The 83,777-nt window shown below is 57.9% G+C and carries 72 protein-coding genes and 1 tRNA gene (1 of these 73 cut by a window edge); 45 read left to right on the top strand and 28 right to left on the bottom strand.

Annotated elements, in window-relative coordinates; translation table 11 throughout:
- Window positions 1-128: 128 nt before the first annotated feature.
- The gene (locus ACFO5Q_RS09655) at window positions 129-1,061 is read right to left on the bottom strand and encodes a ribose-phosphate pyrophosphokinase (RefSeq protein WP_068152520.1); all 933 of its coding nucleotides are present in this window, start codon (window positions 1,059-1,061) and stop codon (window positions 129-131) included.
- Between the two features lie 156 nt (window positions 1,062-1,217).
- On the bottom strand, window positions 1,218-1,979 hold the full coding sequence (pgeF, locus tag ACFO5Q_RS09650) for a peptidoglycan editing factor PgeF (protein WP_068151520.1): 762 nt from the start codon (window positions 1,977-1,979) through the stop codon (window positions 1,218-1,220).
- Window positions 1,980-2,044: 65 nt separating this feature from the next.
- Here pgeF and ACFO5Q_RS09645 point away from each other — a divergent pair, with 65 nt between their 5' ends.
- Both ACFO5Q_RS09645 and ACFO5Q_RS09640 read left to right on the top strand, forming a co-directional pair.
- Window positions 2,045-3,376 carry a hypothetical protein gene (locus tag ACFO5Q_RS09645; protein WP_068151523.1) on the top strand — a complete coding sequence of 444 codons (1,332 nt, stop codon included), beginning with the start codon at window positions 2,045-2,047 and terminating at the stop codon, window positions 3,374-3,376.
- A gap of 50 nt (window positions 3,377-3,426) precedes the next feature.
- Window positions 3,427-4,020, top strand: a complete 594-nt coding sequence (locus ACFO5Q_RS09640) for a PAS domain-containing protein (protein ID WP_068151525.1) — start codon at window positions 3,427-3,429, stop codon at window positions 4,018-4,020.
- Window positions 4,021-4,060: 40 nt separating this feature from the next.
- Here ACFO5Q_RS09640 and ACFO5Q_RS09635 read toward each other — a convergent pair whose 3' ends face one another.
- Together ACFO5Q_RS09635 and lgt are read right to left on the bottom strand one after the other, a co-directional pair.
- The gene (locus ACFO5Q_RS09635) at window positions 4,061-5,125 is read right to left on the bottom strand and encodes a class I SAM-dependent methyltransferase (protein ID WP_068151527.1); all 1,065 of its coding nucleotides are present in this window, start codon (window positions 5,123-5,125) and stop codon (window positions 4,061-4,063) included.
- Complete coding sequence (gene lgt, locus ACFO5Q_RS09630) at window positions 5,122-5,973, bottom strand: prolipoprotein diacylglyceryl transferase (protein WP_068151529.1); 852 nt, start codon at window positions 5,971-5,973, stop codon at window positions 5,122-5,124. Before lgt ends, ACFO5Q_RS09635 begins: the two co-directional genes overlap by 4 nt.
- A 153-nt stretch (window positions 5,974-6,126) precedes the next feature.
- On the opposite strand from lgt, the gene ACFO5Q_RS09625 reads away from it, so the two are divergent.
- The 4 genes from ACFO5Q_RS09625 to proC all read left to right on the top strand — a co-directional run bounded on the left by ACFO5Q_RS09625 (window position 6,127) and on the right by proC (window position 9,324).
- Entirely contained in the window at window positions 6,127-6,378 is a 252-nt protein-coding gene (locus ACFO5Q_RS09625) for an accessory factor UbiK family protein (RefSeq protein WP_068151534.1), read from the top strand.
- A gap of 309 nt (window positions 6,379-6,687) precedes the next feature.
- Window positions 6,688-7,200, top strand: coding sequence for a type III secretion system chaperone family protein (locus ACFO5Q_RS09620; protein ID WP_068151537.1), 513 nt, complete (start codon window positions 6,688-6,690; stop codon window positions 7,198-7,200).
- Window positions 7,201-7,349: 149 nt separating this feature from the next.
- Window positions 7,350-8,390: a zinc-dependent alcohol dehydrogenase family protein gene (locus ACFO5Q_RS09615; RefSeq protein ID WP_068151540.1), complete on the top strand. Its 1,041-nt coding sequence runs from the start codon at window positions 7,350-7,352 to the stop codon at window positions 8,388-8,390.
- Window positions 8,391-8,490: 100 nt separating this feature from the next.
- Window positions 8,491-9,324, top strand: coding sequence for a pyrroline-5-carboxylate reductase (gene proC / locus ACFO5Q_RS09610; RefSeq protein WP_068151542.1), 834 nt, complete (start codon window positions 8,491-8,493; stop codon window positions 9,322-9,324).
- 20 nt (window positions 9,325-9,344) lie between these two features.
- Here the strand turns inward: proC and ACFO5Q_RS09605 are convergent, their stop codons facing one another.
- A complete protein-coding gene (locus tag ACFO5Q_RS09605; protein WP_156432045.1) occupies window positions 9,345-10,220 on the bottom strand; it encodes a hypothetical protein in 876 nt (291 codons plus the stop codon).
- A 489-nt stretch (window positions 10,221-10,709) separates the two neighbouring features.
- Here ACFO5Q_RS09605 and ACFO5Q_RS09600 point away from each other — a divergent pair, with 489 nt between their 5' ends.
- The gene (locus ACFO5Q_RS09600) at window positions 10,710-12,434 is read left to right on the top strand and encodes a peptidylprolyl isomerase (protein ID WP_068151551.1); all 1,725 of its coding nucleotides are present in this window, start codon (window positions 10,710-10,712) and stop codon (window positions 12,432-12,434) included.
- A gap of 114 nt (window positions 12,435-12,548) precedes the next feature.
- On the opposite strand, the gene ACFO5Q_RS09595 is transcribed toward ACFO5Q_RS09600, so the two are convergent.
- Window positions 12,549-13,445 (bottom strand): LysR family transcriptional regulator, encoded by an 897-nt coding sequence (locus ACFO5Q_RS09595; RefSeq protein ID WP_068151552.1) that lies wholly within the window; start codon window positions 13,443-13,445, stop codon window positions 12,549-12,551.
- A gap of 37 nt (window positions 13,446-13,482) precedes the next feature.
- Here ACFO5Q_RS09595 and ACFO5Q_RS09590 point away from each other — a divergent pair, with 37 nt between their 5' ends.
- Window positions 13,483-13,902 (top strand): MarR family winged helix-turn-helix transcriptional regulator, encoded by a 420-nt coding sequence (locus ACFO5Q_RS09590; protein ID WP_197421257.1) that lies wholly within the window; start codon window positions 13,483-13,485, stop codon window positions 13,900-13,902.
- Window positions 13,903-13,990: 88 nt separating this feature from the next.
- Here ACFO5Q_RS09590 and trxB read toward each other — a convergent pair whose 3' ends face one another.
- Window positions 13,991-14,953 (bottom strand): thioredoxin-disulfide reductase, encoded by a 963-nt coding sequence (gene trxB / locus ACFO5Q_RS09585; protein WP_068151557.1) that lies wholly within the window; start codon window positions 14,951-14,953, stop codon window positions 13,991-13,993.
- 191 nt (window positions 14,954-15,144) lie between these two features.
- Window positions 15,145-15,399, bottom strand: coding sequence for a hypothetical protein (locus ACFO5Q_RS09580; protein ID WP_068151560.1), 255 nt, complete (start codon window positions 15,397-15,399; stop codon window positions 15,145-15,147).
- 177 nt (window positions 15,400-15,576) lie between these two features.
- Here ACFO5Q_RS09580 and ACFO5Q_RS09575 point away from each other — a divergent pair, with 177 nt between their 5' ends.
- Window positions 15,577-17,613, top strand: coding sequence for a sensor histidine kinase (locus ACFO5Q_RS09575; RefSeq protein ID WP_197421259.1), 2,037 nt, complete (start codon window positions 15,577-15,579; stop codon window positions 17,611-17,613).
- A gap of 155 nt (window positions 17,614-17,768) precedes the next feature.
- On the opposite strand, the gene ACFO5Q_RS09570 is transcribed toward ACFO5Q_RS09575, so the two are convergent.
- The 3 genes from ACFO5Q_RS09570 to ACFO5Q_RS09560 all read right to left on the bottom strand — a co-directional run bounded on the left by ACFO5Q_RS09570 (window position 17,769) and on the right by ACFO5Q_RS09560 (window position 19,621).
- Window positions 17,769-18,632: an SMP-30/gluconolactonase/LRE family protein gene (locus tag ACFO5Q_RS09570; protein WP_068151568.1), complete on the bottom strand. Its 864-nt coding sequence runs from the start codon at window positions 18,630-18,632 to the stop codon at window positions 17,769-17,771.
- A gap of 177 nt (window positions 18,633-18,809) precedes the next feature.
- Window positions 18,810-19,373, bottom strand: a complete 564-nt coding sequence (locus ACFO5Q_RS09565) for a hypothetical protein (protein ID WP_068151570.1) — start codon at window positions 19,371-19,373, stop codon at window positions 18,810-18,812.
- A 2-nt stretch (window positions 19,374-19,375) separates the two neighbouring features.
- Window positions 19,376-19,621 carry a helix-turn-helix transcriptional regulator gene (locus ACFO5Q_RS09560; protein ID WP_068151572.1) on the bottom strand — a complete coding sequence of 82 codons (246 nt, stop codon included), beginning with the start codon at window positions 19,619-19,621 and terminating at the stop codon, window positions 19,376-19,378.
- A 135-nt stretch (window positions 19,622-19,756) separates the two neighbouring features.
- Here ACFO5Q_RS09560 and ACFO5Q_RS09555 point away from each other — a divergent pair, with 135 nt between their 5' ends.
- A complete protein-coding gene (locus tag ACFO5Q_RS09555) occupies window positions 19,757-20,335 on the top strand; it encodes a hypothetical protein (protein ID WP_068151574.1) in 579 nt (192 codons plus the stop codon).
- Here ACFO5Q_RS09555 and ACFO5Q_RS09550 read toward each other — a convergent pair.
- From ACFO5Q_RS09550 to ACFO5Q_RS09540, 3 genes are all read right to left on the bottom strand, one after another.
- The gene (locus ACFO5Q_RS09550; protein ID WP_082720043.1) at window positions 20,332-22,101 is read right to left on the bottom strand and encodes an amidohydrolase; all 1,770 of its coding nucleotides are present in this window, start codon (window positions 22,099-22,101) and stop codon (window positions 20,332-20,334) included. The genes ACFO5Q_RS09555 and ACFO5Q_RS09550 overlap by 4 nt on opposite strands.
- A 113-nt stretch (window positions 22,102-22,214) precedes the next feature.
- Window positions 22,215-22,643: an organic hydroperoxide resistance protein gene (locus tag ACFO5Q_RS09545; protein ID WP_068151578.1), complete on the bottom strand. Its 429-nt coding sequence runs from the start codon at window positions 22,641-22,643 to the stop codon at window positions 22,215-22,217.
- A gap of 114 nt (window positions 22,644-22,757) precedes the next feature.
- Window positions 22,758-23,225, bottom strand: coding sequence for a MarR family winged helix-turn-helix transcriptional regulator (locus ACFO5Q_RS09540; protein ID WP_068151580.1), 468 nt, complete (start codon window positions 23,223-23,225; stop codon window positions 22,758-22,760).
- A 144-nt stretch (window positions 23,226-23,369) separates the two neighbouring features.
- On the opposite strand from ACFO5Q_RS09540, the gene ACFO5Q_RS09535 reads away from it, so the two are divergent.
- The gene (locus ACFO5Q_RS09535; protein WP_068151583.1) at window positions 23,370-23,957 is read left to right on the top strand and encodes a hypothetical protein; all 588 of its coding nucleotides are present in this window, start codon (window positions 23,370-23,372) and stop codon (window positions 23,955-23,957) included.
- A 4-nt stretch (window positions 23,958-23,961) separates the two neighbouring features.
- On the opposite strand, the gene ACFO5Q_RS09530 is transcribed toward ACFO5Q_RS09535, so the two are convergent.
- Window positions 23,962-24,639, bottom strand: a complete 678-nt coding sequence (locus ACFO5Q_RS09530) for a winged helix-turn-helix domain-containing protein (protein WP_068151586.1) — start codon at window positions 24,637-24,639, stop codon at window positions 23,962-23,964.
- Between the two features lie 79 nt (window positions 24,640-24,718).
- Here ACFO5Q_RS09530 and ACFO5Q_RS09525 point away from each other — a divergent pair, with 79 nt between their 5' ends.
- The 3 genes from ACFO5Q_RS09525 to ACFO5Q_RS09515 all read left to right on the top strand — a co-directional run bounded on the left by ACFO5Q_RS09525 (window position 24,719) and on the right by ACFO5Q_RS09515 (window position 27,681).
- The gene (locus ACFO5Q_RS09525; protein ID WP_068151589.1) at window positions 24,719-25,069 is read left to right on the top strand and encodes an NIPSNAP family protein; all 351 of its coding nucleotides are present in this window, start codon (window positions 24,719-24,721) and stop codon (window positions 25,067-25,069) included.
- A complete protein-coding gene (locus ACFO5Q_RS09520; protein WP_068151592.1) occupies window positions 25,066-25,410 on the top strand; it encodes an antibiotic biosynthesis monooxygenase family protein in 345 nt (114 codons plus the stop codon). Before ACFO5Q_RS09525 ends, ACFO5Q_RS09520 begins: the two co-directional genes overlap by 4 nt.
- Window positions 25,411-25,593: 183 nt before the next feature.
- Window positions 25,594-27,681 (top strand): methyl-accepting chemotaxis protein, encoded by a 2,088-nt coding sequence (locus ACFO5Q_RS09515; protein ID WP_068151598.1) that lies wholly within the window; start codon window positions 25,594-25,596, stop codon window positions 27,679-27,681.
- Window positions 27,682-27,775: 94 nt separating this feature from the next.
- On the opposite strand, the gene ACFO5Q_RS09510 is transcribed toward ACFO5Q_RS09515, so the two are convergent.
- Window positions 27,776-28,381, bottom strand: a complete 606-nt coding sequence (locus tag ACFO5Q_RS09510; protein WP_068151600.1) for a peroxiredoxin — start codon at window positions 28,379-28,381, stop codon at window positions 27,776-27,778.
- Window positions 28,382-28,692: 311 nt separating this feature from the next.
- On the opposite strand from ACFO5Q_RS09510, the gene ACFO5Q_RS09505 reads away from it, so the two are divergent.
- The 3 genes from ACFO5Q_RS09505 to ACFO5Q_RS09495 all read left to right on the top strand — a co-directional run bounded on the left by ACFO5Q_RS09505 (window position 28,693) and on the right by ACFO5Q_RS09495 (window position 31,378).
- Window positions 28,693-29,757, top strand: a complete 1,065-nt coding sequence (locus ACFO5Q_RS09505; RefSeq protein ID WP_156432046.1) for a helix-turn-helix domain-containing protein — start codon at window positions 28,693-28,695, stop codon at window positions 29,755-29,757.
- Window positions 29,758-29,926: 169 nt separating this feature from the next.
- Complete coding sequence (locus ACFO5Q_RS09500) at window positions 29,927-30,754, top strand: sterol desaturase family protein (RefSeq protein ID WP_068151607.1); 828 nt, start codon at window positions 29,927-29,929, stop codon at window positions 30,752-30,754.
- 174 nt (window positions 30,755-30,928) lie between these two features.
- Entirely contained in the window at window positions 30,929-31,378 is a 450-nt protein-coding gene (locus ACFO5Q_RS09495; protein WP_068151610.1) for a DUF2147 domain-containing protein, read from the top strand.
- A gap of 85 nt (window positions 31,379-31,463) precedes the next feature.
- Here the strand turns inward: ACFO5Q_RS09495 and ACFO5Q_RS09490 are convergent, their stop codons facing one another.
- Together ACFO5Q_RS09490 and ACFO5Q_RS09485 are read right to left on the bottom strand one after the other, a co-directional pair.
- Window positions 31,464-32,381: a TraB/GumN family protein gene (locus tag ACFO5Q_RS09490; protein ID WP_197421263.1), complete on the bottom strand. Its 918-nt coding sequence runs from the start codon at window positions 32,379-32,381 to the stop codon at window positions 31,464-31,466.
- Window positions 32,382-32,544: 163 nt separating this feature from the next.
- Window positions 32,545-34,407, bottom strand: a complete 1,863-nt coding sequence (locus ACFO5Q_RS09485; RefSeq protein ID WP_068151615.1) for a hypothetical protein — start codon at window positions 34,405-34,407, stop codon at window positions 32,545-32,547.
- A gap of 271 nt (window positions 34,408-34,678) precedes the next feature.
- Between ACFO5Q_RS09485 and ACFO5Q_RS09480 the strand changes: the two genes are divergently transcribed.
- On the top strand, window positions 34,679-35,158 hold the full coding sequence (locus tag ACFO5Q_RS09480; RefSeq protein ID WP_068151618.1) for an Lrp/AsnC family transcriptional regulator: 480 nt from the start codon (window positions 34,679-34,681) through the stop codon (window positions 35,156-35,158).
- An 83-nt stretch (window positions 35,159-35,241) separates the two neighbouring features.
- On the opposite strand, the gene greA is transcribed toward ACFO5Q_RS09480, so the two are convergent.
- The 3 genes from greA to carA all read right to left on the bottom strand — a co-directional run bounded on the left by greA (window position 35,242) and on the right by carA (window position 40,329).
- Entirely contained in the window at window positions 35,242-35,715 is a 474-nt protein-coding gene (gene greA / locus ACFO5Q_RS09475) for a transcription elongation factor GreA (protein WP_068151621.1), read from the bottom strand.
- A 159-nt stretch (window positions 35,716-35,874) separates the two neighbouring features.
- Window positions 35,875-39,129, bottom strand: a complete 3,255-nt coding sequence (gene carB / locus ACFO5Q_RS09470) for a carbamoyl-phosphate synthase large subunit (RefSeq protein ID WP_068151623.1) — start codon at window positions 39,127-39,129, stop codon at window positions 35,875-35,877.
- A gap of 18 nt (window positions 39,130-39,147) precedes the next feature.
- Window positions 39,148-40,329, bottom strand: a complete 1,182-nt coding sequence (carA, locus tag ACFO5Q_RS09465; RefSeq protein ID WP_068151624.1) for a glutamine-hydrolyzing carbamoyl-phosphate synthase small subunit — start codon at window positions 40,327-40,329, stop codon at window positions 39,148-39,150.
- A gap of 261 nt (window positions 40,330-40,590) precedes the next feature.
- Between carA and ACFO5Q_RS09460 the strand changes: the two genes are divergently transcribed.
- A complete protein-coding gene (locus ACFO5Q_RS09460) occupies window positions 40,591-41,046 on the top strand; it encodes a GatB/YqeY domain-containing protein (RefSeq protein ID WP_068151632.1) in 456 nt (151 codons plus the stop codon).
- Between the two features lie 156 nt (window positions 41,047-41,202).
- On the opposite strand, the gene ACFO5Q_RS09455 is transcribed toward ACFO5Q_RS09460, so the two are convergent.
- Window positions 41,203-41,400, bottom strand: a complete 198-nt coding sequence (locus ACFO5Q_RS09455) for a hypothetical protein (RefSeq protein ID WP_068151633.1) — start codon at window positions 41,398-41,400, stop codon at window positions 41,203-41,205.
- A 102-nt stretch (window positions 41,401-41,502) separates the two neighbouring features.
- Here ACFO5Q_RS09455 and ACFO5Q_RS09450 point away from each other — a divergent pair, with 102 nt between their 5' ends.
- The 5 genes from ACFO5Q_RS09450 to ACFO5Q_RS09430 all read left to right on the top strand — a co-directional run bounded on the left by ACFO5Q_RS09450 (window position 41,503) and on the right by ACFO5Q_RS09430 (window position 49,217).
- A complete protein-coding gene (locus ACFO5Q_RS09450) occupies window positions 41,503-42,408 on the top strand; it encodes a LysR substrate-binding domain-containing protein (protein WP_068151634.1) in 906 nt (301 codons plus the stop codon).
- 98 nt (window positions 42,409-42,506) lie between these two features.
- Complete coding sequence (dnaG, locus tag ACFO5Q_RS09445; RefSeq protein ID WP_068151642.1) at window positions 42,507-44,423, top strand: DNA primase; 1,917 nt, start codon at window positions 42,507-42,509, stop codon at window positions 44,421-44,423.
- 43 nt (window positions 44,424-44,466) lie between these two features.
- Window positions 44,467-46,485 (top strand): RNA polymerase sigma factor RpoD, encoded by a 2,019-nt coding sequence (gene rpoD / locus ACFO5Q_RS09440; protein ID WP_068151645.1) that lies wholly within the window; start codon window positions 44,467-44,469, stop codon window positions 46,483-46,485.
- A 12-nt stretch (window positions 46,486-46,497) separates the two neighbouring features.
- Window positions 46,498-47,448 (top strand): retroviral-like aspartic protease family protein, encoded by a 951-nt coding sequence (locus ACFO5Q_RS09435; protein ID WP_068151647.1) that lies wholly within the window; start codon window positions 46,498-46,500, stop codon window positions 47,446-47,448.
- Window positions 47,445-49,217 (top strand): tetratricopeptide repeat-containing sulfotransferase family protein, encoded by a 1,773-nt coding sequence (locus tag ACFO5Q_RS09430; protein ID WP_068151650.1) that lies wholly within the window; start codon window positions 47,445-47,447, stop codon window positions 49,215-49,217. The genes ACFO5Q_RS09435 and ACFO5Q_RS09430 overlap by 4 nt, the downstream gene beginning before the upstream one ends.
- 70 nt (window positions 49,218-49,287) lie before the next feature.
- On the opposite strand, the gene ACFO5Q_RS09425 is transcribed toward ACFO5Q_RS09430, so the two are convergent.
- Window positions 49,288-50,115 (bottom strand): flagellin, encoded by an 828-nt coding sequence (locus tag ACFO5Q_RS09425; RefSeq protein WP_068151657.1) that lies wholly within the window; start codon window positions 50,113-50,115, stop codon window positions 49,288-49,290.
- 150 nt (window positions 50,116-50,265) lie between these two features.
- On the bottom strand, window positions 50,266-51,741 hold the full coding sequence (locus tag ACFO5Q_RS09420) for a zinc-binding metallopeptidase family protein (RefSeq protein WP_082720046.1): 1,476 nt from the start codon (window positions 51,739-51,741) through the stop codon (window positions 50,266-50,268).
- 123 nt (window positions 51,742-51,864) lie between these two features.
- On the opposite strand from ACFO5Q_RS09420, the gene ACFO5Q_RS09415 reads away from it, so the two are divergent.
- The 13 genes from ACFO5Q_RS09415 (at window position 51,865) to ACFO5Q_RS09355 (ending at window position 63,493) form a co-directional block, all read left to right on the top strand.
- Window positions 51,865-52,089, top strand: coding sequence for a hypothetical protein (locus ACFO5Q_RS09415; RefSeq protein WP_068151663.1), 225 nt, complete (start codon window positions 51,865-51,867; stop codon window positions 52,087-52,089).
- A 27-nt stretch (window positions 52,090-52,116) separates the two neighbouring features.
- Entirely contained in the window at window positions 52,117-52,332 is a 216-nt protein-coding gene (locus ACFO5Q_RS09410) for a hypothetical protein (protein ID WP_068151666.1), read from the top strand.
- A gap of 64 nt (window positions 52,333-52,396) precedes the next feature.
- Window positions 52,397-52,473, top strand: a tRNA-Ile gene (locus tag ACFO5Q_RS09405).
- 270 nt (window positions 52,474-52,743) lie between these two features.
- Entirely contained in the window at window positions 52,744-53,070 is a 327-nt protein-coding gene (locus ACFO5Q_RS09400; protein WP_156432047.1) for a PepSY domain-containing protein, read from the top strand.
- Window positions 53,067-53,732, top strand: coding sequence for a response regulator transcription factor (locus tag ACFO5Q_RS09395; protein WP_068151672.1), 666 nt, complete (start codon window positions 53,067-53,069; stop codon window positions 53,730-53,732). Before ACFO5Q_RS09400 ends, ACFO5Q_RS09395 begins: the two co-directional genes overlap by 4 nt.
- On the top strand, window positions 53,729-55,108 hold the full coding sequence (locus tag ACFO5Q_RS09390) for a sensor histidine kinase (RefSeq protein ID WP_068151676.1): 1,380 nt from the start codon (window positions 53,729-53,731) through the stop codon (window positions 55,106-55,108). The genes ACFO5Q_RS09395 and ACFO5Q_RS09390 overlap by 4 nt, the downstream gene beginning before the upstream one ends.
- A 27-nt stretch (window positions 55,109-55,135) precedes the next feature.
- Window positions 55,136-56,200, top strand: a complete 1,065-nt coding sequence (locus tag ACFO5Q_RS09385; RefSeq protein WP_068151679.1) for an efflux RND transporter periplasmic adaptor subunit — start codon at window positions 55,136-55,138, stop codon at window positions 56,198-56,200.
- Window positions 56,201-56,202: 2 nt separating this feature from the next.
- Complete coding sequence (locus ACFO5Q_RS09380; protein WP_068151682.1) at window positions 56,203-59,298, top strand: efflux RND transporter permease subunit; 3,096 nt, start codon at window positions 56,203-56,205, stop codon at window positions 59,296-59,298.
- Complete coding sequence (locus ACFO5Q_RS09375; RefSeq protein ID WP_068151683.1) at window positions 59,298-59,609, top strand: DUF3240 family protein; 312 nt, start codon at window positions 59,298-59,300, stop codon at window positions 59,607-59,609. The genes ACFO5Q_RS09380 and ACFO5Q_RS09375 overlap by 1 nt, the downstream gene beginning before the upstream one ends.
- Complete coding sequence (locus ACFO5Q_RS09370; RefSeq protein WP_068151684.1) at window positions 59,606-60,853, top strand: TolC family protein; 1,248 nt, start codon at window positions 59,606-59,608, stop codon at window positions 60,851-60,853. The genes ACFO5Q_RS09375 and ACFO5Q_RS09370 overlap by 4 nt, the downstream gene beginning before the upstream one ends.
- A gap of 555 nt (window positions 60,854-61,408) precedes the next feature.
- The gene (locus tag ACFO5Q_RS09365) at window positions 61,409-62,761 is read left to right on the top strand and encodes a DEAD/DEAH box helicase (protein ID WP_082720047.1); all 1,353 of its coding nucleotides are present in this window, start codon (window positions 61,409-61,411) and stop codon (window positions 62,759-62,761) included.
- 60 nt (window positions 62,762-62,821) lie between these two features.
- The gene (locus tag ACFO5Q_RS09360) at window positions 62,822-63,031 is read left to right on the top strand and encodes a cold-shock protein (protein ID WP_068151690.1); all 210 of its coding nucleotides are present in this window, start codon (window positions 62,822-62,824) and stop codon (window positions 63,029-63,031) included.
- Window positions 63,032-63,244: 213 nt separating this feature from the next.
- Window positions 63,245-63,493 (top strand): ParB N-terminal domain-containing protein, encoded by a 249-nt coding sequence (locus ACFO5Q_RS09355; RefSeq protein ID WP_068151693.1) that lies wholly within the window; start codon window positions 63,245-63,247, stop codon window positions 63,491-63,493.
- Between the two features lie 159 nt (window positions 63,494-63,652).
- Here ACFO5Q_RS09355 and pbpC read toward each other — a convergent pair whose 3' ends face one another.
- Entirely contained in the window at window positions 63,653-65,779 is a 2,127-nt protein-coding gene (gene pbpC / locus ACFO5Q_RS09350; RefSeq protein ID WP_082720048.1) for a penicillin-binding protein 1C, read from the bottom strand.
- Between the two features lie 14 nt (window positions 65,780-65,793).
- Window positions 65,794-71,061 (bottom strand): MG2 domain-containing protein, encoded by a 5,268-nt coding sequence (locus ACFO5Q_RS09345; protein ID WP_068151699.1) that lies wholly within the window; start codon window positions 71,059-71,061, stop codon window positions 65,794-65,796.
- Window positions 71,062-71,386: 325 nt separating this feature from the next.
- Between ACFO5Q_RS09345 and ACFO5Q_RS09340 the strand changes: the two genes are divergently transcribed.
- The 5 genes from ACFO5Q_RS09340 to ACFO5Q_RS09320 are packed head-to-tail and all read left to right on the top strand — an operon-like array spanning window position 71,387 to window position 76,944.
- The gene (locus ACFO5Q_RS09340) at window positions 71,387-72,055 is read left to right on the top strand and encodes a peroxiredoxin (protein ID WP_231727324.1); all 669 of its coding nucleotides are present in this window, start codon (window positions 71,387-71,389) and stop codon (window positions 72,053-72,055) included.
- Window positions 72,048-72,464: an ArsR/SmtB family transcription factor gene (locus ACFO5Q_RS09335; RefSeq protein ID WP_231727325.1), complete on the top strand. Its 417-nt coding sequence runs from the start codon at window positions 72,048-72,050 to the stop codon at window positions 72,462-72,464. Before ACFO5Q_RS09340 ends, ACFO5Q_RS09335 begins: the two co-directional genes overlap by 8 nt.
- 41 nt (window positions 72,465-72,505) lie before the next feature.
- A complete protein-coding gene (locus ACFO5Q_RS09330; protein ID WP_068151706.1) occupies window positions 72,506-73,369 on the top strand; it encodes an MBL fold metallo-hydrolase in 864 nt (287 codons plus the stop codon).
- Between the two features lie 33 nt (window positions 73,370-73,402).
- Window positions 73,403-75,154, top strand: a complete 1,752-nt coding sequence (locus tag ACFO5Q_RS09325) for a bifunctional protein tyrosine phosphatase family protein/NAD(P)/FAD-dependent oxidoreductase (RefSeq protein ID WP_068151709.1) — start codon at window positions 73,403-73,405, stop codon at window positions 75,152-75,154.
- 20 nt (window positions 75,155-75,174) lie between these two features.
- Window positions 75,175-76,944, top strand: a complete 1,770-nt coding sequence (locus ACFO5Q_RS09320) for a SulP family inorganic anion transporter (protein ID WP_068151713.1) — start codon at window positions 75,175-75,177, stop codon at window positions 76,942-76,944.
- A 51-nt stretch (window positions 76,945-76,995) separates the two neighbouring features.
- Here the strand turns inward: ACFO5Q_RS09320 and ACFO5Q_RS09315 are convergent, their stop codons facing one another.
- Window positions 76,996-77,259, bottom strand: coding sequence for a hypothetical protein (locus ACFO5Q_RS09315; RefSeq protein ID WP_068151716.1), 264 nt, complete (start codon window positions 77,257-77,259; stop codon window positions 76,996-76,998).
- Between the two features lie 196 nt (window positions 77,260-77,455).
- Window positions 77,456-78,058, bottom strand: a complete 603-nt coding sequence (locus tag ACFO5Q_RS09310) for a hypothetical protein (protein WP_156432049.1) — start codon at window positions 78,056-78,058, stop codon at window positions 77,456-77,458.
- A gap of 307 nt (window positions 78,059-78,365) precedes the next feature.
- On the opposite strand from ACFO5Q_RS09310, the gene ACFO5Q_RS09305 reads away from it, so the two are divergent.
- The 3 genes from ACFO5Q_RS09305 to ACFO5Q_RS09295 all read left to right on the top strand — a co-directional run.
- On the top strand, window positions 78,366-78,743 hold the full coding sequence (locus ACFO5Q_RS09305) for a hypothetical protein (RefSeq protein ID WP_068151725.1): 378 nt from the start codon (window positions 78,366-78,368) through the stop codon (window positions 78,741-78,743).
- 526 nt (window positions 78,744-79,269) lie between these two features.
- Window positions 79,270-82,140 carry a hypothetical protein gene (locus tag ACFO5Q_RS09300; RefSeq protein ID WP_068151727.1) on the top strand — a complete coding sequence of 957 codons (2,871 nt, stop codon included), beginning with the start codon at window positions 79,270-79,272 and terminating at the stop codon, window positions 82,138-82,140.
- Between the two features lie 88 nt (window positions 82,141-82,228).
- Window positions 82,229-83,777: the 5' portion of a TonB-dependent receptor domain-containing protein gene (locus tag ACFO5Q_RS09295; protein WP_197421265.1), read on the top strand. 1,049 nt of this gene lie beyond the right edge of the window; only the first 1,549 of its 2,598 coding nucleotides appear in the window; its start codon is at window positions 82,229-82,231; its stop codon lies off the right edge, out of view.

Raw genomic sequence — 83,777 nt, 5'->3', positions numbered from 1 at the left:
ACAGGGGGTGGCCACCCCCTGTTCAAAATCAAAGAGGCACGAAGATCATAACAAATCTTCGTGCCTCTCAATGTATAAGCCCCCACCGGTTAGGGCAGGGGCTTTTGGAATTTCTATGCTTGAACCGTTTATTCGAACAAGCTCGAAACGCTGGTTTCGTGCGCGATGCGGTTCATGGCTTCCGCCAGAAGCGGCGCCACGGTCACAACCCGGATTTTCGGGTTGACGTTGCAGGCGTTGGTTGGGCGGATGCTGTCTGTGATCACCAACTCATCCATCACGCTGTTTTCGATCCGCTCATAGGCCGGGCCGGAAAGAACGCCGTGCGCAACGTATGCGGAAACGCTGGACGCGCCATGCTCAGCAAGCGCCTTGGCGGCGTTACAAAGCGTGCCTGCGCTGTCGACGATATCGTCTACCAGCACACAGTGATAATCTTTCACGTCACCCACGATGTGCATCACTTCGGAAACACCGGCGCGTTCGCGGCGTTTATCAATGATGGCGATCGGCGCATCAAGGCGCTTCGCGTATGCGCGCGCCCGAACCACGCCGCCCACGTCAGGCGATACGATCATGGTTTTCTTGCCGGCGTATTTTTCCTTTAGGTCACGCACCAGAACGGGCATGGCATAGAGGTTATCGGTCGGGATATCGAAGAAGCCCTGGATCTGGCCTGCGTGCAGGTCCATCGTCAGCACGCGGTCGGCACCGGCGGTGGTGATCAGGTTGGCAACCAGCTTCGCGGAAATCGGCGTCCGTGGGCCTGGTTTCCGGTCCTGGCGGGCATAGCCGAAATATGGGATCACAGCCGTGATGCGGCGGGCGGATGCGCGCTTCAGCGCATCGATGCACACCAGAAGTTCCATCATATGGTCGTTGGCCGGGAAGTTTGTCGGCTGCACGAGGAAGACATCCTCACCGCGCACATTCTCATGAATTTCAACGAAAACTTCCTGATCGGAAAAGCGTTTAACAGCGGCTTTTGCAAGCGGCATGTTCAAGTAGGCGGCAATGGCTTCCGCCAGTTCCGGGTTCGAGTTCCCGGTAAGGATCTTCATGCCCATTAAGGCCTCCGTGCGATGAAGATGTTGCGTTTTGCTGGTCTGTACCAGCCGGGGGGGCATGTGTAAAGGCACCAGCCCGGCAGGAGGGCATTTTATCGGGTCAGTGCCTCAAATCGGGACGGATGGGTTCATATATTCCAAAAGTGAACCTCAGGGCTTGAGCATGATTGCGGAAAGCTGGCGGCCGTAATCTGCCTCGTGGCGGTGAGTCGTCCGCCGGTAGGAGAAATGGTCCTCGCTTGTGTAGGTATCCAGCTCCGCCATCCAGACCGATTCGACATCGTCTGCCTCCAGGCGGTATTTCACGAACCCGGGCAGGTCGAACTGCAAGTGCCATGGGTCCTTGCCCGGCAGGAAGAAGCGGTCGAAATCAAGCTGCTCTTTAGTGAAGCGGTCGCGGAAATCCAGGTCTACCTCATAGGAGGCCTGATGGATTGTGGGGCCGACAGCAGCGCGGATGCGCTCACGCCTGGCACCCAGCGCTTCCATCGCGCGCACCGTGGCGTCGGTCACGCCCGCAAGCGCGCCCTTCCAGCCCGCGTGCGCCGCGCCAATGACACCGGCTGCCCGGTCTTCGAACAGTACGGGCGTGCAGTCTGCGGTCAGGATGCCCAGAATCAGGCCCGGCTGGTCTGTTACCATGGCGTCTGCCTTCGGGCGGTCATTGCCCCAGTCTTCTGTCGCGACCACCACATCCCGGCCATGCACCTGATAGCAGCTCAGCACCGGTGTGTCCGCGCTGCCGGACAAGTGTTTGGCGGCTATGCACCGGTTCTCAAGCACGCAGGCCGGATCGTCGCTGGAGCCAGGGCCGCAGTTGAGGCCCTTATAGAGGCCGGTCGAGACACCACCCGTACGGCTGAAAAACGCGTGTGGGCTTTCGAGGCTTGGGCTTTTCAAATGGTCGGTCATGGGTCTGACTTTACTTTTCCTGTTGCTTTCGCACTATAGGAAATATTCCGGGCGGTGACAGGGGCATGATGCGCTTATTTATCTACATATTGGCAGTTTTGGGCCTGAGTGTGGCGGCGCGCGCCGATGTTAGCGGCACGTTCGAGCTGACGCGCGAGGCAGCGCAGGATTGGAAGGCGACTTTCTGTTTTGATGAAAGCATCACGGCGCTGGGGTTCGAGCGTCCAGTCGCGGATTTGCGCAGCAAGTCTTGGCGCGCCCATGACCCGGGCTTTTCCCTGATCCATTCCGGGCCGGTTTCTCATCTTGAACGGGCTGACGGGAAATCCTTCCGGTGTGCGTCGCTGGATATCACCACCAACACCATGATCCCCAAGAAGGACTATATGCCTTTTTCCCGCTTCAGTGATGGGGGCGTGTCTGTTTTCACCGGCTATCTGATGGGACGGGGCTTACGGCACGGCACATGGGAAAACTATGACCTGAAGGCGACCTACCGCGGGCTGGACGGGGACCGGGTCATCACCCGCAATCCTTCTGGGTTGGCCGAACAGTTCGTCTATTTCGGCCCCAGGGAGCCGAAGGAGATTGCAGGCGCCACGCTGGTGATCGACCCGCTGATCCCTGCGAGTGCCCGGCTTGGGGTCTTGAGCACCCTGCCGCGCGGTAACAAACTCCTTGAAGAGCTATTCGGCTTCAGGCCAGTTCAGCCCTATCTGGTGTTTATGGCGGCGGGGGAGCTGGAGACATCCCCATCCGACCAGACAAAAGCCGGCACGCTGCCATACCAGATACTGTTCACCATGAAGGGTAAGGGCAGCGCAAAGTGGGCCGACAGCGACCCGCTCTATTTTCCGCGATTTACCATGCATGAGGTGCTGCATATCTGGCAGCGGGAGGTGTGGGGCGACTGGCTGGGCGACGATCACTCGTGGGTGCATGAGGGTGCCGCTGAAGCGCTATCGTATGAATTGATGGGCCGGGCGAAAGCCTATAAGGCCGGTCAGCTTGACAGCCTGTGGGCCACTGTCACCAACAAATGTCGAAGCCTGCTCGCGGAAACCAGTGTGCATGATGCGCCCAAAAACAGCCGCTTTGACGCCGTCTATCAGTGCGGGGCGCTTGTGAACCGCATGGTGGGCGCGGCGCTCAACCCCGATGCCCCGGGGGACGGCATGATCCGTTTCTGGCAGGCGATGGCGGCAAGCGGCCAGGCTGGCATGCGCGACACCACGAGCGTGCAGCTTTATCTGGATACCATGGAACACTTGGGTTTCGGCGAGGATGCACGGTCGGCACTTTTGGCGTTCCTGAAGGAAAAACCCTTGAACCCGGACGCTGCGATCAAAGCACTCAGGGCCGTTTTGTCAGCCGCTGCACCATCCCCTTCTTCCTGATTTCCTTTTCTTTCAAATCGGAGTAAGCTGGCCGGTGGGAGAAGTGTTAAGTGGTTGAGCTGAAAGACCTTATAGAAAATGACCGGCTGGTCGCATTCCGTCAGGCATGGGAGGAAGCGCGCACAGCCGGCAATGTCCCTGTCCGGCGCGATATCACGCTGCGGGCCTTCTCCAAATTCATCCCTGACATGCTGGTGCTGGAGAAGAACGGCCCACGGGACTATCGCTATTGTCAGGCAGGCGAAGGCGTGAAGGACCGGCTGGAAATGCATGATGCCGGCGCCAATTTCTTCGACTTCCTGCATTCTGATATTCTGGATATCAGTGAAGACTGGTGGGGCGGCCTTCTGGCTGCACCTTGCGGTGGTCTTGTCAGCTATTCCATTGAGTATCCTGCCGGGGTGCTCCGTCACGCGGCCACGTTGCTGCTGCCAGTTGCCCGCGAGGATGGCAACAATAGCATGCTACTGGGCCTGACCGAGGTTTTGCGTGAACGCTATCTGTCGCCGGGGAAGGGCAGAACTGTGGTCGGTGAATTTTGGGCAGAAGCCTGCCACCTGGATGTGGGCTATGGTTTGCCGGACAGCGGGCCAGCGGATTATAGCCACAAGCCTGACGCGGATTTCCTTGACCGTATGCGTTGATTGATATGCCTGATGGCTCAGGCCGCTATCCGCTGTCGGGTTAGAAGCCGGGCGGTTTTGGCAGCGCGCTGCTTTGAACCGCAAGCACCTTGAAAAGGGTTCCCATTTCATCGGGCGCCGTCAGGCGTTTCAGCTCGGACAGGATGCGTTCCTGGCCCTTTGATGACGCCGTTTCCGCCAGTGCTTGCGCGCGCACGCCAAGCCCGATGGTCATCAGGAAGGCGCCTTGTTCTGCGGCGGGGGTGGCTTTGGCGCCCGCGCTTTCCGATGCTTCGGCGATGCGGTCGAACGCCACATGGGCCGTCAGGTCCGCCTTGCCGGGCTCTGCGAACGGGTCTGTGAACGCGTGCGCCTTCAGGGCCTGGAAGGTATCGCCGGGGGCGGATATGGCGTAGCCGTAATCTATAAAGAGCGCCGCACCGCCATGGGCCGCCAGGTGGCTGGCCACATTGGCGCTTGAGGAAATCGCACCGGGGCACACCTCCAGCAGGCTGCCGTCAGGTGCGCTCAGAAGATGCGCGGGCGCAAGCGCGAACTGGGCGCCAGGCTGCGAGAGCACAAAGCCCAGCCGGTCGCCCACCAGCCCCACAGACCGTTCGAACCATTTGCCGCCCTGTTTTTCATACTGGTGGATGGGCAGCGCGTCGAAAAATTCGTTGGCAACCACAAGGGTGGGGCCTTCCGGGATACCTGAAAAGTCATCATGCCAGGTCGCACCCGGCACCTTTTCCGCCTGCAGGGCGCGGAGCTGCTGGCTGGCTTCAACGAAATGCACCTGCGTGGCATCCTTGAAGCCTGGCACTTTGCCAGCGGCGCGCAGCATGTCCGCCATCAGTGTGCCGCGCCCGGGGCCCAGTTCAACAAGGTTCACGCTTTCCGGGCGGCCCATGACGATCCAGCGGTCCGCGAGCCAAAGCCCGATGGTTTCGCCGAACATCTGGCTGATCTCAGGCGCGGTGATGAAATCCCCCTCGCTGCCGAAAACGCGCTCGCGTTGGTAATAGCCGTACTTCGGGTGCATCAGGCACTCGGCCATATAGTCCGCAAGGCTGATCGGCCCTGTGGCTTCGATCCGGCGCGCGAGGATGTTCTTCAGTGGCGTCACTTTTTCATCTTTGCTTGTTGTGCCGCCCTGTAGCGTAATCCTTTGCTGATCAGCCAGGCGGCGAACAGGAACATGGGGACGCTGAGTAACTGCCCGCGGGTAAGCCCCATGATGTGCTCAACGCCCACATCGGGTTCGCGCACGAATTCAACAAGCACGCGGGTCAGGCCGTATCCCAGATAGAATGTGCCCGCGATTACGCCCGGCATTTCCTTGGCCAGTCGCGTCTTGTGATAAAGAAACATCAGGATCAGGAACAGGATCAAGCCTTCGCCCATGGCCTCATAAAGCTGGCTGGGGTGGCGCGGCAGCGGCCCGCCGGTTGGGAACACCATGGCCCAGGGCACGTCTGTTGTACGGCCCCACAGTTCACCATTGATGAAGTTGGCAATGCGGCCCGCGAACAGGCCTACGGGGCTGACAACCGCGACAATGTCGGCCACGCGCATCAGCTCAAGCTTGTGTTTTCGGCTAAAGAAAATGACTGCCAGGATCACACCGATGGCCCCGCCGTGGAAGGACATGCCACCGTCCCACAGCCGGAAGATGGCCAGTGGATCATCCAGATAATTCTCAGGCCGGTAAAACAGCACATAGCCCAGCCGCCCGCCTGCGATAACACCAACGATCGCCCAGGTGATGAAATCGTCGATATGCTTGACCCCCATCGCTGCGCCGGGCTTTGACGCCAGCCGCCGGATATACCACCAGCCAAACATGATGCCCGCGATATAGGCAAGGCTGTACCAGCGGATGCCCAGCGCGAATCCGCCCACATCTATGGGGCCGAGCGCGAACTCGCTTATTTCCGGGTAGGTGAGAACCGCGAGGTTGGCAATGAGTGACATAATTCCATCCCTTGAAAGCTTTGCGCCATCATCCCCGCGCAGGCGCGTGTGTCAAGTGACGAAGCGGTGACGATCCGCCTGCGGCAACTCGCCCATTGCATTTTGCCTGCGTATCGCCCATATGAAGGTCAGCAAGCGTTAAGGAACGGTAAGATGCAGACCAGCAACAAATTCTTCGATGATCTTTCCAAACTGGCAACCGGTGCGGTGGGTGCAGCCCACAGCGTGAAGGGCGAGATGGAAGAGCATTTCCGTGCCTGGCTGGACCGTCAGCTCGCAGGGCTTGACCTGGTGACCCGCGAAGAGTTCGATGTGGTGCGCGAAATGGCTGAAAAAGCACGTATGGAAAATGAAGACCTGCGCGCAGAGATCGATCTTCTCAAGAAGAAGATTGAACAAAAATAAGCCATTTGCGCAATAAAGTTGCGCGCTATAATTTCCTTCAACAGTGGAATCTAAGGGCCTGTTCTTGGGGCAGAAATCGCCAAATTAGAACGGTCCTTCAACGACTTTTCCACAAGAAATTTCCCTTCCGAAACAATTCATGCTTGCCAGCGACTCCCTGCTTTGGCACGCTATATCTAGTGTTACTTTAGATCAAGGGAGCCAGATTTCGTGTTTCTGGTGAATCGAAGATAGCGCTAACCGGCGAAACCGAGTCTGCCGGTTAAGCTTACCCAGCCCGGCGGCACTCACTTTCCAGGGGGAAACGAGATGACGACACTGAGTACCGGGCATTCTGAAGTTATCAGCCAGAATCCAGTTGATCTCGCCGAGGAGCTCGCAGGTGCCAATGACTGGCCTGTTGAGCGGCACGGTGAAGATGAGCTGACCATGTTCATCTCGGGCCAATATACCGACCTTCAGTTCCGGGTATTCTGGCGCGACGATTTCAAGACATTGCAATTCGCTTGCCTCTTTGACCTGAAGGTGCCGGAAGGCCGACGGGCCGATATTTACCGTGTTCTTGGCATGATCAACGAACGCATGTGGATCGGCCATTTTGAATATTGGTCGGAAGAGGATGCGCTTCTGTTCCGTCATGCCAGCCTGGTGGGTGACCCGCTTGTGGGCGCCATCGGCGAAGAACATATGGTGACAATGGTGGAAACCGCGCTTGGGGAGTGCGAGCGTTTCTATCCTGTATTCCAGTTTGTCATGTGGGGAGGGCAGTCTCCTGAAGAAGCGATCGAGAGCGCCATGCTGGAGTGTGCAGGCACGGCATAGAAAATAAACTGATCGGTTCTTGGCCCCTATGGGCCCTGCCTGAAAATACGGGCGGTGCGATGCGCCGCCCCTTTTTTTGTCGTGAAACTGCTGGGCATTTGCTGCCATACTTCATCTGGCGAATTGCTTACCCTTGAAAGGACCCTGCCATGAAAGCTGCCGTCTATGAGGCCTTCTCTGTCCGCCCGCAGGTAACGACTGTGCCGGACCCGACGCCTGAGGTCCACGGCGTGGTGGTGCGCGTGGAAGCCACGGGCATCTGCAGGAGCGACTGGCACGGGTGGAAAGGCCACGACAAGGACATAGAGCTGCCGCACGTGCCGGGGCATGAGCTTGCGGGCACCATTGTGGCCGTGGGCAGGGACGTCATGCGCTGGCGGGTGGGTGACCGGGTCACGGTTCCTTTTGTGGGCGGCTGCGGCGCGTGCCCTCAGTGCCAAAGTGGCAACCAGCAGGTCTGCGACAGCCAGTTCCAGCCCGGCTTCACCCATTGGGGCTCTTTCGCCGAATATGTCGGGCTGCATCATGCGGACCTCAATCTGGTGGCTTTGCCTGAAAGCATGGATTTTGTTACCGCCGCCAGCCTGGGATGCCGGTTCGTGACCTCCTTCCGCGCGGTAGTGGATCAGGGGCGTGTTGCGCCCGGCGAATGGGTGGCGGTGCATGGTTGTGGCGGTGTGGGGCTTTCAGCGATCATGATCGCGCACGCCATGGGCGCAAATGTGGTGGCGGTGGATATCACTGAGGACAAGCTTGAGTTCGCCAAATCGCTGGGCGCGGTGGCGAGTGTGAATGCGGCTTCCTGTGCCGATGTGCCCGCGGCGGTGGTGGAAGTCACCGGCGGCGGGGCGCATGCTTCCATCGACGCCCTTGGCCATCCTGCGACCTGCTTCAATTCCGTCGCCAGCCTGCGCAAGCGCGGGCGGCATGTGCAGGTGGGCCTGATGGTGGCAGACCACGCGCACGCGGCAGTTCCCATGGATAAGGTGATCGCGAACGAGCTTGAGATTTTGGGTAGTCACGGTATGCAGGCGCACCGCTACGGTGCCATGCTGGCGATGATCGAAAGCGGGGCCCTTGCGCCCGAGAGATTGATCGGCAGAACCGTGTCCTTGGAAGAAGGGATCGATATCCTGACCGCCATGGACACGTTCGAGACATCCGGGGTTGCCGTTATCAATAGATTTTAGCCGCTTGCGGTGCTGGATTTAGTGGCGAAACTGCCGCATTATCACCCCCCATGTTTCAGCCCCCGTTTCAGCGCGGGCTTTTTCGGCAGATGGAGCAAACATGTTGCAATATTTCAGTGAAACCGCCCCTCTTTTGCTTGTCGGCTGCGGCCATATGGGGCGCGCCATGGCGCAGGGCTGGCTTCGGGCCGGCGTGCCCGCGGATCACCTTTATGTTGTTGACCCGCAGGCAGATCCGGTGAGCTTGCCGGGCAGCCGCGCGGATCATTTTGTCGCCAGTGCGGGCATGCTGCCACGCGGTATGAAGGCCCGTGCCATCGTGATGGCCGTGAAGCCGCAGGTGATGAACGATGCGCTGCCCCTGATGGCGCCATTCATCGGCGATGACACCCTTGTGCTGTCCGTCGCGGCGGGGGTAACGCTTGAGCAGATGGCGCGCGGCACGGGCGGTGAGGGCACCTGTGTGCGGGTCATGCCCAACACGCCCGCTGCCATTGGCGAAGGCATCAGCGGCGTTACGGCCGCCCCCGGTATCAGCGAGGTGGACCGGGCGCTGGCGCTTGAACTGATGGACGCAACGGGCGAGGCCGTGTGGATCGAGCATGAAGACCAGATGGACGCCGTGACGGCGGTTTCGGGGAGTGGGCCTGCCTATGTTTTCTATATGGTGGAATGCCTTGCGGCGGCCGGTGTGCGCCAGGGGCTGCCGGAAGCCACAGCCATGGCGCTGGCGCGCCAGACCATCATTGGGGCAGGCCACCTTCTGGACGCGGAAACGGACCTTGAAGCCGCTGAACTCCGCCGCCGGGTAACAAGCCCGGGCGGCACAACGGCAGCGGCGCTTGATGTACTGATGCGCGATGATGGGCTTGGTCAGCTAATGGAACGGGCTGTGGCGGCCGCGCGCAAGCGCGGGCAGGAGCTGGCCGGTTAGCGCCGAATCGTCCCCCATTATCAAGGGTATGTGCGCCAGTAACTGTCGGGCAGGGCCCTGACTGTGTCGCTCAGAAGCGGGTTGTCGATATGAATGACCTGCCGCGGGTGAGCCTTCAGTTCTGCCATTGTGGCCTTGAGCGCCGGGGTGTTATTCAGGAAAGCATCCAACTGGCCGGACTCGAAAGCCTTGATCAGGCCACGTTCGACAATGCGGGCCTTGTGGATGTTTGATTTGGCCAGATAGAAGAAATAGTCATAGCGGTAAACCAGCATCACATGCTGGTCGATCACCATCTGCACGCCGTATTTGCCCTGGCCCTCACTTGTGATTTCTGCCCTAATTTCATTGATGCCGCGCGGGAAGGCGTCGAACCGCTTTCGCGCCAGCATCGGCCAGAGGTTGCCGTCTGAACCCTTGGTAACCGTCAGCCCAACAGCCTGCATGATGGTGGTATCCGGCCAGTCCATACCGGAACCCAGCCGGAATCGAGAGAGCTTCTCAATCGTGTCGACGCCTTTGAGCATGTCCCGGTCTGCCTCATGGACCACAAGCAGCCGGTGGCCCAGCATGCCGCGGGTGATGGGGAAGCGCACCATGGCAAAGTCCCGCTCGCGCTCAGGCGCATAACCGCTATAGTGCACTTCATAACGGGCCTTGTTGTCGGCGAGGGCCCGAAGCGCCCGGTCCTGAGCCAGGATCACGCGGCGCACCACCTCATAGGTATGCCCGCCCCCTTCGGCCTCAAGGGCAAGGGCGAACAGGTCGATTATATATTGATCGTCGTCGGAAGGCATGGCGAGGCGGAAGTGCTCAGCGCGCGCAGGCAGCGCGGCCATCATCATGAGAGCGCCGCAAAGAAACCATCTGATAGGGTTCAAGACCAGCATCTGCACCTTCCACCCCCAATAGGCACCATACTATAGCACCAAAAGTTACCTAACCCTCAACAGCTGTTCGGCGGCGGGTGCACGAAAAAAGAGGCCCCGGTTAGTCACCGGAGCCTGGGGATCAGTTTGTCAACATAGGGAGGTTAGTGCTGTCTCAAACTCACGAGACAAAAAGTAAAGGGCCGGTCCCGGGGGGGAAGTGGGGGGAGGGGGGAGGAACCCCGGGACCGACCTTTGTGACGGAAAACCGTCAAACTCAGAAACTTGGTGCCGCGAGCCAGATACTCGGTACGTTGCTCAGCGGCGATGGGAGGTATATATGTTTGGTAAGCGAAGAAGAAAACCCATTTTTGGGTCGTAGCAGCTATGCGCAAAACGCATAGCTAGAAAAAATTAGGGTGTCGGTTAACGAATGGCTTCGTTATTGGAATAAATAGTGCAGCATTGCTGACCAAAAAACTGTTTACTGACAGGTATTTAGCGGGGAGGATTTTCATGAAACTTAAGCATACGCTTGCGCTTGCGCTGTTAACCTTTGGCGGAAGCGCGCCGGCAATTTCTTTTGAAAAAACTGCAAATCTTAAAGAATTTAATGATTTTGACGTGCGCCTGATGGAAGCGAAAGACGCCAGAGACTATCAGAATCCCGTCTTTGACGACGCGCTTGAAGCCGGAAAATGGGAAGCACTTGTCTATCTGGGGCAAATAGGTGGCGAGGCGTGCGCGAAAATCGAACCGTATTTGTCTCACCGGAACAAAAAAGCCGTTGCAGCTGCGCGCAAGGGCGCTGCCTTCTGCTACGGGGATGCCCCTGTTGATGCCCTGATGTTGCATACGCAAGCCCTGCCATTCAAGGTAGGCGTGGACATGCTGCCTGTTGCCATGGGCTTCTCCGGCAACGCCGACCTGCGCATGATGCTGATTGAAATGGTGAACGCCATGCCGGCCACGCCGCCGAAGGTGGAGTTTGAAAACCAGGACAGGACGCTGCCGCTCTTCGGTCTGATGCAGTCCATCGTCTATGAGCGGCTCGCCCCATCGGCGCTACCGGGCCTTGATGTGCCGCACCTTTTGGCGCTGACAGCGGATGACGGTATTGGCTATCAGGCCGCTTATCTTCTGGGGCGCATACAGAATCTTGACGAACACTTGACGCTTGAGCAGGTAACGGCGGCTTTTGAAACCGCACCTTCGCCTGATGTCCGGCGAGCCCTCATCCGTGTAGCGCGCCAGTTTGGAAATGATGCGATGGGGCTGATCCTTGAAAGGGCGCTGCCGAAGGTGGAGCCGGACGCATCGGTTCGGATGGAAGCCATTAGGGCAACATCTGCATTGAGTGACGAGATCAGTGGCAACTTCCTTGTTAGCGTGTTGGTCGAAGGAACGGTCCATGAACGCCAGCTTGCGCTGAGTGCATTGGCGGCTCGACCCGGTTCAGCGCTGGGCGTGGGCTTTACTGACGAGGTGATTGCGGAAACTTTGCGCACTGCAACGGAGGACGAAAACCCCTGGATCGCCGTGACGGCGCTTCGGGGCCTCAATCTGCGCTCGCCCGAGGAAGGGCTGCGGATTGCCGAAGCGTGGTTCGCGGGCGACGACTATTATAAAGCTTTCTCCGCCATGGGGCTGTTGGCGCAGTCAGACGCGGGCAAGGCGATTCTCGAGGACTATGCAGCCGAAAACCCGGATACCATCCGCGGGCGCGAGGCCGCCATTGCGCTCGATCCATCGATCGAAGGCATCGAGAAACCGCGCAATACCCCAAGCTGGAGCAGCGTGCTTTCGTATCAGAGCCGCGAACTGAAGCTGGAGACAACGCGCGGCACCGTGTGCATCGCGCCGTCCTCACTGGCCCCTTATGCCGCCGCCAACTTCATGCTGCTTGCGGATGTGGGCAAGATGAACGGCATGCTGTGGCACCGGGTGATCCCGAACTTTGTGGCGCAGGCAGGCCAAAGCGAGGACCCGGAACTGGCGAACTGGGGCACCGTTCGCGATGAATGGGGCGGCCAGCATGTAAAGGGCAGCGTGGGCGTGGCTACGGCCGGGCGCGACACGGGCGGCACGCAGTTTTTCATCAATACAGCCTATAACCTGCATCTTGATGGCCGTTATACGGTGATGGGCAATGTCATCAGCGGCATGGACGCGGCCATGGCGCTTCAGGAAGGTGATGTGATCACGCGTGCGGAGACCGTGCGCGCGGGCCAGTGTAAATAATTCGGAAACAAAAAGACTTGTTCAACAGGTGCAGGGCAGCCCCAAGCCTGTTGAACGCTTTGTGATACATGAGGAAAAGTATACTGAGTGTAGCGAAGGACTTTTCTTCACATTCTACAGAATATTGCTTTCAGACCGGATCTGGCGAACCATGAAATCGCGGAACAGCGCCACCTTCAGGCTGCCCCGAAGCTCAGGCGCGTAGCAGTAATAGCTGTTGAACGGGTTACCCTCGACCTTTGGCAGCACGCGCACCAGCTTTTGCCGGTTGTGTACCAGATAGTCTGGCAGCACCGCGATGCCCATGCCTGCCTCCACGGCATGCAAAACACCATACAGGTTGTTGATCTGCAGGCGCGGGGTGCGCTCTTTCTTCGGGTTGCCCACGGTCAGTAGCCAATTGAGGCCCCGGATGGTGGGCACGTTTGAAATGCCGAAGGTGATCAGGTCGTGGTGGTCCAGGTCACTTGGTGTCACCGGTGTGCCCTTGGCGTCCAGATATTCGGGGCTTGCATAAATGTGGGCGTGGAAGGTGGCGAGTGGCCTCTGGATCAGGTCTGCCTGCTCGGGCTCGTGCAGGCGGATAGCCACGTCCGCTTCGCCGGCTGAGAGGTCAAGGTCCGCGTCATCCAGGATCAGCTTGATGTCGATATCCGGATATTCGGTCATGAACTGTTCAAGGTGCGGGGTTAGCCACACGGCACCGAAGGTTACCATGGTGGTCACGCGCAAAAGGCCAGACGGGCTTTCGCGGCTTTCCATCAGGCTGCGCTGGGTTTCCTCAAGCCTGAGCACCATCTCCCGCGCGGTGTTATAAAGTTCCTGTCCTTCCTGGGTCAGGACGAGGCCGCGGGCGTGGCGGGTGAACAGCGAGACATTCAGGCTTTCTTCGAGAGCCCGGATCTGGCGGCTGACGGCGGACTGGCTGCAGTTCAGGCGGATGCCCGCGTTGGTGAAGCTGCCGCTTTCCGCAACCGTGTGAAAAATTCTCAGTCTGTCCCAATCGAGCACGCTTCTCTCCAGATCAATCTGACTGCCCTAGCCGGTCATGACTATTTCACCACAGGGGCACAACCGCAAGCCCAAAGGCGCCAACTTGCCTGCTTGCTGTAACCTGTTGTTTTGCATACTATATGGCTACAAGAGCCAGAACCAAGCGAGACAGACTGTGGGCAACAAGGAAATCCTGCACGAGCTTACCAATGTTTTCAAGCGGAGCTACCCCGGCCTGACGGCTGAGGCGATCATCTGCTTCATGGTGGCTGCGAATGAGAAGGACCCCACGGTCGGCGATGTCGCTCGCGTGGTGGGGATGACCGAACCCATGGTCTATCAGCACCTGAGCACGCTTACATCTGCGGGGGCAGGGCTGATTGGCTTGGTGAACACGGGTGACGGCCGCAACCTCGTGCAGCTGACGCCGGAAGGACAGGAACTGGCCTCGTCCCTGAACCAGTCGGTTAGTTAACGCTTCAAGCGCGTTTTCCGGAAGTGACGTCCAACAAAAAAGGCGACCCTGAGGGGGCGCCTTTTTGGGTTTTGAATGCCTGCGCCTGCTATTCGGCAGCGGCGGCATGCTCAAGATTGGCGATATATTTTTCCGCCTCAAGTGCAGCCATACAGCCCATGCCTGCGGCCGTTACGGCCTGGCGGTAAATCTTGTCGGTCACGTCGCCTGCGGCATAAACGCCCGGGATGTCTGTTTCGGTGCTGTCTGGCTTCTTGATCAGATAACCTTCATCGTCCATCGGCAGCTGGCCTTTGAACAGCTCGGTTGAAGGCTTGTGGCCGATTGCGATAAACACGCCGTGCACGCTCAGCTCGCGCGTTTCGCCAGTCTTTACATTCTTCAGCCTTACGCCGGTGACGCCCAGTGGGTCTTCGTCGCCTAACACTTCGTCCAGCACGCTGTCCCAAGCCACGTCCACGTTCTCCGCCTTGAACAGGCGGTCCTGCAGGATTTTTTCACTGCGCAGTTCGTCGCGGCGGTGCACCAGCGTTACTTTGGAGCAGATGTTGGAAAGATACAGCGCTTCCTCAACAGCAGTGTTGCCGCCGCCGATCACGACAACTTCCTTGCCGCGGTAGAAGAAACCGTCACAGGTGGCACAGGCGGATACGCCGTAGCCATTGAATTTCTGTTCGCTTTCAAGGCCCAGCCATTTGGCCTGGGCACCTGTTGCGATCACAACCGTGTCTGCGGTGTAGACTGTGCCGCTGTCGCCCACGGCGCGCTTAGGGTTAGCCTTCAGGTCTACTTCTGTGATCAGGTCATAGATGATGTCGGTGCCGACATTTTCAGCCTGCTGGCGCATGGCTTCCATCAGCTCCGGGCCTTGAACGGCGTCGGCGAAGCCTGGATAGTTTTCCACGTCAGTCGTGATGGTCAGCTGGCCGCCAGCCTGCATGCCGGTGACAATGGTTGGGCTGACGTTGGCGCGGGCGGCATAGATGGCAGCCGTATAGCCGGCAGGACCCGACCCGATGATCAGCATTTTTGTGTGTTTGGTTTCAGCCATGAAAGGTCCCCTGATACTCTGGCGCCGGCGGCCCAGCCGCCAGCGAATAATAAAGCTTGTCCCTTACATAGAGACTTGTCCCGTCTTTGCCAAGATGCCTGATAGCCGCAAACAATGGATTGTTTCGATCAAACTGATCGGGCAAAACGAACAGTGGGTGACCTATTGCTTCAGGGGGCTAAATAGACCCTTTAGCTGCTGAACAGCATGATCCCCAAAATCCAGGCAAACACCAGTGGCACCAGGATATAAGCACCGGCAAGCACACCGGCCATGCCGAAAACGAAACCTGCAATGACCCACAAAAGGACCATGTTCAGGGCGAAAAAGGCGACAGCCGTGTCGCCGCCGATCTTGGCGTCTTTCAGAAGCGGGCCGATCAGGCTGAAGGCGAACAACAGTTTAACCCACAGGGGGCGTGGGGCGGTTTGAACGGTATCGGACATGGTATATCTCCAACTCATGAACTTCTGGGAGGGCAGATAGGCTTGCGGGGGCTCCAAGTCACTGCGGGGAATTGTCGCGGCCTGTGTCGCAGATGGAAACAATCATGAAAAATCCCTATGGTACTGGGCTTTAAAGCAAGCTAGCTTGGTGCCGGGCAAATGGTGGGACATGCTTTGATGCGGTTTTGGGCAATATTGTTGGGGATATGTCTGCTTGTCGGCATGGCGCCGGTTGGCCTGTTGTCGGTTGGTCAGGGCTGCGCGTGGGGCGAGGATGCCGCAGACGAGCCCCTGGGTATGACGGTGACCGACCTGGTGGACGGCTGGCGGCTTGTTCGCGGGCAACTGCCCCCGCCTGAGGAAGCAGCGAGCTTTTATGGCGATGCCGAACCGGTGCCCCTGCCGCACATCTGGGAGCGCGACTATGGCAGCGGGCCGGACGGCAGCTTTGGCGCGGCCACATATGTCCGCCATATATCATTGGCCGAACCCGCCAACCGATACGGCCTGAAAACCGGAAAACAGCGCACGGTTTACCGCCTTTATGCCGTTGTTCCCGCCGAGGAAGCAGGTGAGGCGCAGGTCTATGATTTGGGCGGTAACGGCCAGCCCGGCGAGCATGCGGAAGAAAATGCATTAGGCCGGCTTTTTTATGTCGACCTGCCTTTCGGTGCCAGGGACTTTTATCTGGTGGTTCAGGTGTCGAACCATATTTTCCCAAACGCAGGTTTTCTGTGGGAGCCGAAGATCGGGCCGAAGGAGGTTCTTTCAGACCTGCGAGGTGTTCAGATTGCCGCTTCCTTCTCTGTGACGGGCTTCTTTTTCGCAGTGGGTTTCATCACCATGTTGTTGTCCGCGTGGCACACAACCGGCCGCTATTATTATATCGGCGGCGGGATGCTGATCGTGATGGCGATCCGGACACTGCTGGTGGACAATTACATCTGGGTAATGTGGCCGGGGCTTGATCTTGAATGGGCCTTGCGGATCGAATATGTCGGCCTGTTGTCGCTTGCGCCTGCCTATTATTGGCTGGTGGTGGAACTGTACCCCAAGGAAAGCAGCCGCACTGTGATGATGGCGCTTTGGGCACTGTGTGGCCTTGCCATCGCGACAGCGCTTGTTGCGCCGCTTCCGGTGATGTTCCGCATGCGTGATCCGTATCTTTTGATCGCCTTCCTGGTGCTTGCCAAGATCCTTTATGTGTTCTGGGTGGCGAAGGGTAAAGCGCGTCCTGGTGCCAGATGGGCGCTTTGGGGCAGCGTGGTGGCCGCCTTTGGGGTCGCCCTTGATACTTACCTCTATATCCCGGTGCCGCGCACGTCGTTCGAAGCCGTGCCTTTTACTGCGCTTATCTTCACCTTCGTGCTGATGGGTCTTTTCACTGTGCGCTACCGGCAGGAGCAGGAAGAAAGGGCCTTCCTTTCGGCATGTCTAGAAAAAGCGAATATTGAGCTGAAGGACCGGGCTGAAAAGCTGGACCAGGCACAGGCGGAGGCTGCGGCGGCGCTTGATCTCAAGAACAGCTTCCTGTCGAACCTCAGCAACGAGATACAGACGCCGCTTAGGACGCTGGTGAGCTTTGCCAACCGCCTGACCGACGCAGGCAAAAGCGGGATCGGGGCTGATGAGCGCACGGAATATCTGCGGCTGATCCGCAGCAACAGCGCCAATCTTTCCAAACTGATGGAAGATGTGCTGAGCGTATCCGACCTGGAGACCGGAAGGTTTGTGCTGTCACCCGAACCCACAGACCCGAAGGATGTTGCAGACGATGTGCTGACTTTTGTCGAATCGGTGGCGCATGAAAAACATATTCTGATCGATCTGAAGTGCGAAAACACTGTGATGACGATCGACCCGCGCCTGATGCGCCAGGCCTTGATCAAGATCGTATCGAATGCCGTGAAATTCTCACCGGTCAATGGCGTTGTCACGGTGCGCGGCAGCAGGGCAGGCTCTGATTTTGTCTTTACCGTGATGGATACCGGCCCCGGCATGGAACCCGGGCAAATTCCAGCTGCCATGTCGCTTCTGGGGGGCGCTGACAAGTCCGGCAGGGCTGGTCTTGGTCTTGGGTTGCCACTTGTCGCCCGTTTTATGGAACTGGTCGGTGGCGGCATGCAGATTGACAGTATCCCTGACCTGGGGACCACAGTGACCCTCTCGTTCCCGGTTGCGCCGCCGGGCTCCAGACGCGCGGGTGGAGGCTAATCATTTTGGGGCGGCGGCAGATTGACGTTCGGGCGCTTGAGGCGCTCTGCACAGTTTCAACTGTGTCAATGCTGCAGCCTTCAATAGGAGTGACCCCGCCGTTCGTGTAGAAGCCCGCTGCGGTGACACGGCAGTGCAGGATTTTCTATTTGTCTCTACTCGAACGTCAGGCGGTAGGCCGTCACCCGGTGATCCCCTTCGCCCAGGTTGCGGGGCATGATCAAAAGTCCGGTGACATCGTCATAGTAAAAGTCCGAGGCATGAAAGGGCTGGTCCGAGATGGGGTAGGCCACACCGTCAGCCTTTAGCCGCCAAAGGCGCGGGTCATCCACCATGGACATCAGGAAGGCACTGCCGTCCCACGCCAGACCATCGATATCCTTCACGTCCGGCTGCCGGGTCACGGGGCCGTCTGCCAGAGGTGCGCCGGAAAAGCGGTTCCACAGCCGGATCTGCCAGCCACCGGACAAGAGGAGCTCGCCGTCCACAAACAGGCCGTTTACGAACCTGAGCGCCTCGTGGTCAACAATGAAGCGGGTCAGCTTGTCGCCGTCCAGCTTGTAGATGGTGCCTGTGCAGCTGCCGGACACAAAGACCGTGCCGTCTGCGGCCAGCGCCACGTCGTTGAGGCAAGGCTCTCTGTCAGGCGCGGGGTAGGTCGCGACAATGTCGCCTGTTTCCACATTCAGTGCCTTCAGGCTGTTGACGTCTGCGACATAAAGCAGTGTGCCGGAAAGCGCCAAGCCTGTGGGGCCATTGAGGCCTTCGATCCACTTGGCCTCAATCATCCGGCCGGACATGGACATGCGGCTGATATAGCCCTTGCCGTTGATGCCGTATCCCACAACATTGGAGGCATAGACATAGTTCCGCGCCTCATCCACGGCCACGGATTCGGGTTCGAAAAGCCCTTCGTTTATGCTCCAGATTTCACGGATATGGGCGGTTTCGGCGGCAAGTGGTGCGGCCCCGATGCTTACGGTTATAGCGGTGATTGCGGCAATCAATGCCTTATACATGGTTACACGTTTCCCCTAACTTCCTTCATCCCACCCTAGGGCGAAAGGGGGTGTCGCTGCAATCCCATTCTGGGACTATATCACTCCAGCACTGGGCTTGTTACGGCATCTTGGTCTCGCGGCTCCCTGTTGATTTTCGCCCTTATGTCGGATTTTGATAGCGCTTTCTATTGTCGCTTATTCCGTGTCTGGCGGCGCGATGGTCTGCGCAAGAAATAGCGACGGAATCAGCAAGTGCAGGGCATACAGCATGGCGGCCATAAACATCAGTCCCACATAGGTGATATCTTTGCCAAAAAACGCCATTACAATCAGATTGATGGTCAAAAGCAGCATGGTCAGGCGATAACCAAAGGCAAGCGCCTTGTGGCGGGCATGCATTTCCCATTCGTCCAGTTCCGGGCTGGGGCCGAGTAGTTCGATGCCGATGAGCCTCGATAGCGTCATCTTGCCACGGATGATGGAGCGTAACATGTTCATTTCATCGGTTGCGGCATAGCGAATATGGCTTGGTGCGAATGCTGGCAGGAACATTGCGATCAAAAGCAGGAAAGCGAAAGGCAGAGCGGCGAGTGCGAGCCAGCCACTGTTTGAATAGCCAGCGTCGAAAAGGGCAAAGCAGGTCCAGGATGGGGGCATGCCGATAACAACGGCCCAGGCCAGGAAAAGCCATATGCGGTTTTTCTTTGCAGGTTTGGGCGAGGCATCAGCCGGTCTCTCAAGATTGCTTGTTTCGTTCATGACTATTCCCCCTTCATCGAACGCAGTTGGCCAGACAGCGACGGGAAGGGCTCAAGCGAGAACAGCGTTTCTACCGGGACTTCGAAAAAGTCTGCCAGTTTCAGCGCCAGCTCCAGCGAGGCGTTATAGTCACCACGCTCCAGATACCCCACCGTCTGGAAGTTAACGCCCACGGCGTCGGCCAGTGCCTGACGGCTCAGCCCTCGCTCCGTGCGCAAGATTTTAATCCTGTTATGTACCTGGGTCATATTGTACCTAAAGAATATCTATTTGTTATATATATACAACAAAATGATAAGATATCAATATGGATTTCTGTGTGGCGATATGCGCTGTACTTCCGCGTCGGTTCATGGTCTGCTGGAATAAACGGAGGGAATGACATGAGACTTTTCTGGGTGGCAGCAGCATCTGTGGTGGCGATGACATCGGCGGCTTTTGGCTGCGCGAATTATGTGTTCGATGATCTCAAGGATCTGTGCGGCAAGGCGTTCGAGGGGCGTGTGGTGGAAGACAGCACGGGAAGCGACACATGGGCGCAAAACCGCCTCGTGATGCATATTCGGGATTGTTCAGATACTGAAATCAAAATCCCGCTGCATGTCGGGGGTGACCGCTCGCGTGTCTGGGTTATCACTAAGCTCGAGGGCGGCCACATGCAGTTGAAGCATGACCATCGGCACCGGGACGGTAGCGAAGACAGGGTTACCCAGTATGGCGGACGGACGCGGGTTATCGCCAGCGCGTCCAGCTTCGATTTCCCGGCCGATGATGCCTCGATTGAGAACTTCAATGAAAATGGCCTCGAGGCGTCTGTTATGAATGTTTGGCAGCTCAGGGTCGAAGAGGGGCGCAACACGTTTCATTATCGGCTGAGCCGCCCGGGCCGGTCGTTCGAAATTGTTTTCGACCTCACGAAACCAGTCGATGTGCCGCCGCCCGCGTGGGACCTGCAGCGTTAAAGCATTCCCATCAGCATATCCCACACTAGGCCCGCGTTGGTGCGGGTGGTCTTGCGTGCGTCCACTTGGCGGCCTCCAATCCAGGTGGCTTCCACCCTGATGTCTTCAATCCGCGCCGGGTCCACCGTCAGCGGGTTGGCGCTCATCAGCACCAGGTCTGCGGCTTTGCCCACTTCAAGTGACCCGCGCTCCCGGTCCAGCCCCAGTTGCCAGGCGGCATCGATGGTCATGGCGCGCAAGGCCTCAAGCGGCGTGAGCGCCTGATCGGGCGCAACCTGCGGCCCACTCCGGCGGGGTTGGCGCGTTATGGCGGCCTTGAATGTGCGCAAAGGCCCGATGGGCGTGGCCGGGTTGTCGCTATGCAGGCTGATCCTGAGGCCCGCGTCCAGCGCCGTGCGGGTGGGCATATAGCGCGCGGTGCGGGCCTCGCCCACCAATTCCGGCAGCCGGTGGCCATAGAAGGTCACATGATCGACAAAGAAGCCGGTGGTCATGCCCAGTCGTGCGGCGCGCTGAAGCTGCTCGCGTGATATCAGCGCATTATGCTCAAGCCTGTGGCGGTGGTCTGTGCGCGGGTAATCCGCCAGCACGCTTTCCACCACATCCAGCACGCGGCCAACCGCCCGTTCGCCCTGCACATGCACGGCAATCTGGTAGCCGCGCTTGTGGTAGGCCTCAAACACCTTGCGGAATGTCGATGTCTCATGGTTAAGCGCGCCCATATGGCCGGGCTCAAGATGCAGGCGCCCGGTCGTCAGGTCTGTGGTTTCATAGGGCTCGGCAAAGGCCGCGCCGCCCGCGTAAGGGGAGCCGTCCATCCAGAATTTTACACCGATGATTGCCCCCGGCGTTTGCGCGTCTTCCGGCCCGCCTGATGCCGGGATCTGGTGCGGCAGGCCATAGGTAACGGCCTGCACAGGTGCGTCCTTTGCCCCCGTCAGGCGCTTCATCAGGCCGGGCAGGTCATCGCCACTGCCCACAAGGCCTGCGGCGGCGATGGTGGTGAAACCCGCGCGGGCATAGGCCCCGAGTTGCAGGTTCACCAGCAGGTCATTCGCGCCCAAAGGCGGCTTGGGCGCGTTCGCGAACAGCGCCTTGATGGCGGAAACTTCCCGCACCACGCCGGTGAGCCTGCCGTTTTCATCCTTGATGAATTCACCGCCCATGGGGTTGGGGGTGGTTTCCGTGATGCCTGCGGCCCTGAGCGCGGCAGAATTGGCATAGGCGTCATGCATCATCTGGGTCAGGATCACCAGCGGCTTCTCAGGCGCGATGGCGTCGAGTTCCGCGGGTGTGGGGGCCGTCAGGTCATCCACCATCACCGGGTCCCACCCGAAGGCCATGATCCAGCCGTTTGCTGTGAAGCCGTCTGCTGCCTCCTCAAGCGCTGTCATGATGCTGGCGCGGGTTGAATGGGTGAAGCCGCTCACATCCACCGTGGCGCCGAACTGGGCGGTGGCCACTGGGTGGGTGTGGGGTTCAATGAGGCCCGGCAGAAGGGCGCGGCCCATCAGGTCGACGCGTGTGGCGGCGTCTGTCGCCTGCTCGGCCACACTGCCATAGTCACCCACGGCGACTATCCGGCCATCACGCACCAGAAGCGCATTGGCCGTGCCGCCCGTGACGGTAACAACATCCCCGCCGTAAAACAGCGTCTCATCATGCTGGGCCGGGGGTGCCAGCCAGATGTATGCCCCAAAGGCAATGATGATGACAGAGATTGCCGCGTTGCGGACAACCTTCATGAGACGTGACGATCCAGCCATAAAATTCCCCTTCTTCCCAGTGGTAAGAATAGGGCACCCAGGGCGTGCGGCAAAATAAAAGGGCCCCACAATCTGCGGGGCCCGTTGGAAGCGATGGCTTCTGGTGGCAGGCGTTAGTCAGCCACCGTCAGTGTGACCTCGATATTGCCGCGCGTGGCGTTCGAATAGGGGCACACCTGGTGGGCTGCATTCACCAGCGCCTGGGCTGCGTCCCGGTCCATCCCCGGCAGAACAACTTTAAGCGCGGCTTCAATGCCGAACCCACCGCTGATCGGGCCGATGCCAACACTTGAGTTGATCGAAACATCGGCAGGCAGGCTGATACCCTTTTTGCCAGCAGCGGCCTTCAGCGCGCCGATGAAGCAGGCGGCGTAACCGGCGGCGAAAAGCTGTTCCGGGTTGGTGCCCGGGCCATTGTCACCACCGAGGCCCTTGGGGGTGGAAAGCGTCACATCAAGCCTACCGTCGTCAGACTTGGCGGTGCCCGCCCGGCCGCCGGTGGCGGTGGCATGGGCGGTATAAAGGGTTTGGTCCAGTTTCATTCTAGTCTCCTAAAATATACACGATTAAATCGTGCACGATGTAAATGGCCGACAAAAGAACCGAAAGGAGCCAATTTTGAAAAGGACCATCGGTTCGGGGAAAGACCTGAGGCGTCAGCCGTTTGCCATCAGGTCACTGCGCAGGCGCACAAGCGTGTCCCTGAGCGTTGTTAACTCGTCCGGCGTGCAGCCGCTGGCCCCAAGGGCTTCGGCGGGCACGCTGGCGGCGTCCGCCTTCAGCGCCTTGCCCTGTGCCGTCAGGCTGACGCGGACCACGCGCTCGTCCTCCGCCGCACGCTTGCGCGTGAGTAAGCCGTGGGCTTCCAGGCGCTTCAGCAGCGGCGTCAGTGTCGCGCTATCCAGAAACAGCTTGTCGCCGATCTCGGATACGGTCAGGCCGTCCCGCTCCCACAGCACCATCATCACCAGATACTGTGGGTAGGTTAGGCCCAGCCGGTCCAGCATCGGGCGGTACATTTTCTTCAGCGCATTGGTCGCCGAATAAAGCGCGAAACACAGCTGGTCATCCAGCTTCAGCGAAAGCGCAGGCGCACCGGGCGCGTATGGTGGTTGGTTTTCCATAAACCTTATTTAATCGCGCACGATTTAATTTCAAGGGCAGGTGGTAATTTTTCAGTAAATCGCACGCAGGGCACTATCCGTCGAGGGGCGCTGGACGGGGTAGCGTGCGACGCTTAGCGTGAGGGTGAGGTTAGGGAGGGTAATATGATCAAGACATTTATGAATTTCAGCGTTGCGGCTGTGGCGCTCATTGGTGCAGTGCAGCCTGTGGCGGCGGAAGAGCCGCTTGCAAGCGTGCTGATGGACGAAACAGGCGGCTGCATGGAGGGCCCGGTGGCGCAGTTTGGTCGCTATATTGGCGATTGGGATATCGAAGACCAGACCCTGTCGCAGGACGATGGTGAAACCTGGCTGCCCGGCAACGGTGCGCGCTGGAACTTCACCTGTGTGGGCAATGGTATTGCGGTACAGGACTTCTGGATGCCGAACGGCAAGGCAGGCGGGCCTGCGCCCGGCGTGGGCACCAACCTGCGCATCTATGACGCCACGAGCGGCCAGTGGGAAATCGCCTGGACGGCAACCCGGTCACCCGGCTTTGCCCATATTCAGGCGAAGATGGACGAGGGCGGCAATATCATCATGCATTGGGCCAGCCCTGTGCAGGACCCGCCCCGGCGCATTACCTTTTATCCGCCTACGGACGAAGGCTGGGATTGGCTGATGGAAATGTCTTTCGATGGCGGCGAAAGCTGGACCGGCGTTTACAAAATCAAGGCCACGCCGCGGCAGTAGGTCTTTACCCAAAGCTCTTTTGAAACGCCTGCTTGCCGGTGGGTGTGAACACCACTTCGCGGCTGTCGGCTTTGCGTTTGGCCCAGCCGCTTGCGTACATATGATCGAGAAGGGCAGCGCCTAGGCTGCCCGCCAGATGGGTGCGGCGTTCGCTCCAGTCCAGGCAGGCTTTGCACATGGGCCTGCGCGAGTTTTCAAGCGCGTCGAGCCGGAGGCCGAGGCCCGTGACAAAATCCCGCCCTGCCGTCGTCAGCGCCGGTTCGCCCGCCTCTTCGTGCAGATGCCCGCGTTTCAGCAGGCTCTCGTAAAGCCTGATGCCCATGTCCCCCGCCAGATGGTCATAGCACACCCGCGCGTGCCTCATGGCCGGGTCCTTCGGGCCGGGACGGTTGCGCACATGCCCCGCACGCATGGCCACGCCCATCAGGCTTTCCAGCAGATGCGCCACGTCTGTGTCCGCCAACTGATAGTATCGGTGCCGCCCCTGCTTGCGGATGGTCAGCAAGCCGCCTGCCTCCAGTTTGCCAAGGTGGCTTGAGGCCGTCTGTTTCGTGACGCCCGCTTCTGCTGCCAGCTCAGTCGCCGTCAGTGCCATGCCGCCCATGAGTGCGGTGAGCATGTTGGCGCGGGCCGGGTCCCCGATCAGGGAGGCGATGTGGGCGATGTCTGGTCCGTCTTTCATAGTTCGATCTTAATCGAAACAAGGGTGCGCGGCAATCGGCTAAAGCGTGTGCAGCAACCAACTTTGTATGGAGGAAACCATGACCATTATGTGCTGCATCAAATACACGCTCGACCCCTTCAAGCGGACCGAATTTGAGGACTATGCCAAAAACTGGGCGGAGATCATCCCGCGCTGTGGCGGCGATCTGATCGGCTATTTCATGCCGCATGAGGGCACGGACAATATCGCCCTGGGGCTGATCTGCTTTGACAGCCTCGCGGACTATGAAGCCTACCGCGCGCGCCTGCGTGATGATGAAGGCGGGGCCGCGAATTTTGCCATGGCGCAGCGGGAGCGCTTCATCCTATCGGAAGAACGCACCTTCCTGCGCGCGGCCAATGGAAGCGAGATGCTGCGCTTCTTCAGCACAAGGGACAAGCTGGCATGATTGCCGTGATCTTTGAGCTTGAGCCCAAGGAAGGTCAGGAGGGTGCCTATTTCGATACCGCGGTAACGCTCGCGCCGATGCTCGAAGGCATCGACGGGTTTATCTCTGTCGAGCGGTTTGAAAGCCTGAAGGTGCCAGGGAAGTTTCTGTCGCTCAGCTTCTGGCGCGATGAGGCGGCGGTGCAAGCGTGGCGAAACCTGGAAGCCCACAGGGCCGGACAGGCGCGCGGGCGCGGTGAGATATTCCGGGATTACCGCCTGCGTGTGGCCCACGTGATGCGGGACTATGGCCTGAAGGACCGCATGCAAGCACCCGCAGATTCCCGCACGGCGCACACTTAGCCTCTAAATGAATAGCCCTGGCATAAAGCAGCCAGGGCTTCCCGTCAGCTCGCTCGCTCATTTGCGGCCAACCGCCGCCCACCCTGCGTTTCAGGCTGTTTCTTCGATGCATCCCTTTAGGGAATAATTAAGAATAATCATGCTACAGGTTGCATGGGATTGGGGGGTGCAAGGACGCACCCAATGAATGCTTTTCGCTTTGTAACATCTTTCTTATCCGGCCTTTCTGTTGGCCAGAAACTCATCGGCGGCATGCTGGTGGGCTTTGGCCTTGTGCTTGGTGTTCTGATATTTTCCTCGGAACGCGTAACCGGACAGCTTGTCCAGACCGCGCAGTTGCGGGAACTTGGCACGCTTGCAGATGGCCTGAACAGCCAGATCGAACAGGAAACCATGCGGGCGCAGGCCATGGCGCAGATGCTGGCCGACTCGCCCCCCGTCAAGGCAGCTTTTGCGGCCCGGGACAGGGCCCTGCTCGAAAGCCTGACATTGCCGGGTTTTGCGGAACTCAAGGAAAGCTTCGGCGCCCGCCAGGTGCAGTTCCACACCGCGCCGGCGACATCGTTCCTTAGGGTGCACAGGCCGGAAAAATTTGGCGACGATCTGTCAGGCTTTCGCCATAGCGTGGTAGCGGCCAATGAGACCGGGAAGGCCCAGCTTGGGCCGGAAGCAGGTGTGGCTGGCCTTGGCATCCGTGCCGTTCTACCCATGTTTTTTGAAGGCCAGCAAACCGGCTCTGTTGAAGTGGGGCTGTCCCTTGGGCAGGCTTTTGTCGATGAATTCGCGCGTGCAGACGGCGTGGAGCTGGCTATCTATCAGATACTGGAGAAGCAGTTGAAGTTGCTTGGGGAAAGCGCCGCCGCCAAAACTGATTTTGAGGCATCGACATTGCTGTCTCGCATCGGCGGCGACACATTGCTGCCAGCCTATGAGCATCAGGGCAAGCCCTATGCCGCAATGATGCAGGTCATTGAGGATTTTGCCGGGAAGCCGGCGGCGATAGCCGTGGTTCAGCTGGACCAGAGCGCCTATCAGGCCCAGGTATCCAACAGCCGGGAAAGCCTGATTGTTGCAACCCTTATGACTGTGGCTGTTGGCGCGCTTCTTATTGTATTTGTCCTGTTCAGCATTCTGCGGCCCATTCAGCGGACAACCGCAACCGTGAACGAGCTTGCGGACGGCAATTACGATATCAAGGTTGGGTATCTGGAGCGGAAGGATGAGATTGGTTCCCTTGCGGGCGCTCTTTCCATATTCCAGGCCAATATCATTGAGCGTGAAAAGCTCGAGCAGAAGATCGCCCAGGAAAAAGAAGAGGCCTTGAGGCAGGAAGCCGAAAGGGAAGCTGCTGAGCAGGCGCGCCTGGAACAAGAGCGGCAGGATAAGGAAGCTGCAAGGGCCCGCGCGGAACAGGAACGTGTTCGCATGCTGCAGGCGCTTGCCGATGATTTCGAGGCTTCGGTCAAGGTTATGATTGACGAAGTGGTTGACACCGTTGGCGCCTGTTCTTCCAAAACCCAGGAGCTCAGGTCAAAGATTGATGAAGCATCCGGGCTGATGAATACGGTAAGCGATGCATCCGTCAAGGCGTCGTCCGATGTCGGCTCTGTCGCCTCTGGCACGGAAGAACTTTCAACGTCTGTTTCTGAGATTGCACAGCAGGTTACACGGTCGCATGAAGTGACATCGTCGGCACAAAGCCTGGCGCAGTCGGCGCGAACCGATATCGAAGGGCTGGAAAGCGCGACGCTTCAGATCAACGCTGTGATCAACCTCATCAATGACATTGCCGAACAGACCAACCTTCTGGCCCTGAACGCCACGATTGAGGCGGCACGTGCGGGTGAGGCCGGCCGGGGCTTCGCAGTTGTTGCGAATGAGGTGAAGGCCCTTGCGGACCAGACACGCAAGGCTACGCAGGAAATCAGGGACCCTATTGAGGCCCTTCAGAAGTCTTCGGATGTGGTTGTTGAAAGTATGACACGGATTATGTCGGCGATTGATGAAGCAAGCGAGACTTCCGGGTCCATCTCTGCGGCTGTGGAGGAACAAAACGCCGCCACGCAGGAAATTGCCCGCGCGGCCCAGTCTGCAGCCGATGCCACATCGCTGGCAAGCGGGTCGGTTGACGGGGCGCTGTCTGCCCTTGAACAGAATGTCGGCTATGCTGTTGACCTGAGCGACGCAGCCAAGCTGCTGGACAAGGTGGCAAACGACATGAGCGGCAAAGTGGACGCGTTCCTGCAAACGGTCAGGTCTTCCGCACATTAATAGCAAAGCCTGGCAAAAAAAACGAAAAGCCCCGACCGCAATAGTCGGGGCTTTCTTTTTAGGTCATCAAATGCCTGCGCGTGCAGGCGCCTGATTAGAGATTTTCAGCGTTTTTCGACAGATAGTCAGCAACGCCAGCAGCGTCAGCTTTCATGCCTTCGTCGCCTTTGTTCCAGCCAGCCGGGCATACTTCGCCGTGCTCTTCGTGGAATTGCAGCGCTTCAACCAGACGAACGAATTCGTCTACGTTACGGCCAAGCGGCAGGTTGTTCACAGTCTGGTGCCAAACGAGGCCGTCTTTACCGATCAGGAAAGTGCCGCGCAGCGCGATGCCGGCGTCCTCGATCAGAACGTCATAGTCGCGGGCGATTTGCTTGGTCACGTCAGCAACCATTGGGAAATCAACTGGGCCCAGGCCGCCTTCTTTGGTTGGCGTGTTGCGCCATGCAACGTGGCTGAACTGGCTGTCGATGGAGCAAGCCACAACTTTCACGCCAAGTTCCTTGAACTTTTTCATGCGGTTGTGAAAGGCCAGGATTTCAGAAGGACATACGAACGTGAAGTCCAGTGGGTAGAAGAACAGCAGACCATAGTCGCCGCCCAGATATTCCTTCAGGTTGAAGTTTTCGTTGATGGAACCGTCTTCCATGACTGCGACGGAAGTGAAGTCCGGTGCTTGTTTACCTGCGAGAACGGCCATGTGCCCCTCCTTGAATATGGGTGATAAATGTTCAAATCTCATGCGCGCGCGGTGTGAAGCATGCCTGATGGGGCGTAGAATCACCCCCGCGCTGGTGCGCCATACTTTATGCTTCTGAGAAGGATTTGCAACCTCGCGTTATCGATTTCTGTAATCGAATAAAACGATTTATTACTTTTGAAATAAAAGCCTTATCCGTTTACCGGATTCAGTGTCTCCGTGCAAGGATATTGTCTGCCCCGATACCGGGGCTGGCAATCGAGAATTGCCTCCCCATATATGGCTGCAGGATTTTCGGGAGGGTGGACAAGGTGGAAACACTGGACGATTTTCTGCGCTACAACGCAGTTGGTATGTTTCTCTGGGTCGCAGTGGTGATGCACCGCGATTTCTGTGACCGGTTGGCAGGCCGCTTAGGCGGGATGAGCGCGCTCTGTTCGGCAGCTTATCTGCTGGCCTCCAAGCCCGGCTTGACCATTTTGGGAATAGACGCAGACCTGGTGCTGTTTCCTTTCGCGGTCATGGCACCCGCCATGGCGTGGCTCTTTGGCCTCTCCCAGTTTGATGACAAATTCAAGATCGGCTGGATGCACTGGGCAGTCTGCGCCGCAAAATTCATAACAGGCGGCGGTGTTTACTTCCGTTGGCGGGCTGGCGAACTGCCATTCGGCAATGGCATTGTCGGCTGGCTCGGTGGTGTGGTGATCATCGGCATCCTGATCCACCTGACCTACACAGCCTGGAAAGGGCGCACGGATGACCTGGTGGAAAGTCGTCGCAGTTTCCGCAGCATCTTTGTTGCCATCGTGATCATTATCTCCGGCGGGGTGATGGTGGCGGAAGTGTTCCTGATCGACAAGGGCATCACCAGCTACCTGCTTTTGTTGCAGTCTTCCGCATTCCTTGCAGTGGCTTTGTTCCTGAACTGGCGCTTGTCGGCCAGCGATAGCATGGACCTGTTTTTCCGTTCTCCATCCAACCCGGCGGCATCCAATAGCGTGCAGGATGATCGCTCAGTGCAGGCTGCCGACCAGCTTGATCTGGATATGATCATGCGGCTTGAGGCATCCGGCATATTGCTGGAGCAGGGGCTGACCATCGCGCGCATGGCGGAAAAGGCAGGCATGCCTGAACACCGGCTGCGGCGCCTTATCAACCAGCATCTAGGGTACCGGAATTTTTCGGATTACCTCAATCACCACCGGATTGCGGCGGCGCAGGAGCGCCTGTCGTCTGTCGAGGACCGCAACCTGCCGGTGCTGACCATCGCGATGGATCTGGGCTACGGCTCGCTCGGGCCCTTCAACCGGGCGTTCAAGGAACGCACGGGCCAGACGCCCACTGAGTACCGCCGCGAGGTGCTGGCTTCCGCCTAGGTTGAAATGCCCTGAAAACGGGTTCGCCGAAATTTTGAAAAGCTTGCCGATTTCTTGAAATCTTCGCCAATTTCAAAATCGGCAAGCGCGATATGCCGATTGTTGTCCATATAAGCGCAAAGGCAACCGCAAGTCATATGCGGGCCGAAGCGATAGCAGGATTTGGCAAATGGACACCAGCACCTTCAGCACCATCGTGACCGAACTTGGCACCATCTGGGCCACGATATTTTCATGGGATTTCGGTCGCTACCTTGTGGGCGGCGGCGGGATATTCTTGCTGGTTTGGGTCCTTTTAGGCCGGCGGCTGCAGTCAAGAAAGATCAGGGCAAACACGCCGAAGCCGAAACAGATGTGGGCGGAATTCAAGGCGTCTGCCATTACGGCTGCGGTCTTTGGGCTGGTCGGTACAATATCGCACATGGGCGTGACGAGTGGGTTCCTGCAGCCCATCTACGGTGAGATCAGCGAGTATGGTTGGGCCTATTTCCTGTTTTCCCTTGTGGCGGTGATTGTGCTGCATGACGCCTATTTTTATTGGACGCACCGTTTGATGCATGTGCGCGCGGTGCTGAAGCGGGCGCATTATCTGCATCACCGGTCCCATAACCCGACGCCCTGGGCCGCCTACAGCTTCGACATGGTTGAAGCGGCGGTGCAGGCAGCATTTGTCCCCATTTTTCTATTCTTCTTCCCACTGCACGGCCTGGCGATGTTCCTTTTTCTGGCACATATGATCATCAGGAACGGGATGGGCCATTCTGGCTATGAGCTCTTCCCGCGTCGCTGGGCCGTGCATCCTATCTTCGGGTGGCTGACGCTTGTCACCCACCACGATATGCATCACGAGAACGGCAATTATAATTTTGGCCTCTATTTCAGCTGGTGGGACCGCCTTATGGGCACCGAGCACCCGGATTATCTGGCGCGCGTGACAGGTGACAAGGCGCGCAGTCGCCAACCGGCTGACGTTACGGAGGCAAAAGAAAATGCATAGCTCATACAAGAATGAATGTTCAGCTATGCGTTTATTGGGGGTGGTTTTAAAAGGACTCCCCCGCCATATGCACCTTCAGATAACCGAGCCCTGCGCGGGCTCCTTTGTTGGTGTCGCACAGAAGCGGCCGCTGGCCGCAGACATATCCTTCCCAAAGAACGCGAGGACAAAGAGATGAAAAATTTTGTAAAAGCCCTGGGCGCTGCAGCGCTGTTTACCGGCATGGCAACCACTGGCGCATCCGCCGCTGACGCAGACCTGGTAAAAGGTTTCTGGCTGACTGGCGACCAAGGCCAGGTTGTTGAGATCAAGGCTTGTGACGAAGGCTCCAGCCGCCTGTGTGGCGACGTGGTCTGGGCGCCTGCGGGCACGCCTGAAGAAACCCTGGTGCTGCTGGGCCTGCGCCCATCCCGTGCCAACCTTTCCAAGGGCCACTTCTGGAACAAGGGCAAAGTGATTGACCTTGCAAGTGGCAAGAAGCGTGGCGGCAGCATTGAGCTTCTCGAAGACGGTACGCTGAAAGTTGATTCCTGCAAGCGTAACCTCTGCAAAAGCCAAATCTGGGAGCGCCCAAGCGCTGAGATGGCTGAACTGCCAGAGCATATCCGTCTCGCCAGCCGCTAAGACAGGCGAACATGAATAAAAAGAGGGCGGACCCCGGCGGGTTCGCCCTTTTCTTTTGGCTGGTGCTTGGGGTGCCTATCGCCGCCTATTGCCGTACCGCGGTCAGCCCATATTTTTCCGCAAGCAGTTCTTGCACCGAATCCTGGCCCGCCAAGTGCGCGGCCCCCACGGCGATGAAGATTTTGCCTTCACCGTCCATCATGGTCTTGATCTGGTCGGCCCAATTGGCATTGCGGTTCAGGAGAAGCGCATCGGCCAGTGTTTCCTGGCCCACCATGGCAGCCTGCATCTTGTCGCCCAGGTTTTCCATGTCGCCCTCAAGCCAGAGCGTGACGATTTCGTCCAGCATGTCCGGGTCTTCCACGATCTGGCGCACGCTTTCCTCGAAGAAAAACAGCTCGTCCTTGAAGCTGAGGTTGCCGAAAACCTGCATTTGTTCGTCCAGCGTTTCCAGATAGGCCAGGGACTTTCCTTTTGCCTTGGCCTCTCGCCACAGAATGCTGTCCACGCCCGCATCTGGGGTGCCGCCGCGCGCCTGAATTGTCAGGGCCTGCAGGGAAATGCCTGCCATCCACGGGCGGTATGGTGCGAAATTATTCACCGCACTTGCGGGCATGCCAAGGCCTGTCAGTACGGTTTCGAAATTCTCAAACGCCTCGGGGCTCAGTTTCTCAATGAATGATGGGCCCGAAAGGTTGATGCCGTATGTTTGCACCAGCTTCATCTGGGTCGCGGGTGCAATGTCCACGGCCGGGGCTTCGGTCACCAGCGTATCAGCGGTATCAAGGGCTTTGCTGACCTTGTCCGACCGCCACTCAATCGCCGGGTTCATGATATGCACGGTGCCAAACAGCCAGATTTCACTGTCTTCGTCCGACAGCTTCCAAAGGGCTACGTCGGCGGCCTCAGCCCTGGCAGGGGCCGCGAGGGCAAAAATGCAAAACACCAGTAGTGGTGCGATATGGGCGCCAATGGTGCGCCGCAGGGTCAGTTCAAAAGTCATAAAAAAATATCCTCGGTTTTCTGTCGCACTCGGGCCGCGTTCGCGTGCCATTTGTGTCTTCAGTCTTATGACGTCGCCAAAGCTTACAAACCAGACCTAAAAAATTTAGGTCTGGTTATTCTAGCGGGCTTAGATGAACGGATGATGACCGCTTGGGGCGGCGTTATTTCTTGAGCTGGTCCCGAAGCGCACGGGCGCAGGCGGTCGCGATTTCCGATTGCAGGCGAACCTGGGCGATTGCTCCTTTTTCACCGGCCTCTGTCAGCCTGGCCAGGGATTCTTCAAGAAGCTGAAGTGTTGCCAGCACTTCCTCGTTTGAGGCGTCCGGCTGTTTTACTGGCGCGGGGTCTTCAGTGGTTTCTTGCCTGCCGTAGCGCGCTGCTTCTTGCTGCGGTGTCATGGGTGAAAGCGCATCAGATACCGCTTCGCGTACCATGGCGGCGGCGGTGCTGTTGATCATGTCCGCCAGCGGGTTGCGCTTCTGGGTGTCGGTCGCTGGCGCGTCCGGCGTGATGTCGCTGTCGGCCATGCGCTCTTTGGCTTGTATGTCAGCTTGGGGCTTCTCAATGCCAGATTGCAGCACACTGGGGCTGTCGGCAAAGGACGCAGGCTCAGGTGCCTGTTGCCGCTCAGCAGGCTTCGGGCTTTCATGCTCTTCGTCCAGGAAAAGTGGCTGATCGTATGTCAGCGTATCTGTGGCTTTGCCTTCGCTTGCGGGCCTGACAGGTGTCAGGATGCCTTCAAAGCCTTCAAATACGCCGCTTGACGGGTTGAAGACAGGGGCTGCCTCCAGCGTCCAGTGCTGGTGGCCGGTATCCAGTTGCGGCAAGCTGATGGGCGCATCATGGATGGTGCTGCGGCGCTGGAACGCGCGGCTCACCGGATGGTCCAGCTTGGTATTCAGGCCCAGCATGTCCAGCATGGCTGTGCCGACAAGCCGGCCCGCACCGCCGAAAATCCTGGCAGCAAACGGCGATACCAGGGTGATGAAGCCGTCGCGGTCGCTGCGCCAGGCCCAACCGCCCGGGCCGGGGTCGCGCAGGAAGCGTGGCTTGGCCTCTGCTGCAAGCCGTGGTTCTGCGTGGGCGACCGTTTCCGTAAGCATGGCTGCTTCCGGTGTGTGCGCAGTTGTTGGCGTAGCGGCTGTATCTGTCAGCTGGTGTCGCCCGCTGTCTGCTCCGCTATCGCTGGTGCCGACCATCTTGGTCTCTGGCATGGCCGGGCGCTCGTTCATGCGTTCGGCGATCAGGTCTTCATCGGTCCGCAGGATCCTGAGGCTCGCGGCCTTTTTCTCAAGCGTGTCGATAGCGCCGCCGAAGCCTTCAGGGCGCAGCCGGGTGACCGTTGCCGCAAAGCCCTGGCTGTCGCCAGTGCTGCCCGCGGTCATAACGGTCGTGCCGCCGCCACCGACTGCCACGCGGCGCGGTTCCATTTCTTCAAGATGCTGCTCTTCGTGCTGGGCGGCCACATCTGCTTCAGTGCGGGTGTTGTCTTGCGTTTCTTCCGTCTGTGGCTGTGTGCCGAGATCGTCGCGCCACAGCGCGAGGGTTGAGCGTCCTTCAAACGGTGGCGCCGCAGGTGCCGCGCGGGCAAGCGCGATCCACACATTAGCGGAAAGATCAGTGCGGGTGGCCAAAATCTGGTGATGCTCGCGCCCGGTCTGGGTGATGAGCTCGATAATATCGTCTTCATCGAAGGGCGCGTTTTTAAGTAGGTCTTCCATCAGCGAAGCGCGGTCGCGCACCAGGCGGTGCACAAGGTCCATCGGCGGCTTCGCCTGGCCTGCAAGAATTTCGGAAACGGTACGGCGGCTGTCGGGATCAACATGCGGGATCAGGGCTTCGACCACGTCCAGAAGCTGGGCGCGGGTGGGCTCTTTCACAGGCGCCTTGCCCGTGAGGAACATGTCTACCAGAGAACGGAAGAGCGTTGTGCGGTCCTCGCCGTCGCGTTCGCGCGCGTAGGCCACCAACTCCCTGATCCGACTGTCCAGTGCATTCATGTCGAATGCCGACACTTTGCCCACAACTTAACCCACTTCAACTGTCACATGCCCGCGTAGGGCGATGTGTCTTGGCCGTCCCGACCTGAGATATTTATCGTTTTCAAGTGGGGTGAAAATAGCTCCCGAATCACCCTGGCCCCTATAGTACCCAAAAAGAATCATGATGCTAGTGATGATTAACATTAGAAATATAATTGTTTGAATTTGGAACTTTATTTTAAAAACGGGCTTGGGTAGTATGCTCGCCATACCCGAGGGGGATGTTTCGGGGGAAAATTCAAGGAGTATAAGTATGGGGCGTGTCAAACTTGATGCGGTCGACCGCAAAATCCTGTCGTGCCTTCAGGCTGAAGGCCGAATTACCAATGTGGAGCTTGCGGAACGTGTGGGGATTACGGCCCCGCCTTGCCTGCGTCGCGTGCGCGCACTTGAGGAAGAAGGCTTCATCCGTGGCTATCATGCAGACCTCAATCAGGAAGCGCTTGGCTACGGCCTGACCGTTTTTGCCATGGTTGGATTGCACAGCCAAGCTGAAGCAGACCTTCAGAAATTCGAAGAACAGTGCAAGGGATGGCCGATGGTGCGTGAATGTTTCATGCTCAATGGCGAGATCGATTTCATTCTGAAAATCGTGGCCCATGACCTGGCTGGCTTCCAGCATTTCCTGACCAGCGAGCTGACGCCGGCGCCAAATGTGGCCAGCGTGAAAACTTCGCTGACGATCAGGACATCCAAGCACACGCCAGGCGTGCCGCTTCCGGAAGTCTCGTAAGCCGGGACTGTTCTGGCAGAAGCAAATAAAAAAGCCCGCTTTATCGAGCGGGCTTTTTGTTTGTCTGGTTAGGGTCGGGAGGCTTACTTGAACTCCACCTTGGCAATTTCATAGTAGCGCTCGCCGCCCGGCGTTTTCACTTCAACTTCCTGCTCAACGCGGCGGCCGATCAGCGCACGGGCGATCGGGCTCTGGTAGGAAATCTTGCCGGCTTTCACGTCGCCTTCATCGGCGCCCACAATCTGATACACGACTTCCTCGTCGTCCTCGTCCAGCAGGGTGACTGTTGCGCCAAACACGACCTTGTCACCGGAAAGTGTGGTCGGGTCGATCACCTGGGCGCGGCTCAACTTGCCTTCAAGCTCCATGATGCGGCCTTCGATATGGCCCTGGCGCTCTTTGGCTGCGTGATATTCAGCGTTTTCCGAAAGGTCGCCGTGGGCGCGCGCTTCTTCAATAGCCGCCACAACTGAGGGGCGCTCAACGCTTTTCAAATTCTTCAGCTCAGCAGCAAGGCGATCATAGCCATCCTGCAGCATGGGCACTTTTTCGTTCATGTGTCCCGTCCGTTGTTATTTTCATCGATGGGCCAGTTACCTGCTGGCCATATACAAAACAGGAGCGCCGACCCGTGGGGGCCGGCGCACTTATTTCCATTTAGTCATAAACTTGCAAAAAATCAAGCCAGATCGGCTGTCAGCTTCAGGGACGGGGCCCTAGGCTGCGAAATCCTGCAGGCGTTTGACATCAAGCATGCTGTCCTTCAGGGCTTTCAGTGCCTGCACCGACGCGGCGGCCGCTGCCATGGTTGTGAAATATGGCAGTTTCATCAGCAGCGCCGTGTTCCGAAGCTCATAGCTGTCCTTGATGGCCTGCTTGCCTTCGGTGGTGTTGAACATCAGCTGCACTTCGCCGTTCTTCATGATGTCCAGAACGTGCGGGCGCTGGCCTTCTGTCACCTTGAATACGCGCTTCACTTCAAGTCCGTTGGTCTTGAGGTAATCTGCCGTGCCGCCTGTGGCGATCACGTCATAGCCCATGTCCAGAAGGTCCCGCACCAGCGGCACCAGTGCATATTTGTCGCTGTCTTTCACGCTGACAAACACCTGGCCCTTTTCCGGCAGCTTCACGCCCGCTGCCAGCTGGGACTTGTAGAAGGCCATCGGGAAGTTGTCGGCAATGCCCATCACTTCACCGGTGGATTTCATCTCAGGCCCCAGGAGCACGTCAACGCCAGGGAAGCGCGCCCACGGGATCACCACTTCCTTCACCGCCACATGCTCTGTGATCGGGTCCTTCAGCTCAAAGTCGGTCAGCTTGGCACCAGCCATTACCTGCGCGGCGATGGCGGCAACCGGATAGCCCACTGCCTTGGCAACGAACGGCACTGTGCGGCTGGCGCGCGGGTTTACCTCGATCAGGTACACGTCGCCGTCCTTGACCGCGAACTGCACGTTCATCAGGCCCACGACATTCAGTGCCTTCGCAAGGGCGCGTGCCTGACGCTTCACTTCATTCACGATGCCCACAGGCAGGCTGTAAGGCGGCAACGAGCAGGCGCTGTCGCCAGAGTGGATGCCTGCTTCCTCGATGTGCTCCATGATGCCGGCAATATGGATGTTTTCGCCGTCAGAAAGGGCGTCCACATCAACCTCAATCGCGTCCTTGAGGAAGCCGTCGATCAGCACGGGGCTGTCGCCGGATACCTTTACGGCTTCGTTGATGTATCGGTCCAGGCCTTCCTGGTCATGGACGATTTCCATTGCGCGGCCGCCCAGCACATAGCTTGGGCGGATCAGCACAGGATAGCCAACCTTGTTGGCAACCTTGATGGCTTCTTCGTGGCTGCGTGCCAGGCCGTTGCTTGGCTGCTTCAGGCCCAGTTTTTCAACCAGTTCCTGGAAGCGTTCGCGGTCTTCCGCCAGGTCGATGGCGTCCGGGCTGGTGCCCAGGATCGAGATACCTGCGGCTTCAAGCGCGTGCGCAAGCTTCAGTGGCGTCTGGCCGCCGAACTGTACGATCACACCCTTCACGGTGCCACTTTCCTGTTCCTTGCGGATGATCTCGATCACGTCTTCGGCTGTGAGCGGTTCGAAATACAGGCGGTCAGAGGTGTCATAGTCTGTCGACACGGTCTCTGGGTTACAGTTGACCATGATGGTCTCATAGCCCGCGTCAGAGAGCGAGAAGCAGGCGTGACAGCAGCAGTAATCGAACTCGATGCCCTGGCCGATACGGTTCGGCCCGCCACCCAGGATCACGATCTTTTCGCGGTCTGTCGGGTTGGATTCACACTCAGGCTTTTCGCCCGCCGCGAAGGTTTCATAGGTTGAATACATGTAGGGCGTCTTGGCCTCAAACTCTGCCGCGCAGGTGTCGATGCGCTTGAAGCTTGGGCGCACGTCCATATCAAGCCGCGCTTTCATTACAGCCGCTTCCGGCACACCGGCGAGCTTGCCGATGCGGGCGTCAGAGAAGCCGTGCATCTTCAGCTTGCGAAGCTCACGCGGGTCGGCCGGCAGGCCGTTCTCGGTGATTTTCTTTTCCATGTCCACGAGCATCTTGAACTGGCGCAGGAACCAGGGCTCATAGTGGGTCACGCTGTGGATGTCTTCAAGGCTCATGCCTTCGCGGATGGCCTGAACAATGCGCAGGATACGGTCCGGGCGGGCGAAACCAAGGTCACGCTTGATGGCTTCGAAGTCACCCGAGCCGGGCTTGTAGCCGTCGAATTCAATCTCATCGAGGCCGATCAGCCCCGTTTCCATGGAGCGCATGGCTTTCTGCAGGCTTTCTGTGAAGTTACGGCCCACAGCCATCACTTCCCCCACAGACTTCATCGCGCTGGTGAGAAGCGCATTGGTGCCTGCAAATTTCTCGAACGTGAAGCGCGGCACCTTGGTGACCACATAGTCGATCGTTGGCTCGAACGACGCAGGGGTCACGCCCGTAATGTCGTTGTCGAGCTCATCCAGCGTGTAGCCCACAGCCAGTTTCGCGGCGATCTTGGCAATCGGGAAACCTGTGGCTTTGGACGCCAGCGCGGATGAGCGGCTCACCCTTGGGTTCATTTCAATCACGATCAGGCGGCCGTTTTCCGGATTCACGGCGAACTGCACGTTCGACCCGCCGGTTTCCACACCAATCTCGCGCAGTACCGCGAGGGAGGCATTCCGCATCACCTGATATTCTTTATCTGTCAGCGTCAGCGCAGGCGCGATGGTGATGCTGTCGCCGGTGTGGACGCCCATTGGGTCCACGTTTTCAATGGAACAGACAATGATGCAGTTGTCGGCTTTGTCGCGCACCACTTCCATTTCATATTCTTTCCAGCCGAGGATGCTTTCCTCAACCAGCACTTCGTTGGTGGGCGACGCGTCAAGGCCCGCGCGAACAATCTGTTCGAACTCTTCCTTGTTATAGGCGATGCCGCCACCGGTGCCGCCCATGGTGAAGCTTGGGCGGATGATCGCCGGCAGGCCGGTAATTTCATTCATCACCTCAAGGGCTTCTTCATAGCTATGGGCTGTCTTGCCCTTACAGACCTCAAGACCGATCTTTTCCATCGCGGCGTTGAAGCGGCGGCGGTCTTCCGCCTTGTCAATCGCGTCTTCTGTCGCACCAATCAGCTGCACGCCGTATTTTTCAAGCGTGCCGTCGCGCGACAGGGCAAGGGCGGTGTTGAGGCCTGTCTGGCCGCCCATGGTGGGCAGAACCGCGTCCGGGCGTTCTTTTTCAATGATCTTGGCGACAACCTCTGGCGTGATCGGCTCCACATAAGTGGCGTCGGCCAGCTCAGGGTCCGTCATGATGGTGGCCGGGTTACTGTTTACCAGGATCACCCGGTAACCTTCTTCCCGAAGCGCCTTACAGGCCTGGGTGCCCGAATAGTCAAACTCACACGCCTGCCCGATAATGATAGGGCCCGCGCCGATGATCAGAATGCTTTCGATGTCGGTTCTTTTTGGCATTTGGTCGGTCCCTTATATTTAGGCTGCGTTTTTGTGGTTCTGGATCATGTCCATGAATTGTTCGAACAGGTAGAAGCTGTCCTGCGGGCCGGGCGATGCTTCCGGGTGCTGCTGCACCGAGAAGATCGGCTTGTCCGTTGCCTCGATGCCGCACACTGTGCGGTCAAACAGACTGATGTGGCTGATTTTCACGTTTTCCGGCAGGCTGTCGCCGTCCACCGAGAAGCCGTGGTTCATGCTGGTGATTTCCACCTTGCCACTGCGAAGGTCCTGAACCGGGTGGTTCGCGCCCCGGTGGCCCTGGTGCATCTTGTATGTCTTGCCGCCGAACGCGAGCGCCAGCAACTGGTGGCCAAGGCAGATACCGAAGATCGGCAGGCCGGTCTCGATCAGCTTGGTGATAACGGGTAGGGCGTATTCGCCGGTCGCGGCCGGGTCGCCTGGGCCGTTTGAAAGGAAAATCCCGTCGGGCTTGAGCGCCATGATCTCATCAAAGCTTGCAGTGGCGGGCACCACGGTCACGCGCGCCCCGGTTGCCGCGAGGCAGCGCAGGATGTTGTCCTTCGCGCCATAATCCACAGCCACCACATGGGCCTTGGGGTCGGTCAGCTCGGCATAGCCGTCTGCGATGGTCCAACGGGCGCCGGTCCATTCCCGGTTTGCCGAACAAGTTACCTCTTTCGCCAGGTCCATGCCTTTAAGGCCGGGCCACTCTTGCGCTTTCTTCAGAAGGGCGGGGATATCGAACTTGCCGTCTTTATTATATGCGATCACACCGCTTGGCGCGCCGTTCGCGCGGATGTGGCGTGTCAGCTTCCGTGTGTCGATGCCGGAAATGCCCACCAGGCCCATCTCTGCGCACCAGTCATTCAGGTGCTTCATTGCGCGGAAGTTCGCTGGCTCTGTGATGTCGTCGCGGATCACCAGGCCGCGGGAGGCCGCCGTGTCGCGTTCCATGTCTTCTATATTGGTGCCCACATTGCCGACATGCGGGAATGTGAAGGTGATGATCTGGCCTGCGTAGGACGGGTCTGTCAGGATTTCCTGGTAGCCGGTCATGGATGTGTTGAAGCAGACTTCACCAACGGCTTCGCCGTCCCTTCCAAATCCATATCCCCAAAAAACAGTGCCGTCTGCCAGAACCAGTGCGGCGGTGATATCCTCAGCGGGTCGCTGGGTGGGGAGTGTGGAGTCGGTCATGGGGGCGGGTTCCTCCTGCCATTGGTTTCACACATGTTCCCTTGCGTATCAAGGGATTAGCCGGTAAAAGAGCGCGCTGTGCGCCCTGGTGGGCGGCGGCCAAATTGTCGGGACAATAAGCAAAAGGGTCCCTGGGGTCAAGTAAAGAATTTAAAAAAATATCTAATAAAATCAATGGGTTACGAAGCAAAACCAATTTGCCAGCTGGCAGGCAATGCGGTAATATGTGCGCTTCCGACTCGTAAAGTCAGGGTGGTTTTTATGTTGCGGGACGAACTTAATCAGTCAATGAAAGCGGCGATGCGCGCTAAAGAAACGCGCAAGCTCTCTACTGTGCGCCTTATTCTGGCTGCGATCAAAGAAAAAGATATCGAACTCCGGACAACGGATGGTGGCGACCGTGATGATGACGCCATGATCACCGATATCCTGTCGAAAATGGTCAAGCAGCGCCGGGATAGCATCAAGGCCTATGAAGAGGCTGGTCGGTGCGAATTGGCAGAGCGTGAGCGGGAAGAAATCGATATCATCGAAGAGTTCCTGCCAAAGCAGCTTTCCGACGACGAGATCAAAGCCGTTTGTGAAGGCGTGGTCTCAGAGCTTGGCGCGGAAGGCCTCAAGGACATCGGCCGCTGCATGGGTGCGCTGAAGGGCAAATATGCGGGCCAGATGGATTTCGCCAAGGCAAGCGTGACCATCAAGGGACTCCTGAGCTAAGGCTCTTTATATTCTGAAATTCAAGGAGAAGGGCGGCGCCGGTTTGGCAGCCGCCCTTTTCAGTTGACCGGGGGTGTCACACCCGGTGGGGTAAAAAGGTGCGGGCGGTGTATATCGGCGCGAGGTGGGAAGGGGGCTCTTCGCCATTTGTGCCGGCTAGATCTTGATCACCTGCATCGGGCGAATGCTGGGATAGCACTGCCGTCGCGCAGGCTCCTTTTTTGCCTCGGCCTCTCTTGCTGCGGCATGTCTGTTGCCGTGAAAGGCCATGTCGTCCATGGGCGCCAGAAGGGTCGCCAGCCGTGCGAAGAAGCTTTCCTTATGACTTTGTTTAGATTTGATTTTCTTAGGCATGTCGTGACTCCGTTTTCTTATTGTTGTTGATATTGTTGATTTTTGACAGTATTTCAATTTCGTAGTTTTAAGGCTATGACTTAGAAAATTTAAGGACCTTTGATGCGCTACAAATTGCAGTCATTGTCTGGCATTTTGGCGTTTGATGCGGCGGCGCGCCACGGCAGCCTCACGCTCGCGGCGAAAGAGCTGGGGCGCACCCAGTCTGCGGTCAGCCAACAGGTGAAAGGGCTTGAGGAGCAGCTCGGCTTCGCCCTTTTTGTGCGTCGGCCACGTGAGATTGAGCTGACATCGGCGGGGCGGTCGCTTGCCAAGGCGGTAAAGCAGGCACTTGAGGGCATTGATGATCGGGTCACCACGCTGATGCGCAGGCATGAGCCCAATGTGATCCGCCTGTCGGCCTATCATTCTTTCGCCATCCAGTGGCTGATCCCGCGCCTGCCGCGTTTCAGTCTGGCGCATCCGGAGATCGATATCAGGCTGAATGCGGACGACCATCAGGTCGATGTGGCGGCGGAAGGGTATGACCTGGCCATCCGCGGCGGCTGGCTTGGCAAACTGCCTTCGGGCGTCACGCCCATGCGGGTGGAAAAATATATGCCGGTATACGCACCGTGCCTTGCGGAAGGGCGCGAAATCACGGTTGATGACCTGACGGATTATCCGCTGATTGGCTATGAAGACCGCAGCTATTGGAACGACTGGCTCGAACATAACGGGGTAGAGCTGCGCGACCCGGACTATGGCAAAACCTATAGCCACTCAGGCTTGCTGGTTCAGGCGGCCATTGTTGGTGCCGGTATCGGCATGGCGCCACTCGCCACAGCCGCACAGGCGTTGATTGACGGCAGGCTGAAGTGCGTGCCGGGCAAGCCGTCCAGCAACGGCTTCTGTTTTCACGCGGTGACCGCACGGGAGCCGGTGTCGGAAAATGTCGCGCTGTTCGTTGATTGGCTGGAAAGCGAGATGGCGCAAATGGAAGTCGATTTACAGCAATATCTCGCATAATCGCCGATGGCGGTTTCCGGATCGATTTCCCTCTGTTCTCTGCCGGTCTGTTGCGTTAGAAGGGGTGTCTTCCGGTATTTACTTTTTAGTGGGTGGTTATGGCGCTTAGTCCGCAGTTTCTGGATGAGCTGAAGCACAGGTTTACCCTGTCCGACGTGGTCGGGCGGCAGGTGAAGCTCGTGCGCCATGGGCGCGAACATCAGGGCCTGTGCCCGTTCCATAATGAAAAGACACCCTCCTTCACCGTGAATGACCAGAAGGGCTTCTATCACTGCTTCGGCTGTGGGGCGCATGGCAGCGTGATTGACTTTGTCATGGGCACCCAGGGCATGGAATTCATGGAGGCGGTGGAAGTCCTGGCAGGCGAAGCAGGCATGGAAATGCCGCGCCAGACGCCCCAGCAAATCGAACGCGACAAGAAGCGCGGCACGCTCAGTGAAGCCATGGAGACCGTGGCCAAATGGTACGCAGCTCAGTTGAAGGGCCAGATTGGCCGCGCGGCCTATGACTATATAAAGGGCCGGGGGCTGACGGACGAAACGCTGGAGCGCTTCGGCATGGGATACGCGCCCGCCGCCCGCACCGCGCTGAAGGACGCGATGATTGCGCGCGGCATTGGCGAAGACCAGCTGATCGAGACCGGCATGTTGATCAAGCCCGAAGGCGGCGGCGCATCCTATGACCGCTTCCGTGACCGGCTGATGTTCCCGATCACTGACCGGCAGGGCCGGGTGATCGCCTTTGGCGGCAGGGCGCTATCGAAAGATGCCAAGGCCAAATACCTGAACAGCCCGGAAACCACGCTCTTCCACAAGGGCGCGACGCTTTATAACTGGGCCAATGCTCGCGCCGCCAGCTATGACGCCGGGCAGGTGATGGTGGTTGAAGGCTATATGGATGTGATTGCACTGGCGCAGTACGGCATTGATTATGCTGTGGCGCCCTTGGGCACCGCGCTGACGGAAGAACAGATTTCGCACCTGTGGCAGATGGCGGATGAGCCAATCCTCAGTTTCGATGGCGACAACGCGGGCCTGCGCGCCGCAAGCCGGGCGGTCGAACGCTCGCTGCCCATGCTCAAGCCTGGAAAGTCGCTCCGCTTCATTATCATGCCGGAAGGTGACGATCCGGATAGCCTCGTGCAGCGCGAAGGCAAGCGCGCGATCGAGAAGCTGATCGACAGCGCCGACCCGCTTGTGAACGTGCTGTGGCGCAATTTGACAGAGGGCGTGGCGGTGGACACGCCAGAGCGCCGGGCTGGCTTGGAGAAAAAAATCTTCGGAACGCTTTCCGAAATTGAAGATGAAAACGTCAAGAAGCTATACCAGACCGAATTCCGGAACCGGATATGGGAACTGTTCCGCCCCGCGAAAAAGCAGGGCGGTGGTCGCGCTCCGGCCCGACAGGGCGGTAACCAGCGGTTCCAGAAAAAGAATGCGGGCGGAATGCAGCCGTGGCAGCAGGGCGGTGGCTTGAAGCACACGTCCTTCGCGCAAGGTGACAAGGCGCGGCCTGTGACAGACAGAATGGAGAAGACCATCATCTTGACGCTGGTGCATCACCCGGAAATTCTGATCAAGCATGAAGAGCTGGTCGCAAATCTGGAGTTCGGCACAACGGGGCTTGACGATCTCAGGTGTGCGTTATTAGAGAAGGCCGCTGCTGGCGAGACCCTTGACCATGAGGCGGTGATTGCCCATCTGGAAGACAGGCCGGAAATGGTAACGCTTGAGAAGCTGCTTTCGGAACGCGCGCTGAGGGATGAATGGTTTGCCTGGCCTGAGGCGGCGCTTTCGGATGCGCTAACCGGATTCGAGCATATTGTCTCGCGATTCCAGCATATTACGGCGGCAAAAGCGGCCTATGAGCAGGCCGAGGCGGAATTTGCGGCCGACATGACGGAAGAAAACAGGGGCAGATTTATCGCGGCGCAGGAGGCTTTCCGGGCGCTCGAGGAAAAAGAAGCGGACAAAGAAGGATACCGGCTCGAATCAGGCAGGTTTTCTTTCAATTAATATGGTATAGACTGCGATTCGCGCAGTTCTGGAGAAAAAATACATGGCAACTAAGGCGAATCAGGAAGACGAAAAGGCAACGGGCTCCGACGAAGGCAATGAGCGTTCGATCGGCGATGCCACGGAGGCCGCCGTCAAAAAGATGATCGCAAAGGCGAAGGAGCGGGGCTACATCTCATATGATGAGCTGAACGCTGCTTTGCCGACCGAAGAAATGTCATCCGAGAAAATCGAAGACATCATGACCATGCTGTCTGAGATGGGTATCAACGTGACCGATGGTGACGACCCGGACGAAGCTGAGGGCGACGAAAAAGAGGCCGAAGAGACCGAACAGGAAGAGTTCAAGACCACGGACAAGAAGGAAGCGAGCGATCGCACTGACGACCCTGTGCGCATGTATCTGCGCGAGATGGGGTCTGTTGAGCTTCTGTCGCGTGAGGGCGAGATCGCCATCGCGAAACGGATCGAAGCCGGCCGGGCCACCATGATCGAAGGTCTGTGCATGAGCCCGCTGACGTTCCGCGCCATCATCGAATGGGCAGAGCGGTTAGAGAACGAAGAGATGCTGCTTCGCGACATCATCGACCTTGAAGCCACGCTGGGTAAGGAACCAGACAGCGCCGACCTTGAAGACGAGGACGGCGGCGACGTGATGAAAGAGGGCGGTGAGGAAAAGGCTGAAAAGGCCGAGAAGGCCGCCGACGCCAAGGAGGATGACGACGAGCCTTCCGATGGCAACAATGATAGTGAAGGCAATGATGACGACGAGGATGACGAGGACGAGGAAGCGGCTATGTCGCTTTCCGCTATGGAAGCGCACCTCAAGCCGGAAACTATTGAAAAATTCCGCCTGATTACATCGACTTACAAGAAGTACGCCAAGCTGCAGGACGCCCGTCTGGCGGCTGCCGTTCAAAGCGAAACGCTTTCCACGGCCCAGGAGCGTCGATTCAAGAAACTGCGCGAGGACCTGATTGAGCTGGTGAGCTCGGTACGGTTCAACAATATGCGTATCGAAGAGCTGGTGGACGAACTTTACGGCCTGAACAAGCGCCTGATGAGCCTTAGTGGTCGCCTTCTCCGGTTGGCGGAAAGCCACAAGGTTTCCCGCACAGCTTTCCTTGATGAGTATCAGGGCAATGAGCTTGAGGACGGCTGGTCTGACCGCGTGGCCAAGCTGAAAGGCAAGGGCTGGGCTGCGTTCGTTGAGAACGAAGGCTCTGCCATCAACAATATCCGCGATCAGGTAAGTGACGTTGTTGGCCGCACGGGCCTGCATGTGGACGAATTCCGCCGCATTGTTCGCACGGTACAGAAAGGCGAGAAGGAAGCTCGGATCGCCAAGAAAGAAATGGTGGAGGCCAACCTCCGTCTGGTGATCTCGATTGCCAAGAAATACACCAACCGCGGCCTGCAGTTCCTTGACTTGATTCAGGAAGGTAACATTGGCCTGATGAAGGCGGTGGACAAGTTCGAATACCGCCGCGGTTACAAATTCTCGACCTACGCTACATGGTGGATCAGGCAGGCTATCACCCGCTCGATCGCCGACCAGGCGCGCACCATCCGTATTCCGGTGCATATGATCGAGACAATCAACAAGCTGGTGCGTACAGGCCGCCAGATGCTGCACGAAATTGGTCGCGAGGCTACGCCGGAAGAGCTGGCAGAACGTCTATCCATGCCGCTTGAGAAGGTGCGTAAGGTGATGAAGATCGCCAAGGAGCCAATCTCCCTTGAAACGCCGATTGGCGACGAGGAAGACAGCCACTTGGGCGACTTTATCGAAGACAAGAACGCGATCCTGCCTGTGGATGCGGCGATCCAGTCGAACCTGCGTGAGACTACGACCCGCGTCCTGGCGTCCCTGACGCCGCGGGAAGAGCGCGTGCTTCGGATGCGTTTCGGTATCGGCATGAACACCGACCATACTTTGGAAGAAGTTGGTCAGCAGTTCTCGGTAACGCGGGAACGTATCCGTCAGATCGAGGCGAAGGCGCTCAGGAAACTGAAGCACCCAAGCCGGTCCCGCCAGCTCAGAAGCTTCCTCGACACCTAAGAGGCTGGCTTCGTGATAGGAAAACCCAAATTCTGGAAAGGCAGCCGCACGTGGCTGCCTTTTCTGTTTCTTTGCATAGTCAGCCTGGTGCCCGCTGCGGCCTCTGATCCCACGGGCGTTGAAGACATTCCAGCGGCATCCACAAAGTTGAAGCAGGATGATCAGGGGCGTGTGCTGGTGGACGTAGAAGTGCGCGGGGAAGGGCCCTATCCCTTCCTGTTGGACACGGCCGCCAGCCGCACGGTGATGTATCGTACGCTGGTGAGCGTTCTGGGGCTTGAGGCTGTGCCGTTCAAGTCCCGCCGGGTGATGACTGCGACAGGTGCGCGGGAGATGCAGCTTTACCGCATTGGCGAGTTGAAGGCGCTAGGCAAAAGCCTGCAAGTGAAAGAAACAGTGGCCATGCCGGACCCTTCGGTTGAGGGCATATCCGGGATATTGGGGATTGATATCCTTCGGGGTCATGTTCTGATGCTGGACCGCACGGGTGTGCGGCTGGATGACGATCGCAATGTCAAGCGCGAACCGGGCTGGCTGGACCTGAAGGCGCGGGCAGTGGGCTATGGCTCGCTTGCTGTGACGGTGGTCATCAATGGTGTTGAAATCCACGCGCTTGTTGATACCGGTTCCGGTGCCACAGTGTTGAATGGCCCGGCGTTTGAAGCGCTTCAGGAAATCATCCCGGACGGTATGACAGACGATCAGGCCAGCGTTTCGGCCTCCGGGCGCGCGATGGCGGCGCATGTTATCAAGGTGCCTGGCATGACCATCGGCGATTGGGCATTGGGGGAACAACGGCTGGTGTCCGCTCACCTGCCGATTTTTTCAACCTTCGGGGCCTCGCACGCGCCTGCGATGATCCTTGGAATGGATGTGCTTTTGCAGGCGGACACTGTGGCGATGGATTTCAAGCGCTGGCGCATGATGGTTCGCACGCGTGGAACAGGCCTTGCAGCGCGATGACCGACAAACGGCAACACCATCAGGCCCGGATTTCCCAAGCCCAGCAACAAGGGAAAAGCAAGGCCATTGAAGCGGCATTCGCTGCGGCTCTCAAGGATATGCCCGAAGACCCGGTGCTGCTGGCGCAATGGGCCGAATATCAGTTCGGCCTTGGAGAGAAAAAGTCCGCGCGACGGGCCCTTCTTCACGCATACAGTCTGGTGCCAGAAGGCCAGCATCACCTGAAAATGGGGCTGTGCGACAAGATGTTCTGCCTGGAGCTTCAGACAGATGCTTTCAAACTTCTGCCGCCTATTGCCCCACAAGAACGTGCTGTCGAAACCTTGGTGCGGATCAAGATACTGCGGCACCACCAGGACGATATTGGCGTTCGCAAGGCGTGCCAGCATCTGATTGCCCATGCCACATTGCCCCACGAGCGTTGGAGCCAAATTTCAGCACTCCTACTTGCGAGCGGCCATCCCGGAGCGGCGATAGAAGCCTTCAGGAAAAGTATCCGTGATAGCGGCGCGACCCCTGCGGAACTCAACCGCTTGGTAGCCCTTCATATTGAGAATGATGACCTTGAAAGCGCCTGGGAAGTGCTGGAAGAGATGCCAGAGGAGGCGCGGCAAGCGCCATCGATGCTTTCTGCATTGGCCCAGTGCCAGCGCAAGCGTGGGAATAAAGACGAAGCAATAGAAGCCTATAGACGCCTGCTGGACCATGCGCCGGCCAACACGGCGGTTTGGAGCGGCCTTGCTGACCTATCCGAAAAGGCCGACCTTCCAGGGTTGGTTGCTCGGTGCCAAACGGTTCTGAAGGACGAAAAAATCCCGGACGCAGAAGCCATGTTGCTTTGGTATTCGTTGGCGAGGATGCAGGATCGTTTGAAGCTGACCTCGGATGCTTTTCAGAGCTATCACAGGGCGAATGATATGATGCATGCCTATTATGTATCGGAAAATCGCGCCTATGACACAATAAAGGTGGAGCAGACACGCGAGCGCCTGATGGAATGGTTCCGGGCAGAGATGTTTGGCCCGCAGCAGCGGGATCAGGGGCGGGATCAGCCGATTTTTGTGGTTGGGATGCCACGGTCTGGCACCACGCTTCTGGAGCGTATTCTGGCATCTTTGCCCAATGTCAAGCCGGGCGGCGAAAGCAAGGCATTGGCCCGTATCGCGTCAGACCACCATCAGGAAGCCCTACGAGGGGCTGCGCCGTTGCCGCAGGATATTGACCCCCAGCAATGGCAAACGTTTGCCGACGACTATTGGGCGAATACACGGGTTCATGGCCGGTTCGTCACAGACAAATTACCGCAGAATTACCGTAATCTGGGGTGGGGCATGAAGATGTTCCCATGTGCGCCGATCATCTATCTGAAGCGTGATCCGCGCGATATCGGCTGGTCGCTTTACAAGCGCGCTTTCCGGTCTGCATTTGCCTACACGGTGCAGCAGGAGTTCATTGCTCACGCGATCAAGCAATGCGAGGCCTATATGGCCCACTGGCGACGCGTTGCGCCTGGCCGTATTCTGACGGTGCAATATGAAGAGCTGGTGCAAAATCCGGAAGAGGTGACCCGCGAGATTGCCGATTTCTGTGGCGTTGAGTGGACACCAGCTTGCCTGTCACCTGAAAAGCTTGACGTTCCAACGTTTACCCTTAGTGAACAGCAGGTGCGTGAACCCATCAATGCCAAAGGGCTGGGCCGCTGGAAAGACTATGAAGAGTTTCTTCAGCCGATGATCCGGGCCCTTGAAGGCTATGGGCTGGTGACATAAAAACGGCCGCATCAGCGTGCGGCCGTCCTTGATGAATTTGTCTGCCTTAATGAATTTGTCTGGCAGAGATCTAGCGGAACAGCGACAGGATCGCAGCCGGCGCCTGGTTCGAAATCGACAGCGCCTGAATGCCCAAAGCTTCCTTCACGCGGTTGGCCTCAAAGGCGGCACTGGTCTTGCCCAGGTCGGCGTCCACAAGGTTGCCGATACCCACTTCAGTGGCGTTACTGAGCGCTTCGGTGAAGTCCTTGGTTTCCTGCAGTTGGCTTGCGCCCGCCCCAAGCTGTGACAGCGAGCTTGAGAGATTGTTGATCGAATCCTCAATGGCTGTAACAGCAGCCTGCGCGTCCGCGACAGAGCCAATGCCTTGGCTTGCCCCAAGCGTGACGTTCGGCCCGCCCAGCGACAGGTCCTGCGCGTCAATCTGGATGGCGCCCTGGCCATCAGCGCCCGTGACCGCGACGATATTGTCGCCACCTGCCTTGACCGCGTTCGTGCCGTTGAATTCGGCATTGTCGACGATAGAAGTGATCTGGTCGCGAAGCTGCGTGAATTCCTCATTCAGCGCCTGCCGGCTGACATCATCAAGGCCCGGATCGGACGCCGTTACGGCCTTTTCCTTCAGCTCAAGCAGAAGGTTGGACACGCCGTCACCTGCCGCCAGCGCCACATCGGTCGTGGAGATCGCCCGGTCAAGGGACCCCTTGACGCTATTGAGGCCCGCGACATCGCTTTTCAGGAGTTGCGCGATCGACAGGATCGCCGCGTTATCTTTCGCACTGTTGACTTTCTTGCCAGTGGAAATTTCATTTTGCGTTTGAGCCTGGAGCGAATTCGTACGCTGCAGGTTACGCACGCCCAGCAAACTGCTGGCGTTCGTATTGATCGAGTTTACCATTTTCAGCACCCATAGGTTAACCGGCGGACCCCTCCGCCAGCGGTATTCTACCTGCGGCTATTATGGCACAAACCGCGCGACATATGAAGAAATGCTTAAAATTGAGCACAAACGCCGCCCCGGCAGGCATCGCCGACCGGGGCTTTTGCGTTAATCCTTATGGGTGATGAAGGCGGCGATGGCCTTCTTGAGCGCAAGCACATCCATCTTGTCTGACACGGCGACAGGCGTGTGGATCGAAAGGAGCGGCACCCCGAAATCGATGGTGTCGATATTCAGCTTCGCCAGTTCCTTGCCCAGGGTTCCGCCACCGGCGCGACCTACCTTGTAGGTGGTGGTCTGCCAGGCGACATTCGCTTCATCAAGCGCATTGCGGGTCCAGGCGATAAACTCGCTGTTGGCGTCAAACCCGCGACCATAAAGCTTGATGTTTACGCCATACCCAAGGCGGGGTGCGTTAGAAAGCTCCCAGGCGCCGGGGCTCATGGGGTTCACGCCCGGATTGACATCGATCGACAGCGCTTTTGATGCCCGAAGCGTGCGGGTGAAAAGCGGCTGGCGGTAAGTGTCGCCAAGTTCGGCATAGACAAGCTCGCTCACCAGATCTGGCAGATAGGTGGAAGACGCGCCGGAGACATTCACATTGCCGCTTTCTTCATTGTCGGCGAACTGGATGATGGTGGTGTGTGGCAGCCTTGAAGCGTCAAAGGCCGCCATCATGCTGGCATAGGCTGCGAGCCGGTCGTCCTGGCCGTAAGCCGCAATCAGGCGCCGGTCCAGCCCCATGTCCCGCGGCCTCATGGCCGGCACCAGCGACAGCTCGGCCGACACCAGATCGGCGGCCTCTATGTCGTAGGTTTCCTTCAGATACTGGAACACCCATGTTCTGGCGCTGAATTTGCCGTCCTCCCCATGCGGGCCGTGGGCCACGATGGGGTCAAGCTCTTCATGGGCCACCACGTCGCGGGCGCTTTTCTTCATCTGGTCGCGCGCCGTGTGGGGCGAAAGATCCGGGATCATCAGGATCGGGTCATCAGCCTTCAGGCCAACAGAAATTTCAACGGTTTTGCCGGCCTTGGTGTCCACCCGGCCGACAAGCGCCAGCGGGGTGTTGGTCCACTGGTAGGTCTTGATGCCGCCGTGATAGTTGGTCTGGAACAGGGCGAAGCCCTGGCCTTCGTCCACCGGGCGGCCCTTCAGCTCAAGCCGCGGGCTGTCGATGTGGCTGGCCACAATGCGCACGCCGTCTGCAATCGGGGCCTTGCCGCCGATGATCAGCGCCATGGCACGGTCTCTGTTTACATGGAAATATTTGTCGCCGGCTTCAACGCGTGTGCCTGGGGTCCATTCCTTGAAGCCCTGGCGGGCTGCCTCTTCGCGGACTGCAGCCACCGTCAGCAGTTCTGTGCGGGCGCGGTCCAGGAAGGCTTTGTAAGTTTCGCCAAAGGCGCTGGCTTGTTCCTTGTCGTCCTTTGAGGCCGCTTTCCATGCGCTTTCGCATGTGCCCTGCGGGCAGGGCTTGTCGTTTGCCTGCGCAGTCGTGGTGGGTATCAGGTGGCTGCCCAGAAGAAGGCTCAGGGCAAGGGCGGTCTTAACGGTGCGCGGGGCGTGCGGCAGTGACGACATTCTTATTCCTCCGATCGTGTTTCAGTCTTTGCCTGAGAAATTAGAATGACGACGCGCGCATTGCAAATCATCCGCGCCATAATTATATCAAATAAAAATAAAGTTTAGCGAGGGGTACAACAAATGACCTTATGGACCATGATCGTCGCCGTTGTCGCGGTGGTAATGATTTCTGTCATCATCATGCAGTGGATCGCCACAAAAGAGAAAATCGCCAAGGCGCACGCAAAAGCAGCCGACGGCCAGTCGGACGGGCGTATCGCCAGCCTTGAAAAACGCGTCGCGGTGCTCGAGCGCCTGGCGACCGACAAGGGCCAGCAGCTCAAAGATGAAATAGACGCGCTTTAGGGCAGATAGCACGGGGAGGATCACATCATGGATGACGCAGCACCAGTATTGATCATTTTTGGCGCCTTTATATTCGCGGGCACCATGCGCTGGATGAAATATAAGGCGGAAGCCTTGAAGCACAGTGCGGCAAACGGCGATTTGCGGCGTGAGATGGACGATATGCGTGAGCGCATCAAGGTGCTGGAGCGCATTGTCACAGACAAACGCTCACGCCTTGAAGCAGAGATCGACGCCCTTTAACGAAACACGTCATTTTTTCACTACCCAATGTGGCAAGAGTTTGCTACCTACCACTCCGTGGTTGGGGCCTGTAGCTCAGTTGGTTAGAGCCGGCCGCTCATAACGGCTTGGTCGGGGGTTCGAGTCCCTCCGGGCCCACCACTTTCCTTTATAGGCATTCTCAGAAAAACTGGGAAAATTCTCAGAAATATCTGGAAATGGACCGGACAGAGTTCACGAGAACTCGTCCGGTCTTTTCTGTTTAGCGGACCCGCGCAGCTATAGTGTTTTGGGGCTGCTTATCGCCAAAAGCGGTCAAATATGATTTTGTGCTAAGGTACAACCTGTCCTGGCGTGCAGTGACTGATTTTCTATCTATCTTGGAATGTCAGCATGTTGTCAGCTTGCATCGTATATAAATGTGCCATGCATATGAAAGCGATCATATTTTCGGGTTGGATTGGTCTTGCTGTGGCGACTGCCGCAACGAGCGACGATGCTGGTGACCATCATCATGACAGGAAGGTGGACCATCTGGTCGCGCGGTCTGCATTGCAGCGCGGCGAGATCATGCCGCTTGAAAAACTTTTGTCGATTGTTCGCCCCAAACTGAAAGATGAAGTCGTTGGCATCAAGTTTGAGATGCATCAGGGCCACTGGTATTATGAATTCCGTACCGTGGATGAGGATGGGTATCTGCACTATATTCATGCTGATGCCAAAACCGCCAAGATCGAGACGGTGGAGAATCATCCATGAAGGTACTTTTAGTCGAGGACGATGCCCGCATTGCGGAAGATGTCAGGGGCGCCCTTGAAGGTGCCGGCTATGTGGTCGATCTGGCGCAGGATGGCGAACAGGCGTGGTTCCAGGGCGATGTGGAAGAATATGACGCTGTCGTCCTTGACCTGGGTCTACCCCAAATGGACGGTATCGCAGTTCTCAAGCGCTGGCGTGAAAATGGAAATACTGTGCCTGTTCTTGTTCTGACGGCTCGCGGAAGCTGGGGAGAGCGGGTTGCGGGCATTGATGCAGGCGCCGACGATTATCTGCCAAAACCATTCCAGATGCCTGAACTGCTGGCCCGGTTGCGTGCAATCGTGCGCCGGTCCGTCGGGAAGGCTTCTTCGGTAATATCCATTGGGGCGGTCACGCTGGATACGCGAAAGATGGCGGTTGAGGTGGATGGCAAGGATGCCAATCTGACGGCACAGGAATACAGGCTTTTGGCGTATATGATGCACCACACCGGCCGTGTCGTCCCTGCCTCGGAGCTTATTGAACATCTTTATAGCGGGGATGCGGACCGGGCCGAAAACTCAATCGAGGTTCTTATCGGCCGGGTCAGGCGAAAGCTGGACGTCAAGCTTATCAATACCAAGCGCGGGTTTGGCTATTTTGTTGACGGAGATCAGGCATGATTGCGCGGTCTCTTCGGCTCAGGCTGCTTCTTTCAGCAACAGGTGCCATTGCTGTCGCTCTTGTCCTTGCGGGGTTCGGCTTGACAGCCTTGTTTGACCGGCATGTAGAGCGCCGCATACAAGACGAGTTGGCGACCTACCTGCGTCAGCTTTCCGGCGGGATCGAGTTTTCCGAAGATGGCAGCTTCTTTGTGGGCGTACCCTTGGCTGACCCCCGGTTTGAAGTCACCTTCAGCGGCCTTTATTGGCAGGTGGAAGATGACGACAGGGCGCTAGCCATCCATTCGCGGTCCTTGTGGGATACCCGAATTGCTCTGCCGACCGATCCGCTTCAGGTGGGCATCATCCACCATCACCGGCTGCCAGGGCCGGGTGGTGCGACGCTGATGGTGCAGGAACGCCGTATTCTCTTTCCCACAAACGAGGGTAACCGCTCACTCCGTATTGCCGTTGCCCTTGATCGGGCCGACCTTGATGCAGCTCTCCAGGCCTTTGCAGGTGATCTTGTGCCATCGCTCAGCCTTCTTGGGCTTGTGTTGGTGCTGGCCGTCTGGTTTCAGGTCAGTATGGGGCTGCGCCCCCTGGATGCAATCCGCAGGGGGGTGAGCGCAGTACGCAACGGCCGGGCAAACCGACTGCCAGGGAACCAGCCTTCAGAAGTTATGCCGCTCGTGGTTGAGGTGAATGATCTTCTTGAAAATCAGGAAAAGGTGGTCGAACGCGCACGCCAGCGCGCAGGGGATCTCGCGCATGGCCTGAAAACCCCGCTGACTATTTTACAGAGCGATGCCGCCCGGCTTCGTACCATGGGCGAAACAAAACTCGCCGAAGAAATTGAAGGACTGGTTCAAACCATGCGCCGTCATGTTGACAGGGAGCTGGCGCGCGTACGCCTTACCGAAAAAGGCGCGCGCCCAGGCCAGGATACGTGCCTGAGCACAATGGTAGAAAAAATAGTACGCACGATTCATCGAACCCCCCAAGGTGAGGTCTGCCGGTGGTCGCTGGATGTTCCAGCCGATCTTTATGTCTCTATGGATGACGGCGACCTTGCCGAACTGCTTGGAAATCTGATCGACAATGCCGCCCATTGGGCATTGAGTGAAGTGACAATCCGGGCTGAGACAAATGGTCGGGACGGCTTTATCTCGCTTCTCGTAGAAGACGATGGCCCCGGCGTTTCTGAAGCCGACCTTGGCAAGCTTGGCAACCGCGGCATCCGGTTGGACGAGCAGGTGCCCGGCAATGGCCTTGGTCTGGCAATCGTACGAGACATTCTGGCCGCATATGGCGGCGATATTGGCTTTGCCAACAAACTGGACGGCGGACTTCAGGTGCGGGTTTCCCTGCCTGCCCGTAAATCCGCGACCCTCTGAAACATGGCTTAAACAAGGACTGCTATTATGCTTCAACATTATACGGTGGCTGCCGTTCTTTCGCTGGCGCTCGCGGTGGCACCAACGGTTTCCGCTGAGGGCGGGCAGATTGCACTTAGTCAAACCCAGCAGGCGCGCCTTGGCGTGCAAACGGGCGACGTGCAAGCGGCTGAGCGTCAGGCGCTGGTGGTAGTGCCCGGGCGTATCACCCCCCCCTTGGATGCCAGATTGGCAGTTGCAGTACCCTTTGCGGGCATTGTTCAGGCTATTCATGTCCTTGAAGGCGCGAATGTGAAAACCGGCGACAGTTTGCTTACGGTCGCAAGTAATGATTTTCTGGAGGCACAGGCCCGGCTTTCCCGGGCACAGGCCGACTATCGGGCCTTGAAGTCGGCAGCTGAACGGCTGAAGACCTTGTCCCGGGAAGGCGTTGTTGCATTGGGTCGAGCTGAAGCTGCAGAAGCGGAGGCGACGAGGGCAAACGCTGAGCTTGCTGCCACGCGCCGGATGCTTGACAGCGCCAAGCCAGTCGCCGGGCAGAAGGGAACCTATAGCCTTGTAGCTCCCCACGACGCCACGATTGCGCAGCTGCAGGTGATGCCCGGTGAAATGATCCATACGCTGGATAGCGCCGTCGTTCTGGAAGGCACGGGCGCGCTGTGGGTGGAAGCCGAACTGCCGTCACGCTTTCTGGGCAAGATAACTTTAGGCGATATGGTTAGCCTGCAACCGTCGGGCGCCGGGGCAAAGATCATCGCTATCGGGCGAACGGTTGACCCGCAAAGCCGCTCTGTGACCGTGCGTGCGGAGCTTGATCGCAATGACAGCCTGCGGCCAGGACAAAGCGTGCAGGTAACTGTGTTCGGCGTCGCGGAAGAAGGCGCTTTTTCCGTGCCGCGGGATGCTGTGGTACGGCTTGCTGGTGGTGATGCCGTATTCGTGGCGGAACGCGGCGGATATGGTGTGGTTCCCGTGACGGTGCTGTCCCGGGGCGCGCACCAAGCCATCGTCACTGGCCCGCTTTCTGCTGGTGCCAAGGTTGCCATCAGTGCTCTGACAGAGCTTAAAGCCCTCGCGCTGGAGGGTGACTGATCATGCTGAACCGGATTATCGAGTTTTCGCTAACCCAACGTCTTTTGGTGGTGGTGCTGGCCCTAATGCTGGGCGTGGCGGGTGCTTTTGCCTTTCTCAAATTGCCGATTGATGCTTTCCCGGACATTTCACCAACGCAGGTGAAGGTGATCCTGAAGGCCCCTGGCATGACACCGGAAGAGGTGGAGCAGCGCATCAATGTGCCGCTTGAGATGGAGCTGCTCGGTATTCCGGGGCAGACGATCCTGCGCTCGGTCGCGAAATATGCCATCGCGGATATCACGCTGGACTTCGAGGAAGGTACAGATGTTTATTGGGCGCGCCAACAGGTGTCAGAACGGCTTTCCGGTGTCATGGAGGTGCTGCCGGATACAGTGTCAGGTGGGCTTGCGCCGATTTCCACGCCGCTTTCAGACGTGTTTATGTTCACAGTTGAAGGCGACGGTTTGACACTGGATGAGCGCCGGGCCTTACTGGATTGGACCATCCGTCCTGCGCTCCGCGTTTTGCCGGGGGTGGCCGACGTTAATGCCCTTGGTGGCCGGGTGAAGACTTTTGAAATCGTACCGGATCCGATCGCGCTTCTGGATGCAGGCCTCACGATTTCCGACCTCCGCACCGCCATCGCTGCCAGCAACAGCAATGACGGTGCTGGTCGGTTGAATGATGGCGAGGAAAACCTGATTGTACGGACAGTCGGTGCCGCACGAACATTGGATGATTTTCGTCAGATCGTTGTTATGGCTGATGAAGGGCGCACGCTCAGGCTGGCAGATGTGGCGGACGTACGTTTTGGCGCGCTGACCCGCTATGGTGCCGTAACCAAGGACGGCAAGGGCGAGGCCGTACAGGGGCTCGTGATTGCCCTTCGCGGCGCGGATGCCCGTGCCGTGGTTGATGGCGTAAAGGCACGACTTGAAGAATTGAAACCAAGCTTGCCGGAAGGTGTGGAGATTAGCGCCTTTTATGATCGGTCAGACCTGATCGAAAAGGCTGTTGGTACGGTTTCCAAGGCACTCCTTGAAGCAACGGTTCTTGTTGTCGTCCTGCTTTTCCTTTTTCTGGGCAATGTGCGGGCTGCCCTGGTGGTGGCGCTGACATTGCCGTTTGCGGCGCTGATCACCTTTGTAATGATGCAGTATTTTGGCTTAACCGCGAACCTGATGAGCCTGGGAGGACTGGCAATTGCCATTGGTATGTTGGTGGATGCCGCGGTCGTCGTGGTGGAAAATACGGTTGAGCATCTTGCCCACCATAAAGCTGATGCCAAGGTTCCTATGCTACACCGGGTTTACCGTGCCGCCAGTGAAGTGGCCGTACCTGTGGCGTCAGGTATTCTGATCATCTGCCTTGTGTTCCTACCGCTTTTGTCTTTGCAGGGGCTTGAAGGAAAGCTGTTTGCACCGGTTGCACTGACCATTGTCTTCGCGCTTTCTGGATCGCTGATCCTTTCACTAACACTTATTCCTGTGTTGTCATCTGCGGCGCTTAAGGCTGGCGCGCATGCTGATCCCTGGCTGATGCGCAAGATTGCGCCAGTATACAAAAGGCTTTTACGTCGCGCGCTGGATAAGCCATTGCCGGTTTTTGGCCTGGCAGGAACTGGGCTTGCAGCGGCGGTGGTTGCCTATGTGATGGTGGGTAAAACTTTCATGCCGACAATGGATGAGGGTGGGATTCTTCTTCAACTGGCGCAGCTTCCATCGGTGAATGTAGAACGCAGTACGGAAGGTGATCTAGCTGTTCAGCGTGCAATCCTTGAAGACGTGCCGGAAGTGAAAAGCATCATTGCCCGTTTGGGCTCGGATGAGATCGGCCTTGATCCCATGGGGTTGAATGAGACAGACAGTTTTCTGGTTCTGAAGCCCAAGGAAGAATGGCGCAAGCAGGACAAAGCCTGGCTGGCGGACCAGATCAGGGCCGTGATGGATGATTTTCCCGGTATTGATTTCGCGTTCACACAGCCAATTGAAATGCGGGTATCTGAAATGCTGACCGGTAGCCGGGGTGATCTTGCGATCAAGATTTTCGGGCCGAACCTTGAGGTTCTGGGCCGTCTGAGCGACCAGATTCAGAAAACCGTTGCTTCGATTGATGGGGCGGCAGAGGTTATTTCGGTCGCCAGCGACACGGTACAGTATCTGCAAGTGGATATTGATCGGCTGGCCACTGGCCGTGTTGGCCTGCAACTGACCGAGGTTCAGGAAGAATTGCGCGCTCAGCTTGAAGGCGTAAGTGCCGGTTATGTTGCCGAACAGAACCGCCGTATCCCTATCATGATTAAAGGGGGTGATGAACTCCGTAACCGGGTAGAAATGTTCGCCGATTATCAAATGCCGACACCGGATGGCGGCCGTGCCCGCCTCAGCGACATTGCCCACATCCATATGCCCGAAGGGGCCGTTAAGGTGGATCGTGAAAATGCATCACGTTATGCGGTTATCCAGGCCTATGTATCCGGGCGGGACCTTGTTGGTTTTGTTGAAGACGCGCAGGCAGCTGTGGCAGCGCAGGTGACCTTGCCTGCGGGCTACAGGCTTGTCTGGGGCGGTCAATTTGAGAACCAGAAGCGTGCGGCAGAAAGGCTCGGCGTCGTTGTGCCGCTGGCCCTGACCCTGATCTTCTTCGTACTGTTTGCAACTTTCCGGTCTATGCGACAATCGCTACTTATCCTGGCGAATATTCCATTCGCGCTTATTGGCGGCGTTTTGACGCTATGGCTGTCAGGCGAATTCCTGTCGGTTCCTGCCTCGGTTGGCTTCATCGCCCTGTTGGGTATTGCAGTATTGAACGGGCTTGTTCTGGTGGCACATTTCAACCATCTGATGGCGTCCGGGCTTGATATGCAATCTGTTGTTTTTGAAGGCGCCCAGCGGCGTTTGCGGCCCGTTCTCATGACAGCAAGCATCACGGCCTTTGGCCTTGTTCCGCTGTTGTTTGCGACCGGGCCTGGTTCGGAAATCCAGAAGCCGCTGGCGATCGTGGTGATTGGTGGGCTTGTGAGCTCTACCCTGCTTACGCTGTTTGTTCTGCCAATCCTGTTCCGCCGTTTCGGTGGGCAGGATGAAGTCGTCCAGATTGAAGGGAGTGGATCATAATGAAAACCCTATGCAAATTGGTCGTTGTCTGTCCGCTCGAAGTTGCAGAAGACATAACAGAGGCGTTTCTTGACGCCTCCCCGGGGCTTCCTGGGTTCACTTCGTTTGATGTTCAGGGGCATGGCCATGATTTTGCTTCTGCATCCACGCATGAGCAGGTTCGCGGCCATGTTGCCCGCAAATGCCTGTGGATGGTGTTGCCTGAAAACGACGTAGAGCGAGCACTGGTTGCTTTGGGTCAGGCAACGCGCAACGCTCATGTCACGCACTGGCTGGAGCCAGTCGCCGGAGCAGGGAGTCTGAAGGCATGATCAAGAAATATATAGTCGCTTTTTCTGTTCTGGCTGCCGGCGGTGCCGTCGAAGCAGCCGATAGCTTTCTGCCGCAGTCGGATGTTGCCCAGGCAGCGATTGGCGCGCACCCTGTTGTTGCGGCGGCCGAGGCGAGCCTTGCAGAGGCCGAAGCCCAAGCGCGTGTCTATAAGGCTGGTGACCATGACTTCCATCTGAGCGGAAGCTATATCCGCCGTGATGTCAGGGGCGAAGGAACCTATAGCGAATGGGATAGCACCATCAGTCGGGCGATCCGCCTGCCGGGAAAGGCGAAAGAAGACCGGAAGATCGGGGCGCTTGGTATCAGTGTCGCTGAAAATGCACGCGATGACGCCCGCCATCAGGTCGCGCTGATGCTGAAGGATTATTGGTTTGAATGGCTGGAAGCCGGCGCCATGCACCGAATTGACCAGATGGCAGTGGATACCTACCGGCAGGAACTTCAAGCTGTGGAGCGCCGTTATGAGCTGCAGGAAGCGGCTCTTCTGGAGGTGGAAGGTGTACGTTCCGCGCTGGCCACCGCCGCGGCTAAGCTGCAAAAGAGCCAGGCCAGAAAGCTGGAAGCAGAACGGGCCATCGGTACCATGTTCCCGACTATGGCCTTGCCGGCCCAGCAACTGGATATCGGCGACCCCGCGGCAACAGAATACGGCTTTGACGAATGGAAAAATCTTATCCTTACTCGCAGTCATGAACTGCGGATGGCGGAAAAATACGCCGAACAGCAGATGGCTTTGGCCCGTCGCGGGCGATTGAACAAGATCGCTGATCCGACCGTTGGTGTTCGCTTTTTCAGTGAACGGGGCGGCGAAGAGCAGGGCGTTGGCCTTCTTTTCTCCATGCCTTTCGGTTCCAGCCGCCGTAGCGCCCAAAGCGATGCAAAGCGCGCGCGGGCCCTTGCTGCCGAAGCACAGGCGCGGCAGGTGCGCTTGATGGTTGAGGAAGTCGCAGACCGGGATATCACTCGCGCTGAAGCCGGGCTTTCGGTGTGGCAACAGGCATCTGCGGCATTGACGGCAAGCGAACAGGTTGTCTCCCGGGTTCGCCGTGCGGTCGAACTTGGTGAACGTGATCTGGTGGAACTGCTGCGTGCCCTTAATGCGCATCATGACGTTGTTCGCCAGGAAGCGACCGCCCGCATTGCGGCGCATGACGCAATTACGCAGTTACGCATTGATTCCCACGAAATATGGATTGCGACCCACCACGATCATGAGGACTAATCCCCATATGAAGCGCAAGGTAAGGGCCGCTTTGGGTCAGAAGCGGGCCTATAAGCGGGGTTCAATGAGTGTCCGCTTTTGTGGTTTTTAAGATTTCTCATTTTCTATGAGAATGGATCAATATTTCTCCGTTGCTCTGCGAACGGTTCTCTTTTCCTTTGCGAACAGAGTTGAAAGAGGGCTGGAAGCCGCCAACTGCTCTCTCGCTTTCTGTGAGGATTTACACCTAGCTGTCAGGGACGCCAATTCGCCTCGGCCGTGACAGACGGTCGCGCCCTTCGCCTGATACAGGTTTCCAGCAGGGGGCGCCGGGCCGGTTCCAATCATTTCCTTGCTATTTTGCCGGATACGTGTTCTAAGCAGTGCAAATGTCGCATGTAGATGACTTCATCAGCGGCATTCCATTCTCGTCATTGATCCTATGATTGCTGCCTTGAATCGCCAATTTTGGCAAAGAACATTACGGCAGCTGATCTACACAGACTTCCCAACCAAAGTGCCTGCTTTCTTTCACCCCCCTTGGGTGAAGTGCTGCAGGAGGATTGAAGAGACTATTTGACTTATTTTAAAGACCTCGGCCTTGCCGAGTCAGTCCTGCGTGCAATTGAGGCGACAGGATATACGACCCCAACACCTATCCAGCGTGATGTAATCCCGGCCATGAACGCCCACCAGGACGTTATTGGCATCGCGCAGACCGGAACCGGTAAAACCGCTTCTTTTGTATTGCCGATCCTGACCCGGATTGCAGCAAGGAAAAAGCGGCATTGGCCAGGAACTTGCGGCGCCCTCATTTTGACACCGACGCGCGAGCTGGCCCAGCAAATCGCAGAAGAAATCCAAACCTTCAGCAAGTTCATGAAAGTGAGCGCGCCTGTTGTTGTCGGCGGCGTAAGCCCCCGTCCGCAGATCACGGCCTGCGCCCCTGGTGTCGACATCATTGTTGCGACGCCGGGACGGCTCTTGGACCATATGGAATCGGGCGCTATTCGGCTTGGCCAGACCCTTCAGGTGGTGGCTGATGAAGCCGACCAGATGATGGATATGGGCTTCCTGCCTGAGCTTCGTAAGATCATGCAGGCACTGCCGGAACAGCGCCAGACCATCCTGATGTCCGCGACCATGCCGCCTCCAATCAGGAAGTTGGCAAATGAATTCATGACCAACCCAACTGAAATTTCAGTTGCGCCGGCCTCAACGCCGATCGCCCGCATTTCCCAGATCGTGAAGCGTGTTGAAAAGGGTGCGAAAAGAAACGCTCTTGCCGACATTCTGGCCGATGAGGCCGTCACAAAGGCCGTGGTCTTTACCCGTACCAAGCATGGCGCGGACAAAGTCGCGGCAGATCTGGCCAGTGCCGGACAGCCCGCGCAGGCCATTCATGGCGATAAAGGTCAGGCGGAACGCGAGAAAAGCCTGGCAGGTTTCAGGGACGGCAAAACCAGAATATTGGTCGCCACCGACATTGCTGCCCGCGGGATCGACATTGACGACATTTCACATGTTATCAATTTCGATATGCCGCTTGCCCCAGAAGCCTATGTGCACCGGATTGGCCGCACAGCACGGGCTGGCCGAAGCGGCGTTGCCATATCCCTATGCGATTCATCCGAAGTGAAACTTTTGCGCGCGATCGAGAAGCTTACAGGCCAGCAACTTATGCCTTCTTCGAAGCCGGCAGAGGCTGGCAGTGAAGGCGGTGCGGAAACCCGCAGCGCCTCAAACGCCAGCACAAAGGCTAAATCGGCGCAGGACCAGAAACCCAAGCGTGACAGTCAAACCGCACGCGGATCACAGAACAGGAAGCCCAGCGCGCCACCATGGCGCAAACCTGGGCCAGATATGCCTACTGACGGCTTGATGCGCATGCTCGGCGAGAGCAGGTCACTTGCGGCAGGCATCGCCTGAAGAAGGCACACACTATTCAACCAAACCAATATCCAAATTGTAGACTGAAAGGAAATTCACATGGCTACAGGTACTGTAAAATGGTTCAACCCGGACAAAGGCTTCGGCTTCATCAAACCAACTGACGGCGGCGCGGACGTATTCGTTCACATCAGCGCGATTGAGCGCTCCGGCCTCGGCAGCCTCAATGAAGGTGATGAAGTTGGATATGAAATCCATGTCGACGAAATGCGCGGCAAGTCTTCTGCTGAAAATCTGCAGCTGACATAAAGATTTAAGGTGAGGCGCTTTGTGCCTCACCTTCCTTCCCGGGAGGGTTCTTCCTCTCGAACACTGATGTTGCTTGCTTCAAGCACCTGACAGGTTAAGCTTGACCGGCTGCAAACACCGGCAACACAGGTTCGCTTCCGTTTCCCGGCAGACGGGCCTTGTTTCAATTCCAGTGCCGCAAAGCAAAGTGGTGAACCGATACGGATCCTGAAAATGCTGAAAATCGTGCCTGTAATAATTGACGAGATTTACATCCCAACCAAACGGCGTGGCGAGTTGGATCAAAGCAAGGTGGAAGCCGTTACCGAAAAGCTGCTGAACGGTGAAGCGCAGAAGCCGATCAAAGTGCGCAGCGGCAAAGGCCGGTTTGTATTGGTCGAGGGGATCAACCGCCTGGAGGCCAACAGGGCCCTGGGTGAAACGGAAATTGGTGCCTATGTCGTTCAGGCCCCAAAATTCTGAAGACTGTTGTGGCTTGAAGCGCCAGCTACGCCCAAAGGGGCAAGGCAAAAAGCCCAGAGACTTGGGTTCAATGCCCGCACTGCTTAAGTACTTGCCAAATCAGGTCTTCGGATTTCCTCAGGAATTGCGGCAACCCATATTTTCTGAACACCCCTTATCCTACCGCGACAGGTCCTCGGCGCTGAAGCTGGCGGAAACGCGGATGCCGTTCCTGTCTGTCACGCTGACATGATAGAAACCGGGGCCATCAATCATGAAGGTGGCGTCCCGTGACCAGCGGCTGGACCGGATCGGCTTGCCGTCCATGAACCATTGCAGCGGCATTTCACCGCCTTCCGCCGACAGTGTTATCGGGGTGGCAGGGCCCATCAAGCCGACCACGCTGTCTGCCTGTGGGAAAGCTAGCGCGAGCGGCGCGACCCGCCTGCCGGAAACCTTTGAAAGCTGCGGCCTGTCGAAATACTCCAGCGCGGGCGGCAGCGCCTGGGCGGTCAACAGGTTGCCTCCCGGCGCCGGGGCAGGGGCGGGCGGCAAGTGGCCGAAGGCGTCAAACAAAAGGGGCGCGGCGGTGTTGTTGCCGAAGTGGCCGGGCATGGGTGTGCCGTCAGGCCTGCCAATCCAGACGCCGATGGTATAGCCGCCGTCATAACCCACAGCCCAGGCATCGCGAAAGCCATAGCTGGTGCCCGTCTTGAAGGCAATGTGGCGTGGGTTCATCTGATACTTGCGCGGCAACCGGTCCCCCGGCGCGCCGATGCCCGAAAGAATGTGCCTCAGCGCATCGCGGGTGTCCGCGCCCAGCAACGGTTCGCCCAATGGCTCGCCTGTGGCGACCAGCGTGTCTGTGTGTCTCAAGGGCCGTGCCTGTCCGTCATCCGCGAGCGCCGCATATAGCATCACCAGATCCTCAAGCGACATACCAACCCCGCCAAGAGCGACAGCAAGCCCCGGCGCTTCTTCACCGGGCAGCGACAGTGCGGCCCCCGCATGGCGCAGGCTTTCGGTGAACTGCACGGGGCCAAGGCGGTCAAGCACAGCAACCGCCGGCACATTCAGGGACCGGCGCAGCGCTTCCGTGACTGTCACCTGACCATAGAAAGTATCCATGAAATTGCTGGGCGCGTAGCTGCCGAAGCGGCGCGGTTCGTCCATGATGCGGGTGCTGGGGTGGGCGATGCCCCGGTCGAACGCCATACCATAAATGAAGGGCTTGAGCGTGGAGCCGGGCGAGCGCGTTGCGGTGACCATGTCGACAAAGCCGTCGCGGGCGGTGTCGGTATAGTCGGCAGAGCCCACATAGGCGATGACCTTGCGGCTTTTGTTTTCCACCACCAGCATGGCGACGCTGGCACCACCGTGCAGGCGGCTGGCCCCCGCTTTCGCCAGCGCCTCAAGCTGTGATTGTAGGGCGATATCGATATAGGTGTGGGTCACCGGGCCTTCCGCCGATGCCTTCAGGCGGGCAGCAAGGTGCGGTGCTGTTAGTCGTGGGGGCCGCTTGCTGTATGGCACAGGCGCCTGTGCGGCCAGCGACGCCAGGTGTGCTTCCAGCCCCACGTCTGCCGCGACCCGTGCCAGCACCTTGTTCCGTGCCTGTTTGGCGTTTGCGGGGTTTCGGTCAGGCCTGAGGCCCGTCGGCGACTGCGGCAGCACCACAAGAAGTGCGGCTTCATCGGGCGTGAGATGGTCTGCCTCATGCCCGAAATAGACGAGACTTGCGGCCCGGATGCCCTCAATATTGCCGCCGTAGGGCGCAAGCGTGAGATACATCTCAAGGATGTCGCGTTTGCTGAAGCGGTGCTCCAACTGCAGCGCCCGGAACATTTCCACCAGCTTGGACGAAAGCGTCCGCGGGCGGGGTTCCAAAAGCCGCGCCACCTGCATCGTCAGCGTGGACGCGCCCGAGATAATCTCCCCCGAAGACGCCGCCTGCCAGGCCGCGCGCATGACCGCAAGCGGGTCAACACCGCTGTGCTCATAGAAGCGCTTGTCCTCATAGGTGATCAGCATGTTGATGAACAATGGGTCCACCTGATCGAGCGAGACATGGCGGCGCAGGCGGCCGTTTTCCACCGGGAACAGGCGCATGACTTGCCCGTTTGCGGCCAGAACCTCATGCGAAACGGTGTGGAACCGTTCCAGCTTGGGTGGGAAAGTGGCGTCCAGCGCGAAAAATGTGGGCACGGAAAGGCCAAGGGTCGCCGCAAGGGTGATTGCGGCAACTTTCAGCTTTTTGCGCCAGTTTCTGGGCCAGTTTTTGGGCCAGTATTTCGCGATCTTTGCCATACTCACCGCCACCGTTAGTCCGTGATCAACAGGCGGGACGCCTCGCCCTGATAGCGGTACTGGGGCTTGTACATGTCCTCAACGAACGGCCCGGGCAGGACATAGTCCCCCGGCGTGATTGCCCGCACGATATAGGCCACGTTGAAGTCGGTCTTTTTGCCGCGCCGATACCGGGGTTTTGGCAGCGCCGCAACGAAGCGGTCATCGCGGGCGTCGGAAAACTCCGTCGCGCTCAGGTTCTTCAGAAACGCAAGCCCGCTGACATCGGTGCTTTCAATCTCCAGCCCCGCCGGCAGCAGATCCACCAGAAGCGGGTCCTGCACGGCTTCCACCAGTATGGAGCCCGACAACAGCACGACAAACCGGCCGTTCCTGGGCAGGGTTCCGGCGGTCAGCGGCTTGCCTTCAAGGCTATAGAAAGACCGGCTGTAGCTGAAGCCGTTCGCGCTTTTTTCAGGCGCTGTTTTCGACACGCCGCGCAGGGTATGCACAAGGCGGACAGGCATGTCGCCGGTGTTGGTGACGGTGGCGGCAGCGCCTTCATCTGCTGTCAGTACCTTGCGCCAGAAGCCATTGGCGGCGCTTACGTCTTCCCCGCCGATGGTGAAACGCATAACGCCATCACCCGGTGCGGCATAGGATGCCGCCGCGCGGGCCAGCCACGCCATTTCCTGTGTGCTGAGCCACTGGTCTTTTGCGACGCCTGCTTCCAGCTGTTCAGCCAGTTTGGCCATATGGTCGGCGTCCGTGCCTGTCTCAGAAAGGATGGTGGTGATGGCCGCAATATCGCGCAGGCTGGAGCCATAGTCCCCATAAGGCATGGAGCCTCTTGAGGCGCGTATGGCGCGGACAAAATATTGCTCTGCCGCATCCTTTTCACCCACGCTGCTCAGCGCGCCGGCGATTTGCGCCAATGAGATTGGTGAGCGCAGTTTTTTCGCAAACTGGTCCGCGAAATAGCGCACCTCGCTTGCGGACACTTCGCCGTAGCGCGCCAGTACATAGTGCGCATAGGCTGTGGCTTCGGGATAGCCGCGCCCGCGCTGCCCGACCATGCGCTTCAGGCGGGAAAGGGCGAGTGTTACCGCCCCTTCAGGCACATAATAGCCCTTGTCCTTTGCGCGCAGCAGGAAGTCAGTGACATAGGCATCCAGCCAGTCATAGCCTGAGCTGTAGCTGTTCCACAGGCCGAAGCTGCCGTCTGACCGCTGCCGGTCCAGAAGCACCATGATGGCGTTTTCAATGGTGTTGGCGGCTTCGCCTTCATTCAGGGAAAGGCCGTATAGCCGGTTCAGGTCGCCAAAGAACAGGCTGGGCATGGCGCGCGAAACCGTCTGCTCGCTGCAGCGGTAAGGGTAGGCCCGCAGTTCTTCAAATTTCCTCCCGGCTTCCAGGTTGGGGCGCGAAGAAACGGTGAGATACTGGCTGACGGTGCCTTTATAGAAGGCGTCTGGGCCAGGGGTGTCCGCGGCACCGCTTTCACCGGGTCTGAGCGTCAGGCGCGCGGTTTGGGTCATGTAAGGCCAGGCAGGCCGCACTGAAATGTCATAGTGGCGCCTGACGGGCGGCAGGTCACCGCCGCTCACGGAAAGCTCAATCCCCGCGGTGCCAATGGTCTGCCCCGTGAGCGACACCGTCAGGTCACGCCGCTCACCGTTCTTGAGTGCGATGGTGCCAGTGGGCGCCTCAAGGCCGATGACATCGGATGTCGCCGCCAGTTTCACTGTGAACTCACCATCCTTGCCCGACAGGTTCTGGATGCTGAAGGTGGCTTTGGCCTTATCCCCGGGAGCCAGGAAGCGCGGGGTGATCAGGTCCGCCACCACAGGCGTGCGGACAGTCAAGTTTGCACTGCCCATGCCGACAGCGTCCTTGCCTGCCGCCACGGCCATCAGGCGCATGCGGCCCATGAAATCCGGCAGGTCAAGCGTGACGCTGGCCTGGCCATTTTCGTCCAGGTCAATATCGCGCTCCAGAAGCGCGACCGTTTTTGTGGTGCGGGTGATCGGGCTGAAGAGATTGCTGTCTTCCTTGAGAATACGTGAGCCGGAGACCATGACTTCCTCAAGCGCGAGGTTGTCGCCACCGGTGCGGATGGTGCCGCGCTTGCCTTCTTCAGACCGGATCAGCCGACCATAGACATCGCGGACATCGAAAGCGAATCGGCGCTTGCCAAAATAAAAGTCGTCTGGGTTCGGGGACTTGAAGCGGGTGATGTTCAGGATGCCTTCGTCAACGGCGGCCACGGTAACCTTGATGGGGCCGTCTGGCCTGTCGCCGTCAATCCGGAACGGAATGGTGACTTTTTGGCCGGGCAGGGCGGTATCCGGCACATCGAACAGGATGCGTTTGGACCGCTTCTGCCGGTCGATGGAAAACCAGGCTAGGCCGGTTGCGCGCACCGGCAGGCGGGAAATAGCCCCCGCATTCGGGCGGATCGCGGTGGCAAGGATATAGGCCGAAGGCCCCCAGTTTTCCTTCACCTTGAAGTCAAAAGTGCCGCCATCCTTACCAAGCTCGATGGTTTTGGTCTCAAGGACCCGGTCGCTTGCAATGGTCAGAAGGGCCATGCCTTCGAACGGGGCTTTCACGAAGCCCTGCAGCCTGTCTCCGCTTTGCAGGGCATCGTTTTCAACTGTCAGTTCAAGGCCGTCTGGCACATCAGGGTTGTCGGACCGCATCCACCAGCCCACGTAAAAGCGCCTGCTGGCAACGGCATTGCCGCCTTCGTCGGTGACATCAAGGCGGTAGCGGCCCCAAGGCAGGGCGCGGGTAACCTGCACCAGCCCATCGTCGCCGCTTTTCAGGTTCTCTTCGCCCAGCGTTTCGTCATAAACGCTGGTGCGGTAGTTCCAGTTGCCCCGGGTTTGATACCAGGTGTGGCTATAATGTTCCTTCACCCATACGGCTGTCAGTTTGCGCGCTGGTAGCGGCTCACCTTCTGCGTTTACCGCAAGAATGGAAAGCGACGCCGGTTCGCTGCTGTCGAAATGGCCATCATTGTCGGGCTTGATGCCAAGCATGACAGGCGCGCGCCCAACGGGAAGCCACATGCCGTCCTGAACCGGGCGGCCGCCGACATCCCGCACTTCCGCCATCAACTTCGCGCGAAGAGGCAGCGTGGTGTCAGGCAGTTGGTCCACAAGAAGCGCTATCCTGCCGAGGCCGTCTTCACCGGTCTTGAACTCAAGCGGCTCCAGCTTCTCTGGTGTAAACTCGTCCTGCGTCAGGCCGAACTGATAGCCTTTCCAATCGTCAAACGGGGCAGGATCAGCCTCGAGCGACGCATAGAGGGTGCCTGAAAGGTTGCCAGCGGGCGCACCATAGAGGAAGTCTGCCTGGACATGCACCTCAAGCGGGGCGCCAGCTTTCAGTTCCTCTTCCACCGTTTCCAGCTTGGCGGTCAGGCGTTCGGGGACAAAGTCATCTACCTGGAAAAAGGCACTGCCAACGCTTGTCTTGTCATCGTCGGCATAGAGGTTGGCGCGCCACTGGCCAGTCCGCGCGGCCGGTGAAAGCTGATAATTGAAGGCATAGCTGCCAAGTGCATCGCCAGTGATGCGTTCCTTCAGGGCTTCGACGCCGTCAGGACGGGTGATCACCAGGCTTAGCGGCAGGTTTGCCACAGCGTGGGCTTCGGCATCCCTCATTAGCCCGGACAGCATCACCTTTTCGCCAGGGCGGTAGATGCCGCGCTCCGTGTAGAGGAAGCCGTCAAGCGGCCCCGCGGGCATGCGACCTTCGGTGCCCCTGTCGCTCAGGTCAAGCGCAGGGCCTTGCAGTTTGACGAAATTATAGTCGCCGTCATCGGTGCTGATGGACAGTGCCATGGGCGTGTTGCCGCCTTTGCCGCGCATCAGTTCGGCAGCGATGGTGGCGCGGCCTGTTCTGTCGGTCGTGGTTTGGGTGAGCGTGTCATTGTTGCGGGCAATCACGGTAACAGTGGCGTTCCTGACCGGCTTCGCGCTTTCAAGGGAATTGACAAACACATGCATACCGTCTGCCCCCTGAAGCGACATAACGCCCAGGTCGGAGATCACCATCCACTGGGTCTGGCGTGGCGTCCACCGGTTCCGTGTTTCATCATTTTCAGGGCTTGCCACAAGCGCATAAATGCCAGGCTGGATGGTTTTCAAAAACTCACGGACCGGCACAAGTGTCGTGACATCTTTATTCTTCGCATTGTCGATGTCGATGCTGCCTTCCCAGACAAGCTCGCCCAGGTCGTCCTGCAGGTTCCGCTCTGACCATATATTCAGGTTCTGGCCGTCCATCCCCGTTTTCAGCCACGGGACAAGGCCCCTGTCTGGCACGCGGTAGAGGCTAAGGTTTGCGCTATCCAGATTGACGCTCTTGAGCGGGATGGTCTCATCGCCCACTTGCGGCAGGATATAGGTGCCGTTGCCAAACAGGACACGGGCCTCCCGGTCCGGCACCGTGAAGGTGCGCTTTGCGTCCGCATAAAGCTTTGCGTCAGGCTTGCCGGGTAAACCTGCAAGAAGGGTGACGGATAGCGTGTCGCCATACGTCATGCCGGTCAGGCAGATGCGCCTGCCTTCGCCGCGTACGGCGATATCCCGCTCGCTTTCAAACCGGACATAATCCCGAACAGGAATGGGAAGTGGGTCCTTAATGGGATGCGATAGCACAAGGCAAGCGCGGGGTGTCTGGCCTTCAACATCCATCACTTGGTCGACAATGCGCAGGGTGAAGCGTCCCTCTACGCTATTGAGCCAGGTTTGGCGCGTGTTCTCGCGGTGGATTGCCTGCGCGTCCTTGAGCGTGGCCAGGGCTTCCGTTGGCTGATTTTCTGCCAGCATAACCTGGGCAAAGGCATCAAGTGCTGCGGCCTTGTCCCTTGCCGTGTTCGCTATCGTGAGGAGGTGCCAGGCGGCGCCGTAAGCATCCTCAAGCTGCCCTATATTAAGTCTATTGACCGCGAGGTCACGCCATGCAGTGGCATCGGTAGGGTGCTGGGCAAGTTTGAGCTCTAGCCTGAACCGCTTTTTGAAGGCTTTGATATCGTCGTTGGTGACAAGTCCGGGGGCATCCTTATCAAGCGCATCAGAAAGGTCGATATCTTCAGCTGACTGTGCAGTTTCAAGCGCCCTCAACTCCTCCGCCCGGGCCTGTGCCTCTTCAAGCAGCCGTTCTGCTGTCGCTGATCGGTCTTCCAGAACTATGGGGGAGGTGATGCCGCCGTCATCCGACAAAGCGGGCGGTGTGGCAGTCTGGAAAAGACAAATGGTGGCGAGCAGCAAAAAGGCGGCGAGACGGCGCATGTTTATTCCCCATGACTAGACGTGTGTAGGTGTAACTATACCGCTAATTGTGGTCAAACCCGGACAGCTTTATGCCGGAACAGGGGAAAATTATGACCGCTGGGGCCCTCTGCCGGGGAAGGAGCTGCGGGCTGTCTGAGTTACGATTCGCGTAGGGAATGCTGTTTCAGGGGTGATACTGACCTGGAGGGGAGGGCGAGGAGGTTTTGAGTGAAATGAATATAAAACAATGGTTTAAGGTTGTTTTTCTGGTTCGCCTGTGGCTTTTAATTTACAATTAACAAAAATGACTTATGTAATATCTATATTGAATGGAGCGATGCTGATGACCGATGATATCAAGCCGGAAACTGCAGGACATATTCGCCCTTTGCGGTTGAATGACCCTGCTCCTGTTTTTGCCGCCCGCACGACCATGGGCGTGAAGTGCCTGACGGACTATCGCGGTAAATGGCTCTTGCTGTTTTCACACCCGGCGGACTTCACGCCTGTGTGCACCACAGAATTTATGGCGCTTGAGCAAGCGGCGGATAAATTCCGCGCGCTCGACTGTGAACTTCTGGGCCTGTCGGCGGATAGCATCTATTCGCACCTGGCCTGGATCCAGAATGTGGAAGAGCGGTTCGGCGTTACCATCAGTTTCCCGATTATCGAGGACCTGTCGCTGACCATCGCTGAAGCGTATGGCATGATCGATGAAACGTCGGTTAGTACGGCAACCATCCGTTCGGTTTTCTTTATTGATCCTGAAGGCATTATTCGGGCGCAGGTTCACTATCCGGCCAGTGTTGGTCGTTCGGTGGACGAACTGCTGCGGGTTCTGATGGCCCTGCGGGCAACAGAACAGGGTGAGCTTGCGGCCCCGGAAGGCTGGCATGCGGGCGACAAACTACTGAAGGCGCCACCGACCACAATTGAGGAAGTCCGTCACACCCAGAGCATGCCAAAAGAGGCGCGCCGCGACTGGTATTTCATGGAGGCCGGCGGTGACTAACGCGGGGCTCGATATGGTTCAAACGCAAGCGGCTGAGGTGGCGGGGCTGATGAAAACCCTGTCGCATCCGAACCGGCTTTTGATCGTGTGCCAATTGATGGACGGTGAAAGCTCTGTCAGCCAGATCGAAGAAACCACAGGCGTTCGCCAGCCTACGCTGTCCCGTGAACTGGGGCGCTTGCGCGACGAGGGGTTGGTTCAGACCCGGCGTGAATCCAAGGCGGTTTTCTACAGCCTGAAAGACGACAGGCTCAGGGATCTGATGAATGTTTTGTGCAAGGCCTGGGGCGGTGAGGCCTTGGCTGCGCGTGAGCGGGCAGCAACAAGCGAACAACCCTTTTTCCCAACAATTGAAGGGCGCCGGACAGGCCGTGTCCGGATCAAGCCTGACCCATACAGAAAAGACTAGCAGTGCTGGCAAGCACCAGCCTGCATATGAGGAGACAAGCCATGAAACCGACAGTGACAAAGTTTTTTGACGAACCCACCTTCACCTTCAGCTATGTGGTGGCAGATCCGGCAACAAAGAAATGTGCCATCGTGGATTCAGTGCTGGAATATGCGCCTAATTCGGGCCGCACCAGCACGGCGGCCGCCGATGAGATCATTGCTTTTGTGCAGAAGCAAGGCCTTGAGGTGGAGTGGATCCTTGAAACCCACGTTCACGCCGACCATCTTTCGGCGGCGCCCTACCTGCAGGAAAAGCTGGGCGGCAAGCTGGCGATCGGCGCCAACATCACTGTAGTGCAGGATGTATTCGGCAAGCTTTTCAATGCCGGCAGCGAGTTCGAGCGCGACGGCAGCCAGTTCGACGTACTGTTTGAAGACGGCGACGAATTCGCCATCGGTTCGATTTCGGCCAAAGCCATGCACACGCCAGGGCACACGCCAGCCTGCATGACCTATATCATCGGCGACGCCGGTTTTGTGGGCGATACGCTCTTTATGCCGGACTATGGCACCGCGCGCTGTGATTTTCCGGGCGGCGATGCCGCAACGCTGTTTGCATCCGTACAGAAGATTTTCGCGCTGCCGGATGAAACGCGCCTATTCATGTGTCACGACTATAAAGCGCCGGGCCGCGACGACTATGCGTGGGAGACCACAGTTGGTGAAGAACGCCAGCGCAATATCCATGTGCATGACGGCGTGTCTGAGCAGGAGTTCGTCGATATGCGGACCAAACGCGATGCCACCCTGGATATGCCGCGCCTGATCCTGCCGTCTGTGCAGGTCAACATGCGGGCGGGCCACATGCCGCCAGAGGAAGATAACGGCATTCGTTACCTCAAGATCCCTGTCGACGCGCTTTAAGGCCGGGCAGAAGCGCAACCAAAGGAAAAAATCATGGATATCAGAAAAATCACCCCGGCGCTTTCCGTGTCGCCGCAAATTTCCCTGCAGGACATCAGTGTCCTCAAGGGGCTTGGCTTTAACGGCATCATCAATGTCCGCCCTGACGGGGAAGAAGACGGCCAGCCGACATCGAAGGAAATCGAGAAGCTGGCGGAAGTCAGCGGCCTTTCCTATGTGCATATTCCCGTTGTCTCGGGCCAGATCACTGAAGATGACATCAGGGCCTTTGCCAAGGCCCGTGCCAGCATGGTTGGTCCTGTGCTGTCATACTGCCGCACAGGCACGCGCGCTGTGACCCTTTGGGCGTCATGCGCGGCGGCGAACCTGTCGACGGACGCCATTATCAAAACCGCTGACGAGGCGGGCTATGACCTTTCGGGCAAGGCCGCAGACCTGGACGCACGCCGCGATGCGGCGGCTGGTGCGAAGGTTGCTCCTGCGCCTGCCAAGGGCGGCCCGGCCCATGACGTTGTGATTGTTGGTGGCGGGGCAGGTGGCCTTGCCGCAGCCGCGAGCCTCCTGAAGCGCAGGCCCGGCCTTGATATTGCGGTGATCGAACCACGCGATACCCACTATTACCAGCCGGGCTGGACGCTTGTGGGCGGGGGTGTCTTCTCCCGCGATCAGACCAAGAGGGCGATGGCGGATGTCATGCCCAAGGGTGTGAAATGGATTCGCTCCGCCGTGGCGCGGTTCGAGCCCGCGCGCAACAGCGTGATCCTTGAAAGCGGTGACGAGGTGACATACCGCGCGCTGGTGGCGGCCCCCGGCATCAAGCTGATGTGGGAGAAGGTCAAGGGCCTTAAGGAAGCGCTGGGCAAAAATGGTGTTACGTCCAACTATATGTTCGATATGGCGCCCTACACCTGGGATCTGGTGAAATCCCTGAAGGGCGGGCGCGCGATCTTTACCCAGCCGCCCATGCCCATCAAATGTGCGGGTGCGCCGCAGAAAGCCATGTATCTGGCGTGCGACCACTGGAAGCGCTCTGGTGCCTTGAAGGACATTGAGGTTGAGTTCCACACGGCGGGCGGTGTGCTTTTCGGCGTGCAGGACTATGTGCCCGCGCTGATGGGCTATGTTGAAAAATACGGCGCCAAGCTCAACATGATGGAAAATCTTGTTGCGGTGGACGGCCCGAACCAGATGGCGACATTTGAGGTGACGGACGCCGACGGCAAGGTGACAACCGTTGAGCGCGGCTTCGACATGATCCATGTGTGCCCGCCTCAAGGGCCGCTTGATTTCATGAAAGGCTCCGCGATCGCTGATGAAGCCGGTTGGGTGGATGTGAACGCGGAAACCTTGCAGCACAACAGCTTCGGCAATGTGTTCGGTATTGGCGACGGCTGCAATGCGCCAAACGCAAAGACAGCTGCGGCGGTGCGGAAACAGGCGCCTGTGGTGGCCAACAACGTGCTGGCGATCCTGGATGGCACGAGCAAAACTGCCCTTTACAAGGGCTATGGTTCCTGCCCGCTGACAGTAGAGCGCGGCAAGGTGGTGCTGGCCGAATTCGGCTATGGCGGCGAACTGCAGCCCACTTTCCCATCCTGGCTGGTAAAGGGCACCAAAGCGTCCGGGCTGGCCTGGTTCCTGAAGGAAAAGCTGATGCCGGCGCTATATTTTGACCTGATGCTCAAAGGGCATGAATGGCTTGCGGGGCCAGAGATCATCTCTCACGCGCCGCTCAAGCATGAAGCCAAGGATGCGTGTGATTTCACGCAATCCAAAACGGGTTAGGACCGAAAGGAAATATGCCAATGGCGGCATCCAAGCGCCTGTCCGCGATATTCCCGTGCCTTGAATGGGCGCGGGAGTATAACCGTGAAACGCTTATCAACGACCTGACGGCAGCGGTGATTGTGGTGATCATGCTGATCCCGCAGTCGCTTGCCTATGCAATGCTGGCTGGCCTGCCGCCTGAGGTGGGGCTTTATGCCAGCATCCTGCCGCTTGTGCTTTATGCCGTGTTCGGCACCAGCCGGACGCTGGCTGTGGGGCCTGTGGCTGTGGCGTCGCTGATGTCTGCGGCGGCGGTGGGTGCCGTGGTGAAGCAGGGTACGGCGGGCTATATAGAGGCTTCCATCCTGCTGGCGTTGCTTTCGGGTGCATTCCTGATGCTGATGGGGCTTTTCCGGCTTGGGTTTCTTGCGAACTTTCTGTCTCACCCTGTGATCTCCGGGTTTATTTCTGCCTCTGGCATCTTGATTGCCTTCAGCCAGCTCAAGCATGTGCTGGGCATATCCGCGAGCGGGCACACGCTTCCGCAAGTGGCCACCTCCCTTGCGCACAACCTGCCTGACGTGAACGGCTATACGCTGGCGATCGGGGCGGGCTGCTTGGCGTTCCTCTATTTCGTGCGGTTGCGCCTAAGCGGCCTGTTGCAGGTGTTTGGTGTGCCCGAAAGCGTTGCTGGCTTTGTCGTCAAGGCTGGGCCTGTGCTGTCTGTTGTGGCAACGATCCTGATCGCAAGCACCTGGCAGCTGGACGCTGAAGGCGTTGCCATTGTTGGGGCTGTCCCAGAAGGGCTGCCAACGCTTGGTTTGCCTGCCATCCATATGGAGCTGGTGCGCGAATTGGCGCTGCCGGCCTTCCTGATCAGCGTGATCGGGTTTGTGGAATCGGTATCCGTCGCTCAGACGCTTGCGGCCAAAAGGCGCCAGCGGATCAACCCGAACCAGGAACTGATCGCCCTTGGGGCTGCGAACCTGGGGTCTGGCGTTTCCGGCGGTTATTCGGTCACGGGCGGCTTTGCCCGGTCTGTTGTGAATTTCGACGCGGGCGCGCAAACACCGGCTGCGGGCGTATTTACCGCCATTGGCATTGCCGTTGCCACACTGTTCCTGACACCGTTGATCCATTATCTGCCCAAAGCCACGCTTGCCGCGACCATCATTGTAGCCGTGCTGGCGCTGATTGACTTCCGCATGATCCGCGCAACCTGGATATATTCAAAGCGTGACTTCCTTGCCATGGCTGCGACCATCTTGCTGACGCTTGGTGTCAGCGTGGAAGTGGGTGTGGCGTCCGGCGTGACGCTTTCGATCCTGTTGCATCTTTATAAAAGCAGCCGCCCGCACTGTGCTGTGGTGGGCCTGGTCGCGGGAACCGAGCATTTCCGCAATATCCGAAGGCATGATGTGGAAACCTGCGACACCATGGTCACCTTGCGGGTAGACGAAAGCCTGTATTTTGCCAACGCGCGTTTTCTTGAAGATCAGGTCTATCGCCTGATGGCGGAAAACGAAAAGCTGAAGCATGTTGTGTTGATGTGCCCGGCGGTGAATGAGATTGATGCAAGTGCGCTTGAAAGCCTTGAGGCTATCAACCATCGGCTGGAGGATGCTGGGGTGAAATTCCACCTGAGCGAGGTCAAGGGCCCGGTTATGGACCGGCTGCAGCGGTCCCATTTCCTGGATGAGTTGAGCGGCCAGGTTTTCCTTACCCAATACCAGGCCTATCGGGCGCTGGCGAATGGCGAGCCATGCCGGTCGAATAAGGCACCAACGGGTGGGCATAACGAGGCCTGATGAGGGCGCCTCTAATGGGCGCCCTGCAAGCAGGCTGTACTGAAGCTGGTTTTAGCGGCCTGATTGTACCGTAGGCTGATCGGCGAACGTGGCAGTGTGTGTGGTTTCGCATGTTGTCACACGGCGGAACGGTGGGCGCTTGGAGATAGTGCGCACATAGTCAGGGCCGATCTTGCAGCTTTCCTTTTCCAAGGCTTCGTCCTTCTGAACAGCTGCCGGATAAGGGTTCGGTGATTTGGATGGCTGAGCCACGGCAGCGGTGCTGAAGAGGCCTGTTGCCATAATGAGTACAAGCGAGCGGATTGTTGTTTTCATTCTAATCTGTCCCTTCTTGGTTTGCGCGGTCTTGTGCCGCGGTCTGACCTTACAGATGTCTCAGGTACGTGCCCGAAGCTGAGCTGGATCAACAACCAGCAGGCCGGGAACGCCAAAAGTCTGAGCACAATAAAGAAGAAACTTCCGACTCACTAGTTACATCGGAAACTAATAACGAATTTGTGAGGAGGTGGGCTTAGACCGGCAGCGAGGCCTTGATGCCAGCCATCACATCGGCGCGTGCTTTGTCCAGAATGTTGTTGCCGTTGGTCTTTACAGCCGTGGCAATTTCATCCTGCAGGTCAAGCAGACGGATAAAGTGTGGTGAAGCATCGCGCTTCTGGATCAGGGACTGCAGGGCACGGGCGTCGAAGTGATGCTCGTAAACACCCGCAAGCATTTGGGTCCAGTCCGCACCGTAGCTGGCTTGAACGCTGCGGATCACTTGCACCACTGTTGCCTGGACCTTGTCCATGCCGTACTGGCGAATCGCAGCACGTACCGGCGCTGAGTTTTTCACATCATGCAGCAGCAACAGCGACAAATTCTTTGAAATGCCGGTTTCCAGCACAAATTTGAGCGCGGTATCGTGTGCTGCAGCGGCTGGCTGGGCCAGATATGCGTCGGAAAAGTCGGGCAGGGCGTAGCTATCCATCACGGAATCACCATGCGACGGCATAACAGGTGCGCTTGAAGCTACAGCCTGAGGGGCTGTCGCTGTAAGGGCCACTGTCATAAAGAGCGCTGTACCAACGGTTTTGCGCCCGAACCGGGAAGAGACTCTGCTGAAAAACGTCATAAGCCGACTTAAAATCCGATAACAAACTCAAGATGGCCACTGAAATACGCGCGTTATGTTACAGTTTTTTGTCTTTTTCGGCCTTTTGGGCTATTGTCATAAAAAATTCATAAAACTACCGAGGAATCGGGTTGCTATATGCTAAGTGTATGTAGCGAAAAGGGAATTTGTTTAACAATTCTCAAAAAATATTTTCTGTAGCGATTTCATATGGTTAAATTCCCTTCCAATGAGCCGGTCTGCTCATGTTACATATTATTGTAACAAAAGTGGTCATAATAGATCGGTTTGCCAATAGGAGGCCTGTATGCGTTATATGAAATTTGGAACTGTTTCCGCCGCTATCATCTTTGCTGCAAGTGCGTCGTTCGCTGACGCTGGCGCAGATGCAAGTATGCTCGCATGGGATGGCGATGACTATGCCACCAGCGAACTGGGGAGCGGAGACTGGAGCAAGGCTGAAGCCGCTCTTCTCGGCAGCGATGTCGCCCCTGAAGACGCCGTGTTCGCCAAGATCAACCTCGCGTTCGTCTATAGCTCTACCGGTCGCAAGGACCTGGCGATGAATATCTATCAAGAAATACTTGAAGGCAAGGCTAACCCCTATGCACTGACGGTATCGGGGCAGCCGCGCCGGGTGAAGACGATTGCGAAAGTCGCTCTTGCCCGTCTTGAGGACCAATAAGGATTAATTCTTATTAAATACGGCTGGTGTGAGAGCCTTGTCCGTGCCCACACCAGTTCAAAGACGATCTCCTGAACTAAGCTGATATAAAAGACTATCATTCCCTGGAAGCACGTACCGGTCCCCTCTGGTGCGTGCTTTTCTTTATCGCAAGCCGCCTGATCAAGCTAGGGGAGCTTCCCTGTGTTGCTCCATATTAAACTAGAGTCGCTGTCTGGATTTGATGTTTCAGTGTGAAATATAAGGAAGTCCACCACGCCCATTGATGACACACTTCGCCTTAACTGGTTGTATTCTTATCGCATAAAGATATGTCGTGAAAGTATGAAGTCGCAGAATTCTGCGGTTTTCTGGGGTTTTGATATTAGCTGACCGAATGTTCCCCAAACGGTCATACCGCTGAAACGAAACTGAAATATTCCCCCACTAGGCCTCATGCCCCAGGAGCCGGCTCGCAGAAGCTGGTCCACAAGTCATGCAACGCAACAACCTATCCAGGTGACGGAAACGTCGTACGGGGAATGAAATGACCAAATTACAGATTTTGAAGAACACACTGCTGGCGGCTGTTGCTGCTACAGCGCTTGTCGCGTGTGGCGACGACAGCACAGAGCTGGCGTCTCCCGGCACGGTAGCGCCAAACCCAGGCACCGGTGGCGGTGACAATGGCGGCGACAACGGCGGCGACAATGGCGGCGATCCTGCCGTAAAAATCGGCCGCGATGGCGCTGAATATACTTCCGAAGGCAACTGCCCAACTGGTACAACTGCCGTATCCGTTGGCGAACAGACACACTGTAGCCTGTCCGGTACGCTCACCAGCGACGTAACGCTGACCGCAGGCAACATCTACCAGCTGTCTGGTAAAGTGGCTGTTGGTGTTGACGTTGGCGCAGACGGCAATGCAAGCGCAGGCGACCCGGCGGTTCTGTCTATCGAACCCGGCGCTGTTATCTACGGTGCGACCGCAACCGACGTTCTTGTGATTTCCCGCGGTTCTGAAATTCGCGCTGAAGGTACTGCCAACAACCCGATCATCTTCACTTCCGCGCTTGACCTTGACCTTGCTTCTGAGCTGGGCCTAACGGCAGCTGCAAGCTACTCCGGCCCTCTGCTGGAAGAGCCATTCACGTCTGAGTGGGGTGGTCTGGTGATTAACGGCCGTGCTTCCATCAACACCTGTAACCAGGCTGAAGTTTGTGAAGCTGAAGGCGAAGGCGACAGCGGTCTTTATGGTGGCAATCTCGACACCGACAGTTCCGGCGTTATGAAATATGTCCAAATCAAATATTCCGGTAACCCGATCACCGCTGATGACGAGCTGAACGGCATCGCATTCCAGGGCGTTGGTTCCGGTACCGAGCTGGACTATATCCAGGTTCACAACGGCGCAGACGACGGTGTTGAATTCTTCGGCGGTACGGCTCAGGTGAAGCACCTTGTGATCACTGGCGCAGACGACGACAGCCTCGACTGGACACAAGGTTGGCGCGGTAAAGCCCAGCACGTGATCATCATCCAGAACCCCGCCCAGCCTGCATCCGACCAGGGTATTGAGGCTGACAACTTCGGTGACGGTAACGACTTCCTGCCACGCGCACAGCCACGCCTTTCTAACATGACCATCGTTGGTTCCGCTTCCAAAGGCGGCGAAAGCGACATCGGTATGCTTCTCCGTGAAGGTACTGGCGCGAACATCTACAATACTGTTGTTTCCGACTTCGGTGATGCGTGTCTCGATATCGACCAGGACGCAACGTTCACGAACGCTGGCACAAGCGCTACGAACCTGACGGGCAACCTGACCATCGAATCCACACTCCTGGGCAGCAACTGTGCGTCTGTCTTCAAAGAAGACGGCAACGTATTTGACCTGGAAACTTTCTTCACGTCACAGGCCAACAACGCTGTTGGCGCGACCACGCTTTCCAACAACTTCATCAACGGTTCCGCTGAAAATGCAATAACCGGTACTGATGTAAGCGTTATCGACAGCTTCTTCGACGCAACCGACTATGCCGGTGCGGTGAAGAGCGACAGCGCAGCTGACAACTGGACCCTGAACTGGACTTACGGTCTGAACCCTGATCCAGAATGTCCAGAAGGCACGACTGCAAGCACAGACGGCACTGTTTGTACGCTTTCCGGAACTTACACGTCTGACCTGCGCCTCGTGTCCGGTCTTGACTATGTTCTCGACGGCAAAGTGGTATTCGGTATCGATGTTGGCGCGGACGGCAATGCTGCAGCGGGTGACCCTGCAACGCTGACCATTGAGCCTGGCGTGACCGTAATGGGTGCTGACCAGACATCTTACCTGGTGATCTCCCGCGGTTCGAAGCTGAACTCCAACGGTACGGCTGACGCACCTGTAACTTTCACGGCGATCGACCCTGAGACCCGCGACCTGGACGTTGATACTTCCCTTTGGGGCGGTCTCGTGATCAACGGTCGCGCCACAATCAACACCTGTAACCAGGCTGAAGTTTGTGAAGCTGAAGGCGAAGGCGACAGCGGCCTTTATGGCGGCGACGACGACACTGACAGCTCCGGCCAGATCTTCTACACCCGCGTTGTATATGCTGGTAACCCGATCACTGCTGACGACGAACTGAACGGCATTGCCTTCCAGGGCGTTGGCTCCGGCACCACGATCGATTACCTGCAAGTACACAACGGTGCCGACGATGGTGTTGAATTCTTCGGCGGTACGGCACAGGTGAAGCACCTTGTGATCACCGGCGCTGACGATGACAGCCTCGACTGGACGCAGGGCTGGCGCGGTAAGGTTCAGCACGTTCTGATCGTACAGAACCCGAACCAGCCTGGTACTGACCAAGGTATCGAAGCCGACAACTTCGGTGACGGGAACGACTTCCTGCCACGGGCTCACCCGATGATCGCCAACGCGACGATCCTGGGCAGCGCAGCAGCTGGCGGCGAAAGCGACATCGGTATCCTGCTCCGCGAAGGTACTGCGGCGAACCTCTGGAACGTGGTTGTGGCTGACTTCGGTGACGCATGTCTCGACATCGACCAGGACGCTACCTTCACCGTATCCGGTACTTCCGCCACTGACCTGACGGGTGACCTGACCATGGAAAGCACGCTCCTGAGCGATAGCTGTGCCTCGGTCTTCAAGGATGACGGCAACGTCTTCGATCTTGAAACTTGGTTCAACAACCAGGCCAACAACATTGTTGCAACAGACAGCCTGACGGCTCTCTCGGGTGCGGCCAGCTTCAAGACCTACATCAACGGGGCTACGGAGAACGGCGTAACTGCAACGGATGTAAGCGCAATCGACAGCTTCTTCGACGCAACCGACTATGTCGGTGCCGTGAAGAATGCAGCCAACGATTGGGTTTCCGGCTGGACCGTGTGGCTTAACCAATAAGCAAACAGCACAAGGCGCCGCGGCAGGGCTCAGGCTCGTGCCGTGCCGCGGCGCTCAGCATAAGTAAAGAAAACTGATGGTGCCCGAAATGAAATTGACCCAAAAGAGTTTGAAAAGCGTGCTTCTGGCCTCGACGGTATTGATACTGCCGGCCGAAGCAATCGCTCAAGATAAGCCGGAGCTTATGACGGTAGACGTGGAAGAAATCACGGTTACCGGCCGCTACGTGCCAGACGAAAAGCGCGCGACGTCTGAAATCGCCAACGTCCTCGACAGCGAAGCCTTTGCCCTGGCGGGTGACAGCGACATCGCGAGTGCCATCCAGCGCCTGCCGGGCCTTTCCCGGACGCGTGACGGCTATGTGTACGTTCGTGGTCTTGGTGACCGCTACTCCTCAACTCTCCTGAACGGTTCGGGCATCCCGAGCACGGACCCGCTGCGCCGGGTTGTCCCGCTTGACATCTTCCCGACCAGCTTGATCTCATCCGTTCTGGTGCAGAAAACCTATTCACCAGAATTCCCTGCTGATTTCGGTGGTGGTGTGATTGACCTGCGCACCAAGGCCATTCCTGACGACTTCGTTCTGGAAATCGGCATCTCAGGCAAATACAACACTGAAGCAACCGGCAAGACGGGCCTCAACTACGATGGCACTGGGTCCGAAATCTTCGGCTTTGGTGGCTCCCGCCGCGACATTCCGGAAGAGCTCCTGAAGGATGTGACGCTCGCAAGCCTGACGCCGGAAGAGCTGGAAGCCGCAGGCGAAGCGATCCCGAACATCTGGTCCATCGACAGCGAACCGCTTTATCCAGGCGCCGGTTTCGACCTGGTGTGGGGTAACCGCTATGATGTTGGTGACGAAAGCGCGTTTGGTTTCTTCACCGCTGTTACTTACGATATCAACCAGCGGCACCGTGACGGTGTTCGCCGCACGGTGACCACGTCAAACGCTGGTCCGGTTATCCGCTCGAACGCCGCTCCTGAAGTGTGCGACATGCCTGAATTTGACGGCGAAGATGTAAGTGGTTGCGGTGTGCGTCAGTCCAACACTGATATCTCGCTCAATGGTATCCTGTCGCTTGGTTATGAATTCAACGCTGATCACTCGATCAACTTCACCGGTACGGTGCTGCGCGATAGCAGCAAGCGGGCGCTGATCGAAAAAGGTCAGTTTGCACAGGAAGACGCGCTCCGGACCCGGTCGTTCATCGACTGGATCGAAAGCCAGGTCTGGACCAACCAGCTGACGGGTGAGCATTATGTCAATCTGTTCGGCGATAGCGACACGTTCCAGACCACGAAAATCAACTGGCGCGCCAACATCTCCCGTTCCGACCGGGATGTGCCCCTGCGCCGCGATACCACGTACGAGTATAACCCACAGCTTGACGCCGACCTGATCCTGGCGCGGACAGACAGTAACACCACCGTCTATAACGCCCTTGATGAGGAAACCATGGAGTTCGGCCTGGACTTCGTTCAGCCGATGTATATCGGCGGCTTCCTGGCTGACGTCAAAGGTGGTTTCACCTATCAGGACAAAGACCGTAGCTTCGGTCTGGTGCGCTATAACTTCGCCTTCCCGGCGGGTATCAGCACAGACCTGCGGGCGCTGGCGCCTGAGATCATCTTCGGCC

Source organism: Kordiimonas lipolytica (genome assembly GCF_042651265.1).
In the GTDB taxonomy this organism is placed as follows: domain Bacteria; phylum Pseudomonadota; class Alphaproteobacteria; order Sphingomonadales; family Kordiimonadaceae; genus Kordiimonas; species Kordiimonas lipolytica.
Note: the sequence above shows the minus strand (reverse complement) of the source record. Positions and strands in the feature narration are given on the sequence as shown.

Coding starts and splice junctions, on each gene's coding strand:
- ACFO5Q_RS09655 (WP_068152520.1), bottom strand. CDS start 1,061: ATGAAGATCCTTACCGGGAACTCGAACCCGGAACTGGCGGAAGCCATT.
- pgeF (WP_068151520.1), bottom strand. CDS start 1,979: ATGACCGACCATTTGAAAAGCCCAAGCCTCGAAAGCCCACACGCGTTT.
- ACFO5Q_RS09645 (WP_068151523.1), top strand. CDS start 2,045: ATGATGCGCTTATTTATCTACATATTGGCAGTTTTGGGCCTGAGTGTG.
- lgt (WP_068151529.1), bottom strand. CDS start 5,973: ATGTCACTCATTGCCAACCTCGCGGTTCTCACCTACCCGGAAATAAGC.
- ACFO5Q_RS09625 (WP_068151534.1), top strand. CDS start 6,127: ATGCAGACCAGCAACAAATTCTTCGATGATCTTTCCAAACTGGCAACC.
- ACFO5Q_RS09620 (WP_068151537.1), top strand. CDS start 6,688: ATGACGACACTGAGTACCGGGCATTCTGAAGTTATCAGCCAGAATCCA.
- ACFO5Q_RS09615 (WP_068151540.1), top strand. CDS start 7,350: ATGAAAGCTGCCGTCTATGAGGCCTTCTCTGTCCGCCCGCAGGTAACG.
- proC (WP_068151542.1), top strand. CDS start 8,491: ATGTTGCAATATTTCAGTGAAACCGCCCCTCTTTTGCTTGTCGGCTGC.
- ACFO5Q_RS09600 (WP_068151551.1), top strand. CDS start 10,710: ATGAAACTTAAGCATACGCTTGCGCTTGCGCTGTTAACCTTTGGCGGA.
- ACFO5Q_RS09590 (WP_197421257.1), top strand. CDS start 13,483: ATGACTATTTCACCACAGGGGCACAACCGCAAGCCCAAAGGCGCCAAC.
- trxB (WP_068151557.1), bottom strand. CDS start 14,953: ATGGCTGAAACCAAACACACAAAAATGCTGATCATCGGGTCGGGTCCT.
- ACFO5Q_RS09580 (WP_068151560.1), bottom strand. CDS start 15,399: ATGTCCGATACCGTTCAAACCGCCCCACGCCCCCTGTGGGTTAAACTG.
- ACFO5Q_RS09575 (WP_197421259.1), top strand. CDS start 15,577: ATGCGGTTTTGGGCAATATTGTTGGGGATATGTCTGCTTGTCGGCATG.
- ACFO5Q_RS09570 (WP_068151568.1), bottom strand. CDS start 18,632: ATGTATAAGGCATTGATTGCCGCAATCACCGCTATAACCGTAAGCATC.
- ACFO5Q_RS09565 (WP_068151570.1), bottom strand. CDS start 19,373: ATGAACGAAACAAGCAATCTTGAGAGACCGGCTGATGCCTCGCCCAAA.
- ACFO5Q_RS09560 (WP_068151572.1), bottom strand. CDS start 19,621: ATGACCCAGGTACATAACAGGATTAAAATCTTGCGCACGGAGCGAGGG.
- ACFO5Q_RS09555 (WP_068151574.1), top strand. CDS start 19,757: ATGAGACTTTTCTGGGTGGCAGCAGCATCTGTGGTGGCGATGACATCG.
- ACFO5Q_RS09550 (WP_082720043.1), bottom strand. CDS start 22,101: ATGGCTGGATCGTCACGTCTCATGAAGGTTGTCCGCAACGCGGCAATC.
- ACFO5Q_RS09545 (WP_068151578.1), bottom strand. CDS start 22,643: ATGAAACTGGACCAAACCCTTTATACCGCCCATGCCACCGCCACCGGC.
- ACFO5Q_RS09540 (WP_068151580.1), bottom strand. CDS start 23,225: ATGGAAAACCAACCACCATACGCGCCCGGTGCGCCTGCGCTTTCGCTG.
- ACFO5Q_RS09535 (WP_068151583.1), top strand. CDS start 23,370: ATGATCAAGACATTTATGAATTTCAGCGTTGCGGCTGTGGCGCTCATT.
- ACFO5Q_RS09530 (WP_068151586.1), bottom strand. CDS start 24,639: ATGAAAGACGGACCAGACATCGCCCACATCGCCTCCCTGATCGGGGAC.
- ACFO5Q_RS09525 (WP_068151589.1), top strand. CDS start 24,719: ATGACCATTATGTGCTGCATCAAATACACGCTCGACCCCTTCAAGCGG.
- ACFO5Q_RS09520 (WP_068151592.1), top strand. CDS start 25,066: ATGATTGCCGTGATCTTTGAGCTTGAGCCCAAGGAAGGTCAGGAGGGT.
- ACFO5Q_RS09515 (WP_068151598.1), top strand. CDS start 25,594: ATGAATGCTTTTCGCTTTGTAACATCTTTCTTATCCGGCCTTTCTGTT.
- ACFO5Q_RS09510 (WP_068151600.1), bottom strand. CDS start 28,381: ATGGCCGTTCTCGCAGGTAAACAAGCACCGGACTTCACTTCCGTCGCA.
- ACFO5Q_RS09500 (WP_068151607.1), top strand. CDS start 29,927: ATGGACACCAGCACCTTCAGCACCATCGTGACCGAACTTGGCACCATC.
- ACFO5Q_RS09495 (WP_068151610.1), top strand. CDS start 30,929: ATGAAAAATTTTGTAAAAGCCCTGGGCGCTGCAGCGCTGTTTACCGGC.
- ACFO5Q_RS09490 (WP_197421263.1), bottom strand. CDS start 32,381: ATGACTTTTGAACTGACCCTGCGGCGCACCATTGGCGCCCATATCGCA.
- ACFO5Q_RS09480 (WP_068151618.1), top strand. CDS start 34,679: ATGGGGCGTGTCAAACTTGATGCGGTCGACCGCAAAATCCTGTCGTGC.
- greA (WP_068151621.1), bottom strand. CDS start 35,715: ATGAACGAAAAAGTGCCCATGCTGCAGGATGGCTATGATCGCCTTGCT.
- carB (WP_068151623.1), bottom strand. CDS start 39,129: ATGCCAAAAAGAACCGACATCGAAAGCATTCTGATCATCGGCGCGGGC.
- carA (WP_068151624.1), bottom strand. CDS start 40,329: ATGACCGACTCCACACTCCCCACCCAGCGACCCGCTGAGGATATCACC.
- ACFO5Q_RS09460 (WP_068151632.1), top strand. CDS start 40,591: ATGTTGCGGGACGAACTTAATCAGTCAATGAAAGCGGCGATGCGCGCT.
- ACFO5Q_RS09455 (WP_068151633.1), bottom strand. CDS start 41,400: ATGCCTAAGAAAATCAAATCTAAACAAAGTCATAAGGAAAGCTTCTTC.
- ACFO5Q_RS09450 (WP_068151634.1), top strand. CDS start 41,503: ATGCGCTACAAATTGCAGTCATTGTCTGGCATTTTGGCGTTTGATGCG.
- dnaG (WP_068151642.1), top strand. CDS start 42,507: ATGGCGCTTAGTCCGCAGTTTCTGGATGAGCTGAAGCACAGGTTTACC.
- rpoD (WP_068151645.1), top strand. CDS start 44,467: ATGGCAACTAAGGCGAATCAGGAAGACGAAAAGGCAACGGGCTCCGAC.
- ACFO5Q_RS09430 (WP_068151650.1), top strand. CDS start 47,445: ATGACCGACAAACGGCAACACCATCAGGCCCGGATTTCCCAAGCCCAG.
- ACFO5Q_RS09425 (WP_068151657.1), bottom strand. CDS start 50,115: ATGGTAAACTCGATCAATACGAACGCCAGCAGTTTGCTGGGCGTGCGT.
- ACFO5Q_RS09420 (WP_082720046.1), bottom strand. CDS start 51,741: ATGTCGTCACTGCCGCACGCCCCGCGCACCGTTAAGACCGCCCTTGCC.
- ACFO5Q_RS09415 (WP_068151663.1), top strand. CDS start 51,865: ATGACCTTATGGACCATGATCGTCGCCGTTGTCGCGGTGGTAATGATT.
- ACFO5Q_RS09410 (WP_068151666.1), top strand. CDS start 52,117: ATGGATGACGCAGCACCAGTATTGATCATTTTTGGCGCCTTTATATTC.
- ACFO5Q_RS09400 (WP_156432047.1), top strand. CDS start 52,744: ATGAAAGCGATCATATTTTCGGGTTGGATTGGTCTTGCTGTGGCGACT.
- ACFO5Q_RS09395 (WP_068151672.1), top strand. CDS start 53,067: ATGAAGGTACTTTTAGTCGAGGACGATGCCCGCATTGCGGAAGATGTC.
- ACFO5Q_RS09390 (WP_068151676.1), top strand. CDS start 53,729: ATGATTGCGCGGTCTCTTCGGCTCAGGCTGCTTCTTTCAGCAACAGGT.
- ACFO5Q_RS09385 (WP_068151679.1), top strand. CDS start 55,136: ATGCTTCAACATTATACGGTGGCTGCCGTTCTTTCGCTGGCGCTCGCG.
- ACFO5Q_RS09380 (WP_068151682.1), top strand. CDS start 56,203: ATGCTGAACCGGATTATCGAGTTTTCGCTAACCCAACGTCTTTTGGTG.
- ACFO5Q_RS09375 (WP_068151683.1), top strand. CDS start 59,298: ATGAAAACCCTATGCAAATTGGTCGTTGTCTGTCCGCTCGAAGTTGCA.
- ACFO5Q_RS09370 (WP_068151684.1), top strand. CDS start 59,606: ATGATCAAGAAATATATAGTCGCTTTTTCTGTTCTGGCTGCCGGCGGT.
- ACFO5Q_RS09360 (WP_068151690.1), top strand. CDS start 62,822: ATGGCTACAGGTACTGTAAAATGGTTCAACCCGGACAAAGGCTTCGGC.
- ACFO5Q_RS09355 (WP_068151693.1), top strand. CDS start 63,245: ATGCTGAAAATCGTGCCTGTAATAATTGACGAGATTTACATCCCAACC.
- pbpC (WP_082720048.1), bottom strand. CDS start 65,779: ATGGCAAAGATCGCGAAATACTGGCCCAAAAACTGGCCCAGAAACTGG.
- ACFO5Q_RS09345 (WP_068151699.1), bottom strand. CDS start 71,061: ATGCGCCGTCTCGCCGCCTTTTTGCTGCTCGCCACCATTTGTCTTTTC.
- ACFO5Q_RS09340 (WP_231727324.1), top strand. CDS start 71,387: ATGACCGATGATATCAAGCCGGAAACTGCAGGACATATTCGCCCTTTG.
- ACFO5Q_RS09330 (WP_068151706.1), top strand. CDS start 72,506: ATGAAACCGACAGTGACAAAGTTTTTTGACGAACCCACCTTCACCTTC.
- ACFO5Q_RS09325 (WP_068151709.1), top strand. CDS start 73,403: ATGGATATCAGAAAAATCACCCCGGCGCTTTCCGTGTCGCCGCAAATT.
- ACFO5Q_RS09320 (WP_068151713.1), top strand. CDS start 75,175: ATGGCGGCATCCAAGCGCCTGTCCGCGATATTCCCGTGCCTTGAATGG.
- ACFO5Q_RS09315 (WP_068151716.1), bottom strand. CDS start 77,259: ATGAAAACAACAATCCGCTCGCTTGTACTCATTATGGCAACAGGCCTC.
- ACFO5Q_RS09310 (WP_156432049.1), bottom strand. CDS start 78,058: ATGACGTTTTTCAGCAGAGTCTCTTCCCGGTTCGGGCGCAAAACCGTT.
- ACFO5Q_RS09305 (WP_068151725.1), top strand. CDS start 78,366: ATGCGTTATATGAAATTTGGAACTGTTTCCGCCGCTATCATCTTTGCT.
- ACFO5Q_RS09300 (WP_068151727.1), top strand. CDS start 79,270: ATGACCAAATTACAGATTTTGAAGAACACACTGCTGGCGGCTGTTGCT.